The organism is Amycolatopsis jejuensis, from assembly GCF_000717335.1.
Lineage (GTDB): Bacteria > Actinomycetota > Actinomycetes > Mycobacteriales > Pseudonocardiaceae > Amycolatopsis > Amycolatopsis jejuensis.
Window position 1 is genome coordinate 114382 of the sequence record NZ_JNYZ01000014.1, and the last position, 85001, is coordinate 199382.

General features: G+C 70.6%; 84 protein-coding genes (1 of these 84 running past the window's edge). 59 read left to right on the forward strand and 25 right to left on the reverse strand.

Going from position 1 to position 85001, the window contains the following annotated elements:
* Nucleotides 1-130, reverse strand: the start of a protein-coding gene (trxA, locus tag OO71_RS21435) for a thioredoxin (protein ID WP_033291622.1). The gene continues 239 nt to the left of window position 1, outside the view; the window shows 130 of its 369 coding nt (coding positions 1-130); it begins with the start codon at nucleotides 128-130; its stop codon lies off the left edge, out of view.
* An 83-nt stretch (nucleotides 131-213) separates the two neighbouring features.
* Between trxA and OO71_RS21440 the strand changes: the two genes are divergently transcribed.
* A complete protein-coding gene (locus OO71_RS21440) occupies nucleotides 214-456 on the forward strand; it encodes a DUF2630 family protein (RefSeq protein ID WP_033291623.1) in 243 nt (80 codons plus the stop codon).
* Between the two features lie 17 nt (nucleotides 457-473).
* Here OO71_RS21440 and OO71_RS21445 read toward each other — a convergent pair whose 3' ends face one another.
* The 9 genes from OO71_RS21445 to OO71_RS21485 all read right to left on the reverse strand — a co-directional run bounded on the left by OO71_RS21445 (nucleotide 474) and on the right by OO71_RS21485 (nucleotide 6376).
* Entirely contained in the window at nucleotides 474-2036 is a 1563-nt protein-coding gene (locus OO71_RS21445; protein ID WP_051791799.1) for an alpha/beta hydrolase, read from the reverse strand.
* Between the two features lie 64 nt (nucleotides 2037-2100).
* Nucleotides 2101-3174 (reverse strand): ATP-dependent DNA ligase, encoded by a 1074-nt coding sequence (locus tag OO71_RS21450; protein ID WP_033291624.1) that lies wholly within the window; start codon nucleotides 3172-3174, stop codon nucleotides 2101-2103.
* A 27-nt stretch (nucleotides 3175-3201) separates the two neighbouring features.
* On the reverse strand, nucleotides 3202-3789 hold the full coding sequence (locus tag OO71_RS21455) for a hypothetical protein (RefSeq protein ID WP_033291625.1): 588 nt from the start codon (nucleotides 3787-3789) through the stop codon (nucleotides 3202-3204).
* Entirely contained in the window at nucleotides 3786-4322 is a 537-nt protein-coding gene (locus OO71_RS21460) for a DUF6286 domain-containing protein (RefSeq protein ID WP_033291705.1), read from the reverse strand. The genes OO71_RS21455 and OO71_RS21460 overlap by 4 nt, the downstream gene beginning before the upstream one ends.
* Nucleotides 4322-4693 (reverse strand): Asp23/Gls24 family envelope stress response protein, encoded by a 372-nt coding sequence (locus OO71_RS21465; RefSeq protein WP_033291626.1) that lies wholly within the window; start codon nucleotides 4691-4693, stop codon nucleotides 4322-4324. The genes OO71_RS21460 and OO71_RS21465 overlap by 1 nt, the downstream gene beginning before the upstream one ends.
* Nucleotides 4690-4866 carry a hypothetical protein gene (locus OO71_RS51305; RefSeq protein ID WP_033291627.1) on the reverse strand — a complete coding sequence of 59 codons (177 nt, stop codon included), beginning with the start codon at nucleotides 4864-4866 and terminating at the stop codon, nucleotides 4690-4692. The genes OO71_RS21465 and OO71_RS51305 overlap by 4 nt, the downstream gene beginning before the upstream one ends.
* A gap of 28 nt (nucleotides 4867-4894) precedes the next feature.
* On the reverse strand, nucleotides 4895-5329 hold the full coding sequence (locus OO71_RS21475) for an Asp23/Gls24 family envelope stress response protein (RefSeq protein WP_033291628.1): 435 nt from the start codon (nucleotides 5327-5329) through the stop codon (nucleotides 4895-4897).
* A 115-nt stretch (nucleotides 5330-5444) separates the two neighbouring features.
* On the reverse strand, nucleotides 5445-5849 hold the full coding sequence (locus OO71_RS21480) for a hypothetical protein (protein WP_033291629.1): 405 nt from the start codon (nucleotides 5847-5849) through the stop codon (nucleotides 5445-5447).
* Complete coding sequence (locus tag OO71_RS21485) at nucleotides 5846-6376, reverse strand: RNA polymerase sigma factor (RefSeq protein ID WP_033291706.1); 531 nt, start codon at nucleotides 6374-6376, stop codon at nucleotides 5846-5848. The genes OO71_RS21480 and OO71_RS21485 overlap by 4 nt, the downstream gene beginning before the upstream one ends.
* Nucleotides 6377-6534: 158 nt before the next feature.
* Between OO71_RS21485 and zapE the strand changes: the two genes are divergently transcribed.
* The gene (gene zapE / locus OO71_RS21490) at nucleotides 6535-7578 is read left to right on the forward strand and encodes a cell division protein ZapE (protein WP_033291630.1); all 1044 of its coding nucleotides are present in this window, start codon (nucleotides 6535-6537) and stop codon (nucleotides 7576-7578) included.
* Here the strand turns inward: zapE and OO71_RS21495 are convergent.
* The gene (locus OO71_RS21495) at nucleotides 7520-8101 is read right to left on the reverse strand and encodes a phosphatase PAP2 family protein (protein ID WP_033291631.1); all 582 of its coding nucleotides are present in this window, start codon (nucleotides 8099-8101) and stop codon (nucleotides 7520-7522) included. The two genes, zapE and OO71_RS21495, sit on opposite strands and share 59 nt — an antisense overlap.
* 42 nt (nucleotides 8102-8143) lie before the next feature.
* On the reverse strand, nucleotides 8144-9364 hold the full coding sequence (gene rocD / locus OO71_RS21500) for an ornithine--oxo-acid transaminase (RefSeq protein ID WP_033291632.1): 1221 nt from the start codon (nucleotides 9362-9364) through the stop codon (nucleotides 8144-8146).
* Nucleotides 9365-9533: 169 nt separating this feature from the next.
* Here rocD and OO71_RS21505 point away from each other — a divergent pair, with 169 nt between their 5' ends.
* The 13 genes from OO71_RS21505 to OO71_RS21570 all read left to right on the forward strand — a co-directional run bounded on the left by OO71_RS21505 (nucleotide 9534) and on the right by OO71_RS21570 (nucleotide 29792).
* Entirely contained in the window at nucleotides 9534-10385 is an 852-nt protein-coding gene (locus tag OO71_RS21505; RefSeq protein ID WP_033291633.1) for a PPK2 family polyphosphate kinase, read from the forward strand.
* A 21-nt stretch (nucleotides 10386-10406) separates the two neighbouring features.
* Nucleotides 10407-12524, forward strand: coding sequence for a S9 family peptidase (locus OO71_RS21510; protein ID WP_033291707.1), 2118 nt, complete (start codon nucleotides 10407-10409; stop codon nucleotides 12522-12524).
* Complete coding sequence (locus OO71_RS21515) at nucleotides 12521-13477, forward strand: LLM class F420-dependent oxidoreductase (protein WP_033291634.1); 957 nt, start codon at nucleotides 12521-12523, stop codon at nucleotides 13475-13477. Before OO71_RS21510 ends, OO71_RS21515 begins: the two co-directional genes overlap by 4 nt.
* Before the next feature lie 719 nt (nucleotides 13478-14196).
* Nucleotides 14197-15921: a pyridoxal phosphate-dependent decarboxylase family protein gene (locus OO71_RS21525; RefSeq protein WP_084145125.1), complete on the forward strand. Its 1725-nt coding sequence runs from the start codon at nucleotides 14197-14199 to the stop codon at nucleotides 15919-15921.
* On the forward strand, nucleotides 15918-17201 hold the full coding sequence (locus tag OO71_RS21530) for a lysine N(6)-hydroxylase/L-ornithine N(5)-oxygenase family protein (RefSeq protein WP_033291637.1): 1284 nt from the start codon (nucleotides 15918-15920) through the stop codon (nucleotides 17199-17201). The genes OO71_RS21525 and OO71_RS21530 overlap by 4 nt, the downstream gene beginning before the upstream one ends.
* Complete coding sequence (locus OO71_RS21535; RefSeq protein ID WP_033291638.1) at nucleotides 17198-18988, forward strand: IucA/IucC family protein; 1791 nt, start codon at nucleotides 17198-17200, stop codon at nucleotides 18986-18988. The genes OO71_RS21530 and OO71_RS21535 overlap by 4 nt, the downstream gene beginning before the upstream one ends.
* Nucleotides 18985-20298, forward strand: coding sequence for a type I glutamate--ammonia ligase (locus OO71_RS21540; RefSeq protein ID WP_033291708.1), 1314 nt, complete (start codon nucleotides 18985-18987; stop codon nucleotides 20296-20298). Before OO71_RS21535 ends, OO71_RS21540 begins: the two co-directional genes overlap by 4 nt.
* Nucleotides 20299-20557: 259 nt before the next feature.
* A complete protein-coding gene (sthA, locus tag OO71_RS21545; RefSeq protein ID WP_051791821.1) occupies nucleotides 20558-21970 on the forward strand; it encodes a Si-specific NAD(P)(+) transhydrogenase in 1413 nt (470 codons plus the stop codon).
* Nucleotides 21971-22004: 34 nt separating this feature from the next.
* Nucleotides 22005-24194, forward strand: coding sequence for an intein-containing Rv2578c family radical SAM protein (locus OO71_RS21550; protein ID WP_211260572.1), 2190 nt, complete (start codon nucleotides 22005-22007; stop codon nucleotides 24192-24194).
* A gap of 560 nt (nucleotides 24195-24754) precedes the next feature.
* Nucleotides 24755-26527, forward strand: coding sequence for an aspartate--tRNA ligase (gene aspS / locus OO71_RS21555; protein WP_033291640.1), 1773 nt, complete (start codon nucleotides 24755-24757; stop codon nucleotides 26525-26527).
* The gene (locus OO71_RS21560) at nucleotides 26528-27469 is read left to right on the forward strand and encodes a DUF389 domain-containing protein (protein ID WP_033291641.1); all 942 of its coding nucleotides are present in this window, start codon (nucleotides 26528-26530) and stop codon (nucleotides 27467-27469) included.
* Nucleotides 27470-27536: 67 nt separating this feature from the next.
* Nucleotides 27537-28724 carry a hypothetical protein gene (locus tag OO71_RS21565; protein ID WP_033291642.1) on the forward strand — a complete coding sequence of 396 codons (1188 nt, stop codon included), beginning with the start codon at nucleotides 27537-27539 and terminating at the stop codon, nucleotides 28722-28724.
* A gap of 225 nt (nucleotides 28725-28949) precedes the next feature.
* Nucleotides 28950-29792, forward strand: coding sequence for an SGNH/GDSL hydrolase family protein (locus OO71_RS21570; protein ID WP_033291710.1), 843 nt, complete (start codon nucleotides 28950-28952; stop codon nucleotides 29790-29792).
* Here the strand turns inward: OO71_RS21570 and OO71_RS21575 are convergent.
* Nucleotides 29758-30513, reverse strand: coding sequence for a metallophosphoesterase family protein (locus OO71_RS21575; RefSeq protein WP_033291643.1), 756 nt, complete (start codon nucleotides 30511-30513; stop codon nucleotides 29758-29760). The genes OO71_RS21570 and OO71_RS21575 overlap by 35 nt on opposite strands.
* A gap of 71 nt (nucleotides 30514-30584) precedes the next feature.
* On the opposite strand from OO71_RS21575, the gene OO71_RS21580 reads away from it, so the two are divergent.
* Nucleotides 30585-31961: a replication-associated recombination protein A gene (locus OO71_RS21580; protein ID WP_033291644.1), complete on the forward strand. Its 1377-nt coding sequence runs from the start codon at nucleotides 30585-30587 to the stop codon at nucleotides 31959-31961.
* Nucleotides 31962-32071: 110 nt separating this feature from the next.
* Nucleotides 32072-32620 carry a cupin domain-containing protein gene (locus OO71_RS21585; RefSeq protein ID WP_084145127.1) on the forward strand — a complete coding sequence of 183 codons (549 nt, stop codon included), beginning with the start codon at nucleotides 32072-32074 and terminating at the stop codon, nucleotides 32618-32620.
* 281 nt (nucleotides 32621-32901) lie between these two features.
* Here OO71_RS21585 and OO71_RS21590 read toward each other — a convergent pair whose 3' ends face one another.
* The gene (locus tag OO71_RS21590; protein WP_033291645.1) at nucleotides 32902-33807 is read right to left on the reverse strand and encodes a hypothetical protein; all 906 of its coding nucleotides are present in this window, start codon (nucleotides 33805-33807) and stop codon (nucleotides 32902-32904) included.
* A gap of 154 nt (nucleotides 33808-33961) precedes the next feature.
* Here OO71_RS21590 and OO71_RS21595 point away from each other — a divergent pair, with 154 nt between their 5' ends.
* The 7 genes from OO71_RS21595 to OO71_RS21620 all read left to right on the forward strand — a co-directional run bounded on the left by OO71_RS21595 (nucleotide 33962) and on the right by OO71_RS21620 (nucleotide 40801).
* Nucleotides 33962-34345, forward strand: coding sequence for a DUF948 domain-containing protein (locus OO71_RS21595; protein ID WP_033291646.1), 384 nt, complete (start codon nucleotides 33962-33964; stop codon nucleotides 34343-34345).
* Nucleotides 34342-34644 carry a hypothetical protein gene (locus OO71_RS21600; protein ID WP_033291647.1) on the forward strand — a complete coding sequence of 101 codons (303 nt, stop codon included), beginning with the start codon at nucleotides 34342-34344 and terminating at the stop codon, nucleotides 34642-34644. Before OO71_RS21595 ends, OO71_RS21600 begins: the two co-directional genes overlap by 4 nt.
* An 81-nt stretch (nucleotides 34645-34725) precedes the next feature.
* Nucleotides 34726-37389, forward strand: coding sequence for an alanine--tRNA ligase (gene alaS, locus OO71_RS21605; protein WP_033291648.1), 2664 nt, complete (start codon nucleotides 34726-34728; stop codon nucleotides 37387-37389).
* A complete protein-coding gene (gene ruvX / locus OO71_RS21610) occupies nucleotides 37379-37879 on the forward strand; it encodes a Holliday junction resolvase RuvX (protein ID WP_033291649.1) in 501 nt (166 codons plus the stop codon). The genes alaS and ruvX overlap by 11 nt, the downstream gene beginning before the upstream one ends.
* Nucleotides 37880-37990: 111 nt before the next feature.
* The gene (locus tag OO71_RS51665; protein WP_156096456.1) at nucleotides 37991-38143 is read left to right on the forward strand and encodes a hypothetical protein; all 153 of its coding nucleotides are present in this window, start codon (nucleotides 37991-37993) and stop codon (nucleotides 38141-38143) included.
* A gap of 389 nt (nucleotides 38144-38532) precedes the next feature.
* The gene (gene mltG / locus OO71_RS50945; protein ID WP_211260573.1) at nucleotides 38533-39960 is read left to right on the forward strand and encodes an endolytic transglycosylase MltG; all 1428 of its coding nucleotides are present in this window, start codon (nucleotides 38533-38535) and stop codon (nucleotides 39958-39960) included.
* Complete coding sequence (locus OO71_RS21620; RefSeq protein ID WP_084145117.1) at nucleotides 39908-40801, forward strand: shikimate dehydrogenase; 894 nt, start codon at nucleotides 39908-39910, stop codon at nucleotides 40799-40801. Before mltG ends, OO71_RS21620 begins: the two co-directional genes overlap by 53 nt.
* Nucleotides 40802-40804: 3 nt before the next feature.
* Here OO71_RS21620 and OO71_RS21625 read toward each other — a convergent pair whose 3' ends face one another.
* The 4 genes from OO71_RS21625 to OO71_RS21640 form a co-directional block, all read right to left on the reverse strand.
* Nucleotides 40805-41620: a serine hydrolase domain-containing protein gene (locus OO71_RS21625; protein ID WP_033291652.1), complete on the reverse strand. Its 816-nt coding sequence runs from the start codon at nucleotides 41618-41620 to the stop codon at nucleotides 40805-40807.
* A 79-nt stretch (nucleotides 41621-41699) separates the two neighbouring features.
* Nucleotides 41700-41969, reverse strand: a complete 270-nt coding sequence (locus tag OO71_RS21630) for an HPr family phosphocarrier protein (RefSeq protein WP_033291653.1) — start codon at nucleotides 41967-41969, stop codon at nucleotides 41700-41702.
* A gap of 25 nt (nucleotides 41970-41994) precedes the next feature.
* Nucleotides 41995-43233: a PTS transporter subunit EIIC gene (locus OO71_RS21635; protein WP_033291654.1), complete on the reverse strand. Its 1239-nt coding sequence runs from the start codon at nucleotides 43231-43233 to the stop codon at nucleotides 41995-41997.
* On the reverse strand, nucleotides 43230-44027 hold the full coding sequence (locus tag OO71_RS21640; RefSeq protein WP_033291712.1) for a GntR family transcriptional regulator: 798 nt from the start codon (nucleotides 44025-44027) through the stop codon (nucleotides 43230-43232). The genes OO71_RS21635 and OO71_RS21640 overlap by 4 nt, the downstream gene beginning before the upstream one ends.
* A 243-nt stretch (nucleotides 44028-44270) precedes the next feature.
* Between OO71_RS21640 and OO71_RS21645 the strand changes: the two genes are divergently transcribed.
* On the forward strand, nucleotides 44271-44507 hold the full coding sequence (locus tag OO71_RS21645) for a PTS sugar transporter subunit IIB (RefSeq protein WP_033291655.1): 237 nt from the start codon (nucleotides 44271-44273) through the stop codon (nucleotides 44505-44507).
* Complete coding sequence (locus tag OO71_RS21650; RefSeq protein WP_033291656.1) at nucleotides 44504-44959, forward strand: PTS sugar transporter subunit IIA; 456 nt, start codon at nucleotides 44504-44506, stop codon at nucleotides 44957-44959. Before OO71_RS21645 ends, OO71_RS21650 begins: the two co-directional genes overlap by 4 nt.
* Before the next feature lie 49 nt (nucleotides 44960-45008).
* On the opposite strand, the gene OO71_RS21655 is transcribed toward OO71_RS21650, so the two are convergent.
* Nucleotides 45009-45422, reverse strand: a complete 414-nt coding sequence (locus OO71_RS21655) for a QcrA and Rieske domain-containing protein (protein WP_033291657.1) — start codon at nucleotides 45420-45422, stop codon at nucleotides 45009-45011.
* A gap of 110 nt (nucleotides 45423-45532) precedes the next feature.
* Here OO71_RS21655 and OO71_RS21660 point away from each other — a divergent pair, with 110 nt between their 5' ends.
* Nucleotides 45533-45922, forward strand: coding sequence for a hypothetical protein (locus OO71_RS21660; RefSeq protein ID WP_033291658.1), 390 nt, complete (start codon nucleotides 45533-45535; stop codon nucleotides 45920-45922).
* Here the strand turns inward: OO71_RS21660 and OO71_RS21665 are convergent.
* Nucleotides 45919-46314: a pyridoxamine 5'-phosphate oxidase family protein gene (locus OO71_RS21665; protein ID WP_033291659.1), complete on the reverse strand. Its 396-nt coding sequence runs from the start codon at nucleotides 46312-46314 to the stop codon at nucleotides 45919-45921. The two genes, OO71_RS21660 and OO71_RS21665, sit on opposite strands and share 4 nt — an antisense overlap.
* An 81-nt stretch (nucleotides 46315-46395) precedes the next feature.
* On the opposite strand from OO71_RS21665, the gene OO71_RS21670 reads away from it, so the two are divergent.
* From OO71_RS21670 to OO71_RS21700, 7 genes are all read left to right on the forward strand, one after another.
* The gene (locus tag OO71_RS21670; protein WP_033291660.1) at nucleotides 46396-47340 is read left to right on the forward strand and encodes an AraC family transcriptional regulator; all 945 of its coding nucleotides are present in this window, start codon (nucleotides 46396-46398) and stop codon (nucleotides 47338-47340) included.
* Nucleotides 47341-48264: 924 nt separating this feature from the next.
* Nucleotides 48265-49152 carry a prepilin peptidase gene (locus OO71_RS21675; protein WP_033291661.1) on the forward strand — a complete coding sequence of 296 codons (888 nt, stop codon included), beginning with the start codon at nucleotides 48265-48267 and terminating at the stop codon, nucleotides 49150-49152.
* Nucleotides 49153-49201: 49 nt separating this feature from the next.
* Nucleotides 49202-50389 carry a chorismate synthase gene (gene aroC, locus OO71_RS21680; RefSeq protein WP_033291662.1) on the forward strand — a complete coding sequence of 396 codons (1188 nt, stop codon included), beginning with the start codon at nucleotides 49202-49204 and terminating at the stop codon, nucleotides 50387-50389.
* Entirely contained in the window at nucleotides 50386-50907 is a 522-nt protein-coding gene (locus tag OO71_RS21685) for a shikimate kinase (RefSeq protein ID WP_211260574.1), read from the forward strand. The genes aroC and OO71_RS21685 overlap by 4 nt, the downstream gene beginning before the upstream one ends.
* Before the next feature lie 445 nt (nucleotides 50908-51352).
* On the forward strand, nucleotides 51353-52468 hold the full coding sequence (aroB, locus tag OO71_RS21690; protein ID WP_033291663.1) for a 3-dehydroquinate synthase: 1116 nt from the start codon (nucleotides 51353-51355) through the stop codon (nucleotides 52466-52468).
* Nucleotides 52465-52899 (forward strand): type II 3-dehydroquinate dehydratase, encoded by a 435-nt coding sequence (gene aroQ / locus OO71_RS21695; RefSeq protein ID WP_033291664.1) that lies wholly within the window; start codon nucleotides 52465-52467, stop codon nucleotides 52897-52899. The genes aroB and aroQ overlap by 4 nt, the downstream gene beginning before the upstream one ends.
* Nucleotides 52900-53067: 168 nt before the next feature.
* The gene (locus OO71_RS21700; RefSeq protein ID WP_033291714.1) at nucleotides 53068-54561 is read left to right on the forward strand and encodes a glycoside hydrolase family protein; all 1494 of its coding nucleotides are present in this window, start codon (nucleotides 53068-53070) and stop codon (nucleotides 54559-54561) included.
* Here OO71_RS21700 and OO71_RS47585 read toward each other — a convergent pair.
* A complete protein-coding gene (locus OO71_RS47585) occupies nucleotides 54485-55063 on the reverse strand; it encodes a B-4DMT family transporter (RefSeq protein WP_051791803.1) in 579 nt (192 codons plus the stop codon). The two genes, OO71_RS21700 and OO71_RS47585, sit on opposite strands and share 77 nt — an antisense overlap.
* A 93-nt stretch (nucleotides 55064-55156) precedes the next feature.
* Between OO71_RS47585 and OO71_RS21710 the strand changes: the two genes are divergently transcribed.
* From OO71_RS21710 to nusB, 3 genes are read left to right on the forward strand one after another with little or no spacing between them, the layout of a single operon-like run.
* On the forward strand, nucleotides 55157-56254 hold the full coding sequence (locus OO71_RS21710; protein WP_033291665.1) for an aminopeptidase P family protein: 1098 nt from the start codon (nucleotides 55157-55159) through the stop codon (nucleotides 56252-56254).
* 44 nt (nucleotides 56255-56298) lie between these two features.
* On the forward strand, nucleotides 56299-56862 hold the full coding sequence (efp, locus tag OO71_RS21715) for an elongation factor P (protein ID WP_033291666.1): 564 nt from the start codon (nucleotides 56299-56301) through the stop codon (nucleotides 56860-56862).
* Complete coding sequence (gene nusB, locus OO71_RS21720; RefSeq protein WP_033291667.1) at nucleotides 56862-57320, forward strand: transcription antitermination factor NusB; 459 nt, start codon at nucleotides 56862-56864, stop codon at nucleotides 57318-57320. Before efp ends, nusB begins: the two co-directional genes overlap by 1 nt.
* A gap of 836 nt (nucleotides 57321-58156) precedes the next feature.
* Here nusB and bldD read toward each other — a convergent pair.
* Nucleotides 58157-58645 carry a transcriptional regulator BldD gene (gene bldD / locus OO71_RS21725; protein WP_003096372.1) on the reverse strand — a complete coding sequence of 163 codons (489 nt, stop codon included), beginning with the start codon at nucleotides 58643-58645 and terminating at the stop codon, nucleotides 58157-58159.
* 261 nt (nucleotides 58646-58906) lie between these two features.
* Here bldD and pyrR point away from each other — a divergent pair, with 261 nt between their 5' ends.
* From pyrR to OO71_RS21800, 15 genes are all read left to right on the forward strand, one after another.
* Complete coding sequence (gene pyrR / locus OO71_RS21730; protein ID WP_033291668.1) at nucleotides 58907-59503, forward strand: bifunctional pyr operon transcriptional regulator/uracil phosphoribosyltransferase PyrR; 597 nt, start codon at nucleotides 58907-58909, stop codon at nucleotides 59501-59503.
* A complete protein-coding gene (locus tag OO71_RS21735) occupies nucleotides 59500-60432 on the forward strand; it encodes an aspartate carbamoyltransferase catalytic subunit (protein ID WP_033291669.1) in 933 nt (310 codons plus the stop codon). The genes pyrR and OO71_RS21735 overlap by 4 nt, the downstream gene beginning before the upstream one ends.
* Nucleotides 60429-61715, forward strand: a complete 1287-nt coding sequence (locus OO71_RS21740; protein ID WP_033291670.1) for a dihydroorotase — start codon at nucleotides 60429-60431, stop codon at nucleotides 61713-61715. The genes OO71_RS21735 and OO71_RS21740 overlap by 4 nt, the downstream gene beginning before the upstream one ends.
* A complete protein-coding gene (locus tag OO71_RS21745; RefSeq protein ID WP_033291671.1) occupies nucleotides 61715-62218 on the forward strand; it encodes a PH-like domain-containing protein in 504 nt (167 codons plus the stop codon). Before OO71_RS21740 ends, OO71_RS21745 begins: the two co-directional genes overlap by 1 nt.
* Complete coding sequence (gene carA / locus OO71_RS21750; protein WP_033291672.1) at nucleotides 62215-63342, forward strand: glutamine-hydrolyzing carbamoyl-phosphate synthase small subunit; 1128 nt, start codon at nucleotides 62215-62217, stop codon at nucleotides 63340-63342. The genes OO71_RS21745 and carA overlap by 4 nt, the downstream gene beginning before the upstream one ends.
* Nucleotides 63339-64538, forward strand: coding sequence for an AAA family ATPase (locus tag OO71_RS21755; protein ID WP_051791804.1), 1200 nt, complete (start codon nucleotides 63339-63341; stop codon nucleotides 64536-64538). Before carA ends, OO71_RS21755 begins: the two co-directional genes overlap by 4 nt.
* A complete protein-coding gene (locus OO71_RS21760) occupies nucleotides 64535-65164 on the forward strand; it encodes a DUF4276 family protein (protein WP_245633743.1) in 630 nt (209 codons plus the stop codon). Before OO71_RS21755 ends, OO71_RS21760 begins: the two co-directional genes overlap by 4 nt.
* A complete protein-coding gene (gene carB, locus OO71_RS21765; RefSeq protein ID WP_033291673.1) occupies nucleotides 65164-68481 on the forward strand; it encodes a carbamoyl-phosphate synthase large subunit in 3318 nt (1105 codons plus the stop codon). The genes OO71_RS21760 and carB overlap by 1 nt, the downstream gene beginning before the upstream one ends.
* Nucleotides 68478-69320 carry an orotidine-5'-phosphate decarboxylase gene (pyrF, locus tag OO71_RS21770; RefSeq protein ID WP_033291674.1) on the forward strand — a complete coding sequence of 281 codons (843 nt, stop codon included), beginning with the start codon at nucleotides 68478-68480 and terminating at the stop codon, nucleotides 69318-69320. Before carB ends, pyrF begins: the two co-directional genes overlap by 4 nt.
* Nucleotides 69321-69427: 107 nt before the next feature.
* The gene (gene mihF / locus OO71_RS21775) at nucleotides 69428-69745 is read left to right on the forward strand and encodes an integration host factor, actinobacterial type (RefSeq protein ID WP_003096398.1); all 318 of its coding nucleotides are present in this window, start codon (nucleotides 69428-69430) and stop codon (nucleotides 69743-69745) included.
* Nucleotides 69742-70410 carry a guanylate kinase gene (gene gmk, locus OO71_RS21780; RefSeq protein ID WP_033291675.1) on the forward strand — a complete coding sequence of 223 codons (669 nt, stop codon included), beginning with the start codon at nucleotides 69742-69744 and terminating at the stop codon, nucleotides 70408-70410. Before mihF ends, gmk begins: the two co-directional genes overlap by 4 nt.
* On the forward strand, nucleotides 70407-70676 hold the full coding sequence (rpoZ, locus tag OO71_RS21785) for a DNA-directed RNA polymerase subunit omega (RefSeq protein WP_020658117.1): 270 nt from the start codon (nucleotides 70407-70409) through the stop codon (nucleotides 70674-70676). The genes gmk and rpoZ overlap by 4 nt, the downstream gene beginning before the upstream one ends.
* Nucleotides 70669-71901, forward strand: a complete 1233-nt coding sequence (gene coaBC, locus OO71_RS21790) for a bifunctional phosphopantothenoylcysteine decarboxylase/phosphopantothenate--cysteine ligase CoaBC (protein ID WP_033291676.1) — start codon at nucleotides 70669-70671, stop codon at nucleotides 71899-71901. Before rpoZ ends, coaBC begins: the two co-directional genes overlap by 8 nt.
* An 83-nt stretch (nucleotides 71902-71984) precedes the next feature.
* A complete protein-coding gene (gene metK / locus OO71_RS21795) occupies nucleotides 71985-73187 on the forward strand; it encodes a methionine adenosyltransferase (protein WP_033291677.1) in 1203 nt (400 codons plus the stop codon).
* Nucleotides 73188-73535: 348 nt separating this feature from the next.
* The gene (locus tag OO71_RS21800; protein WP_033291678.1) at nucleotides 73536-75623 is read left to right on the forward strand and encodes a primosomal protein N'; all 2088 of its coding nucleotides are present in this window, start codon (nucleotides 73536-73538) and stop codon (nucleotides 75621-75623) included.
* Here OO71_RS21800 and OO71_RS21805 read toward each other — a convergent pair.
* Entirely contained in the window at nucleotides 75620-76990 is a 1371-nt protein-coding gene (locus OO71_RS21805) for an amidohydrolase family protein (RefSeq protein ID WP_033291679.1), read from the reverse strand. The genes OO71_RS21800 and OO71_RS21805 overlap by 4 nt on opposite strands.
* A 106-nt stretch (nucleotides 76991-77096) precedes the next feature.
* On the opposite strand from OO71_RS21805, the gene OO71_RS50950 reads away from it, so the two are divergent.
* Entirely contained in the window at nucleotides 77097-77687 is a 591-nt protein-coding gene (locus OO71_RS50950) for a TetR/AcrR family transcriptional regulator (RefSeq protein WP_162186088.1), read from the forward strand.
* Nucleotides 77688-77888: 201 nt separating this feature from the next.
* On the forward strand, nucleotides 77889-78437 hold the full coding sequence (locus OO71_RS21815; RefSeq protein WP_033291681.1) for a GNAT family N-acetyltransferase: 549 nt from the start codon (nucleotides 77889-77891) through the stop codon (nucleotides 78435-78437).
* 238 nt (nucleotides 78438-78675) lie between these two features.
* On the opposite strand, the gene OO71_RS21820 is transcribed toward OO71_RS21815, so the two are convergent.
* A complete protein-coding gene (locus tag OO71_RS21820; RefSeq protein WP_051791806.1) occupies nucleotides 78676-79803 on the reverse strand; it encodes a hypothetical protein in 1128 nt (375 codons plus the stop codon).
* A complete protein-coding gene (locus OO71_RS21825) occupies nucleotides 79800-80867 on the reverse strand; it encodes a helix-turn-helix domain-containing protein (RefSeq protein ID WP_033291682.1) in 1068 nt (355 codons plus the stop codon). Before OO71_RS21825 ends, OO71_RS21820 begins: the two co-directional genes overlap by 4 nt.
* 253 nt (nucleotides 80868-81120) lie before the next feature.
* On the opposite strand from OO71_RS21825, the gene OO71_RS21830 reads away from it, so the two are divergent.
* The 5 genes from OO71_RS21830 (at nucleotide 81121) to ggt (ending at nucleotide 84886) form a co-directional block, all read left to right on the forward strand.
* Entirely contained in the window at nucleotides 81121-81741 is a 621-nt protein-coding gene (locus tag OO71_RS21830; protein ID WP_033291683.1) for a nucleotidyl cyclase domain-containing protein, read from the forward strand.
* Nucleotides 81742-81775: 34 nt separating this feature from the next.
* Nucleotides 81776-82438, forward strand: coding sequence for a Crp/Fnr family transcriptional regulator (locus OO71_RS21835; RefSeq protein ID WP_033291684.1), 663 nt, complete (start codon nucleotides 81776-81778; stop codon nucleotides 82436-82438).
* Between the two features lie 71 nt (nucleotides 82439-82509).
* Entirely contained in the window at nucleotides 82510-82830 is a 321-nt protein-coding gene (locus tag OO71_RS21840; RefSeq protein ID WP_051791809.1) for a hypothetical protein, read from the forward strand.
* On the forward strand, nucleotides 82827-83057 hold the full coding sequence (locus OO71_RS21845) for a hypothetical protein (protein WP_033291685.1): 231 nt from the start codon (nucleotides 82827-82829) through the stop codon (nucleotides 83055-83057). The genes OO71_RS21840 and OO71_RS21845 overlap by 4 nt, the downstream gene beginning before the upstream one ends.
* A 38-nt stretch (nucleotides 83058-83095) precedes the next feature.
* Nucleotides 83096-84886, forward strand: coding sequence for a gamma-glutamyltransferase (gene ggt, locus OO71_RS21850; RefSeq protein ID WP_156096458.1), 1791 nt, complete (start codon nucleotides 83096-83098; stop codon nucleotides 84884-84886).
* Nucleotides 84887-85001: the final 115 nt, after the last annotated feature.

Below are 85001 nucleotides of genomic sequence, written 5' to 3' on the forward strand. Positions count from 1 at the left end.
AAGCCTTTTCGAACACCGGCGCGAACTGGCGGCACGGGCCGCACCAGCTCGCCCAGAAATCGATCAGCACGAAGTCGTTGTCGGTGACAGTCTGGTCGAAGTTGGCCGCGGTCAGCTCCACTGTGCTCATGGTGTGGTCAACGAAGCAGGGCGGCGGGGAATTCCCGGGGGAGGCGTAGCGTCGCTGCTTCCTGGACAGCTTTGGAGGAGAGCATGGCAGACGACGGGATCCTCGGCCGGATCGACGAACTGATCGCGGAAGAGAAGGAGCTGCGCGCCCGCGCAGTGGGAGTCGGGTTGTCGGGGGACGACTCCGCCCGCCTCCGCCGGGCCGAGGAGGAACTCGACCAGTGCTGGGACCTGCTCCGGCAGCGGCGCGCGCGGGCGGAGTTCGACGAGGACCCGGAGGGGGCCGAGGTCCGGCCGGTCCAGGAGGTGGAGGGGTATCGGCAGTGAGCTCGCCCCGGCGCCGGTCAAGCGGGGCAGAGGGTGCCGTTGTCCGGGATCTTCCCGTCGGCAAGGAACGCCTGCACGGCGGTCGTGATGCACGGGTTCTGGCCGACCGCGCCGTGAGCGGCGCCTTGCCAGGTGATCGTGACGGCGCTGGGCATCTGGTCGGCGGCTCGCGTCGTGCCGATTTCCGGGGTGACCGGGTCGGTGGCGGTGGCGGCGACCAGGATCGGCGGGGCACCCGGGGCACCGGCGGGCGGTAGCGCTTCGCGGCGGACCGGCCAGGCGCTGCACCACGCCAGCTCCTGTGCGATGGCCGCGCCGAACTGCGGGTATTTCGCGCGCATCCCGGCTTCCGTGCGGTCCAGCTGGTCGGCCGGGAGGCGGGTCGTCGAGTCGTTGCAGCGGGTGGCGATGGTGCCGCCGATCCTGGACGTTTTGCCCCGGACATCCGCCAGGATCGGGGTGGCGAAGGAAGCCAGCGCGGTGAGGTCACCGTTGCGTGCCGAGGTGAGGGCGTCGGCGAGGGACGGCCAGCGGGTGCGGTCGGTGAGGGCCAGGTAGACCGCGTAGGTGGCGACCCCGGGGCTCATGGTGACGCCGTCGGCGGTGTCCACGGGGGTGGTGCGCAGGCGGTCGGTCACTGCCTTCAGCGCCGCCTTCGCGTCGCCCATGGGGCAGTTGCGGGCGGCGCAATCCTGGGCGAAGGCGTCGAACGTCGACTGCGCGCCTGCGGCCACGGCGTCCAGGACGGCGGCTCGGTCGGCGCCCGGGTCCGGAATGCCGTCCAGGACCATGCGGCCGACCTGCGCCGGGTACCTAACGGCGTATTCCGACAGGACCTTGGAGCCGTCGCCGCGACCCAGTGCGTTGAGGCGGTCCAGGCCCAGTTGCTTGCGGAGCTGGTCGAGGTCGCCTGCGGTGCGCCAGCTGTCGAGCGCGGTCTGTGCGGTGTCGAGGTCGATGGCGCATTGCTGACCGGCTCGGCGGGCGGCGTCGAGGACCTCGCCCAAGCCGCCCTGTGCGGGATCTGCGCCCAGCAGGTCCGAGCGCACCTCGAGCGGCACGCACTGCACGCCGCCGGACAGGCCGGTGCCGCGGCGGTCCATGCCGATCAGCGAGAACTTCTTCAGGAACTCCGGCGGCAGCTGCGTGGCCAGCCGCGCGGCGAGGAGCGAACCCGGCTCGCCGCCGACGTCGTTCACCACCACCAGCGGAATCGGGCCCTCGCCTGCCTTCAGGACCAGGATGCGCGCGAGCAGGCGTTGCGTGTCGTCGGGCGCGTCGAGCGGCGCGGTCATCCGCGCGCAGCTGACGTGCAGGGAATCGGGCAGGGTGGCGGGTGCCATGCGTTGCCGGGTGTCGCCGTCGCAGTTGGCCCAGCGCAACGTGGCCGGCCGCGGTTCCGCCAGCGGCGGCAGGGGGACCGGCGCCGCACTCGGCGGCCGGGCAGCCGTGGTACGGCCGTCGTTGTCGACCACTGCGGGCCGCACTGACGGGCCGGTGGTGCATCCGGCCAGCGCCAGCGTCAAAACCCCCAGCGCCAGGGCACGCAGGCGGAAGCGGCTGGCGGATCGGCAGTGCACGGGCAGGTCCTCACGTCATACTGAGCTCTCGCACGAGCTTGACACGCGCGATGTGGGAAGGCAGTTAGCGGGTCCGTACGACCTCGCCCCGGAAGACCGCCGCCAAGTCGTACCGGGCGGGCTCGTCGAGCTGGTCGTACCCGCACGACGAAGGTTCGCGGTCCGGGCGCCAGCGGGCGAACTGCGCGGTGTGCCGGAAGCGCGACGGGTACCCGCCCTCGGTGTGCTCGTACGAGACCTCCACCACGCGCTCCACGCGAAGCGGGACCCACGGCTGCTCCTTCGACCGCCAGCGCGTGATGCCACCCGGGATGCGCTGACCCTCGCGGACGGCGTCGCCCAGCCAGGGATGTCCGGCGCCGTCGCTGATGAGCGGGGCGAGCTCCGCCGCCAGTTCCCGGCGGCGGGCGACGGGAAACGAGCCGACCACGCCGACGTGGTGCAGCAGCCCGGATTCGTCGTACAGGCCCAGCAGGAACGAGCCGACCGCCTCGCCCGGTTCGCCGTCGACGTGCCAGCGCAGGCCCGCCAGCACGCAGTCCGCAGTGCGGGAATGCTTGTACTTGAACAAAACCCGCTTACCCGGCGAATACGGTTCGTCGAGCGGTTTGCCGATCACGCCGTCCAGACCGGCGCCCTCGAACAGCTCGAACCAGTGCCGCGCGGTCTCCGGATCGGTGGTGGCGGGCGTCAGCGCGAGGCCCGGCAGCGCTTCGAGCCGCGCGCGACGGGACGACGTCGGTTCGTCCACAAAAGACTCGTCACCCAGGGCGAGCACGTCGAAAGCCACGAACTGCGCAGGGCTCTGCTCGGCGAGCAGCTGTACGCGGCTGTCGGCGGGGTGGATTCGTTCGGTCAGCGCGTCGAAATCGAGTTTTCCACCCCGCGCGACCACGAGTTCCCCGTCGAGCACCACCCGGTCCGGCAGCGTTTCCCGCAGTGCGGCGAGTACTTCCGGGAAGTACCGGTTGAGCGGCTTCTCCGCGCGCGACTGCAGCGTGATCTCGTCCCCGTCGCGGAAAACCAGGCAGCGGAAGCCGTCCCACTTCGGCTCGAACAGCAGGCCGCCGGAGTCGGGGATGGCTTTCGCGGGCTTCGCGAGCATGGGCTTGATCGGTGCCTGCACTGGGAGGGCCATACCAGGCATTCTGGGTGAAACGCGCGGTCAGCGCACGCGTGCCGGGCCGGTAGTGTCGAGTTCGAGCCGCACCGCGGCCGGCAGCGTGCCGACCCCGAGCGACTCCCTTGCCCGGGTGAGGACGTACCCGTCGAGGTCCTCCCACACGCGCCGGACGTCCGTGCCCTCGGCCAGCCACACGGTGATCCGCAGCGCTGGCTCAGCCGCTGTTCCCACCGCTCGGGCCCTGGCACGCGTAACGCCGTCGACGCTCTCCGCATCCGTTTGCACGGCCCCGGCCAGCGCCCCGGAGGTGACCGTGAGCGTGTCGTCGAGCTGCAGGTCCGGCCGTCGTTCCGGGCGCAGCGAACGGAAAAACCACCACCACCCGAGGACCAGCAGGACGACCCCGAGCACGACCGCCCCGATCCGGGCATACAGCGCATGGTCCCCGACCCAGCCGACGACCAGCGGGTCCAGCACCGGACGATGGCTGCGGAACCGGCCGAGCCAGCCCGTCCCGACCACCAGCGCCCCGGCCCCGCCGAGCACGGCCGCGATGCCGGCCAGCGAGGTCAGCGTGCGTTCGGCGCCGTGTGAACGACCTTGCGCGCGGCGGGCTGGGGTAGCGCTCATCGGTGGTCCTTGGGGGAGTCGACGACGACGGAGACCTTGGGCTGGCGTTGCAGCGGCAGTTCGTCGAGCACCCCGGCAACCGTTTCCAGCAGCCGTGGCCGCAGCTGCGCCTCGTCGGCCAATCGGCTCGTAGCGCGGACCCGTACCCGGCGCGCGCTGGCCGTGACTGACGCACCGCGCACGTTGTCCTGTGCCCGCACTGCCATCCCGACCATCCGGGCGAGCGCCCGCGGCGACGTGCTGACGCTGATGCCGTCGGCCGGATCGGTCATCCGCACTGCGCGATCGCCCGCGCCGAGCGCCAGCAGCAGGAGCAGGATTCCCGCGGCCACCGCGATTCCGGCGGCGATCCGTACCGGCGTGCTGGTCCAGTCCAGTGCGGCCAGCTCGGTTTTCCACTCCGGCCACGGCACGAGCAGCGGCGCCTTGCCCGGCTGCCACCAGGCCCATCCGGCTTCCAGCGCCAGCAACGCCCCACCCGCCGCGACGGCCAGACCGAGCAGCGTGGACAGCAAACGGACGAGAAGGCGCATCATCGCACCCTCGGCGGCACATCCGGCAGCAGCGCGCTCACCCGCACGGCAACGGACCGCACGTGGTACGCCGTGATCCGCTCGACCTCTTCGACGACCTTCGCGCGCACCCGCCCGGTCACCTCGCGCACCGGTGCCGGATAGCGCAGCGCGAGGTCGAGGACCAGGTCGACGTCGTTGTCCTCGCCGCCGACTTTCGCGCTCGCGCCCGACGTTCCGGTGCTGACCCCGGCGACGCGGCGTTCGGTCGCCATGGTGCCGGGCACCAGGTCCGCGGCATGTTGCGCGACCTTCCGGACGACGGCGGGCGCGATGGTGAGCGACCCGCGCTCGGCGGCTTCCGGGAGACTGCGCTCGGCCGCCCGCGTCACTTGTCCCGGCCTTTTCCGAACATGTCGCCGAGGTCGAGTTCGCCGTCGAGGACCCGGCCGACGACCAGCCCGATGATGCCGACCGCGAAGGTCACCAGGAAAGCGGTGAAACCCTGCGTGGCGGCGAGGCCGAGGATCAGCCCGGCGAGGATCCCGGTCTGCGTGGCGTTCAACGTTTCTCCTCCTGGATGTCGGGATTGGTCACTCGACCCGCGTGGACTCGGGTTCGTCTTCCTCGCCGGGCAGGTGGATGTCGTTCACCGCGATGTTGACCTCGGTCACCTCGAGGGCGGTGATCTGCTCGACGGCGGTGATCACGTTGCGGCGCACGGCGCGCGCGACGTCCGCGATCCGGGCGCCGTACTCGACGACGACGTCGAGGTCGATCGCGGCCTGCTTCTCGCCGACCTCCACCGAAACGCCCGCGGTGGAGGTGCTGCCCGACCCGGGGATCCGGTCCCGCAGCGCGCCGATCGCCCGCGACACCCCGCCGCCCAGCGCGTGCACCCCGGGTACCTCACGCGTGGCGAGGGCGGCGATTTTCTGTACCACCAGCGGGGAAATCGTGGTGCGCCCGGCCGACGCGTCCTCGTTCAGCGGGGCGGCGGGCAGGTCGGGCCGGTTCGGGGTCGGCATCGGTTCTCGCTCCCTGTAGCGGTCATGACACGTCCAGTGTCGCCGCGACGGGCTCGCAGTGCCGGAGACGTGCCTGCCGGAACGACCTCCCGACCGGGCGAAAACTCACGCGGGGTCACTCGGATGGGGGAGCTTCGACGTCGATGACGTGCACGTCGACCGCGGGCGGCCGTACGCCGAGCTGACCGGCCAGCGCCGCGGCGAGCCGTTCCCGCAGCAGGTCCGCCGCCTCGTCCGCGAGCACGCCGAACTGCACGGTCGCCAGTAGCTGCAGCCGCCCGCCGACCAGCGCGACCGTCGACACGTGCAGCCCGGGTACCCGCGCCGTCTCCGCCGCCTCGCGCGCGATCCGCAGGAACTCCGGCTCGGTCATCGTGACGCCGCCGAACCGCACCGAGCGCCCGCGGACCCCGTCGAGCGAGCGCAGGACCCGGTCCACCAGCCCGGGTGGCGTCGGTACCGGATGCCGCCCCGCCGCGCGCACGGCGGCCCAGCGCGGGTCCTGCTCGGGGTCCGTCATGGCCGCTCCCTCAACTGCCTGAGCAGCGCCACCCTGGCCCGGTGCAGCCGGGAACGCAAGGCCGGGACGCCGACCTCGAGGATTTCGGCGACCTCCTCGTAGCTCAGCCCCTCCAGTTCGCGCAGCACGAGCGGCACCCGCTGCGCGACGTCGAGCCGGGCGATCGCGCGCAGCACCGCGTCGATCCGCTCGGCGTCCACCACCTGTCGTTCCGGGGTGCTTCGCGTCACCGGGCCGGTCGCCTCGTCCAGGGGCACGGTCGGCCGTTGCCGCCGCACCACCCGGAGCGCGCCGTTCGTGACCACGCGGTACAGCCAGGTGGACACGGCGGACTCCTGCCGGAACGACGGCAGCGCCCGCCATGCGCACAGCCAGGCGTCCTGTACGACGTCCTCGGCCTCGGCGGAAGTGCCGGTGATCCGCAGTGCGACGCGGAACATCATCGGGGTGTGCCGTCGGACGAGCGCGTCGAAGGCAGCGTGGTCGCCGAGAGCGGCCGCCGCGACTAGCTCGCGGTCGCAGTCCATCAGCCGCACCGCGGACGCGGACGCCCGCCCGGTGATGGTGCCCACATACTCCGCACGCCGACCATCCTCCCGCGGCGCCGTAACCGCCCTCGACCGGGGGATCTGCGGTACGCGGGCGTGCTCGGCAGGCCACCCCGGCCCGGTTAGGCTCTCCGACCATGCCCGCAGCTGCCCTGACGGACCGGTTTCCCGAGCTCGGGGCCGACGAGCTGATCGCGTCCCTCGTGCCGCCGCCGCGGTTCGGCGAGGCGCGGTTCTCGACGTACCTGCCCAATCCCGACGAGCCGAGCCAGGCCGCCGCGGTCGAGGGATGTTCCGCGTTCGCCGCGCGGATCAGCGCGGTCCCGGCGAAGAAGTCGCGGCTGCGTTCGCTGTTCGGCGGCGGGTCCGCGGCCCCGGACGGCCCGATGGGGCTCTACCTCGACGGCGGGTTCGGGGTCGGCAAGACCCACCTGCTCGCGTCGGCCTGGCACGCGACCCCGGGCCCCAAGGCGTACGGCACCTTCGTGGAGCTGACCCACCTCGTCGGCGCGCTCGGTTTCCGGAATGCGGTGCAGCGGCTGTCGGAGCACCGGCTGCTCGCGATCGACGAGTTCGAGCTCGACGATCCCGGCGACACCACGCTGGTCAGCAGGCTGCTGCAGGAGCTGACCGACGCGGGCGTCCGCGTGGCCGCGACGTCCAACACCCTGCCGGACAAACTGGGGGAAGGCCGGTTCGCCGCCGAGGACTTCCTGCGCGAGATCCAGGCGCTGTCCCGGCGTTTCGGCGTGGTCCGCGTCGACGGCCCCGACTACCGCCACCGCGGCCTGCCCGACGCGCCGCCGCCGGTCACGGACGAGGAGCTGGCAGCGTCCGCGGCAACGCACGAAGGGTCCACTGTGGACGAATTCGGCGCACTGGTGGCCCATCTGGAGCGGCTGCACCCGTCGCGGTACGGCAAGCTCCTCGACGGCGTGCAGCGGGTGCACCTGAAGCACGTGACCACAGCGCCCGACCAGAACGTCGGCCTGCGCCTGGTCGCGTTCGCCGACCGGCTGTACGACCGGGCGATCCCGGTGGTCGTGTCCGGTGTGCCGCTGCCCGAACTGTTCGGCGAGGAGATGCTGAACGGCGGCTACCGCAAGAAGTACCTGCGTGCGATCAGCCGGTTGACAGCTCTGGCCCGGGACGCGGTGACAGCGCCGCCTGCAACCCGGTGACCACGGCGGCGGCGAAGCACGCGCCGCCCACGATGTCGGTGAGGTAGTGGTAGCCGAGGCCGATCATGCCGACGGTCGCGCACGCGAGCAGCACCGCGCCGATCACGAACGCGAGCACCTTCGGGCGCACCACCAGCACGACCACGACGAGCACGGTCACCAGCGTCACGGTGTGGCCGCTCGGATACGCGAGCGAGCCACCTTTCCATCGGCCGAACGCAGGCTTCAGCACCCAGGTGTTGAGCACGGCCGCGACCAGCGGCGCCGCCACCGCGAGCAGCGCGTCCCGGCGGCGGCGCAGGTACCAGAGCACCCCGGCGATCAGCGCGATCGCGGGCACGAGCACGTACGGCTCGGTGGGCAGGACCAGTGCGTCGAGCAAACGGGTGCTGAGATCGGTGGTGGCGTGGGTGGCGCGCAGGTCCAGCGAGCCGGGCGCGCGGGCGGACACGAGCAGCCCCAGCACGAGCGCAGCCAGCGCGCAGAGCGCGGCGAAAAGGGCAAGCGCCCGCCTGGCGGTCACGGAATCGAGCCTACGCGAAAGTGACCGCCAGCCTGGGCCTGCTCAGCCGCGGACGACCTGGGCGATCGCGTCGATCCCGCGGTCCAGCTCGGCTTCGGTGATCACCAGCGGCGGCGCCACCCGCAGTGTGTGGTCGTGCGTTTCCTTGCACAGCACGCCCAATCCGGCCAGCGCCTCGGACGCCTCGCGCCCGGACGGCCCGCCCGGCGCGATGTCGACCCCGGCCCACAGACCGCGGCCGCGGACCTCCGACACACCGTCGCCGACCAGCTTGGCGAGCCGTTCGTGCAGGTGCGCGCCGAGTTCGGTGGACCGCTTCTGGAACTCGCCGGTGTTCAGCAGCCGCACCACCGCGCGGCCCACGGCGCAGGCCAGCGGGTTGCCGCCGAAGGTCGAACCGTGCTCGCCCGGCTTGAGCATGCCGAGCACGTCCCGCCGCCCGACCACCGCCGACACCGGGAGAATCCCGCCGCCGAGCGCCTTGCCGAGGGTGGACAGGTCGGCCCGGACACCTTCGTGTTCGAGCGCCAGCGTGGTGCCGGTGCGGGCGAGACCGGACTGGATCTCGTCGGCGATCATCAGCACGTCGTTCTCGTCGCAGAGCCGCCGGACCTCGGCGAAGAAGCCCGCCGGAGGCACGATCACCCCCGCTTCGCCCTGGATCGGCTCCATCAGCACGGCTGCGGTGCTCGGCGTGATGGCGGCCTTCAGCGCTGCCGCGTCGCCGTAGGGCACGCGCACGAAGCCCGGGGTGAACGGGCCGTAGTCGGCGCGGGCGGTCTCGTCGTCGGAGAACGACACGATGGTGGTGGTACGGCCGTGGAAGTTCGACCCGGCGACCACGATCTCCGCGGTCCCTTCCGGCACGCCCTTGACCTGGTACGCCCACTTGCGCGCGACCTTCACCGCGGACTCCACGGCCTCGGCGCCGGAGTTCATCGGCAGCACCATCTCGGTGCCGGTGAGCTCGGCCAGTTCCTGGCAGAACAGGCCCATCTGGTCGTGGTGGAAGGCACGCGAGGTGAGCGTGACCCGGCCGAGCTGCGCGGTCGCGGCGGCGATCAGCTCGGGGTTGCGGTGGCCGAAGTTGAGCGCGGAGTAGCCGGCCAGGAAGTCGAGGTAGGACTTCCCGTCGACGTCGGTCACCGAGGCGCCTTCGGCTTCGGCGATGACGACCGGGAGCGGATGGTAGTTGTGCGTGCTCCAGTGCTCGTCGAGCGCGATGAAGCCGGAGGTGGCGGCGGGCCGGGCAGACGCAGTCATGCGTTCAGGCTAGAGGCCGCCCGCGGGGAGTTCAGCCGGGAATCGTTGCTTTTTCCCGTCGTTCATTGCGCAGTTACGGGGTTTGACCGGCGAAATGCTGCGTCGCCCGACCGGATGACACCCGGCCCGGGTCCGCGGCATCGGCGGCCCCCGCGGTTATCGTCGCCGGATGGCGAAGAAAGCGAACGGGAACCGGGTCCGCGACGCGTTCCGGGCGAACGGCGAGCTGCCGCACCCGGCTTCGTCGCCGGTGGGTCCGGAGAAGAAGGACAAGGGCGGCAAGAAACTCGTGTCGGCGGGGGAGCGGCTCGCCGGGCTGCAGGAAGCGCTGTACGCCGAGGGGATCGGCGGCGGCGAGCGCAGCGTCCTGCTGGTGCTGCAGGGCATGGACACCTCCGGCAAGGGCGGCACCGTCGGGCACGTGCTCGGCCTGGTGAACCCGATGGGCGTGCAGTACGCCGGGTTCAAGAAGCCCACGGCCGCCGAGCGACGGCACGATTTCCTGTGGCGCATCCGCCGCCGTCTTCCGGCGCCGGGCCACCTCGGGGTGTTCGACCGTTCGCATTATGAGGACATCCTCGTGCCGCGGGTCCTCGGCGAGCTCGACGCGGCCGAGCGGCGGCAGAGGTACACGCAGATCAACGCCTTCGAGAAAGAGCTTGCCGAAAGCGGGACCACGGTGGTGAAGGTGTTCCTGCACATCTCGCCCGAGGAACAGCTGCGGCGGCTCACCGCGCGGCTGGACCGGCCGGAGAAGCGGTGGAAGTTCGACCCGTCGGACATCGAAGCGCGCCGGGCTTGGCCGTCCTACCAAGCCGCGTACGCCGACGTGTTCAAGCGGACCTCGACCACGCACGCGCCCTGGTACGTCGTGCCTGCCGACCGCAAGTGGTACCGCAACTGGGCGGTCGCCGAGTTGCTCGTGGAGACCTTGACCGAGCTCGGCCCGCAGTTCCCGGAACCCACCTACGACGTGGCCGAGCAGCGCGTCGCGCTGAAGGGTGTTGGCGCCGGCGGCTGATCGTCTGAAAGAGTGCCGGACGTGACCGACTCCGCACTCGACGACCTCCCGTTCCTCCGCCGGCAGGCCCGCACCCAGCGGTTCACGCTCGGCGCGCCCAAGCAGTTCCGGGTCGCGCCGGACGGTTCACGGGTGTTGTTCCTGCGCAGCGCCACCGGCACCGACCCGCGGCACAGCCTGTGGTCGTTCGATCTCGCCACCGGCGAGGAGACGAAGCTCGTGGACGCGGCGGAGCTGCTTGGCGACTTTGGTGACGAGGACCTGCCGCCGGAGGAACGAGCCCGGCGTGAGCGGGCCCGGGAGACCGGCGGCGGTGTGGTGGCGTTCGGCGTGGATGACGCGTTCACGGTGGTCACCTTCACGTTGTCGGGCAAGCTGTACACGCTCGACCTCGCTTCCGGCGAGACGCGGATCTTGGTCGACGGTTCGGTGGTCGATCCGCGGCCGAACCCGACCGGTACGCATGTCGCGTACGTGCGGGATCGGCGGTTGCGCGTGATCGAGCTGGCCACCGGGGAGGATCGCGCGCTCGTCGAGGAGGACGGCGACGACATCTCGTGGGGGCTTGCGGAGTTCATCGCGGCGGAGGAGATGGACCGGACGCGCGGGTACTGGTGGGCGCCGGACGGGCACAGTCTCATCGTGGAGCGGTCGGACCGCGGGCCGGTGCCGCGCTGGACGATCGGCGACCCGGCGAACCCGCAGCAGGCGGCGAATGTCGTCGCGTATCCGTCGGCGGGGTCGGCCAATGCCGAGGTTTCGCTCGCGGTGCTGGGGCTGGACGGCAGCCGGGTCGACGTGGCTCGCGGGGAGTGGGAGTACCTGGTCACCGTGCATTGGTCGGCGGGCGGGGCGCCGTTGCTGGCGGTGCAGCCGCGGGACCAGCGGCGGCTCACCGTGCTGGCGCTGGATCCGGCTGACGGGTCCGTCACCGGACTGCACACCGAGACCGACGAGCATTGGGTGGAGATCGTCCAGGGGGTGCCCGCGTGGACGTCGGACGGGAAGCTGGTGGTGGAGAGCGCCACCGACGGCGACCACCGGCTCGTGGTGGACGGTCAGGCGGTCACCCCGGCCGGAATGCAGCTGCGTTCGGTGTTGCACGTCGGGGCGGAGGTGCTGTTCACCGCATCGGAGGACGACCCGACGCAGGTGCATCTGTACCGGACTTCGCGCGACGGGGTACGTCGTCTGTCTACTGTGGACGGCGTACACGGTGGCTCGGGCAATGCTGCGCTGACGGTGCTCACGTCGTGGAGTTTGGACCACAGTGGACCTACGGTGACCGTGCTCCGGGACGGGGTCCCGGCGGGGTCGATCGGTTCGTCCACTGTGGACCCGGAGATCGTGCCGAACCTGACCTGGCTCACGCTTGGCGACCGCGCGCTGCGGGCGGCTTTGGTGCTGCCACGGGGATACGAGCCGAGCGAGGGCAAGCTGCCGGTGCTGCTCGACCCGTACGGCGGCCCGCATGCGCAGCGGGTTTTGCAGAGCCGCAACGCTTTCCTGACTCCGCAGTGGCTGGCCGACCAGGGCTTCGCCGTGCTGGTGGTGGACGGCCGCGGGTCACCCGGTCGCGGTCCGGCTTGGGAGAAGGAGATCGCCGGTAAGCTGGCTGATGTCACGTTGGCCGACCAGGTCGACGCGCTGCAGGCGGCCGCGGCTTTGCGGCCGGAGCTGGATCTGGAGCGGGTTGCGATCCGGGGTTGGTCGTATGGCGGGTACCTGTCCGCGCTGGCGGTGCTGCGCCGTCCGGACGTGTTCCACGCTGCCGTCGCGGGCGCGCCGGTCACGGACTGGTCGTCGTACGATACCCATTACACTGAAAGGTATCTGGGCACGCCGCAGGACGAACCCGAGAGCTACGAACACAATTCGCTGATCGCGGACGCAGGATCCCTTGCGCGGGCGCTGCTGATCGTGCACGGATTGGCCGACGACAACGTATTCCCGGCCCACTCGCTGCGGCTGTCGTCGGCGTTGCTGGCGAAGGGCCGTCCGCATGTGTTCCTGCCGCTCGCGGGCGCGACGCACATGACGCCGCAGGCCGAAGAGGTCGCGGAAAACCTGATGCGCACACAGGTCGATTGGCTTCATCGGGAACTGGCCGCGGTCGCGGGCGGGAAGGAAGACGGATGAGCCGCTGGGGCTTGACGATCCCGTTCACCGGCGTGCCGCTCGCCGAGCACCGGGCGCTGGTCGAGGAGCTGCCGGATCTCGGGTACACCGATGTGTGGACCGCCGAAACCGCAGGTACGGACGCCTTCGCGCCGCTGGTGCTGGCTTCCCAATGGGCACCGCAACTCCGCTTGGGCACCGCGATCGTGCCGGTGTACACGCGTGGTCCGGGCTTGCTGGCGATGAGCGCGTCAACGCTCGCGGAACTCGCGCCGGGCCGCTTCGTGCTGGGCATCGGAACCTCGTCACCGGTCATCGTGCGCGACTGGAATGCGGGCGCCTTTACCGAGCCGTTTCAGCGATCGCGCGACACGCTGCGGTTCCTCCGCTCGGCGCTGGCGGGGGAGAAGGTGACCGAGGAATACCCGACGTTCGCGGTCTCGCGGTTCCGCCTGGAGCGCGCCCCGGACCCGGCGCCGTCGATCATGCTGGCCGCACTACGCCCCGGCATGCTGCGCCTGGCGGCGGCGGAAGCGGACGGCGCGATCACGAACTGGCTCGCCGCTTCCGACGTACCCCGGGTGCGCGCGGTGGTCGGCCCCGACGTCGAGCTGGTCGCGCGGATTTTCGTGTGCCCCACGGAGGATGCTTCGGTCGCGCGAGGCCTCGGCCGGATGTTGATCTCTTCGTACCTCACAGTACCCGCCTACGCAGCCTTCCACGACTGGCTCGGCCGCGGTGACGCGCTCCGCCCCATGCACGAGGCGTGGGCAGCGGGAGAGCGAAAGCGAGCGAACGAGGTCATCCCGGACGAAGTCGTGGACGCCCTGGTGATCCACGGCAACGCCGACGCGTGCCGCGAGCAGGTGCAGTCCTATGTGGACAACGGGCTGACCACGCCGGTGATCCAGGTACTACCCACGGGAGGCGACGTATTCGCCGAGGTAAGGGGGTTGGCTCCGGCGAGGGGGTGACTTCGGGCTTTTTCTCGCCCTGAGCCGGGTCCTTCGGATCGGCTTTGTCCTGCCTGGCTTGGGTCCCCGGGGCTGGCGGCTCGCCCTTTGTCCTGCCCGGCTTGGGTCTCGCGACCCCCTTGTCCTGCCCGGCGGTGTCCCGGGCCTGGGCCTCCCGGGCCGTCTCGTCTTGCCTTGCCCGGTTGCGGTGCCGGGTCTGGTCTCTCGGATGTCCTCTTCCCGCCTGGCTGGGTGTCGGGCGTGGGTTTCGCGAGGCCGTCTTGTCCGGCCCGGCTTCGTGCCAGGTCTGGTCTCCCGCCCCGCCCCGCCCCGCCCGGCTGCCTGCCGGACCTGGTTTCGCGGACCGCATTGTCCCGCCCAGTTGCGTGCCGGTCAGGTGTCCCGGGCCGCTCCGTCCCGCCCACCTGCGTACCGGGCCGGGGATTCGCAGATCGCCCAGTCCTGCCCCGGTTCGGGCACCGGCCGTTCCCGGTGCGTGGCGTTCGGGTGAAGCGTGGTCTCCCGAATGGCGGACGCGTCGACCGGCGTCCGCACTCCATGCTGGGCACGGGTGCCCACCCGGTCGCAGGCTGTCGGTGGGTGTCCGTATTGTTGCGTAGGGTAGGCAAGGTTACCCTAAGAAAGGCGGTTCGATGGAGGATGCGCCCTCAGCCTGGCTGGCCGGCGGCCCCGGTGGCGCGGAACGGCTGGCCCGCCTGATCCCGGTCGCACTCCGCGGAATGGCGGCAGGCACAGCGGAGCGAGGCGGCCCGGTTCCGTCCGGCGGCCCGGCAGCGGTCGCGGCAACCCTGGCCGCAGGCTCGCCCCGGACGACGGACACCACAAGCGGCGGGACATTGCCGGAACCTGCGTCGCCCGGGGACGCCCACGGCGATGCACCTACGCGGAGTGGCAGTCTTCCCGGCTCGGCCATTCCCGCGGACATCCTCGCCGATGCACCCACGCCGACGGGGGCTCTTTCCGGCCCAGCTCTTCCCGTCGATGTCCTCGGTGAGGCACCCGCGCCGAGTGGCGGTCTTCTCAGCCCAGCCCTTCCCTCCGACGTCCTCGGTCAGCCACCCGCGCCGGCACGTGGTCTTCCCCACCAAGCCCTCCTCACCGATGCACCCGCACCGACCGGCCCTCTTCCCACCCCGGCTTGCCCCACCGACCACCCAAGTCACGCCCACGACTTCCTCCCCCGGGCAGGTGTCGGGGCCGAGCAAGCCCTCGAAGAGCTCACCACCCTCCTCGCCGCCGGATCTGCCGACCCTGCCGACCCGGCCTGTGCCGCGCACCTCCACTGCCCCCCGCTGGCCGTCTCCGTGGCGGCCGACGTCGTTGCCTCCGCGCTCAACCCCTCCATGGATTCCTGGGACCAAGCACCCGTCGCGAGTGAGATCGAGCGCCAGTTCACCACCGGCATCGCACGCCTCTGCTACCCGCAAGCCGCGCGGCCGGATGCCCTCATCACCACCGGCGGGACCGAATCCAACCTCCTCGGCCTCCTGCTCGCCCGCGAGACCTCGGCGACCCGGCCGGTCTGCGGCGCCAACTCGCACCACAGCGTCGCGCGCGCGGCCTGGTTGCTCGGGCTGCCTGCGCCCGTCGTCGTGCCCTGTCTCGACGATCGCTTGGTTCCCTCCGCGCTGGCCGCCGCGCTCGCGCCGCTCGGTGCGCAGGCGGTGGTCGTCGCGACGGCCGGGACCACCAACACCGGCCGGATCGACCCGTTGCCCGAGATCGCCGAGATCTGCCGTCGCACTGGCGCGCGGCTGCACGTCGACGCGGCGTACGGCGGGCTCGCGCTCTGCAGTGAAACCCTCCGTGACCGCGTCGCCGGGCTTGAGTTGGCCGACTCCGTCGCGCTCGACCTGCACAAATTCGGCTGGCAGCCGGTCGCCGCGGGGGTGTTCGCCGCGCGCGAGGAGTCGGCTCTGCAGTCGCTCACCGTCCGCGCCGAGTACCTCAACGCCGACGACGACACCGAAGCCGGTCTTCCCGATCTGCTCGGCCGTTCGCTGCGCACGTCTCGCCGTCCGGACGCGTTCCGCATGGCCGTCACCCTTCGCGCGCTCGGTACCGCGGGCGTCGGCGAGCTCGTGGAACGCTGCTGTGCCACGGCTTCCGGCGTGCACGCGCTCATCGACGGCCATCCGGCGCTGCGCTCGTGGGGTGCGCCCGAACTGTCCACAGTGGTCTTCCGCCCGAATCGGGCCGACGAGCTGTCCGGCCCGGCCGGTGACGAGCTCGTCGCGCAGGTCCGCCGTACCCTCCTCGAAGACGGCGCCGCGGTGATCGGCCGCGCTGCGTTGCCGACCGGTCCGGACGGAACCACCCAGCTGTGGCTCAAGCTCACCCTTCTGCACCCGCACACCACGCCTGCCGACTACCGCGCGTTGCTGGACACGGTGGCGGCCGCGGCGCAAGCCGTCGAAAAGCAGGAAAGCCCGGTCGCGTCGTGAGGCGCTTCGACCTCGCGGGCGTCGGGATCGGGCCGTTCAACCTTTCCCTTGCCGCGCTGGCCGATCCGCTGGACCTGGACGTCGTGCTCTTCGACGCGCGCCCGGAGTTCCGCTGGCACCCCGGCCTGCTCGTGGACGGCGCAACACTGCAGGTGCCGTTCCTCGCCGACCTGGTATCGCTCGTCGACCCCACCAGCCGCCACTCGTTCCTCAACTACCTGCGCGAACGCGGCCGCCTGCTGCCGTTCTACTTCGCCGAACGGTTCCACCTGCCGCGCGCGGAGTACGACGACTACGGCCGCTGGGCTGCCGCGCGGCTGCCGTCGTGCCGGTTCGGGCACGAGGTCACCGGGCTGCGCTGGGTACCCGAGGAGGACGCGTTCGAGCTCGGCGGCACCGATCCGGTGCTCGCGGAGGCCGTGGTGCTCGGCGTCGGCACGCAGCCGAGCGTGCCGGAACCGTTGCAGCCCTTGGTGTCCGCGCCCGACGTGCTCGCCCTGCACTCCGCCGACTACCTCACGCATCGCGCGGACCTGCTCGCCGCGGAGCGCGTGACGGTGGTCGGCTCGGGACAGTCGGGCGCGGAGGTGTTCCTCGACCTGCTGCGCGCACGGTCCACTGTGGACGGTCTGCGCTGGCTGGCGAGGACGCCGGCGTTCGCCCCGATGGAATACTCTAAACTGGGGCTGGAGCAGTTCACCCCAGACTACACGAAATTCTTCCACGGCCTCCCCGAACCGGTCCGCGACGAGTTGCTGCCTTCGCAATGGCAGCTGTACCAAGGGATCGACGCCGAAACGATGGCCGCGATCCACGACGAGCTGTACCGGCGCAGCATCGGCGGCGGCTGGCCCGAAGCGGTGCTCACGCCGGGGGTCGAGGTGGTGTCGGCAAAAGTCGGTGACGACATCGAGCTGTCCCTGCAGCAGGTGCAGCAAGGAATAATGGGCACACATCGGACGTCCGCGGTCGTCGCGGCCACCGGATATGCCGAAACGCCCACCGGGCCGCTGCTGCAGGGCCTCGGCGACGCGGTGCGCCGGGATGCCAAGGGGCGCCTCGTGATCGGGGCGGACTACCGCGTGCAGCTCGACGTGCCCGGATCCCTTTTCGTCCAGAACGCCGAGCGGCACACGCACGGCCCGGGCGCGCCGGATCTCGGCCTCGGCGCCTGGCGCGCGGCGGCGATTCTCAATGCTGTGTGCGGAAAAACGGTGTACGACCTGCCTGAGCGCACCGCCTTCACCACGTTCGGCCTCGACCAGACGGAGGACCTGTGACCCTCACCGACGACGCCGCCTGGCGGGCCGCGGGCTCGCTCGTCACGCACAAGATGCTCGGCGAGCTGTCCTACGAAGCGTTGCTGGAGCCCAAACCCGGCGAACCGGCGCGCGCCGGGCACCGCAGCTGGCTGCTGGACCTGCCGAGCGTCCAGTACCGTTTCGAGGCGCGTCGCGGTGCCTTCGAATCGTGGACTGTCTTGCCTGGCAGTGCTTTTCGCCGCGCTGACGATACGGATACCCCCGCGGACGACCCACGCGCGCTGATCGTCGATGCGCGCGAACAGCTCGGTCTCACTGGTCTCCGGCTAGCTGACGTCCTTGCCGAGTTGACCGCAACTGTGGCCAATGAAGCAACCCGATTGCGGCGCGCTCCGAGTGCCGCCACGCTGTCCACAATGGACTACAACCTGGCCGACGGGCACCTCACCGGGCATCCGCGGCTGGTGCTGAACAAGGGCCGCGTCGGGTTTTCCGCCCGCGATCGGGCTCGCTATGCGCCGGAATCCGGTGCGGACATCCGGTTGCGCTGGTACGCTGTACACCGAGATCTCGCGCAGTTCCGCAGTGTTGCCGGTTTGAGTGTCGATGCTTTGCTGCGCGAGGAATTGGACGACGAAACCCGTGCGGAGTTCACCGCGCGCGTGGCGCGGCTGGGTGATCCTGCGGACTACGTCTGGGTGCCGGTCCATCCGTGGCAGGCCGACGAAATCGTGGGCACGCTCTATGCGGCCGAGCTGGCCACCGGCCGGATGGCCGAGCTGGGCGAGAGCCGTGACGTCTACCGTCCACATCAGACAGTCCGGACGCTGGCCAACCGCTCGCGCCCGCGTCGGCGTGACGTGAAAACCGCGGTTTCGGTACGGAATACGCTGGTCTACCGCGGGCTGAACTCGGCGGCGACGCTCGCCGGTCCGTCGGTCACCGAATGGCTGCGCCGGATCGACGCGGCCGACCCGCTGCTGTCCGGGAAGTACCGCTTCGAGCTGCTCGGCGAGGTGGCGAGCGTGTCCGTGCGGCATCCGCTGTTCGGCGCGCTGGAGGAGCTGCCGTACCGATTCCATGAGACACTCGGCGCATTGTGGCGGGAGCCGCTCGTCGCGCGGCTCGGCGATGGTGAGCAGGCGATTTCCTTTGCCGCACTGCCTTATCGGGACGCGGCAGGCGAATCCGTGCTGACCCAGTTGATCACCCGATCCGGCGACGGCGCGGAAAACTGGCTTTCTCGGCTGCTAGACTTGGTGCTCACGCCCCTCCTGCATTGGCTTCTTCGTTATGGTGTCGGATTCTGCCCCCATGGTCAAAACCTTGTCCTGATCGTCGATGCCGAAGGCCGTCCCCTGCGTGTTGCGATCAAGGATTTCGCCCAAGGTGTCGACCTGCTCGACGAGGAATTGCCGTGCTACGCCGAACTTCCGGCCGACGCCGCGGCCGACATGCTGCGCTGGCCCGCGCATCTGCTCGCGCAGTCGCTGTTCAGCTCGGTGTTCTCCGGACAGCTGCGGTTCTGGGCCGAGATCCTGCTGGACGACCTCGGCCTGGCGCGCGGTGATTTCTGGGCGCTGGTCCGGGCGGTCGTCGGCCGCTACCGCGACGAAAACCCGGACGTCGCCGAGCGGTTCGACGCCTGCCGGTTGTTCGCGCCGGACGTCGAACGCGTCACGCTGAACCGCGAACACCTAGCCGGACAAGGCTTCGACAAAGTCGAACGCGACGACGAGTTCGACGTCCGCTGGGGGCGCGTCCCGAATCCCTTGCCCGCGCCCGATCCGGACGGCGCGTGGTGAGCCCGTTCGAGCGTCCCGTCGGGCCGCGGTCGCTGGCCGTCCGCGCGGAAGCGGGCGCGGCGGCCGCGGGAGTGCTGCGGCGCGTGCTCGCCGAGGACGGTGCGCGGCTTCTCCTGCTGGTACCCGATCCGCACGCGCGATTCGCCGCCGTGGAGCTGGCCGCGCCGTTCGCCGCCGAGGTCTTGACCAGCGGGTACGGCGTGTGCAGCTACGTTTTCGCCTGGACCCCCGAGCGCGAACCACTGCCGGAAACCGGGCCGCTGAAGCCGTATCTCGGCGGTTTCGGTGACCTGCCGGTCCGGCTCGACGCGGCGACCGCGTTCCCGCTGGGGGACCGGACGTGGGCGGTGGTCGGGGATGCGGAGTTCCCGTCGGGGACACCGGCCGGGCTGGCGCCGCGCACGGTGCTGCGGGACCAGCTGGCCCGCTTGGAGGAGCACGGGCTGGTCCCGTCGATCGGGATCGAGCACGAGGTCGTTTTCCGAACTGCGGAAGGGGTTCCGCTCACCGGGCACGGTGTTGACTATGCCCTCGGCGGCACGGAAAGCCTGACGCCGCTGCTCGCCGATCTGCGTTCCGCGGCGGCCGGGCTGGGCGTCGAATCGGCGCGGGCGGAGTGCCATCCGGGGCAGTACGAGGTCGTGCTGCGGCACCGGGATGCGCTCGCCGCGTGCGATGACGCGCTGCTGTTGCAGCTGGTCACCCGTCGCGTCGCCGCTCGGCATGACCTGCGCGCCGACTACCTGGCCGCGCCGGAACCGGGGCAGGGCAATTCGTGTCACGTCCACCTTTCACTGTCCACTTCGGACGGTCCGGCCGGGTTCCCTTTTGTGCTAGGCTCGTTTCTGGCTGGGGTGTTGAGGGATGCACGAGCATTGTCTGCGATCTTGGCGCCGACGTGGAACAGCTATGTCCGGCTGCGCACCGCGCCGTTCTCGCCGCGGGACCTGCGATGGGGCCCGGACGACCGGACGGCTGCGGTACGGCTCTGCGGCCCGTCGTCCGCACCACGGCTGGAATTCCGCTTCGCGGGCGCCGACGCCCAGCCGCACCTCGTGGTCGCCGCCCTGCTCGCCGCAGGTACGGCGGGCCTGGCGGAACGGCTGACCCCGCCTGACGCGGGCACGCCGTGCGGGCAGCTGGCCGGGTCGCCCTGGGAGGCCCTGGAGCTGCTGGAGGAGGGTCGCGTCGCGGATCTGCTGGGCGAGGACGTCGCCGCACAGCAGGCTGCGCTGCTGCGGGAGGAACTCGACGCGGGCCTGGCCGCGGTCACCGACCTGCAACGCCGCCGGGGTGCGCTGCGGTCCTGAGCGGCTCGGCGCAGGGCGCCTCGGCGCAGGACACCTCGGTGCCGGACTCAGGCGAGGTGGATGCGTACCGCCGCCCCTAAAAGGTGGAAGGGTACTTCCCGAATACTTTGGTCTTCTCGCTGGCCGTTGTCCCGGGGGGCGATCGGCCTCGCTGCTCACCGCTGAGGTGCCCGGCGGTCCTGAACGACCGCTGTCCGGCGGGTGACGACCTGGTCCGCGGGACTTGCGCCGCCCCGCGTGAGTGCGCAGGCTCGGTGCCGTGAGCGAACACGAGTACGACCTCATCGTCATCGGCTCCGGTCCGGGTGGGCAGAAGGCCGCCATCGCGGCGGCGAAACTGGGGAAGAAGGTCGCGGTCGTCGACCGGCACGACATGGTCGGCGGCGTCTGCGTCAACACGGGCACCATCCCGTCGAAGACGCTGCGCGAAGCCGTGCTGTACCTGACCGGCATGAACCAGCGCGAGCTGTACGGCGCGAGCTACCGGGTGAAACAGGACATCACGATCGCGGACCTGATGGCGCGCACGCAGCACGTCGTCGGCCGCGAGGTGCAGGTGGTGCGCGCGCAGCTGCTGCGCAACCACGTGGACCTGGTGGTCGGCACGGGCTCGTTCGCGGATCCGCACACCGTCCTCGTCGACGGCAAGCACCGCGGCGACCGGCGCACGATCACCGGCGACTACGTCGTGATCGCCACCGGCACCCGCCCGGCGCGCCCGGGGAATGTCGACTTCGACGCCGTGCGCGTCCTCGATTCCGACGAGATCCTGCGGATGGAGGAGATCCCGTCGTCGCTGGTCGTCGTGGGTGCGGGGGTGATCGGGATCGAGTACGCGTCGATGTTCGCCGCGCTCGGCTCGCGCGTGACCGTCGTCGAGCAGCGGGACCAGATGCTCGATTTCTGCGACCCGGAAATCGTCGAATCGCTCAAGTTCCAGCTGCGCGACCTGGGTGTCACGTTCCGGTTCGGCGAGAAGGTGGCGAACGTGGCGGTGTCCGACGATTCGACCGTCACCACGCTGGTCAGCGGCAAGCGGATCCCGGCCGACGCGGTGATGTACTCGGCCGGCCGGCAGGGGATGACCGGGGCGCTGGCACTGGAGGCGGCCGGACTCACCGCGGACGCGCGCGGTCGGCTGGTGGTCGACGAGCACTACCGGACCGGGGTCGAGCACGTCTATGCGGTCGGCGACGTGATCGGGTTCCCGGCGCTCGCGGCGACGTCGATGGACCAGGGCAGGCTCGCGGCGTACCACGCGTTCGGCGAACCGGCGAACGACATCGGTGCGCTGCAGCCGATCGGGATCTACACGATCCCGGAGATCTCGTACGTGGGCGCGACGGAGGCGCAGCTGACGTCGTCTTCGGTGCCGTACGAGGTCGGCATCGCGCGGTATCGCGAGCTGGCGCGCGGGCAGATTTCCGGGGACAGCTATGGGATGTTGAAGCTTCTCGTATCGACAGCCGACAAGAAACTGTTGGGAGTACACGTTTTCGGCACCGGAGCGACCGACCTCGTGCACATCGGGCAAGCCGTGATGGGCTGCGGCGGCACGGTGGATTACCTGGTGGACGCGGTGTTCAACTACCCGACGCTGTCCGAGGCGTACAAGGTCGCCGCCCTCGACGCGACCAACAAGATCCGCGCGCTGGAGCGCTTCTCGGGGTAATCCGTTCGAACATATGTTTGACAGCGCTTAGAACATGTGTTCGAATAGATGGGTGCGTTGGGAACAGCTGCGAGCAGGGAGGGAGGAGCCGGTACTGCCGGGCCTCGGGGCTTTCGGAGAAGTGGTGCGCTCCGTGCGGGTCCCGGAGTTCGACGGGGTCACCTTCCACGAGGTGCGTGCCCGGTCGGTGCTGAACCGGGTACCCGAGGCGTCGCAGGTGCCGTTCCGGTGGTCGGTCAATCCGTACCGGGGATGCTCGCACGCGTGCACGTACTGCCTCGAAGGCGATACGCCGGTGCTGATGGCCGACGGGCGGGCGAAACCGATTGCCGAACTGCGCGCGGGTGACCGGATCATGGGCACGCGCGGCCACGGCGTCGCGCGGCGGCTGGTGCCCACGGAGGTGCTGGCGCACTGGACCACCGTGCGGGAGGCGTACCGGATTTCGCTCGACGACGGCACCCGCATCGTCGCTGGTCCGGACCACCGGTTCCTCAGCTCGCGCGGCTGGAAGTACGTCACCGGCAGCAGGCTGGGCAGGGCGCAGCGTCCGCATCTGGAGGCAGGCGCGGAACTGGTCGGCGGTGGCCGGTTCATGCGCACACCGGACGACACGCTCGGCTATCGCGCGGGGTACCTGTGCGGGATGCTGCGCTCCGGCGGGTTCGCCGCGGAGGCCGACGCGGCCGCGCGGGCGCTGGCCTACTTGCCGGACTTCGGGTCGTCGGTGGGCTTCATGCGGATCCCGAAGGAGCCCGACGCGCACTGGTCGCGCGGGTTCCTGGCCGGGCTGTTCGACCTCGCGGGCGGCTACCGGCGCGGGATCCTGTCGATCGCGCACGACGAGACCGAGGTCGTGGACACGCTGTTCGTCGCGCTGGACCGGTTCTCGTTCGGATACGAGACGGTCGGCCACCGGCAGCATCCGGGCCGCCGCCAGGCACGGCTCACCGGCGGAACCGGCGAAGTCCTGCGGTTCCTGCATCTGGTCGACCCGGCAGTCGAGTGGAAACGCTCGCTCGACGGAACGGTGATCGGCGGGGTCCGGCGCACAGTCACGTCGGTCGCGTCGCTGGGGATGGAGCTGCCGCTGTTCGACATCACGACGGGCACTGGCGATTTCGTGGCCGACGGGATGGTGTCGCACAACTGTTTCGCGCGGAACACGCACAAGTACCTGGATTTCGACGCCGGGCGGGATTTCGACACCCAGGTCGTGGTGAAGGTCAACGCACCGGAAGTGCTTGCCGCGCAACTGAAACGCCCGAGCTGGCAACGGGAGCCGGTGGCGATGGGCACGAACACCGACCCGTACCAGCGGGTCGAAGGCCGCTACCGGCTGATGCCGGGCATCATCCGCGCGCTCGCGGATTCCGGCACGCCACTGTCGATCCTCACGAAGGGCACAATGCTGAGCCGCGACCTGCCACTGCTGGAGTCGGCAGGCAAGGACGTGCCGGTGCACCTGGCGGTCTCACTGGCCCTGCTGGACCGCGACCTGCAGCGGCGCCTGGAACCGGGCACGCCGAGCCCCCGGGCGAGACTGGACCTGATCCGCAAGGCCGCCGCGTCGGGGCTGCCTTGCTCGGTGATGGTCGCGCCGGTGCTGCCGTACCTGACAGATTCGGTGGAGGCGCTGGACCCGCTGCTCGCCGCATTGGTCGAAGCCGGGGCGACCAGCGTGACGGTCCTGCCGCTGCACCTCCGTCCGGGCGCGCGGGAGTGGTTTGCGGAGTGGCTGAAGCGGACGTACCCGGAGCTGGTGCCGAGGTACCGCCGGTTGTACGCACGGGGGAGTTACGTGGACCGCGGGTATCGGGAACGGCTGGCGGCGCGGGTGGGTCCATTGCTGCGACGGCACGGTCTGGACCCACGCAGGCGCAACGAACACCGCACGGGAGTGGCTGATCCCCCGGGGACGGGTACGCCCGGGGTACCGGTGCAGCGGATGGGGGAGCGGGCGGCTGAGTCGCCAGGTCTCTCGCCCGGGGTGGCCGAGCCGCTAGGTCGCTCGCCCGGCGTGGGTGAGTCGCCTGGTCTCTCGCCCAGGGCGGCCGAGCCGCCTGATCCGAAGCGGAAGGCAGGGTCCGGGCAGCTCTCGCTCCGGACGGGCAGGACGGCGTCCGGGCAGGCAGCCCCATCGCCCGGCGCAGGTAATACGGCGGCCGAGCCGCCGGACGCGGAGCAGAAGACGGGGGAGGCGGAACAGTTGCGACTGCTGTGAACATCGGCCGCAGGTGCTCACCGCTACCCGCCCCGGCCCGCAGCCTCGCTGGCGCCACTCAGCCGGTCGAGCCGAGCCGGTCCGTGCCCGGTTCGCAGCCTCGGCGGCGCCGCCCAGCAGGTGGGGTCGAGTCCGTTCGTGCCCGACTTGCCGCGTTGGTGACGCCGCCCAACCGGTGGGGTCGAGCCTGCTCGTGCCCGGCCCGCCACCGCGGCGTACTGCCCAAGCGCCGGGATCAAGCCTGGGTCGCACCGGCCCCGCCGCCCCGGCGACCCAGTGACCCGGCGGCGCCGCCCAGCCCGTGGAGTCGCGCCTGCTCGTGCCCGGCTCGCCGCCTCGGTGGCACCGTCCGGGCACCGGGGTCAAGCCTGTTCGCACCCGGCCCGCCACCTGACCGGCTCCACCGGCTCCACCGGTCCACCGGCACCACTGCCGCCACCGGTCCAATGGAGTCAAACCTGGTCGCGCCCTCCTCAGCCGGGTTCGTTAGCCTCTGTGTTCGGCGAAAAGGCGTATGCCCGCCGCACCCGGACTCCGTGGACCTAGGGAGAGCAGTCGCAGTGCTCCGCACTCATCAAGCCGGTACTTTGCGTGCCGGGCAGGCCGGTCGGACCGTCACCCTCACCGGATGGGTGGCTCGGCGGCGCGATCACGGCGGAGTGATCTTCATCGATCTCCGGGATGCCAGCGGGGTTGCGCAGGTCGTCTTCCGTGAGGGCGAGATGGCCGAGCGTGCGCATGCGCTGCGGTCGGAGTTCTGCGTGCAGGTCACCGGCGAGGTGGCGCAGCGGCCCGAGGGCAACGCGAACCCCGACATCCCCACCGGCGACATCGAGGTGCTCGCGACCGAACTGGTCGTCCTGTCCGAGGCCGCGCCGCTGCCCTTCCCCATCGACGACCGCGTCGACGTCGGCGAAGAGGTCCGCCTCAAGTACCGCTACCTCGACCTGCGCCGTAGCGGTCCGGCGGCTGCCATCCGGCTGCGCAGCGAGGTCAGCCGGGTCGCGCGGGAGGTGCTGCACGCGCAGGAGTTCGTCGAGGTCGAGACCCCGACGATGACCCGCTCCACCCCCGAAGGCGCGCGTGACTTCCTCGTGCCCGCGCGGCTCAAGCCCGGCTCCTGGTACGCGCTCCCGCAGTCGCCGCAGCTGTTCAAGCAGCTGCTGATGGTCGGCGGTCTCGAACGGTACTTCCAGATCGCCCGCTGCTACCGCGACGAGGACTTCCGCGCCGACCGCCAGCCCGAGTTCACCCAGCTCGACATCGAGATGAGCTTCGTCGAGCAGGACGACGTGATCAAGGTCGGCGAGGACGTCGTCACCGCGTTGTGGAAGCTGATCGGCCACGACATCACCACGCCGATCCCGCGGATCACCTACCGCGAGTCCATGGCGAAATACGGCTCGGACAAGCCCGACCTGCGCTTCGACCTCGAGATCACCGAGCTCACCGAGTTCTTCTCGGACACGCCGTTCCGTGTGTTCCAGGCCCCGTACGTCGGCGCGGTCGTCATGGCCGGCGGCGCCTCCCAGCCGCGCCGTCAGCTCGACGCCTGGCAGGAGTGGGCGAAGCAGCGCGGCGCGAAGGGCCTCGCGTACGTCCTGGTCAACGAGGACGGGACGCTCGGCGGCCCGGTCGCGAAGAACCTGTCCGACACCGAGCGGGAGAACGTCGCGGCCGCTGCCGGGGCGAAGCCGGGCGACTGCATCTTCTTCGGTGCCGGCAAGGTTTCCACCGCGCAGCCGCTGCTCGGCGCCGCGCGCGACGAGATCGGCCGCCGGCTCGGGCTGATCGACGAGAACGCCTGGTCGTTCGTCTGGGTCGTCGATGCGCCGCTGTTCGCGCCGGTCGAGGACATCGGCGACGACGTCGCGGTCGGTTCCGGCAAGTGGACCGCCGTGCACCACGCGTTCACCTCGCCGACGCCGGAGTGGATCGACAAGTTCGAGCAGGACCCGGGCAACGCGCTCGCCTACGCATACGACCTCGTGTGCAACGGCAACGAGATCGGCGGCGGGTCGATCCGTATCCACCGCGAGGACGTCCAGAAGCGCGTGTTCGCGCTGATGGGCCTCGGCGAGGCGGAGGCGCAGGAGAAGTTCGGCTTCCTGCTCGAGGCGTTCCAGTTCGGCGCGCCCCCGCACGGCGGTATCGCGTTCGGCTGGGACCGCATCGTGATGCTCCTGGCGCACGCCGACTCGCTGCGCGACGTCATCGCGTTCCCCAAGACCGGCGGCGGGTACGACCCGCTCACCGCCGCGCCTGCGCCCATCACCGCGCAGCAGCGCAAGGAGGCCGGGATCGACGCGAAACCGGCCGCGCCGGCCAAGTAGGTGCTGCACCTCAGGGCGGTGTGCCCGCCCGAGCAGACCGACGAAACGCTCGCGGCGCTGCAGGCCCACCCGGGCACCGCGCACCTGATCGTGCATCGCGGGGTCGCCGTGGCGCCCGCGGGTGATCTCGTCGAGGCGGACGTCGCGCGCGAGGCCGCGGACGAGATCGTCGACGCGCTCTGCATGCTCGGCCTCGACCGCACCGGCGGCATCACGATGGAAGCGCTGGACACGGCGTTGTCCGACGCTGCCGATGCGGCCGAGGAAGCCGCGCCCGGCGAAGGTGCGGACGCCGTCGTCTGGCAGGAGCTGCTCGGCCGCACCGGCGAGGAGTCGCGCTGGAACGCCACTTTCCAGGCGTTCCTGGCCATCGCGTGCCTGCTCGCCGCGGTCGGCGTGCTCACCGACTCACCGGTCACCGTGGTCGGCGCGATGGTGGTCGGGCCCGAGTTCGGCCCGCTCGCGGCGCTCGCCGTCGGCGCAGTGCTGCGCCGTGGTGACCTGATGCGCCGCGCGGGGCTTGCGCTGGTGGCCGGCTTCCCGGTCGCGATGGTGATCACGCTGGCAGGCGTGCTGCTCGGCAGTGCCGCCGGGATCTTCGACCCGAAGACGATCGTCGACAATCATGAAGTCGACTTCGTCTACCAGGTCGGTCCCGCGTCGTTCGTAGTCGCGTTGCTCGCCGGGGCCGCCGGAATGCTCGCGATGACGTCGGCGAAATCGGCCGCGCTGGTCGGTGTGTTCATTTCGGTGACCACGGTGCCCGCCGCCGGGTACGCGATGGTCGCGGCCGTCGCCGGACGCTGGGACCGGTCCGGGTTTTCGCTTCTGCAGCTGCTGGTGAACCTCTTCGGAATCGTTCTTGCTGCCGCCATTGTGCTGATCCTTCGCCGTCGCAAGCAACGTTCTGCCGCCTTGTTACGTCCGCTTTCCCGTGGATGACAACGTGCGTCTCGTCGCCTCGAACGTGGTGGTCATGGTTGCTGAGTCACGAGTAGGGTCGGAGACAATGACAGTCGACACCTCCTCCGCCGGGGACGCGGGAGTCCGGGCGGAAGCCGGGGAGCTCGCCGTCGCCGCAGCCGTCGCGGCGGGGGAGGCGGTGCTCTCCCGCCGCTTCGGGAGTGCGATCACGCTGGTTTCGCCCGAGCACCTCGCCGGGAGCGGGCCGGCCACGGTCGTACGGGCCAGAGTGGTGTCGTCGTCCTTCGCCCTGCCGCGCACCCTGGTGGTCAAGCACTATCCGGACCCGCCCGACCCCGGTGCGGCCGACCCGTTCGCCCAGGAAGCGGTCAGCTACCAGCTCTTCACGGCGCTGGCTCCGGACGAGCGGATGTGCCCGGAACTGCTCGCCCACGACGGCGGGCACCGCGTGCTGGTGATCGAGGACCTCGGCCGCGCACCCACCCTGCAGGACAAGCTGATGGCCCGCGATTCCCGTGCGGCCGAGCGAGCCCTGCTGTCCTGGGCGCGTTCGCTCGGCAGGCTGCACGCGAGCACCGCCAGCCGGGAGGCCGATTTCAACGCCCTGCTGCGCCGGCTGGGCGGCCCGGTCCGCAACGACGACGGCGGCTTGACGCGCCTTGCCGGTGAGGTCGAAGGACTGCTGGCGGAGTTCTTGGACGTGCCTGTCCCCGAGGCGGTCCACGGGCGCGTGGCGGAAGCTGTGGCGCAGGCGCGGTCGGCGGCGTTCCGTGCGTTCAGCCCGGTGGAGCTGGCATCGGAGAACAACCTGGTCACGGGGTCAGGGGTACGGTTTCTGGACTTCGAGCGCGGGCGGGTCCGCACTGCGTTGGTGGATGCGGCGTGTTTGCGCCTGCCGTTCGCGAGCGGTCCGGGTGCGCTGGCGTTACCGGCCGGGATGAGCGAGGCGATGATTGCCGCCTGGCGGGCTGAGGTGGTGGAGGTGTGGCCGTCGTTCGCGGATGACGCGGTGCTGGCCGAGCAGCTGACGCTCAGTGAGCTGCTGCACGTCTGGTGTATGACGCGGGATCTGTTGCCGACGTTGGATCTGCGTCGTCATGCGGCGCCGGTCAGCCGGGAAGCTGCGTTGGTGACTTGGTGGCGTGAATTGGCTCGGCATGCTGGGTACGTTCGAATGACCGAAATCGCCGAGCACTCCACCCGCGTAGCCGCCGCACTGGCCGCCCGCCTGGGCCCGCACGCAGACCTGGCCTACTACCCGGCCTTCCGCTGACGCACTCACCCACCCCACCGCCCGCAGGTCCGTGAAGGGAACCATCAGGCCAGCTGATCCCTCATGGTTCCCTTCACGGACCTGCATTCCGTGAAGGTTCCCTTCACGGAACACCCCGGGACGAATTGCCGCATATCCGGCACGCGGCTGCGCTAATACCGGAAGTTCCCGGCCCTGTCCATGGCGCGTTACCTCATCATCACCGGGGGTGAGCTTCGATGCCCGATGGTCATGGGCGTGACCGTGATCAGCGTCGGAGTCACCCCCGCCCAGCCCGTTCCCGAACGCCCGCCTGGGCTCCGCCTGGCCGAACGGCTGGCGGTGCTGGGCGATTCGACTGCCGTGGGGCTGGGTGACCCCTTGCCCCGGCGTGGTGGGTGGCGTGGAGTGGGGCCGCTGGTCGCCGAAGCGCTGGGGATCAGGCCGGACGGGTACCTCAACTCGTCCTTCACCGGCGCTCGGATGGCCTGTGTTCGCACCGAGCAGCTGCCCCTTGCTCTCGCTCATCGTCCGGACGTTGCGCTCGTCGTCGTCGGCATGAACGACACCCTTCGTCCCGACTTCGATCCCGAGCGAATTGCCGCTGACCTCACTGAGGTCGTCCGCGCCTTTGCCGCCGCCGGGACCACCGTGCTTCCGGTCCGGTTTCACGACCACAGCAAGGTTTTCCGCCTTCCGCCATCGCTCAAGCGGGCGTTGAGCGCGCGCGTCGCCGAGCTCAATGCGGCCATTGACCTCGTCGTCGAGGCCGAGGGGATTGCCTGTCTCGACCTCGATGCTCTTCCCGGCGCCTACGACCTCACCGCGTGGAGCGTCGACCGGCTGCATCCTTCCGAGCTGGGACACCGGATGCTGGCGCGCGGGTTCACGGATCTGCTGTCCCAGGCCGGTTTCGCGGTGCCGGAGCCGGTGCCGCTCACGTGTTCCGGGGGCGTCGAGCCGAGTACGGCCGGGCATCTCGGCTGGCTGGTCGCGAAAGGCGTGCCGTGGCTGTGGCGCCGCGGGCGGGAGTTCCTGCCTTACGCCGCGGTGATCATGTGGCGTTCGTTCCGCGAGCGCGTGGGCTGAATACGCGCAGCGCCTCCGCATCGGACGCCGGATTTCGTACGAAATAGTCGGCCCAGTCCCGAATTCCGGGGTACTCCGAGGTTTCGATGAGCCGTCGGCAGGCGGTCTCCACGTCGTATGCCGTACTCCGCAGCTCGACTCCTGGCCCGAGCCGTGCCCAGTGCGCACCTGTTGTGCCGTAAGGCATTCCGACGCTACCCGGGTTGACGATCCGGCGCCGGTCGGCCAAGCGGAGGAACGGCATGTGCGTGTGGCCGCAGGTCACGGTTTCCGCGGTGACCCCGTCCAGGACCTCGGCCCAGCGCGTGAGCGGGCTGTCGACGAGCACGACCTCCTCGTCGTCGCGCGGAGTGGCGTGGCAGAACAGGACTTCACCGAGGCCGTCGATCTCCAGCGTCGCCGACAGCGGAAGACCGGACAGCAGCTCGACCTGGTCCGGGCGCAGCTGATCCGCCGCCCACGGGGCGATCGGGTCCGGGATCTTCGTGTCACCGCCGCCGGCGAGCGTGACGAGCTCCCGGTCGGCGTTGCCGCGGATCCAGACTGCGCGGTCGCCGAGGGAGACGAGCCGGTCGAGGGTCTGCCGCGGCAGTGGCCCGGCGGCCAGATCGCCGCACAGCACGACCGCGTCGGCGGCGAGCACGTCGGGTTCGGCGAGTACCGCGTCGAGGGCGGGAAGCACACCGTGGATGTCGGAGAGGACCGCGACCGAGGACGCCATCGGCCCAGTCTGCCCTCGTCCGCGGGGCCGGGCGAGCGGGATTGTCGGGGTGGTCGGTTACGGTCGTCGATGTGGCACAGGACGAACTCTTCACGGTGAACCCCGACCTGGGGCCGCCGCCGGAACCCACCGGGGCGAACACCGCCGAACCGCAGGCCGACCCAGCGAGCTCGCCGCTCGCGGTGCGGATGCGGCCGCGCACGCTCGACGAGGTGGTCGGGCAGCAGCACCTGCTGCGGGAAGGGGCCCCGCTGCGCCGTCTGGTCGAGGGGGCCGCGCCGGCATCCGTGCTGCTCTACGGCCCGCCGGGCACCGGGAAGACGACGCTGGCCAACCTGGTGTCCGTCGCCACCGGGCGCCGGTTCGTTGCGATGTCCGCGCTGTCGGCCGGGGTCAAGGAGGTACGCGGCGTCATCGAGGAGGCACGCCGCCGCAGGCAGTACAACGCCGAGAACACGGTCCTGTTCATCGACGAGGTGCACCGGTTCTCCAAGACGCAGCAGGACGCGCTGCTGGGCGCGGTGGAAGACCGCACGGTGCTGCTGGTGGCCGCGACCACGGAAAACCCGTCGTTCTCGGTGGTGTCGCCGCTGCTGTCGCGGTCGCTGGTGCTGCAGCTGCGCTCGCTCACCGACGACGACATCGTGGCCGTCCTGGAGCGGGCGCTCGCCGATGAACGCGGTCTCGCGGGCGAGCTCAAGCTCACCGAGGACGCGCAGGCCCACCTCGTCCGGCTGGCCGGCGGCGACGCGCGGCGGGCGCTCACCGCGCTGGAAGCGGCGGCCGACGCGGCCTCGGCCACCGAGCACAAGACGATCGGTCTCGCGATCGTCGAGTCCACAGTGGACAAGGCGGCGGTCCGCTACGACCGCGACGGCGACCAGCACTACGACGTGATCAGCGCGTTCATCAAGTCGATCCGCGGCTCGGACGTCGACGCGGCCCTGCACTACCTCGCGCGGATGATCGAGGCAGGGGAGGACCCGCGGTTCCTCGCACGGCGGCTGGTGGTGCACGCGAGCGAGGACGTCGGCCTTGCCGATCCCACGGCGCTGCAGGCGGCGGTGGCGGCGGCGCACGCGGTGCAGTTCATCGGCATGCCCGAAGGGCGGCTGGCGCTCGCGCAGGCGACCATCCACCTGGCCACCGCGCCGAAGTCGAACGCCGTGGTCACGGCCATCGACGCGGCCCTTGCGGACGTCCGCGCGGGCAAAGCGGGCACAGTTCCGGCGCACCTGCGCGACGGCCATTACGCGGGGGCGAAGCAGCTCGGCAACGCCCAGGGATACCGGTACCCGCACAACGTCCCGGAGGGCGTGCTGGCGCAGCAGTACCCGCCGGACGAGCTGGTCGGCCGCGACTACTACGAGCCCACCCAGCGCGGCGGCGAACGTCCGCTGGCCGAGCGGGTGCCGCGGCTGCGCCGCACCATCCGGGGAGGAGGTTGATCCCGGTCACCGGAACCGGCGTGAACGTCGCCACTTTCTTCCGTATAACGGCTTGTGGGGGAACAACCGGGAGGCGGGCCGGTTGATCCCCTCGAGGAGAGGGGGTGGCGATGACGCTGCTGACCGTGTGGCCCGACGACCGGCCCGGCCACGTCCTGCTGCGCACCGAGGACACGGCCGCGATCACGGCCGAGCTCGCCCGCATTGGCGCGGGTTTCGCGCGCTGGCCGCTGTCCGGCGCGGGGGAGACGAGCGAGCCCGGCGTGCTCGCGAGCTACCAGGACCGCATCGACGCCCGCATCACCGGCCCGGGCTACCACGCCGTCGACGTGCTCACCGGCGAACCCGGACTGGCCGAACGCAGCGCGAACGGCGCCGAGGACCGGTTCTTCGTGCAGGGGTCGGCAGTCTGGTACCTGCACACCGGCCGGGAGGTCCACGCAGTCCTGTGCGAACCCGGCGACCTCCTCACCATCCCGGCCCACACCCGCCACTGGCACGACGGCGGCCTCCGCCCGGACCACGTGACGATCCGGGTCCGCCATCCCGCCGCGGCCGCCGGGGCTGTTCCACCGGCTCCCGTGGTGACGACGGATTTCCCGGACTTCGAGACGCTGGTCGCCGGGCGTAGTGGTACTTGGCCGGTCCTGAGCCGCTGAGGCCCGAACCCCGAGCGGTCGCCGGGGCCCCGGAAAGAACCCCAATGTGGCATTGGGTGCATGTGACGCACCCAATGTGGCATTGGTTGCGTGGGATGCACCCAATGCCACATTGGGGTGTGTGGCCGGGGGCTGGACACCAAGATGCTTCAAGGAACGGGGGGCGCTGGGCCTGGCCGGTCCGTGATCAGCTGCCTTGGCCTGGTGCAGTGGCCGCGCGCGGGCTGCCGTCGAAGCGGGCTCCGGTGAGGGTGGAATGGCCGCGCGGTGCCACGGAGCAGTCAAGCCCGGAGCGTAGCCAGCCGGTCCACCCCGATGCCGGAAATCAGCAGCCGTTCCTTCGCATTGCCCAGCAGCCGCGCGGTCCAGGGCGTGAAACCGCCGTCGCCCACGGCGGCCGGGCCGGAGCCGAAGTCGGCCGTGATCGTGAAGCACAGGCCGGTGTAGTAGTCGCGGCCACCGGGCCGGTCCGGGTCCGGAGAAACGGGCACGTCCGGCAGCGCTTCCTGCAAGTCCGCGGCAAAACCGGCGAACTGACTGTCCAAAGTGGTCAGTTCGACCCCGCTCGAGCGGGCACCGGCGGCCCGCACCGCGGCAGTCAAGAACCGCACGTGCTCCACCAGATGAGCCCGCTCGAATGCCAGCCCGCCGCGGTCGCGTCCCGCGGACACCGCCGCGAAGAGCGAGAAGTGCGCGTAAAAACCCGGCCCCGGCGGACGTTGCGCCCGCACCACCCGTTGCACCGTCGCGAGCCGCACCGGGTCCGGGCCGTCGCGGCGGATCGCGGCTTCGAGGGCGAGCCCGTTCGTCGGGTCGGCTGCGACCTCGGTGCCGCGTCCGGTCGGTACCACGCGGTGCTGCGCCAGCCCGGCCACAGCGGAATGCGTACCGAGCGGTGTCACCGGCGAGAGCTGGACGCGGTCGAACTCCGGTGGCGTTGCGGAAAGCAGAGTGTCCTCGATCTGCCTGAGCGTTTCGAACGCCAGCGGCGCGGGCGAGGTGAACCGGTCGGCTCGATAGCGGCGCAGGACGTCCGGCGCGCGCAGTTTCTCCGCCCGCCGCCGGGCGACTTCGAGTTGCAGCGTGGTGAGGTCGGCGCCGGGCAGTTCGGCGAGCACGTCGGCCGCGGCGCCGCCCGGCCCGGCGAGCACGCGCGGCAACGGTCCGTGGCCGTTCGAGGACTCCATCCTCCGGTGATAGCAGCGCCGCGCCGGGCCCGCGAACGGTTTTCCGCAAGGGCGGCTGCGCTGGGTGACGATCGACAGCGGGGGGTCCCCGCCGAAGCGCAGGCCAGGCGGTAACCTCACACCCACCGAAAAACCGCACCCCCGAGGAGGGCCCGTGTCGGCAGGGCAGATCGCCGCGCTGATCGCCGCAGGAGCATTCGTACTGCTGGTCTTGCTGCTGGCGATCCCGCTGCTCAAGCTCGGCCGGACGCTGGACGAGGCGACGATCGCGATCCGCAAGGCGCACGAGAACAGCGACCCGATCCTGATCGGCGCCAACGAGACGATCACGCACGTCAACACCCAGCTCGAGCGGGTCGACGGGATCACCGCGAACGCGCAGGCCGTCACCGGCAACGTCTCCGCGCTGTCGTCGGTGTTCACCGCGACGCTCGGCGGGCCGCTGGTGAAGACCGCCGCGCTGTCGTACGGCATCAGCAAGGCCATCCGCGCCCGCCGCAAGAAGCAGGACGAGAAGGCCCGCCGGAGGAAGAAGTGAAGCGCCTGTTCTGGCTCGGGGTCGGCGTCGTCGCCGGGGTCGCGCTCAGCCGCAAGGCGAGCGAAACCGCTCGTCAGGCCACTCCGGCCGGGTTAGCATCGAATCTGGGCGACGCCGTGCGGGAACTCGCGGGCGCCGTCGGTTCGTTCGGCGCCGAGGTGCGCGCCGGGATGAGCGAACGGGAACAGGAGCTGCACGACATGGTCGAGGAACGGACCGGGTTCACCGCGCCGCCTTCGGGCGCGGGCCGGCACGCCGCGCGTCGCCCCGTCCGGCGAGCACGCCGGGCGGAGGGCTGAACCCGCGCGCGCCTTCCGCCGCCTCCGTCCGTTCCCTTTCCCACCCGGCCGTGCGCCGGACCCAGCACAAGGACGACACCCGTGGACACACACGAGATCACCGACCGTTTCCTGCGCCACTTCGAAAGCCGCGGCCACACGCGCGTGCCGAGTGCGCCGCTGATCCTCGACGACCCGAACCTGCTCTTCGTCAACGCCGGCATGGTGCAGTTCAAGCCGTACTTCCTCGGCGAGGCGCCGCCGCCGTACCCGCGCGCGACCAGCGTGCAGAAGTGCGTGCGCACGCCGGACATCGACGAGGTCGGCAAGACCACCCGGCACAACACGTTCTTCCAGATGGCGGGCAACTTCTCGTTCGGCGACTACTTCAAGGAAGGCGCGATCGAGAACGCCTGGGAGCTGGTCACGAAGTCCCAGGACGAGGGCGGCTACGGCCTCGACCCGGACCGCATCTGGGCCACCGTCTACGAGCAGGACAGCGAAGCGGCGGGCCTGTGGCGCAAGATCACCGGCCTCCCGTCGGAGCGGATCCAGGCGCGCGACGGCAAGGACAACTACTGGGACATGGGCGTGCCCGGTCCCGGCGGCCCGTGCTCGGAGATCTACTACGACCGCGGCCCGGCGTACGGCCGCGAGGGTGGCCCGGTCGCGGACGAGGACCGGTACATCGAGATCTGGAACCTCGTCTTCATGCAGGACGTCCGCGGTGAGAAGAGCCCGAAGCAGGGCCACCCGCCGATCGGCGAGCTGCCGAAGAAGAACATCGACACCGGCATGGGCGTCGAGCGCGTGGCGACGATCCTGCAGGGCGTCGAGAACGTGTACGAGACCGACCTGGTGCGCCCGGTCATCGGCCGCGCCGAGGAGTTCTCCGGCCGCCACTACGGCGCCAACCACGCCGACGACGTGCGCTTCCGCGTCATCGCCGACCACGCGCGCACCGGCGTGCTGCTGATCGGCGACGGCGTCACCCCGGGCAACGACGGCCGCGGGTACGTGCTGCGCCGCCTGCTTCGCCGCATCGTGCGGTCCACGCGGCTGCTCGGCGTGCAGGAGCCGGTGCTGCAGGAGTTCGCGAAGGTCGTGCGCGACACGATGGGCCCGACGTACCCCGAGCTGGTCAGCGGGTTCGAGCGGATCTCCGAGGTCGTGCGCGTCGAGGAGGAAGCCTTCCTGGCCACTCTCACCAGCGGTTCGCGCATCTTCGACCTGGCCGCGGCCGAGACCAAGCAGGGCGGTGGCGACGTGCTGGCCGGGGACAAGGCGTTCCAGCTGCACGACACGTACGGCTTCCCGATCGACCTCACCCTCGAAATGGCGGCCGAGCAGGGCCTGTCCGTCGACGAGGACGGCTTCCGCACCCTCATGGAGGAGCAGCGCAAGCGCGCGAAGGCGGACGCGGCGGCCCGCAAGAGCGGCCACGGCGACCTGTCGGAGTACCGCAAGCTGCTGGAACAGCACGGCGAAACCGAGTTCCTCGGCTACACCGAGCTGCAGGCGAACGCGAAGGTCGTCGGCCTGCTCGAAGACGGCCTGCCGGTGCGCAGCGTCGCCGCGGGCCACAAGGCGGAGCTGGTCCTCGACCGCACGCCGTTCTACGCCGAAAGCGGTGGCCAGATCGCCGACACCGGCGTGCTGGTCGGCGACGGCGTCGAGCTGAAGGTGCTCGACGTGCAGAAGATCGTGCCGGGGCTGTTCGTCCACCGCGTCGAGGTCACGGCGGGCGAGGTCGGGCTGGACACGCAGCTCACCGGGTCGGTGGACGCGATCCGGCGGCTCTCGATCGAGCGTTCGCACTCGGCCACGCACCTCGTGCACGCGGCGGTGCGCGGCGCGTACGGCAAGCGCGCGGCGCAGGCCGGTTCGCTCAACGCGCCGGGCCGCATGCGGTTCGACTTCACCACGCCGGGTGCGGTGTCCGCGGACATCCTCACCGAGGTCGAGCAGGAAGTGAACGACTACCTGCAGACCGACGTCGAGGTGCAGAGCTACACCACCACCAAGGACAAGGCGCTGGAGCTGGGCGCGGTCGCGCTGTTCGGCGAGAAGTACGGCAACGACGTGCGCGTCGTCGACATGGGCGAGTACTCGCGCGAGCTGTGCGGTGGTACCCACGTCGACCGGATCGGCCAGCTCGGGCTCGTGAAGCTGGTGTCGGACGCGTCCGTGGGGTCCGGTGTGCACCGCGTCGAGGCGCTGGTCGGGCCGGACGCGCTGAAGCACGTGCGCAAGGAACAGCTGCTCGTGTCGCAGCTGGCGACCACGTTCAAGGTGCCGTCCGAGGAGCTGCCGTCGCGGATCGAGGACGTCCTCACGCGGCTGAAGAACGCGGAGAAGGAGATCGAGCAGCTGCGCACGCAGCAGGTGCTCGGCTCGGCCGGTGCGCTGGCGGACAAGGCGCAGGACGTCGCCGGGGTGTCGGTGGTGGCCGAGGTCGTGCCGGACGTCGACGGCAACGGCCTGCGCGCGCTCGCGTCGGACATCCGCGGCCGTCTCGGCGACCGGGCCGGGGTGGTGGCGTTGTTCGCGCCGGCGGGCGAGAAGGTCGCCTTCGTGGTCGCGACCACCGCGGCGGCGCGGGACAAGGGACTGGCCGCGGGCAAGCTCGTGCCGTCGTTCGCCGGGGCGATCGGCGGACGCGGCGGCGGCAAGCCGGACATGGCCCAGGGCGGCGGTACCGACCCGGCCGGCGCGGAGCAGGCCGTCACGGCGCTGCGCGCGGCGGTCGCGAACGTTGGCCGCTAGACCCGGGAGGGGCCCGGATCGGCCCGGGGAGTCCGATCCGGGGCGCGGCAGGCGGCTCGCGGTCGACGTCGGATCTGTCCGGGTCGGGGTCGCACTGAGCGATCCCGCCCCGGTCCTCGCGAGCCCGCTCGTTACCCTCTCCCGTGATGCGAAGGACGACAGCGATCTCGACCGGCTTGCCGATCTCGTCACCGAACACGAGGTGGTCGAGGTGATCGTGGGCTTGCCGAGGACGCTGGCGAACCGGCAGGGCGCGGCCGCGGAACTGGCTGTCGCGTATGCGGAAAAGCTTGCCGGGCGCGTGGGGGACGTGCCGGTCCGGCTGGCCGACGAAAGGTTGACGACGGTCACCGCGTCGCGAATGCTGTCCCAGCGGGGGGTCAAGGGACGCAAGCAGCGCGCCGTGGTGGACCAGGCCGCGGCGGTCGAGATCCTGCAAGCCTGGCTCGACGCCGCCGCCGCGCACCGCGCCCGGAAAGGCGATTCATGACCGACGGCCCCGAAATCCCGGGCGGCCGCCGCCGGCTGCGCGACCCGGACGCCCCTCGCGGGCGCCGCCGGGCCCGCGAGCCCGGCACCGAACCTCCCGCAGCGCCCGGCCGTGGTCTGCCGCCCCCGGGCGACGAAGGACCCCGATCCGGCGAAGGCGCGCCTCGCCGTGCCCGCGGTGACGGACCGGCTCGCGCAGCTCGACGGCCTGACGAAGGGGCCGCCGCACGCCGAGCAGCCGGGGAAGCACCGCGTGGACCCGTAACCGGTGGTCGCCGTTCGGCAGACGGCGCACCCCGGCCCGCCGCTCGCCGCGCTCCGGCCGGTGAAGACGCGCCGGAAAGTGCACGGCAGGCGGCTGAGGGAGCACCCGGCCGCCGTCGCCGCCGTGAGACGCCGCCCGAACGTCCGCAGCGTTCGCGGATTTCGGAGTCGGGGTGGGACCTCCCGCCCCATGCTGCCGACGACCTCCCGCGAGCCCGTCCGCGCCGGATTGCGCCGGAGGACGAGCCGGGTGGCCGCCGTCGCCGTCCCGAACCGGCCGAACCCCCGCCCTCGGGCCGCCGTCGCCGTCGCGAGGACGCCGAGGAGCCGGGTGGCCGCCGGGCACCCGAGGTACCGCCGCGCGCGCCCGTCCCGCCGCCGGACGGTTCGATGCCGCCGGATCCCCGCTTCGCCGACGGTTCGATGCCCCGGGACCCGCGGTTCGCCGGGGCCTCCATGCCGCGTGACCCCCGTGACCCCCGTGATCCCCGGGGCCTGCCGCAGCCGAGGCGGCGCCGTCCGGTCGAGCAGCCCACCGACGTGATCCCCGCCGTGCCCGCCGAGGAGCCGATCGACGACCTCTTCGACGAGCACGATCCCGAGTACGACCCCGAGTACGAATACGACGACTACGAGGACGACGACTACGCCGAACCGGAGGAAGAACCGGTCGACGAGCCACCCGCGAAGCGGCCCCGCAAGAAGCGCAAACGGGCATTCGGCTGGATCGCGGCGGTGGTGGTACTGGCGCTGCTTGCCGGTGGCGCGTGGTTCGGGTACCAGAAGATCTTCGGGTACGCGGATTTCGACGGCTCCGGCCAGGGTGACGCGCTCGTGCAGGTCGAGGACGGCGACACGACGTCCGCGATCGGCGCGAAGCTCACCGACGCCGGGGTCGTCGCGAGTTCTCGGGCGTTCGTCAAGGCAGGCGCCGAAAACATCGCGCTCAGCCGCATCCAGCAGGGGTATTACCTGATGCGGCAGCACATGTCGGGGGAGAGCGCGGTCGAGCTGATCACGTCGGCGCCGGCCCGCGTCGGGCGGCTGGAGATCCGTCCGTACACGCAGTTCGACGACATCACGCAACCCGGCGGCAAGGTGACGCCGGGGGTGTTCAGCCTGATGTCGAAGGCGTCCTGCGCGACGGTGAACGGGAAGAGCACGTGCCTGCCGGTGGAGGAGCTGCGCAAGACAGTCGCCGACGCCGACCTCAAGGCGCTCGGCGCCCCCGAATGGGCGCTCGGCGACGCGGGCAAGGCGCTCAGCAAGGACAAACGGCTCGAAGGCCTGATCGCGCCGGGCGTGTACGACGTGAAACCCGGCTGGTCCGCGACGGAGCTGATCACCTACCTGGTGAAACAGTCCGCCGATGCGATGCAGGCGGCCGGGCTCGGCGCGCAGAACACCGGGCCGGGGATGACGCCGTACCAGACGCTGATCATCGCGTCGCTGATCGAGCGCGAGGCGATCAAACCGGACTTCGGCAAGATCTCGCGGGTCATCTACAACCGGCTCGCGCAGCACACCAAGCTGCAGCTGGACTCGACGGTGAACTACGTGCTCGACCGTCCGACGCTGCTCACCAAGCCCGAAGACCGCGAGAAAGCCGGGCCCTACAACACGTACTCCATCCCGGCCCTGCCGCCGACCCCGATCGCGGTCCCCAGCTCGGAGGCGATCAAGGCGGCGCTCGACCCGGCCGCGGGTGCTTGGATCTTCTTCGTGAAGTGCGAGAAGGACGGTCATTCGTGCTTCGCGGTCACGAATGACGAGCACAACGACAACAAGCGCCTGGCGCAGTCCCGTGGCGTCTACTGACGGCCCGCGCCGCGCCGCAGTGCTGGGCAAGCCGGTGGCGCATTCGCTGTCACCGGTGCTGCACCGTGCGGCGTTCGCGGCACTGGGCCTGGACGGCTGGACGTACGACCGCTTCGAGACAGACGCGGACGAGCTGCCGGGTTTCGTGGACGGTCTCGGCCCGGAATGGGTCGGCCTGTCGGTCACCATGCCCGGCAAGCGGCGCGCGCTCGAGCACGCCAGCGAGGTCACGCCGAGGGCAGCGGCGGTCGGCGCGGCGAACACCTTGGTACGCCAGGGTGGTGGCTGGCTCGCCGACTGCACGGACGTCGACGGCGTGACCGGTGCTTTGCAGGCAGCTGGCGGTTACACCGCGGGGGACCAGGCGGTGGTCCTGGGCGCCGGTGGGACGGCTGCTGCCGCGGTGGTCGGCTTGGCTGCCCTGGGCGTCACGACGGTGTCTTTGGTGGTGCGAGAACCGGCGCGGGCAACGGAAACTGTGGACGCGGCCAAGCGGGCGGGGCTGGCCGTGGAGGTGCTGCGATGGTCCGAAGTGGGCTTCGCGGACCTGGCCGGCCGCGCGGCGGTGCTGGTGAACACGGTGCCGCCGGACGCGGTCGTGCCGCACGTCGCGGAGCTTTCCCGGATCGGCAGCGTGCTCGACGTGATCTACCACCCCTGGCCGACGCCCCTCGCCGAGGCAGTGGACCGGCGCGGCGGCGGGCTTGCGACGGGGCTGGACATGTTGCTGCACCAGGCTTTCGGCCAGGCAGAGCAGTTCACCGGACAGCCTGCGCCGCGCGCAGCAATGCGGGACGCTCTGCGCGCGGCAACGGGGAATATCCTTCCACTGCCGATCTGACTGTTACCCGGCGAGCTCGCCCAGCACGGCGTCCGTGAACGGCGGCCACACTTCTGCGGCCCACGGCCCGAACGAGCGGTCCGCGAGCGCGACACAAGCGAAGCCGACATCCGGGTCGACCCACAGGAAGGTGCCGGACTGCCCGAAGTGGCCGAACGTCCGCGGCGAGCTCTTCGCACCCGTCCAATGTGGACTCTTGTGGTCCCGCAGCTCGAACCCGAGCCCCCAGTCATTGGGCTTCTGGTGGCCGAATCCGGGTAACACGCCGTTCAAGCCGGGGAAAGCGACCTCGGTGGCGGCGTTGACGGTTTCCGGCGCGAGCAGCTTGGGAGACTGCAGTTCGGCGGCAAACCGCAGCAGATCGTCCAATGTGGACACGGCGCCGGAGGCGGGGGACCCGTCGAGCCGCGTGGCCGTCATCCCGAGCGGCGCCAGCAGCGCTTCCCGCTGGTACGTGGCGAAATCGATGTCGGAGTGTTCGGCCAGCGTGTCCGCCAGCTCCTCGAACCCGGCGTTGGAGTACAGCCGCCGGGTGCCGGGCCGGGCCATCGCCTTGTGGGCGTCGAAGGCGAGCCCGGACGTGTGCGCGAGCAGATGCGCGACGGTGGACCCTTCGGGACCGGCGGGCGTGTCCAGCTCGACGACGCCTTCCTCCACCGCGACGTGCGCCGTGTACGCCGTGAGCAGCTTGGTGACCGACGCCAGCCGGAACGGCCGGTCAGCGTCCCCGTGCCGTCCGCGGACCTCGCCGGAGGCGGACACCACCCCGGCGGCAGCGTTGTCCACCGGCCATTCGTCGATCAGGCGCAGGCTCTCCATGCCGTCAGCCTAATGGGCGCACGCGGGGGCCATCCGGGCCGGTTTCCCGGCGCCGGATGACCCCCGTGCGGAACGGTATCTACTGAGCGTCGAGGTCGGTCGCGACCAGCTCGGCGACGGCTTCCACCGCCGCCTCGGCCCCGTCTCCCTCGGCGCTGATGACCACCTCGTCGCCGTACGCGGCGGCCAGGGTCATCAGGTTGAGCACGCTGCCGGCGGCCACCGGTTCGCCGCCGTCCTTGGCGATCTGCACCGCCACGGGCTGGGCCGCAGCCGCCTTGGCGACGAGTGCGGCCGGACGGGCGTGCAGCCCCACCTTGCTGGCCACGGTGACGCGTTTCTCCGGCATGGTGTTCCTCTCGGTTTCTGTCGGGTTACTTCGCGGACGTGCGCTCGAGGTCGGCCTCGACCGAATCGTCCTCCCGGCCCGGGGTGCGCAGGTTCCACTTGGTGATCACGAACCGGAACACCGCGTAGTAGATCACGGCCAGCACGAGCCCGATCGGGATGATCAGCCAGGCCTTGTGCGCGGTGTCCAGCGACGAGTTCAGCGCGAAGTCGATCGCCCCGCCGGAGAACGAGAACCCGAGGTGGATGCCGAGTGCGTTGCAGACCGCGAGGGAGACGCCGGTCATCACCGCGTGGAAGATGTAGAGCGGCCACGCGACGAACATGAACGCGAACTCGATCGGCTCGGTCACGCCGGTGACGAACGCGGTGAGCGCGGCCGAGATCATGATGCTGCCGACGACCTTCTTCTGCCCCGGCCGGGCGGTGTGCATGATCGCCAGCGCCGCGGCGGGCAGCGCGAACATCATGATCGGGAAGAACCCGGTCATGAACGTGCCGGAACCCTGCACGTGGTTGAAGAAGTTGGTGAGGTCGCCGCCGCCGAAGATGAACCACACCGGCACGTTCAGCAGCTGGTGCAGGCCGACCGGGATCAGCAGGCGGTTGAGCAGGCCGTAGACGCCGCCACCGACGACCGGCGACCCGACGACCGCCTCGCCCGCCGAGGTGATGGCCTGGTCGACGTACTTGAACACCAGGCCGAAGATCACGCCGAGCACGATCATCACGAGCGCGGTGATGATCGGCACGAACCGGCGGCCGCCGAAGAAGGCCAGCCAGGACGGCAGCTTGATCCGGTGGTAGCGCTGCCACAGCAGGGCCGCCACGATGCCGGACACGATGCCGGTCAGCACGCTGTAGGGCCAGTGGATCGGCGCGAGGTCCCAGCCCGGCTTGTAGCCCTGCTGGCTCTTGATCGGGGCGATCGCCTGGATCACCTTGTTGAACACGACCCAGCCGATGACGGCGGCGACGGCCGTCGAGCCGTCGCCCTTGCGGGCGAACCCGACCGCGATGCCGATCGCGAAGATCAGCGGCAGCCAGTCGAAGATGCCGCCGCCCGCCGCGCCGATCACGTCGGCGGCTTTGCCCCAGTTCAGGCCGTCCTTGCCGAGGACGTCGTCCTGGCCGAGCCGGTTGAGCAACCCTGCGGCGGGCAGGGTCGCGATGGGCAGCATGAGGCTGCGGCCGAAGCGCTGCAGTCCCGCGATACCGCTGCCGCCCTTCTTCCCGCCGGCCCCAGCCGCGGTGGTGGCGCTCATCGGATACCTCCATTGTGGGGTTGGTCGCCGGAGCCCGGGGTGCTCCGGTCCAGCTGCATGGTCACCTGGTAGTGATCCCCCCGGTACCAGGACGTCATGTCCTCCACCGGCTCCCCGTTCGCACTGGAGACCCGGCGGAAGACGAGTAGCGGACTGCCGGTGCGCATGCCGAGCAGGCGCGCCGTCTCGCGGTCCGCGGATTCGGCCCACACCGTCTGGTACGCGTGGTCCGGCCGGAGCCCGAACTGCTCGGCCAGCTGCGCGTACAGCGAACGGGTGAGGTCGAGGCCGAGCAGGCCCGGCGTCCGGCCCGCGTGGTACCAGCCGCGTTCCACGGCCAGCGGCACGCCGTCCGCCCGCCGCAGCCGCACCAGCCGGTGCGCGGGTACGCCGTCGGCGAGGCCGAGTGCGTGCGCCGAGGTCACCGGCGGGATTTCGGTCGAGGTCGAGATGACCTCGGTGGCCGGGGTGAGCCCGCGCCGGCGCATGTCGTCGGTGAACGACATCAGGTACACCTGCAGTTCCATCCGCCGCGCGGCGGTGAAGGTGCCCTTGCCCCTGACCCTGGCCAGCAGACCTTCCTCGACCAGCTTCCCGATCGCCGAGCGCACGGTCAGCCGGGACACGCCGTAGTGCTGCGCGAGCTCCCGTTCGGACGGGATCGGCGAACCCGGCGGGAGCTCGCGCTCCACCAGGCGGCGCAGGATCTCCCGCAGCTGGGCGTGCTTCGGCGTCGGCCCGTTGACCACGCGGTCGGCCGGGTCGGGCGGCGGGACGTGCGCGGCTGCGCTCATCGCGGTCACCCCTCCCCTCGTCACCGGTGCACCGGGCCGGTGCTCGCGTCCGGGCCGGAAGATTGGTACGTTCCGGTCTAGACCAATCATCTGATGGGGCAGGATGCTCCGCAGTGCGAGCAGGTGTCAACCACCGTTACGCGTTCGTGCCCGGCTGCGCCGGGCAAGGCGGCAAACGGCGTAGTACTGGTGGTACAGACCCCGGCTCCAGGTGGGAAACCAACGGGATATGAGGAGGCCGCGATGGCGGATGACAGGCCGGAGAAAATTCTCGCGGCGCTCGGCGGCGCGGACAACGTCGTGGAGATCGAGGGCTGCATCACGCGGCTGCGGTGCGAGCTCGAGGACGTGTCGCTCGTCGACGAGCCGGCGCTGAAGGCGGCCGGGGCGATGGGGGTGGTGAGGATGGGCGCCGCGGTCCAGGTGATCGTCGGGCCCGAGGCGGACACCATCGCGAGCGACATCGAGGACTTGATGTGAGCCTGCGGATCCTGAGCCCGGTCGCGGGCGAGGTCGTCGCGATCACCGAGGTACCCGACCCGGTGTTCGCCGAGGCGATGGTGGGTCCCGGGATCGCCGTGCGGCCGTCCGGCGGGCGGTCGGACGCGGTCGCACCGGTCGACGGCACCGTGGTCACGCTGCATCCGCACGCGTACGTGGTGGCCACCGAGGACGGCCGTGGCGTGCTGGTCCACCTCGGCATCGACACGGTCAAGGAGAAGGGCGACGGGTTCACCCTGCACGTCGTCAAGGGCGAGGCGGTGCGCGCGGGCCAGCCGGTGGTGAGCTGGGACCCGGAGGCGGTCGCGGAGAAGGGCTACTCGCCGATCGTGCCGGTGGTCGGGCTCGACGCGTCCGCGGACGTGCTGGCCGGGCTCGAAACCGGGCGCACCGTCGCGGCGGGCGACGAGCTGTTCACCTGGAACGGCTGACCGGAACCGCCCTTTGTGGACGGTCACCGTCCACAAAGGGCGGTTCCGGTCAGCCGGTGACGACCTCCCCGTTCTCCACCTTCACGGTCACCTTCGCGAGTGGTTCGCTCGCCGGGCCGTTGACCACGGCGCCGGTGAGCGCGTCGAAGATCGAACCGTGGCACGCGCAGTGCACCTGGCCGTTCGCCGGCGGGTTGACCGTGCAGCCCTGATGCGTGCAGACGGCGCTGAAACACGAGACCGACCCGGCTGCCGGCTGCGCGACGATCACGTTCTGCCCGTCCGGGGTTTTCGCGGATTTCGCTTGTCCCACCGGCACTTCCGCCAGCGCGATCACCTTGCCGCCGGGTTTCGGGGCGGCCTGCCCGCTGTCGTCGCTTCCACAGGCGGCGAGCGTGACGGTGGCGGCGGTGGCTCCGGTGGCAGCGAGGACGGCACGGCGGGAGTGCAGTTCGGCAGTCATGCCCTGAGCAACGAATCCGGTTGCCGTCCGGTTCAGGTGAACCGGCGCGGGACCGGGCGCGTGTAGTCCGTATCCGGCATCATCCGGCATCCGGACGGAAGGAGACGGGCATGCTGGCGACGTGGATGCGCGTGCTGGGCGCGCTGGGTCTCGCAGGCTCGGCGGCGATCCATTTCTACCTGTACTGGGGCAGCGGTTACGCCGACATTCCCGTGGTCGGGCCGTTGTTCCTGGTGAACGGCATCGCGGGCGTGGTGATCGCGGTCGCGCTGCTCACCTGGCGGCACTGGCTGCCGGCGTTCTTCACCCTCGGCTTCGGCGCGGTGACGCTGGTGGCGTACCTGCTGTCGGTCACGGTCGGGTTCTACGGGGTGCACGACCAGTTCAACAGCCAGTACGAGTACTGGGGCGTGGTCACCGAGGCGGTGTGCGTGATCTGCGGCCTGGTGCTGCTGGTACAGGCGGTGCGGGCCCGGCAGCCCGCGGTTTCGGCAGGCTAGTACCGGTAGCGGTGGACGGTTTCCGGCCGGAGCACGATCCGGACCTGCTCGGTCCCGAGGATCCCGGCGAGGTCGGCGGCGCGGGCCGGGTCGGCGAGGTCCCAGTACCGCGCGGCCAGCCGGCGAGCCAGGTCGTGCCCGCCCGCAGGTTCGATCGTGACCCGGCCGGCCACCGCCACCCACCGCTCGCGCTCCCCGACCGGCGCGGCGACGACGATCGACGCGCTGGGGTCGCTGCGCAACCGGCGGATCTTGGCCGAGTCCGGCGGCGTGAACAGCTGGATCGTGCCGTCGGCGGCCTCGTACCAGACCGGCCGCGGCTGGGCGCCGGTGGCGGCGAAGAAGCCGTGCAGGGGGCGGCGGAGGAACTCGAGGTCTTCGTCGGTCAGCATGGGTCCAGTAAACCCGGCTCGCTTCGGACGATCCCATCGGCAGGACGCCGGTTCGCCTGTCCGTTCGTCTAGGTTGGGGGAGTGGATGCGTTCAGCGACCTGATCCGCGGGGTCCGCGCGCACGGCTCGCTGTTCGGCAGCTCGACGCTGTCGCCGCCGTGGTCGCTGCACTTCGTCGACGGTGCGCCGCTGACCTTGTGCACGGTGCTCACCGGGTCAGGCTGGATCGTGGTCCCGGGCAGCCCGCCGGAGCGGTTGACCGCCCGCGAGACGATCATCGTCCGCGGCCCGTCGACGTTTGCCTTCCTCGACTCCCCGGACACCCCCGCCGCCCCCCTCGCCTGCGGCGAACACTGCGCCACCCCGGACCAGGGCGGCACCCGCCACCGCCTGGGCTGGGCCGACGAGGGCCACGGCGACACGACCCTGATCGTCGGCGCGTACCCGGTGCAGGGTGCCAGCCGGGTGACCACCCTGCTGGACGCGCTGCCAGTCGTGCTGCGCGTACCGTCCGGCGGCGCCGCGGACGCCGTCCTGGACCACCTGGCCGCGGAACTCGCGATGGATACGCCAGGCCAGCAGGTCGTCCTGGACCGCCTTCTGGACTGGATGCTGGTCTGCACCCTGCGCGATTGGTTCGACCTCCCGGGCACTTCGCCACCTTGGTGGGCGGCCCAGCGAGACCCGGTGGTCGGCGCCGCATTACGCCTGCTGCACACCGACCCGGCCGCCCCATGGACGGTCACCACGCTGGCCGCACGCACGGGCGTCGCGAGGTCCACGCTGGCCAAACGCTTCGCGGACCTGGTAGGCGAACCCCCGATGACATACCTGACCCGCTGGCGCATGACCCTGGCGGCCGACCTCCTGACCGACCGAGACCCGGCCACGATCGCGGCGGTCGCGAGGCAGGTGGGGTACTCGGATCCGTTCGGCTTCAGCGCGGCTTTCAAGCGGGTCAGGGGAGTGAATCCGAGCGAATACCGGCGGTGCGGTGGTTTGCCGGTTGCTTCGGCGCCGGGTTGAGGTCGGAGGTTCTGGGGGTCTTGCACTGCAGCATCGAGTGACCGTTCGCAGCGAGCCGGGCGGGGTTTCCTTGTGCCGCTGGGCGGACTGTTTGCGTTGGCCTTCTCTCGATGGATTGGTGATGTGTGCGGGTGCGTCCGTTTTGGCTCTGCTGCACGGCTTTCTACCCGGGATGTCTGCCGTTGGCGGATCGATCGTCTTTGCTGGGCGGGTCCTTGTTTCATTTATGCTGTTTGGCTGCTGCACCCGGGTCGCTGGTCCGGCTCGCCACCGCCAGCCTGCTCGGCCGCCGGGGTTCGGGTCGCTCGTCGAGCTCGCCTGCGCCGCCCGGCCGCCGCTCCCGGGTCGTTCGTCGGGCCCGCCCGTGCCGGTTGGACACCGCGGCCACGCCCTGGGTGGACTGGCCCGCCCCGCTTGGCTGCCGTGTCCGCGTCGTGTCGTTCGAACCGTTCGACTCCTGCGTGCGCTCCGCGTGGCTGCTGTGTCCGCGTCGTGTCGTTCGAGCTGTTCGAGTCCTGTATGCGCTCCGCTCGGCTGTCTCGCCCACACCACTCGGCCGCTGCGTTCGCTCGACCGGCCCGTCCAAGCCGACCGGCTGCGCCGGATCCCTTCTACCCCAACGAACTCAGTCCGTTTCGACTGGCCCCACCCCGACCGTTCGGTTGCACGGCCTATGCCCGTCCACTGGTCTGCGCTTTCCGATAACCCTCCACCTGTGCCTGTCTGCGCTGGACAGCCTGGTCTACCCCGCCCGCTACCTCCCGCCGAGGCATTCCCACACAGGCGCCGTCCCGCCTTTTGACGGTGCCGAAACCCGGAGATTCCGCCACCGCCGAGTGAACCTCCCGGCGTGTCGCGCACGAGGGGGACTTTCGCACCCCGATCTGTTTGCCCTGCCCCGGGAATCGCCGCCAGGCTGGTCCCATGGTTCTGACAGCAGTGATCGCAGCCGGGGCGGTGGTGCCCGTGCTGCTGGCGATGATGAAGAAATCGGGCGCACCAGTCCCGGCGGCGATGGGTGTCACGGGCGCCGCAGTGGCTGTCGCCTTGGCTGCGGCGCGCGGTGACGCCGGAGCGTGGCCATGGTGGTGGCTACCGGTCCCGTGGCTGGTCTCGGTGGTCGGCATCCCGCTGGCACTGGCCGACATCCGGCACCGCCGTCTCCCGGACATCCTCACCCTGCCCGCCTACCCAGCCGTCGCCGTGGTGGTCACCCTCGCCGCATTCGGCGGCGGCGGATGGCGAATGGCCGCCGGAGCCGCCCTGGGCTGCCTCCTCTTCGGCGGTACGCACCTGATCGTCCACCACCTGACCGCCGGTGGTCTCGGCGCAGGAGACGTCAAACTGGCCGGTTCGTTCGGCGCGGTACTGGGCGCAGTCGGCGGAATGGCCCCAGCGGTCGCGGCGGTCCTGGCGGCGGTGGTGAGCCTGGTGACCATGGTGACGATGTGGCTGACCACCCGCATCCGCCTCCTCCGCAGGCCTCCACCCGAGGAGCCCTCATCAGCCGAGGCCCGACCCGCCGAGCCGTCGGCAGACCTCCCACGTGCCAATCCCTCACCCGTTGAACCCCCAGCCGACCTCCCCACGGCCGACCCCCAGCCCGCCGCGCCTCGACCCGGCATCCGATCCGCCACCCCCGAACCCCCAGCCCAGCCGTCACCCACCGAGCTCCCACCCGCCGACCCCACCCCAACCCCGAAACAGAGCCGCGCCGGTCCGCCCCGCATCCGTATCCCGTACGGTCCGGGTCTCGTTCTCGCCACCTGGGCGTGTGCGGTCTTCCCCGGCGTCGGGAGCGGCATCACATGAGGCCAGGGGCTCTGCCGCGCTGCCGGACGGGCCGTGACAGGATTGTCCGGTGCTGCGCTGGATCACCGCTGGAGAATCGCACGGACCTGCCCTCGCCGCTGTGCTCGAGGGCCTGCCTGCCGGGGTGGAGGTGACCACCTCGGACCTCACCGCGCAGCTCGCGCGGCGGCGGCTCGGGTTCGGCCGCAGCCCGCGGATGGGCTTCGAGACCGACCACGTGCAGTTCCTCGGCGGGGTCCGGCACGGGGTCAGCCAGGGTGGCCCGATCGCCGTCCAGATCGAGAACGCCGAGTGGCCCAAGTGGGAGAAGGTCATGGCGGCCGACCCGGTCGACGAGGCCGAGCTCGCCGGGCTCGCCCGCAACGAGCCGCTCACCCGGCCGCGGCCGGGGCACGCCGACCTGCCCGGCATGCAGAAGTACGGCTTCGACGAGGCCCGTCCCGTTCTCGAGCGCGCCAGCGCCAGGGAGACGGCGTCGCGGACCGCGCTCGGTACCGTCGCGCGGAACTTCCTGCGGCAGCTGCTCGACGTCGAGGTGCTGAGCCACGTCGTCTCGATCGGCGGCGCCGACGCGCCCGACGGTCCGCTGCCGCAGCCGGGTGACCTCGCGGCGATCGACGAGAGTCCCGTCCGGGCGTTCTCGGCCGAGGGCACCGACGCGATGGTCGCCGAGGTCGACGCGGTCCGGAAGGCGGGCGACACCGTCGGCGGCGTGATCGAGGTCATCGCTTACGGGCTGCCGCCGGGTCTCGGGTCGCACGTGCACTGGGACCGGCGCCTCGACGCGCGGCTCGCGGGTGCGCTCATGGGCGTGCAGGCGATGAAGGGCGTCGAGGTCGGGGACGGCTTCACCACCGCTCGCCGCTGGGGCAGCCGGGCCCACGACGAGATCGACCGCGGCACCGGGCCGGTCGGCGTCACGCGCCGGTCGAACCGGGCAGGCGGGCTCGAAGGGGGTATCACCAACGGTGAGCCACTGCGGGTGCGCGTCGCGATGAAGCCGATCTCCACCGTGCCCAAGGCACTGTCCACTGTGGACGTCCGGACCGGCGAGGCCGCGGTGGCGATCCACCAGCGCTCCGACGTGTGCGCGGTGCCGCGCGCGGGCGTGGTGCTGGAGTCGGTGGTCGCGCTGGTGCTCGCGGACGCGGCGCTGGAGAAGTTCGGCGGCGACTCGCTCGCCGAATCCCGGCGCAACGCCCAGGCGTACCTGAAGGCTCTCGAGGAGCGCTGGTGACCCCGCGCGCGATCGTCATCGGCCCGCCGGGCTCGGGCAAGAGCACGGTCGGCCCGCTGCTGGCCGCGGCGCTGGGCGTCGAGTTCCGCGACACCGACGCCGACATCGTCGCCCGCACCGGACGCAGCATCTCCGACATCTTCGCCGACGACGGAGAACCAGCTTTCCGCGCGCTGGAAGAGGAAGCGGTCACCACGGCGCTCGCCGAGCACGACGGCGTCCTCTCCCTCGGCGGCGGCGCCCCGCTCACCCCCGGCACCCGGGCGCGCCTGAAGGAGCACACGGTGGTGTTCCTGAACGTCGGGCTCGCCGCCGGAGTCCAGCGCACCGGGATCTCGAGCGCACGTCCGCTGCTGGCCGGGGTCAACCCGCGCGCCACGTTCAAAGCCCTTCTCGACCAGCGCCTCCCGGTGTACCGCGAGGTGGCGACCGTCGAGATCGAAACCGACCGCCGGACCCCGGAGGAGGTGGTCGCGGCCGCGGTCGCCGCCCTTCAGCCGGGCGGAGTGCCGGAATAGGGGCCTCGCCAGGCGAGATCAGCCGGGGCCGGGTCGATCCGACACTCGAAGCAGCGACAGACCAAGCGGCGCAGAGCCACATCAGCGAGGATCGGTCAGGCGAGACCGGGCCGAGTACCGGAGCAGCCCGGCCGGAGCCGGCCAGCCGAGGTCAGGGCCCTCCCGCCGGAACCGTCGATAGCCGATCGCGACCCGACAAGCCGGAACCGGCTGATCGAGACCCTGATCGGCCGACCGGATCGCCGCCCGCCCACCATCGGCCAACCGGAACCACCACCCAGTACGCAACGATCACCGAAGCATCACCCAGCCAACACCCGCAGCATCACCCAGCCACGACCACCGAGCCAACATCGCGCGGCACCACCCGGCTCAGCACCACCGACGTCCACCACCACCCGCAGCACAAGCCCAGGGCCCCGGTCCGGGAGCAGTGAGGAGAACCGTGCCCGACAGCCGTCCCGTTCGGATCCGGGTTGCCACCTCTCAGCCGTACGACGTGTTCGTCGGGCGGGGGTTGCTCGGTGAGCTCACCGAGCAGCTTGCCGGCGCGTCGAAGGTCGCGCTAATCCATCCGCCCACGCTTGCCGCCACTGCGGAGGCCGTGCGTGACGAGCTTGCCTCGGCCGGGCTCGATGCGCATCGTGTCGAGATTCCCGATGCCGAGGATGGCAAAGCGTTCTCCGTGGCCGGTTTCTGCTGGGAGGTGCTCGGCCGGATCGGGCTGGACCGGCGCGGCGTGGTCGTCGCGCTCGGGGGTGGGGCCGTCACCGATCTCGGCGGGTTCGTCGCCGGGACCTGGATGCGCGGGGTCCGGCTGGTGAACGTGCCGACCACGTTGCTCGGCATGGTCGACGCCGCGGTCGGCGGGAAGACCGGGATCAACACCGAAGCGGGCAAGAACCTCGTCGGCGTCTTCCACGAGCCGTCTGCCGTGCTGGTCGACCTCGCGACGCTGGAAACGTTGCCCCGCAACGAGCTCGTCGCCGGGATGGCCGAGATCGTCAAGGCCGGGTTCATCGCCGACCCGCGCATCCTCGAGCTGATCGAGGCCGACCCGCAGCAAGCCGTGGACCCCACTGGCGACGTGCTCGCCGAGCTGGTCCGCCGCTCGATCCAGGTGAAGGCCGACGTCGTCGCCGCTGACCTGCGTGAATCCGACCTGCGCGAGATCCTCAACTACGGCCACACCCTCGGCCACGCCATCGAACGCCGCGAGCGGTACCGGTGGCGGCACGGCGCGGCGGTCAGCGTCGGGCTCGTGTTCGCGGCCGAGCTGGCCCGCCTGGCCGGCCGCCTCGACGACGCCACCGCGGCCCGCCACGCGGCCGTCCTCGAATCGATCGGCCTGCCCACCACTTACGCGCCCGACGCGCTGCCCCAGCTGCTGGAAACCATGAAGAGCGACAAGAAAACCCGGTCCGGCGTGCTGCGGTTCGTCGTCCTCGACGGGCTCGGCAAACCCGGCCGCCTCGAAGGTCCGGACCCGGCCCTGCTCGCCGCGGCCTACTCCGCGATCGCTGCCGAGGCCACTGACAACGGCGGGAGTGTGCTGCTGTGAAGGCGTTCGTGTTCAACGGCCCCAACCTCGGCCGTCTTGGCAAGCGGGAGCCGGACGTCTACGGCTCCACCACGCACGACGATCTCGTCCAGCTGTGCCTCGACACCGGCAAGGAGCTGGGTCTCGACGTCGAGGTCCGGCAGACCGACCAGGAGAGCGAGCTCGTCGGCTGGCTGCACGAGGCGGCCGACGCGGGCGCGCCCGTGGTGCTCAACGCCGCCGCATGGACGCATTACTCCATCGCCGTCCGCGATGCTGCCGCGCAGCTCACCGCGCCGCTGATCGAGCTGCACATCAGCAACGTCCACCAGCGCGAGGAGTTCCGCCACCACAGCGTCCTCTCCGACCTCGCCACCGGCGTCATCGTCGGTCTCGGCGTCGACGGGTACGCCCTCGCGCTCCGCTGGGTCGCCGCGCACCCGTCGGCGTAGGCAAACAGTCGGTACACCCGCCGGCGTAGGCAAGCGGTCGGTACACCCGCCGGCGTAGGCAAGCGGTCGGTAAATCACGGGCAGGGGTCACTCGACTGGTGGACGGGGTCGCTACACTCGGCGATCGTGCACCCGTTTCGTCGAGGGGGTCGGCGACCCGTGCGTCAGCTGCTCATCTTGCTGATCGCCGGGTCCGTGGCAGCGGGGGCTGCCGGGTGCAGCCAGACGCTGCCGCAGGCGGAGGGTGCCGGGCACGGCGGAATCGCCGGCGGTGCACAACCAGCCCCGCAGCAACCGCCGCGGGCCAAGGACGTCCGGCTCGGGACCGGGCCTGCCCGGCAGAGCCGCGGAGTGGTCGCCGGAGGTGCCGCGGACGCCGTCTACAACTACGGCCCCACCGTGATGGTCGAGGGCGGCCGCACCCGCATGTGGTGGTGCAGCCAGTACGGCAGTGCACCCCCGCCGGGCGACGACATCCTCTACGCCGAGGGTCCCTCGTCCGACGGACCGTTCACCAGTCCGGGTGGCGGCGCGCCGATTGCGGTCCTGTCCGGCGCCCCCGGCGGGTTCGACGGCATGCACACGTGCGACCCGTCGGTGCTGCGCGTCGGCGGCACGTACTTCCTGTACTACACCGGCGCCGCGGGTGACCACGCGCTCGGCAACGCGATCGGCATGGCCACCAGCCCCGACGGCATCCGCTGGACCCGCGCGAACGGCGGACAACCCATCCTCGGCCCGTCGCACGACGTCCACCGCGCCAACGTCTACGGCGCAGGCCAGCCCTCGGTCGTCTTCCTCGACGGCTGGTACTACCTCATGTTCACCGACACCACCGGCCGCGCGGCAGGCTGGAACGGCGCCGGGCAGTTCGTGATCCGGGCGCACGACCCGGCGTTCCGCGACGGCGTGGAAGCGTTGGGGGACAAGGGATTCACCCCGGAATCCGGCACGAATGCGCCGCGCACGAGGTCCGTCGTCGACGGGTTCAGCGCGGACCTGGCGTGGGTCGGCGCGCTCGACGCCTTCGCCATCGCCCACGAAACCGCCGAAGGCACCACGATCACCTTCTGGGACCGTAATTTCACGATGCAGCCGTACCTGCCGGTGGTGATTCCCGGGCCGTGGCAGGAAGGTCCGGGTCTCGCCCGCCGCCCCGACGGGCACACGCCGACGTCGGTCGCCGATCCGTGCGGCGCAGTTCCGCTGGATGTCGTGCGCGCCACGGAAATCGGCAGCGCCAGCGCGCCCACCGGTCTGACGCACTTCGGCCTCGACCTGCACGGCGCCGACGGCTGTTCGACGCCGTCCCGCAGCACCGCGACCTTCGACGGCGTCGCAATGCCGTCGCCGGACCGCATGATCGACCTCTACCGCCGCGGCGAGCGCATTCGGATCGACCGCCGTTCGGTCGCCACGGTGCTCGCTGCCGAACTCGTCGACCGGCCGCTGCCGCACGTGCCCGACCTGCCGGTGGTGACGCGGCTGCGGTCCGGCGCCACCGTGGTGCACGCGTACGGCCGCGGTTACGGCATGGTGCTGGACGGGAAGCTCTACGGCCTGCCGGACCCGTCGATCGTGTCCCTCAACGGTTCCGGGGTGCAGGAGATCGGCCCGCAACAGTGGGACGCCGCCGTGCGCGGGCTGCCGCTGGGCGGCTGACCGGCGACGGCTTCCGCGGGGCGGGGCTCGGCGGCAGCTCCAGCTCACCGGACCGGCTGCCTTCGTCGTCTTCGTCCGCCACATCAGGGTCTTCGGGTTCTTCCGGCGCCGGACGGCGGATCCGGCCGCCGACGAACAGCCCCAGCCCGGCAGGTACGAGCACGAGCAGCGCCGTGAACGCCGCCCCGCCGGTGAGCGCCGCGCGCAGCTCCGAAACCCCGGTCTGGTCCACGAAAATCGCCCGGCCGATCACGTACAGGATGCCCGACCCGATCCCCGCGACCAGCGCCGCGATGAACCACGCGCGGCCGCGGTCGGGGGTACCGCGCCAGCCGTCGATCGCGCTCCAGAGCGCCGCCACGCCGACGAGCGCGGCAATGGTGAGCGAGGTGAGCAGCGTCTGGCCGGTCGGGTGGAACACGGACCACTTGGCGAGCAGCGTCATCGCGGCGGCGTGCACGACCGCCATGACCAGCCCGCGCGTCAACCAGGCACCCAGCATGGACGGAGTGTAGGCGCGGACAAGTTAACCGTCAGTAGGCTGGTTGCCTCCCGGGTGCATCGACAGCCGAAACCCGCTGGTTAAGCTGGCAGAGTGCCGGAAATCCACGCTCACCGCCGCGGCGCCCTCGCCACCCTGCTCCACGAGAACGGGGTCGACGCGCTGCTGGTCACCGACCTGCTCAACATCCGCTACCTCACCGGGTTCACCGGGTCGAACGCCGCGCTGCTGCTGCACTCCGGCGGCGACGCGAAGACCGTCTTCTGCACCGACGGGCGCTATACGACGCAGTCGGAGTCCGAAGTGCCCGATCTGGAACGCGTGCTCGACCGCGCCAGCGCCCGCGCGCTCGCGTCGCGTGCGGCGGGCGAGCCTGCGACGTACGGCCGCACTGGCTTCGAGAGCCAGCACGTGAGCGTCGAGGACCACGAGACGCTCAAGGTGCGCTTCGACAAGGTGCACCTGATCCGCACGCCCGGGCTGGTCGAGCAGCTGCGGCTGGTCAAGGACGACGTCGAGGTGGCGGCTTTGCGGGCGGCGTGCGCGGCGGCCGACCGGGCGCTCGCGGACCTCCTCGAAGCCGGGGGAGTGCGGCCCGGGCGGGCCGAGCTGGAAGTGGCCCGCGACCTGGAAAACCGGATGCTGGAGCACGGATCGGGCGGTCCCGCGTTCGCGACGATCGTCGCCGCCGGGCCGAATTCCGCGATCCCGCACCACCAGCCGACCGGGGCAGAACTGCGGACCGGCGATTTCGTGAAGTTCGATTTCGGCGCGACCGTCGACGGGTACCACTCGGACATGACCCGCACGTTCGTGCTCGGCGCGCCTGCCGACTGGCAGTGGGAGATCTACGACGTCGTGTACCGCGCGCAGGAGGCCGGGATCGAGGCCGTCCTGCCCGGCGCCGAGGTGTCCGAAGTGGACGCCGAAGCCCGTTCGGTGATCGACGATGCGGGGTACGCCGAGCAGTTCACGCACGGTCTGGGGCACGGCGTCGGGCTCGAAGTGCACGAGGCGCCCAGCCTGGCCGCAACCGGCGTCGGTACACTGTCCGCCGGTATGGCGGTCACCGTCGAGCCCGGCGTTTACCTCGCGGGGCGCGGTGGCGTGCGCATCGAGGACACGCTCGTCGTGCGGGACTCCGGACCCGAACTCCTCACCCTGAGCACCAAGGACCTCGTGGCCGTCTGACGCGGCCGCAGACGAAGAGATCGACACAGGAGACCTGAAGACTCGTGGCCACCACCAACGACCTGAAGAACGGGCTCGTCCTCAACCTGGACGGGCAGCTGTGGACTGTCACCGCGTTCCAGCACGTCAAGCCGGGTAAGGGCGGTGCGTTCGTGCGCACCACGCTCAAGCACGTGCTCACCGGGAAGGTCGTCGACAAGACCTTCAACGCGGGCACCAAGGTCGACACGGCCACCGTGGACCGCCGGAACATGACCTACCTGTACAAGGACGGGCAGGACTTCGTGTTCATGGACGGGGACACCTACGACCAGATCACCGTGCCGTCCGAGACCGTGGGCGACAACGCGAACTACCTGCTCGAGAACACCGCGGTCCAGGTCGCGGTGCACGAGAACGAGCCGCTGTACATCGAGCTGCCGACGTCGGTCGAGATCATCGTCCAGCACACCGACCCCGGCCTGCAGGGCGACCGCTCCACCGGTGGCACGAAGCCCGCGACGCTGGAGACCGGCGCGGAGATCCAGGTGCCGCTCTTCCTGTCCACCGGCGAGAAGATCAAGGTCGACACCCGCGACGGCCGGTATCTCGGCCGCGTCTCCAGCTGATGGCGGACAAGCTCCCCCCGCACCCGAACCGCGGCGGCGCGATCAGCAGGCGGCAGGCCCGGCGCCGCGCCGTCGAGATGCTGTACGAGGCGGCCCAGCGGTCGGCCGACCCGGTCACGCTCCTGGCCGACCGGGTCGGGGCGACCGAGGTCGACCCGGTCGCGGACTACACGATCGCGGTCGTGGAGGGCGTGTCGGCCCACCGCGAGCGGATCGACGAGCTCCTCGCCGAACACTCGCAGGGCTGGACGCTGGAGCGGATGCCCCCGGTCGACCTCGCGGTCCTGCGGGTGGGCGTGTACGAAATGCTGTGGTCGGGCGACGTCCCGGACCCGGTGGCGATCGACGAAGCCGTCGGCCTCGCGAAGGAACTCTCGACGGACGATTCCCCCCGCTTCGTGAACGGGGTCCTCGGCCGCATCGGCACGATCGCCGACCGCCTGCGCGCAGTCCTGTAACCCGGCCGGGGTCGCGCCGCCACCTGAATGGCCGCACCCGATCGGGTCATCGATCCCTTCGCGGCTTCCGGAGCGAGGGGGACCGCCGCGCCGAGTTGATCACCGAGCGGAATCGAAATCGGGCAAAAGGCGCGGTTTGTCGCCGGGAGTGGCCACTGGGGTGGCGGGGCCGGGCGAGCTCATCCGGGTTGGGTACCGGGTGGGTGAGGGTCCGGCCCTGGCGCGGTGAACGTGCTGTTGATGTGCTGCGGGGCAATGGTTTCCGGGTGACGGCGGGACTGCGTCGCCGACGTGACTGCTGGCCACGGCCGATGGGCGTGGCGCGTCTACGGCGGTCATGCAATGGACGACGGCGGTTCGTTCCGGGCAGTGGATTCCGGGAGTTCGCTTCGGGTGCCGTCGCGATACGGGGGATCGGGCGGGCTCCGGGTCTGCGCAGGTCAGTTGATCGCCGGTCGGGCCGCGGTCCGAGGGGCTCGCCCGCTTTCACCTCGAGCGGCGGATTCGCTCGTTCCGGCCGTTCAACCCCGTCCCCACGGGTTGGCCCGGTTCGCCGGTGGCGGCTTCGTCCCCATGCCAGCCGCTCGACCCGAACCCGTCCCCACGGGCAGGCCCAGTCCGCCGGTAGCGGCATCGCCCCCAGGTCAGCCGCTCAGCCCCAGCTCATCCGGCCGAACCGGACCCGTCAAACCGCGCCGGACCCCGGCGCCAACTCGGGCGCCGACTCGGATGTCAGCAGTGCCGACCCCACGCACCCCCGAGGCGTGGCGGGCGTTCCGGTGTCCCTGGACCCGGCACCGGGGAACGCCCACCACGTCGCGCGTGGCCGTGCGGCATCAGTCTTCTTTGGACGGCCGGGCTTCCGGCGGGAGGACGCCCCAGTCGATGAGCTGCTCGGTGAGCTCGCCGGGCGTCATGTCGTAGATGATGGCCAGCGAGCGCAGGTCCTCGGTGCGGATGGAGAGCACCTTGCCGTTGTAGTCGCCGCGCTGGCTCTGGATCGTGGCTGCGTACCGCGCCAGCGGGCCGACCTTTTCCGCCGGTAGCTGCTGGAGCCGCTCCAGGTTGATCACGATCTTCGTGGCCGGCTCGGCACCCGACGGTACCCTGCCCTCCGGCAGCAGTTCGACCACCGGCACCCCGTAGAAGTCCGCCAGCTCGGCCAGCTTCTGCACGGTGACGGCCCGGTCGCCACGCTCGTACGAGCCGACCACGACAGCCTTCCACCGCCCGCCGGACTTCTGCTCGACCCCGTGCAGGGACAGGCCTTGCTGCTGGCGGATCCCGCGGAGCTTGGCCCCGAGCGCCTTGGCGTAATCGCCCATCTGGTGGTTCTCCGTTTCCTCACCCCGCGCCGGCCGGGAGGACCGGGCCGGGGACTCCTCGAGTCGAATACTCAGAGTAATGGTTACGCATAGTTGTCACCAGGTCAAGCAGAAGGTCCGTCCACGCAGGTGGCGGCGGGGTGCGGACCACCCGGAAGACTGATTGACGGGTCCTGCTACTGTCGGTGCGGTTTCCGGCAGCAGCCGGGCAACCGACGTCCTTTAAGGACCCGTCCAGAGAGGCGGGGAAGGAGGTCCGCCTTGTCGTCACGTCCGCGTGGCGCGGCGGGACCGGCGGGAGAGCGCGAGCTGCTTTCCGCCGGCGATGTCGCGCGCACGATCGCCCGGATGGCCCACCAGGTCATCGAAAAGACCGCGCTGGGCGCCGGTCCGCCGGAGCAGTACCCGGTGCTGCTCGGCATTCCCACCCGCGGCACTCCGCTGGCCGCGCGCCTGGCCGCCAAGATCGGCGAGTTCGCCGGAGTCACGCCGCCGCACGGCGCCCTCGACGTCACCCTCTACCGCGACGATCTCCGCCGCCGTCCGCCGCGCGCGCTTGAGCAGACGCAGCTGCCGCCGGACGGGATCGACGAGCGGGTGGTCATCCTCGTCGACGACGTCCTGTTCTCCGGCCGCACCATCCGAGCCGCCCTCGACGCCCTGCGCGACCACGGCCGTCCACGTGCCGTGCAGCTCGCCGTGCTCGTCGACCGCGGGCATCGCGAGCTGCCGATCAGGGCCGACTATGTCGGGAAGAACGTGCCCACTGCGCGGGCGGAAGGCGTCTCCGTGCTGCTGTCCGAAACGGACGGCCGGGACGCGGTGCTGCTGCGCGCGCCGGAAGGAGAGACCCGGTGAAGCACCTGCTCGCCACCGACGGCCTCGACGCGGCCACCGCCACGGCCGTCCTCGACACTGCCGACGAGCTGAAGCACACGCTGCTCGGCCGCGAGGTCCGCAAGCTGCCGACATTGCGCGGCCGCACGGTGATCACGCTGTTCTACGAGAACTCCACGCGCACCCGGGTGTCGTTCGAGATCGCCGGGAAGTGGATGAGCGCGGATGTGATCAACGTCTCGGCGTCCAGCTCGTCGGTGAACAAGGGCGAGTCGCTGCGGGACACCGCGCTCACGCTGGCCGCCGCGGGAGCCGATTGCGTGATCATCCGGCATCCGGCATCGGGCGCCGCGCACCGGCTGTCCGGCTGGCTCGCCGAAGCGGGCACCGCGGTGGTCAATGCGGGCGACGGCACGCACGAGCACCCCACCCAGGCGCTCCTCGACGCCGCCACCTTGCGCGAACGCCTCGGGTCGCTGAAGGACCGCCGGATCGCGATCGTCGGCGACGTCGTGCACAGTCGCGTCGCGCGGTCGAACATCCACCTGCTCAGCACCCTCGGCGCGGAAGTGGTGCTCGTCGCGCCGCCGACGCTGCTGCCGGTCGGCGTGGAAAGGCTCCCGGTCACCGTGTCGCACGACCTCGACGCCGAACTGCCCGCAGTCGACGCGGTGATGATGCTGCGTGTTCAGGCGGAGCGAATGCACGGGGGCTTTTTCCCTTCGTCACGCGAGTATTCGATCGCCTACGGCCTGTCCGAGCGCCGCCAAACGCTGCTGCCGGAGCACGCCGTGGTGCTGCACCCCGGTCCGATGCTGCGCGGGATGGAGATCGCTTCGGCGGTCGCGGATTCCCCGGCGTCGGCCGTCACCGAACAGGTCCGCAACGGCGTGCACGTACGCATGGCGGTCCTGTACCACCTGCTGGCCAGCGAAGGAGTTGCCGCGTGAGCCTCGTGATCAAGGGCGCCCGCCCGTACGGCGAAGGTGAGCCGGTCGACATCCTGGTCGAGGACGGTGTCATCGCAGCGATCGGCGCAGTGCGCGTGCCCGAGGACGCCGACGTGCTCGACGCCGCCGGTCAGGTCCTGCTGCCCGGGTTCGTCGACCTGCACACGCACCTGCGCGAGCCGGGCCGCGAGGACACCGAGACCATCGACACCGGATCCGCCGCAGCCGCGCTCGGCGGGTACACCGCGGTGTTCGCCATGGCCAACACCGATCCGGTGGCCGACAACGCGCTCGTCACCGACCACGTGTGGCGGCGCGGACAGGAGGTCGGGCTGGTCGACGTGCATCCGGTCGGCGCGGTCACGGTCGGGCTCAAGGGCGAGAAGCTCGCCGAACTCGGCACGATGGCCAAGGGCACCGCGGGGGTACGGGTGTTCTCCGACGACGGCGTGTGCGTCGCCGACCCGCTGCTGATGCGCCGTGCGCTGGAGTACTCCACGGCGCTCGACGCGGTGATCGCCCAGCATGCCGAGGAACCGCGGCTTACCGTCGGCGCGCAGGCGCACGAGGGGGAGCAGGCCACGCGGCTCGGGTACCCGGGCTGGCCGGCGTCGGCGGAGGAGTCGATCGTCGCGCGGGACTGCCTGCTGGCGCTGCACGCGAACGCGCGGCTGCACGTGTGTCACGTGTCCACCGCGGGCACGGTCGACGTGTTGCGCTGGGCGAAGGAGCGTGGCACGAAGGTGTCCGCCGAGGTCACGCCGCACCACCTGCTGCTCACCGACGATCGGCTCGAGACCTACGACCCGGTCAACAAGGTCAACCCGCCGCTGCGCACCGGCGGCGACGCGGAGAAGCTGCGGGCCGCGCTGGCCGAGGGCGTCGTGGACTGCGTCGCCACCGACCACGCGCCGCACGCTCCGCAGGACAAGGACACCGAGTGGAGCGCGGCCCGGCCCGGCATGCTCGGGCTGCAGACGGCGCTGTCGGTGGTCGTTGAGACGATGGTCAAGCCCGGCCTGCTCGACTGGCGCGGCGTGGCCCGGGTGCTGAGCGAGCGGCCCGCCGAGATCGGGAACCTGGCTGAGCACGGCCGTCCGATCGAGGTCGGCGAGGCGGCGAACCTCGCGCTGGTCGACCCGGATGCCGAGTGGACCGTGCACGGCGCCGAGCTCGCGAGCATCGCGGCCAACACCCCGTACGAGGGAATGCGGCTGCCCGGCGTGGTGACGGCCACCGTGCTGCGCGGGCGGATCACCGCGCGCGAAGGGAAGATCTGCTGATGGACCGGCTCCTTCTCGTCCTCGGAATCGTCGTCTTCTTCCTGCTGTGCCTCTGGGGCATGTGGGTGGGCTGGCGGCGCAAGTCGCGGTCGCAGAGTGCCGTCGTGCCGCCGTTCCCGGAAATCCCGGCCGACCCCGGCGAGGTCCGGCTGGAGTCCACCGGCCTGTACCTGAGCACGACCTTCGCGGGCAACTGGCAGGACCGGATCGTCACGCGCGGCGCGGGTTTGCGTACCGGCGCGGTCTGGCGGCTGCACTCCGGCGGCATCGCGGTGGAACGCGGTGGCGCGCCGGACTTCTGGATCCCGCGCGCGTCCGTCACCGGCGTCCGCCGGGATTCGCGGATCGCCGGGAAGGTGATGGGCACCGACGCGCTGCTCGTGGTCACCTGGCGGCTCGGTGACCTCGAACTGGACACCGGGTTCCGCGGCGACGACCTGGACGACTATCCACAGTGGATAGACAAGCTTACCGATCACGACATCAAGGGAGGTGCCCAGTGAGCACCGGCACGCGCGGCCCCGCCGCCCTGGTTCTCGAAGACGGCCGGGTGTTCCGCGGCGCGGCGTACGGCGCGCGCGGGCGCACGCTCGGCGAGGCGGTGTTCTGCACCGGCATGACCGGGTACCAGGAGACGCTCACCGATCCGTCCTACCACCGGCAGATCGTGGTGCAGACCGCGCCGCAGATCGGCAACACCGGCTGGAACGACGAGGACGACGAATCGGCCCGGATCTGGGTTTCCGGTTACGTGGTCCGCGATCCCGCGCGCACGCCGTCGAACTGGCGGGCCACGCGGACGCTCGACGAGGAGCTGGTACGCCAGGGCGTCGTCGGGATTTCCGAGGTGGACACCCGCACCCTCACCCGGCACCTGCGCGAACAGGGCGCGATGCGAGCGGGCGTGTTCTCCGGCGACGCGCTGGGCAGTGACGAGCAGATGGTCGCCGAGGTGCTGGCCAGCCCGCCGATGAAGGGCGCGGACCTGGCGGGCGAGGTCTCCACGGACCAGCCGTACGTGGTTTCCGCGCAGGGCGAACGCCGGTTCCGCGTGGCCGCACTGGACCTTGGCATCAAGTCGAACACCCCGAGGCTCATGACCCAGCGCGGGATCGAGGTGCACGTCCTGCCGAGCAGCACGAGCGCCGAAGACCTCCTGGCCCTGTCCCCGGACGGCGTGTTCCTGTCGAACGGCCCCGGCGACCCGGCGACCACCGCACACGCGACCGCGCTCACGAAAACGGTGCTGGAGCAACGGATCCCACTGTTCGGCATCTGCTTCGGCAACCAGATCCTGGGCCGCGCACTGGGCCTGGGCACGTACAAGATGCGCTACGGCCACCGGGGCATCAACATCCCGGTGATCGACGTGGCCACCGGTCGCGTCGCGATCACGGCGCAGAACCACGGTTTCGCGCTGGAGGGTGAGCCGGGTCAGCGCTTCGATTCCCCTTACGGAGCCGCGCAAATCAGCCATTACTGCCCGAATGACGACACCGTGGAAGGTGTCCGCGCATTCGATGTACCGGCGTTTTCGGTGCAGTACCACCCTGAAGCGGCAGCCGGTCCCCACGACGCGGCACCGCTGTTCGATGAATTCGTTGAGTTGATGGAGAAAACCCGGTGACGGCGATACTCGGCCGCGCGGGAATGCTGGTGCCGGCTCCTCGGATCACCCGGGTGCGCCTGGAGAACTATCAGGCGTTCCAGAGTGTCGAGTTCGACCCCGTCACTCCGCTCTGTGTTTTGCTGGGCCCGAACGGAAGCGGCAAGTCGACGGTCCTCGATGCCCTGCGTTTCCTGAGTCAGGTCGTCACCGAGGGTCTGCCGGTGGCTGTCGATGCCAGGGGTGGCTTGAGTGAGATCCGCAGTCGCGACTCGTCCGGGCCTGTTCTGGTGGCTGTCGCCGCGGAGTTCGAAGGGGTCAGGTTCGATTACCGCGTGGCAGTCGACGAGCGGGACGACGGCTTGGTCTTCGCGGAGGAAACCCTGGCTGCAGGGCCGGTCGGCGGCTCCATCCGGCCGGTCCTGGAATTCCATGGCGGCAGTGGTGCCGTGCACGGTGCCGCTGCCGAGCCGGAACAGGTTTCGCTGACGAGCCCGGACGTGTCCGCGGTCGCCGTGCTCGGTCAGCTGAGCGAGCACGAGGAGATCGCCGGCTTCCGCGAGTTCGTCAGCCGGTGGCACCTGCTCAACCCCGATGCGGAGCGGATGCGGACCGGGTCCCGCGGAAAGGCCACCCGGCGGCTCTCGCGGGCAGGGGACAATCTGGGGCAGGTCGTCCAGTATCTGCAGGACGAGCAGCCGGAGACGATGGCGAAGATCATCGAGTCGCTTCGCCGCTACGTTCCCGGCCTCGAAACCGTTCAGCCGCAACGGTTGCCGGACGGTCGCTACATCGTGCGGCTCAAGGACGTCAATTTCGCCGATCCGATCTACCCGGAAAACATCTCCGACGGCACCTTGAAGCTCCTGGCCCAGCTGGTTGCGCTCCGCGATGCCTTTCCGGTGCTTCTTCTGGAAGAGCCGGAAAATCAGGTGCACCCGAGGCTGCCGTACCTGCTGGCCGAAGACATCCGGTCGGCGACAGAGCACGCACAGGTCGTGGTCGCGACGCATTCGCCCTACTTCGTCGACGCGCTGCGGCCCGACGAGGTGTGGATGCTGTTCCGCAACGACAACGGGCGGGCCGAAGCCAAGCGTGCAGCGGACTTGCCTCGCCTGATGGCGATGGTCGAAGCAGGTGGTGCGCTCGGTGACCTGTGGACCGAAGGCTACTTCGGGCTCGGCGACCCGCTCACGAGATCAGGGCGTCCGACGTGATCGAGCAGCCGATCACCCTGGAGATTCTGGTCGAGGAGCAGTCGGCCAAGACCGCGCTGGAGATCCTGGTGCCGAAGATCGTGCCGGGACTGCGGCCCGACATCTTCGAGTTCCGGGGCAAGGACACCTTGCTCAGGCAGCTGCCGCGTCGGCTGGCCGGGTACGCGGCGCGGGCGAGATGGGAATCGGTAAAGGTCGTCGTGCTCGTCGACCGGGACAACCAGGATTGTGCTGCCCTCAAGGAGGAGCTCGAGGGCATGGCCAAGGCCGCCGGAGTGCCGACCCGGGCAAGCGCGCCGACCGGTTTCACCCTGCTGAACCGGATCGTCGTGGAGGAGCTGGAGGCCTGGTTTCTCGGTGATGTACCTGCTTTGCGGGCGGCCTACCCCCGTGTCCCGCCGGGCCTCGCCCGGCAGGAGGCATTTCGTGATCCCGACGATGTTTCCGGTGGTACCTGGCAGGCGTTGGAGCGGGTGCTCATCAAGCACGGCTACCACCGGCCCCGGCTGCAGAAGGTGCTGGCCGCCACCGACATCGCACCGCACATGGATGTCGAGAACAATCGCTCCCCGAGTTTCCGGGCTTTCCGTGATGGAATCCGGCGCCTGGTGAAAGAAGGAAACTGATGCCGAAGAGGACGGACATCCAGCACGTGCTGGTGATCGGCTCCGGGCCGATCGTGATCGGGCAGGCGGCCGAGTTCGATTACTCCGGGACCCAGGCCTGCCGGGTCCTGCGGAGTGAAGGGCTGCGGGTCAGCCTGGTCAACTCGAATCCCGCGACCATCATGACCGACCCCGAGTTCGCGGACGCCACCTACATCGAGCCGGTCACCCCCGACTTCGTCGAGAAGGTCATCGCGGCCGAACGGCCGGACGCGCTGCTCGCCACGCTCGGCGGGCAGACTGCGCTCAACTGTGCGGTCGCGCTGCACGAGCGCGGGGTGCTGGAGAAGTACGGTGTCGAGCTGATCGGGGCGGACATCGACGCCATCCAGCGGGGGGAGGACCGGCAGAAGTTCAAGGACATCGTGCGCACCATCGGGGCCGAGGTGCCGCGCAGCCGCGTCTGTCACGACATGGCCGAGGTCCGTGCGACCGTCGCCGACCTGGGGCTGCCGGTGGTCATCCGGCCGTCGTTCACCATGGGCGGGCTCGGGTCCGGCTTGGCGTACACCGGCGAGGACCTGGAGCGGCTCGCGTCCACCGGGCTTGCCGAGTCGCCGGTCACCGAGGTGCTCATCGAGGAGAGCGTGCTCGGCTGGAAGGAGTACGAGCTCGAGCTGATGCGCGACAAGCACGACAACGTGGTGGTCGTGTGCTCGATCGAGAATGTCGACGCGATGGGCGTGCACACCGGCGATTCCGTCACCGTCGCGCCCACGATGACCCTCACCGACCGCGAGTACCAGGTGATGCGCGACGTCGGCATCGCCGTGCTGCGCGAGGTCGGCGTGGACACCGGCGGCTGCAACATCCAGTTCGCGATCAACCCGCGCGACGGCCGGATGGTCGTCATCGAGATGAACCCGCGCGTGTCGCGCAGCAGTGCGCTCGCGTCGAAGGCCACCGGGTTCCCGATCGCCAAGATCGCCGCGAAGCTCGCCATCGGGTACACGCTCGACGAGATCCGCAACGACATCACCGGCGAGACCCCCGCGGCCTTCGAACCGACACTCGACTACGTCGTGGTCAAGGTGCCGCGGTTCGCCTTCGAGAAGTTCCCCGGTGCGGACCCGACGCTCACCACCACGATGAAATCCGTCGGCGAGGCGATGTCGTTCGGCCGCAGTTTCCCGGAAGCGCTCGGCAAAGCGATGCGCTCGATCGAGACGAAGGCCACCGGGTTCTGGACGCTGCCGGACCCCGAGGGCGTCACGCTGGAGTCCACTTTGGACGCTCTGCGCGTGCCACACGAGGGTCGGCTGTACGAGGTCGAACGGGCGCTGCGGCTCGGCGCGAGTGTCGAGCAGGTGCACGAGGCGTCCGGGATCGACCCGTGGTTCATCGACCAGATTGCGCTGATCGGGGAGGTCGGCGCGGAGGTGCGCGACGCCCCGGTGCTCGACGGCGACCTGCTTCGCCGCGCCAAGCGCACGGGCCTGTCCGACCGGCAGGTCGCCGCCCTGCGTCCGGAATTGGCCGGGGAGGACGGCGTCCGCGCGCTACGGCACCGGCTCGGCGTGCGGCCGGTGTTCAAGACCGTCGACACCTGCGCCGCGGAATTCGCCGCGAAGACGCCGTACCACTACTCGGCTTACGAGACCGATCCTGCGGCCACGTCGGAGGTCGCCGTGCAGGGCGACAAGCCGAAGGTGCTCATCCTCGGCTCCGGGCCGAACCGGATCGGGCAGGGCATCGAGTTCGACTACTCCTGTGTGCACGCGGCGATCGCGTTGCGGGAGGCCGGGTTCGAGGCCGTGATGGTCAACTGCAACCCGGAAACCGTGTCCACCGACTACGACACCTCCGACCGGCTGTACTTCGAGCCGCTGTCCTTCGAGGACGTGCTGGAGGTAGTACACGCGGAACAGCAGTCGGGCACCGTCGCGGGAGTCATCGTGCAGCTGGGCGGCCAGACACCGCTCGGCCTCGCACAGCGGCTGGCCGACGCCGGGGTCCCGGTGGTCGGGACACCGCCGGAGGCAATCCACCTGGCCGAGGACCGCGGCGCGTTCGGCGAGGTGCTCACCGGCGCCGGGCTGCCCGCGCCCCGCTACGGCACCGCGACGTCCTTCGCGGGCGCCAAGCGGATCGCCGACGAGATCGGGTACCCGGTGCTGGTGCGGCCGTCGTACGTGCTCGGCGGGCGCGGGATGGAGATCGTCTACGACGAGGAGACGCTGGCCGGGTACATCCGCCGCGCCACCGAGGTCACGCCGGAGCATCCGGTGCTGGTCGACCGTTTCCTCGACGACGCAATCGAAATCGACGTCGACGCGCTCTTCGACGGCGAAGACCTGTACCTCGGCGGCGTGATGGAGCACATCGAGGAAGCCGGGATCCACTCCGGTGACTCGTCGTGCGCACTGCCGCCGATCACCCTCGGTGCACAGGATCTCGAAGCGGTTCGCCGGTCCACCGAAGCGATTGCGCGCGGCGTCGGTGTGCGCGGGCTGTTGAACGTGCAGTACGCGCTCAAGGACGACGTGCTGTACGTGCTGGAGGCGAACCCGCGGGCCTCGCGCACCGTGCCGTTCGTTTCGAAGGCCACCGCGGTACCGCTGGCGAAGGCGGCGGCGCTGATCATGACGGGCTCGTCGATCAAGGACCTGCGTGCGTCCGGCGTACTGCCCGCGGAGGGCGACGGCGGCCGGATGCCGTCCGATTCGCCGGTTGCGGTGAAGGAAGCCGTGCTGCCGTTCCACCGCTTCCGCACTCCGGAAGGCCACGGCGTCGACTCGCTGCTCGGGCCGGAGATGAAGTCCACCGGCGAGGTGATGGGCGTCGACGTGTCCTTCGGGAAGGCGTTCGCGAAGTCGCAAAGCGGTGCGTACGGTTCGCTGCCGACCTCGGGCCGCGTGTTCGTCTCGGTGGCCAACCGCGACAAGCGGTCGATGGTGTTCCCGGTGAAGCGGCTGGCGGACCTCGGGTTCGACATCCTCGCCACCGCGGGCACCGCGGAAGTGCTGCGGCGCAACGGGGTCGCCTGTTCGGTGGTGCGCAAGCACTCCGAGCCGGACCCGGGTACCGGCGAGCGGAACATCGTGGACGTCATCCTCGACGGTGACGTGAACATGGTCATCAACACGCCGTACGGCAACAGCGGTCCGCGCGTGGACGGCTACGAGATCCGTACCGCGGCGGTGTCGCGGGACATCCCGTGCGTCACCACAGTGCAGGGCGCTGCGGCGGCCGTACACGGCATCGAAGCGCTCATACGCGGAGACATCGGCGTACGCAGCCTTCAGGACCTTCAGGCCGCGCTTAAGGCGACGTCGTGACCGCGCGGTTCGGAGCCCGGCTGGCCGAGGCAGTGGCCGCTCGGGGACCGCTGTGCGCCGGGATCGACCCGCATCCGGGTCTGATCGAGGCGTGGGGCCTGCCGGTGGATGCGAGCGGTCTCGAACGCTTCGCGCTCAGCGCCGCGGAGACGCTGGGCGCGGTGGCGTCGATCGTGAAGCCGCAGTCGGCGTTCTTCGAGGCCTTCGGGTCGGCCGGGGTCGCGGTGCTCGAACGCGTCGTCGACGTCGCGCACGACGCCGGCGCGCTCGTCCTGCTGGACGTGAAGCGTGGCGACATCGGCTCCACCATGGCGGCGTACACGGCGGCGTACGTGGCTGAGAAGGCCGCCATCACCGCCGACGCGGCCACAGTGTCGCCGTACCTCGGCTTCGGCGCTCTCGACGAAGCAGTGGCGGCGGCGCGCGAAGCAGGTAACGGGCTCTTCGTCCTCGCGCGCACGTCCAACCCGGAGGCGCACGCGTTGCAGAGCGCGCGCCTCGAAGACGGCCGTACGGTCGCTCAGGGCGTCGTGGACGCCGCTGCGGCGCACAACGCAGGGGCTGAGCCGTACGGCGACGTAGGTGTGGTCGTAGGGGCAACTGTGGCTCCTGGGGAACTGGACCTGTCCCAGCTCAACGGACCGGTCCTCGCGCCCGGTTTCGGGGCACAGGGGGCAACCGCGGCGGACTTGCGGGCACTGTTCGGGACCGGCCTTCCCGGGCTGCTTCCGGCGTCTTCGCGCGACCTGCTGCGCCATGGCCCGGACGCCGCCGCACTGCGCCGGGCGGCCGAAGAGGTGAGCGCCCGGTTGGCGGGATCGGCCGGATCCGGCCAATAGCAGGCCCCGGAATCGCGCTCCACCAGCCACCCCCGCATTGTGGCCCCTGCTCAGGGGTGGGTACCGTCGCGTCACCCACCCAGATGTGAGAACTACCGGAGGAAAACGTGGCACTTCCCCAGCTGACAGAGGAACAGCGCGCTGCGGCGCTGGAGAAGGCCGCCGCCGCCCGCCGCATCCGTGCTGAGCTGAAGGAGCGGCTGAAGCGGGGCGGTACCACTCTGGTCGACGTGCTGAAGCAGGCCGAGGAGAACGAGGTCCTCGGCAAGATGAAGGTCTCGGCCCTGCTCGAGGCGCTCCCCGGCGTCGGCAAGGTGCGTGCCCAGCAGACGATGGAACGACTGGAGATCGCCCCCAGCCGCAGGCTCCGCGGACTCGGTGACCGGCAGCGCAAGGCGCTGCTCGCCGAGTTCAGCGGCGAGTGAGCGGCGTCGGTCAGGACTACCCGGTGACCCGGGGCACCGACCGCGACGGTGAGCCGGCGGCGGGAGAACTCTCCCGCCCCCGGCTCACCGTCGTCTCGGGCCCGTCCGGAGTCGGGAAGTCGAGTGTGGTGGGACAGCTGCGCCGGCTCGAGCCGAACGTGTACTTCAGCGTTTCGGTGACGACCCGGGCGCCGCGGCCGGGCGAGGTCGACGGGAGCCACTACCACTTCGTGGACCCCGCCGAGTTCGACCGGATGGTGGCCGAGAACCGGCTGCTGGAATGGGCCGAGTTCGCCGGGAACCGCTACGGGACGCCCCGCGAGCCGGTGGAACGGGCGCTGGCGGACGGCCGCCCGGCGGTGCTGGAGATCGAACTGCAGGGCGCCCGGCAGGTCCGGGCCGCGATGCCGGACGCCCGGCTCGTGATGCTGATGCCGCCGTCGTGGGACGAGCTGGTCGGCAGGCTCACCGGGCGCGGCACCGAAAGCGAGACCGCGGTGGCGGCCCGGCTGGCGCAGGCCGAACAGGAGCTGGCCGCGGCCGGGGAGTTCGACGTGCGGCTCGTGAACGCCGACGTCGAGGTCGCCGCGCGGCGGTTGCTAGACTTGGTGACCGGCGGTGGCATCTCCGCCGATCGATGTGACGATACGGAGCAGCACGAGTGACTGTGCAACAGGCGACGCTGGAAGAGCTCGAAGGCATCACCAACCCGCCGATCGACGACCTGCTCGAAAAGGTCTCCTCGAAGTATGCGCTGGTGATCTACTCGGCCAAGCGGGCCCGGCAGATCAACGACTACTACGCGCAGCTCGGCGAGGGCCTGCTGGAGTACGTCGGACCGCTGGTGGAGCCCGGCCCCCGCGAGAAGCCGCTGTCGATCGCGCTGCGCGAGATCCACGGCGGGCTGCTCGAGCACACCGAGGGTGAGTGACGCCAAGCCCAGGGTTGTCCTGGGCGTAGGCGGCGGCATCGCCGCCTACAAGGCGTGCGAGGTCCTGCGGGGCCTCACCGAAACCGGGCACGACGTGCGCGTCGTACCCACCGAGGCCGCGCTGAACTTCGTCGGTGCGGCCACCTTCGAGGCGCTGTCCGGGAACCCGGTGCACACCGGCGTGTTCACCGAGGTGCCCGAGGTGCAGCACGTGCGCGTCGGCAAGGAAGCCGACCTCGTGCTGGTCGTCCCGGCCACGGCGAACCTGCTGGCCAGGGCCGCGCACGGGCTGGCCGACGACCTCCTCACGAACACCTTGCTCACCGCCCGGTGCCCGATCGCCTTCTTCCCGGCGATGCACACCGAGATGTGGGAGCACCCGGCCACCCGCGACAACGTGGCGCTGCTGCGCTCACGCGGGATGGTCGTCACCGAACCCGCCGCCGGCCGCCTGACCGGGGTGGACACCGGCAAGGGGCGGCTCGCCGACCCGGCTGAGATCGTCGACCTGGCCCGGCTGCTGCTCGAGGTACCCCGTGCGTTGCCGCGTGACCTCGAGGGCCTGCGGGTGGTCGTGTCCGCCGGTGGCACGCGGGAACCGCTCGACCCGGTCCGCTACCTGGGCAATCGCTCGTCCGGCAAGCAGGGTTTCGCGCTCGCCCGGGTTGCCGCGCAGCGCGGGGCCGAGGTCACGCTGGTCGCCGGGCACACCGCCGAACTGCCGTCCCCGGCGGGCGCCACGCTGCAGCGGGTGTCCACCGCGGAGGAGATGCGCAAGGCCGTGCATGTCGCGGCCGCGGACGCCGACGTGGTGGTGATGGCCGCCGCCGTCGCGGACTTCCGCCCGGCCACGCGCGCCGACCACAAGATCAAGAAGTCCGACGACAGCCCGGATCCGGTCATCACGCTCGACCGCAACGCCGACATCCTCGCCGAGGTGGTGCAGCAGCGGCGTCCCGGCCAGATCGTGGTGGGCTTCGCCGCGGAAACCGGCGACGAGCACGGCAGCGTGCTCGACCACGCCCGCGCCAAGCTCCGCCGCAAGGGCGCCGACCTGCTGGTGGTCAACGCGGTCGGCGACGGCAAGGCGTTCGGCACCGAGGACAATTCGGGCTGGCTGCTCGCCGCGGACGGCACCGAGGAGCCGATCCCGCTCGGTGCCAAGGCGCGGCTGGCGGCCACATTGTGGGACGCTGTAACAGGCTTGCGCGCGCGTCGACTCTAGCTCTGTGCCCGCTCGGTAGGGTGGGCCGTGTAAGGGGTGCCTAACTCCGGTGCCGAAGCTTGACCGAGGGAAGTGACGAGGTCGTGACTGCGTCCACGAAAAGGCTGTTCACGTCGGAATCGGTGACCGAGGGCCATCCCGACAAGATCTGTGACGCCATCAGCGACTCGATCCTCGACGGCCTGCTCACCAAGGACCCGCGGAGCCGGGTCGCGGTGGAGACGCTCATCACCACGGGCCAGGTGCACGTGGCGGGCGAGGTGACCACCGAGGCGTACGCGGACATCCCCACCATCGTCCGCGACGTCATCCTGCGGATCGGGTACGACTCGTCGGCCAAGGGCTTCGACGGCAACTCCTGTGGCGTCAACGTCGCGATCGGGGCGCAGTCGCCGGACATTGCGCAGGGCGTCGACACGGCGTACGAGTCGCGGGTCGAGAGTGACGAGGACGAGATCAACCGCCAGGGCGCGGGTGACCAGGGCCTGATGTTCGGGTACGCGTGCTCGGACACGCCGGAGCTGATGCCGCTGCCGATCGCGCTCGCGCACCGGCTGGCGCGGCGGTTGACGGGGGTCCGCAAGGACGGCGTGCTGCCGTACCTGCGCCCGGACGGCAAGACCCAGGTCACCATCGAGTACGCGGGCGAGCAGCCGGTCCGGCTCGACACGGTCGTGGTGTCCACCCAGCACGCCGACGGGATCGACCTGGAGCAGATGCTCGGGGTCGACGTGAAGAAGCACGTGGTGGAGCCGGAGCTGGCCGAGCTGGGCCTCGACACGTCCGGCACGCGCCTGCTGGTCAACCCCACCGGCCGGTTCGTGATCGGCGGCCCGATGGGCGACGCGGGCCTCACCGGACGCAAGATCATCGTCGACACGTACGGCGGAATGGCCCGCCACGGCGGCGGCGCGTTCTCCGGCAAGGATCCGTCCAAGGTGGACCGGTCGGCCGCGTACGCGATGCGCTGGGTGGCCAAGAACGTGGTCGCCGCAGGCTTGGCCGGACGCGTCGAGGTGCAGGTGGCGTACGCCATCGGCAAGGCCGCCCCGGTGGGCCTCTTCGTGGAGACGTTCGGCACCGAAACGGTCGACCCTTCGAAGATCCAGTCAGCGATCAGCGAGGTCTTCGACCTCCGCCCGGCCGCCATCATCCGCGACCTGGACCTGCTCCGCCCGATCTACGCCCCCACGGCGGCGTACGGCCACTTCGGCCGCCCGGACCTGAACCTGCCGTGGGAAAACACCTCCCGCGCAGACGCCCTGCGCTCCCTGACCGGCTCCTGACCGCTCCTTCACGCCCCCGGGTTCCGTGAAGGGAACCATCACGGAATCAGATTCCCTCATGGTTCCCTTCACAGCCCTTTCCAGTCCGTGAAGGTTCCCTTCACGGCTTTCACCCACCACCCCACCGCACCGAGGCACCCACCCCGGCCACGGCACCCAGTCCCGGCCCTGCACCCCGATCCGAAGCCCCCACACGGTCTGAACGGCTTGTCAAGGCATCTTTCCCGCCTTGACAAGCCGTTCAGACCGTCGTCACAATCCAGCTTCGGGGTGCCCCACCGCAACATCAAGGTCCCTTCCCGGACTTCCCCCACAGGCTTGTCAGGGTGGTCTGGTAAAGATCTCCGAGTGACCAGCTCCGAATCCACCCCCCTGTGGGACCTGCCGGAGCCTCCGCGCTCCGCACCGGAGCCGAAGGCTGGCAAGAAGAAACCCCCACGCTCCCGCAAAGGCCAGCAACAACCCGCCCCCGAACGACCAGTAGCGAAGGTCGTAGTGGACATCCCCCTGGCCCACCTCGACCGCACCTTCGACTACCAAGTCCCCGACAAACTCCACGAAACCGCAGTACCCGGCTGCCGAGTCCGCGTCCGATTCGCCGGGCAGCTCGTCGACGGCTACCTCGTCGAACGCACCGACACCACCGAATACGAACGCAAACTGGCGTACCTGGAACGGGTAACGTCCAGCGAACCCGTCCTGCCACCCTCCTTGCACGCCGTATGCCGAGCGGTAGCCGACCGCTACGCCGGAACCCTCTCGGACGTCCTGCGACTGGCCTTGCCCCCCCGACATGCAAAGGTCGAGGGCGAACCCCCAGCAAAACCCGCCCCGCCACCGTCCGCGCCCGACATATCCGCGTGGTCCCGCTATCAACGTGGCGAAGCGTTCCTGGAGGCCGTAGCGGAGGGCCGCCCGGCAAACGCAGTCTGGCAGGCACTACCCGGAGAAGACTGGCCACAACGGCTAGCCGAAGCAGCGGCCACCGCAGCCGCAAACGGCCGGGGCGCGGTACTCGTGGTGCCGGACCACCGAGACCTCACGCGCGTGCACAACGCATGCATCGACCTGGTCGGAGAACAGGGCGTCGCAGCGCTGATCGCCGGGCTCGGCCCGGCCGAGCGGTACCGGCGGTGGCTCGCCGTGCTGCGCGGGACGGTACGCGTGGTGGTCGGCACCCGGGCAGCGATGTTCGCGCCGGTCGCGGACCCGGGATTGTTCGTGGTCTGGGACGACGGCGACGACCTGCATCTCGATCCCCATGCGCCGTACCCGCACGTCCGCGACGTCCTGATGGACCGGGCGCACGCCACGAAATCGTCGCTGCTGGTCGGCGGTTTCGCGCGGACGGCCGAGGCGCAGCTGCTCGTGGAATCCGGGTGGGCGCAACAGGTTCAGGCCGGGCGCGCCGAGCTTCGGGCGGCGGCACCGCGGGTCACGCCGGTGGGGGAGGACTTCGACGTCGCCCGCGACGAGGCCGCCCGTGTCGCCCGCTTGCCCGCGGTGGCTTTCGAAGCGGCGCGGCAGGCCTTCGCAGCCGGATTGCCCGCGCTGGTACAGGTTCCGCGGCGCGGGTATGTGCCCGGGTTGGCGTGCGGCCAGTGCCGGACGCCCGCGCATTGCCGCCGATGCGCGGGTCCGCTGGCGTTGCCGGGAGGGTCGGTGGACGGCGCGCCGAAGCCGCCCGCGTGCCGGTGGTGCGGGGTTCCGGAGACGGCTTTCCGTTGTCCTGCTTGCGGTTCGGTGCGGTTGCGGGCAGTGGTGGTCGGGGCGAAGCGGACCGCGGAGGAGCTGGGTCGCGCGTTCCCGGGAGTGCCGGTGCGCACGTCGGGGGCGGCCGAGGTGCTGGCCGAGGTACCGGGCCGCCCGGCGCTGGTGGTCTGCACGCCGGGCGCGGAACCGGTGGCCGAGGGCGGGTACGGCGCCGCGCTCCTGCTCGACGGCTGGGCCCTGCTGGGCAGGCAGGACCTCCGCGCGGCCGAGGAGACGTTACGCCGCTGGATGGCCGCGGCGGCGCTGGTCCGGCCGTCGTCGGCGGGTGGCCGGGTGGTCGTCGGCGCGGAGGCGGGCTTGGCGGTGGTACAGGCCTTGGTGCGCTGGGATCCGGGGTGGCACGCGAGCCAGGAACTGGAGCAGCGCCGCGAGCTGGGCTTCCCACCCGCCATGCGGATGGCGAGCGTGGAAGGCAGCCCGTCCGCGGTGGCGACCGTCCTGGACGACCTCCCGTTGCCGGACACCGGCGAGATCCTCGGCCCGGTCCCGCTGGGCGATTTCGACGACGAGGGCAACGCGGAGCGGGAACGTGCGCTGGTCCGGGTGTCTCGTCCGGAGGGTCGTGCTTTGGCGACGGTGATCCGGGATGCGGTGGCCCGGCGGGATGCGCGCAAGGCCACCGAGCCGGTGCGGGTGCAGCTCGACCCGCTGGACCTGATCTAGGCGTTGGCCGGGATCGCTGCCGTCACCAGGGGCTCCAGTGGCAGCCGGTCCCGGTCCACCCGCGTGCCGTCCTGGTATACGTCCGTCACCGCGCCCCAGGCGGTCACGTTCACCAGTGGGTCTTCCCGCAGCACCACCAGGTCCGCGCGACGGCCCGGGGTGATGCTGCCCAGGTCCGCGTCCTTGCCGTAGGCCCGCGCAACCGCGCTCGTGGCCGCCACGAGCGCCTGCATCGGGGTCATGCCCTTCTCGACGATGCCGCGGCCCCAGGCCAGGTGGTCGGTGCCCAGGGTCCACGGCCGTTCCGGGTCGCCGACCTCGCCGTTGTCGGCCAGGACGTCGTGGGACGTGCAGCCTGCGTCCGTACCCAGGATCACCGGGACGCCCGCGGCCAGGATCAGTTTCTCGTTCGTCGTGTGTACGCCGCCGCCGTACCCGGCCCAGATCGTGCCCGCCGATTCGAGCCGGTGCTGGTACGCCGACGTCACCGTCTGCAGCCCGGCCGCGGACCCGGACTGCGCCATCGCGTCGACCAGCTCGTGCGGGATCGGCCGCTGGCTGGTGATCGAGGCGTGGATCAGCACGTCCGTCTTGAGGTCGATGGCCGATTCCAAGCCCTCGACCGACATCGTGTGCGACAGCAGCGGCAGCCCGGCCTCGTGCGCTTCCTCAGCGATGACCCGCAGCACCCGCTCGGAGAACATCAGGTAGCTCCGCTCGAACCCCCAGATCCCGGTGAGGTGGTCGGTGATCCCGACCTTCACCAGGTCGACGCCCCTGGCCAGGTAGTCGCGGACGATCGGCCGCACCTCGCGGGCGGGCAGCAGGCTCAGGTGCGGGCCGACGCCCGCCTCGAACAGTGCGCTGATCCGGGCGGCGAACGTCGGGCTGATGACCTGGCTCGCGGCCAGGTTGAAATCGGCGCCGAACGGGCCGCCGAACCCGAGGATGTTGCCTGCGGCGAAGATCCGCGCGCCCGGCACCGTCCCGGCGGCGATCCGGTCGCGCGCCGCCAGCACCGGCGCGGTGGCGTTCCAGGTGTCGAACACCGTGGTGACGCCCGACCGCAGCGCGACCTGCGCCGACTCCTCGATCACCTCGGCGAGGCGCCCCTCGTGGCGGGCCAGGTACTCGATGCCGCCGATGCCCATCATCATGATGCCGTCGAGCAGGTGGACGTTGCCGTTCACGAACCCCGGCACAACCCACCGGCCGCGCAGGTCCACGACCTCGGCCCCGGGCGGCACCGGAACGTCGCCGACGGCCGTGAACCGGCCGTCCTCGACCAGGATGGTGCCGTCGCGCAGTGGCGTGCCGCCGAGTCCGTCGATCACCGTGGCGTGCACGAAAGCAGTGGTGGCAGGCATGGATTCTCCTCATCGAGCGTCCGGTGGAGCACTTCAAATTAGCCGAACCACATGGTTACTGCAACCAGTTGGTACGGCTAGTTTCGGCGTGGCTAGGATGAGCCGCGTGCCTCCGACCCGTGTGGACGGCCGTTCGCTGCGGTACCGGCAACGGCGGACCGAGCTCCTCGGCGAGCTCACCGACTACCTCGTCGAGGAGGGCCTGCGCGACTTCTCGCTGCGCCGGGCGGCGGGCGCGCTCGGGGTCACGCACGCGAGCCTGCTGCGGCATTTCGGGTCGAAGGACGAGCTCGTCGCCGAGGTGATCGGCACGCTGCGGGCGAACCTGGTCGCCCGGCTCGAGGCGGACGACGAGTTCCAGGCCGCACAGTCCACGCGGCAGCTGCTGCTCAGCGCCTGGCGGCTGCTCGACAATCCCCGTGGCCGCAAGGAGTTCCTGCTGCTTTTCGCGGCGATCGGGGAGGTGTCGCCGGTCGTGCCGGACGGGTTTGCCAAGGCGGTGGTCCAGGACTGGCTGGCGACGATCGAACAGAGTCTCGTGCGCGACGGCGTGCCCTCCGGCGAGGTGCCGCTGCTGGCCACGGCGGCGTTGAGCCTGATCCGCGGTCTGCAGCTGGACGCGGTGGCGGGCAACGACCGAGAACGGTCATACCGGGCGTACGTGCTCGCGGTCGACCGGCTCTTCCCCGGCGCCTAGCCGACGCAGCGTCACCACGCAGGCCGGTTCCGTTACTCCATTCGCGGGGCCGGACTGGTGCGTCTGCGGGCTTCGCGCCTACACCGGACCCCCATACCCTTGAGCACGGGGGGCCATGATCAGGACCGGGGTCCGGACGCGGCCCGGACCGGCCCCCGCTGTGGTGCTCCTCGTGCCCGGTCCTGCGGACAGGAGTCGGCGTTGACAGGCGAGGTCTCGATCCGGCAGGCCGGGCAGGCGGACCTCGCGGTGCTGGCGGCCGTGCTGGGGAACCAGGGCTTCTTCGAGGACCGGCTCACCCGGCAGGCGAAGGGTTTGGGTGTCCTGTTCACGGCGTGGTGCGACGCTCGTCCGGTTGGCGATGTCTATCTCTGGCTCGAAGACGCTGAGGAGCCGCCGATCCGGGGGCATCTGCCGGGGGTGCCGTTGTTGACGCATTTGGAGGTGGCTCCGGAGGCGCGGAACCGTGGGATTGGTGCGGCGCTGGTGCGTGCGGCGGAGGATTATCTTGCCGGGCAAGGGCATGCGCTGGGGGCGTTGGCGGTGCGTACGGACAATACCCGGGCTGCGCGGTTGTATCGGCGTCTTGGGTATGAGGATTGGGGGCATGGCACGGTGGTGTGCTATTCGGAGCACACGTTGCCGGATGGGCGGACGGTTTCCGAGCCTGAGCATTGTCATGTGCTGGTTAAGGGGTTTCCGGATGATCGGCCGGTTCCGTTGGTGTCGCGTACTTGTGGCGGTTCTTGAGGTTTGCTCTGGGAAGTGTTGCGGTGAGTTCTGTGTCGGCTGGGACTGTTGCGTGGGGGCACCCCGAAGTTTGAGTGTCACGACGGTCTGAGGTGCTTGTCAAGGCGGGAAAGATGCCTTGACAAGCACCTCAGACCGTGTGCGGGCTTCGGATGGGAACCTTCACGGAATGGAGAGGGCTGTGAAGGGAACCATGAGGGAATCTGATTCCGTGAAGGTGGCCTTCACGGACGGCGGGTCAGGAGCCGTGGACCAGTTCGGCGATGCCCAGGGTTCGGAAGGCGTCGTCTGTGCCACCGGTTGCGTGGTTGCGTAGGGCGGTCAGGTGCGTTTCCCACGTTTCGCGATCGCGTTGCCATGCGCGGAGGTACCGGACGCACAGGTCTGGCGTGATCAGGTGGTTGCGGCCCAGGGCTGCTTTGAGTGCGGCGATCATCCGGGACTCGTGTGCGCCGGTCAGGTGCGGCGCAGACTGCACTTGCCGGACCGCGGTGCGGATGAATTCCCGGCGGCTCTCCAGGAATTCCGCCCAGTATCCGGCGGTTGCGTCGGCGATGGCCAGGCTGTTGTCCAGCAGGCCGTAGATTCCCTCGGCCAGGGTGTCGCCCAGTTCTTCCGACCTCGCGCGTACGGTGTCGCGGTACGGGTCGTAGTCGCTCTGGTATGCCGTGCCGGTGATTGCCGTCGCGCGCAGTTTTCGGTCTCCCAGAAGGAAAAACCAGTCCTCATTGTAGATGTCCGGGAAGAATGACCGGAACGTTCCGCGGCCGACGGCCAGTGCGCCGCCGCCGACGAAGGTGTCTTGGCGGCCGCCGGAATCGCGGTAGGCGTGGCATACCACGGAGTTGTCCGGCATGCCGGTGTTCGACAGGCCCACCGCGGCGTACTCGTCGAGCAGGCCCGCGGCGGCGCGCAGATCGGCGGGGCGGGACAGGTGGATGTCGTCGTCGAGGAACAGGACTCGCTGCCAGCCTGCGAGTTCGGCGACGAGCACGCCCAGGTTGCGCTTGAAGCTCGTGTCGGCGCGGCGCAGCAGCCGTTTCACCGCCAGCAGCCTGCTGGTTGCGAAGCGGGGTACGACATCGAGGTGGGCCACTTCGTCGGTGTCGATCGCGCGTACTCGTACGCCTTCGCGTTTTGCGGCGAGGACCGCGTCCGACGCGCGCGCGTTTTTGCTGCACAGCAAGAGAAGCGTGGCGTCGACCTCGCGGGCGGCTCGGAAGGCGTCTTTGAGATAAGGGGCGGGACGGCCGTTGGGCACGACGATCGCGTCCAGTTCGGCCTGCGGCGCGTCTTGCGCGGCGACGCGGTGCAGCAACCGCTGGTGGGTCGTGTGCTGCGCCGGCGCGGCGACGGTCGCGGTCATGGAGTGCTCGCTTCTGGCCACTCGTGTAGCCGGTTTTCCGGCAGGGTCCAGTCGGGGGTGAGCCCCTGGTTGTCGAAGACCGGGACCCGGCTGATGATGCTGAAGGAGTCCGCCCCCGCGAACCGCTGGTCGAGGTAACTCTGGTTGCGGTCGCGGAAACGATAGTCGGTCAGCGCGCGGACGGCCCCGAGGGTGCCCCTGCCGTACATCCCGTTGCACACGGTCACGGTGCGCTTCCGGTTGAGCGGGCTGACGCCGTGGTAGAAGTGCGCGACGTCCTCGACGAGGGTGCCGTGCGACAGCTTCGCGGTGAACAGCTCGGTGGTCCCGTCCGGGCGGGTCACCTCGAAACCGCTGTCCAGCTGGCTTTCGTCGCCCTTGCGGCCGACCTGGCGGACCGGGGCGTCCACCCGGTCGAGGAGTGCGCGCGTCTGCGGGTTCCAGTCCACGCCGCCGAGTAGCACCAGATGTGCGGTGTACTCGTCCGGCGTCAGCGGGGTGTGCTGGTCGGTGGTCCGGAAGGTGACGCTGTTGGCCGGATTGCACGCGCGGATGTGACCGTACAGCTCGATCAGCGCGTCCGGGTCGGCGTAGGTGTAGAGGTCCACGTAATCCGGGCTGGCCGGATCGGTGTAGGCGATGCGGTACTTCTCGGGCAGCTGCGCGCAGACGATCACCACGTCCTGCCGCGGCGGGAAGTGCCACAGGCTGCCCGGCGCGAAGGCAGGCCGGGCCGGGGTCTCGTCGGGGTCGTCGCGCAGCCCGGTGAGCTCGGCGAGGAGTTCCTTGCGGCGCGTGAGCTCCTCGTCGGTGAGCTGTCCGGGGTCGAGCAGGCGGAGCTCGCGGCCCTGCACCGAACGGCGGGTCGCGAAGAACGTGGCGTACGCGTCGAGCCGCGAGGGCGGCGGCGTGACCGGCTTCGCGACGTTCTCCCACGACGACAGCAGCCCGGTGCTGAGCCCGAACGCCTGTGCGAGCTGCTTCTGGGTGATTTCCACGCCCGGCCAGCTCTCCTTGCGCAGGGCACGGAGGCGGCCGGCAAGCGCGGGACGGGGCTGGGACACGACTTCAGACCCTTCAGTGAAGTTCAGTCAGGCGTGAATGGCGGGGATTCTACACCCGGGGTGCCGGGATTGCCCGACAGGCCGAGGGTTGTGTGTCGGATGCTGGTCAGTGTGGGTGGCGGTCGGCAGAACCGGGGCTGTTCCAGGGACATCGTGTGCGCGACGCCATTGTTCAGTCTCGGATCAGCCTCTATAGTGGCTTCTGTGAAAGTCTACTAGATTTCAGTAGCTTCCTGAAACAAGGGGGCCGGACATGGACACTTCCGTAGTGGCCGCGCCAGTGCACCGAGCCATTCTGGTGGTCGACATCGAAGGGTCGACCACCCGCACGAACCCGGCCCGCGCCGGGCTTCGCTCGGTCCTGTTCGACCTGCTCGACGAGGCGTTCCGGGCCGGCGGCATCACCGAGGAGTTCCGCGACGCCTTCGTCGACCGGGGGGACGGCGCCCTGTGCCTCGTCCGCCCGGTCGACGAAGCGCCGAAGACGGTTCTGCTCGCCCGCGTGGTGCCCGCGCTTGCCGAGCTGCTCGGGCGGCACAGCGACGAGAGACCCGAGCTCGCCTTCCGCCTTCGCGTGTCGATGCACGCCGGCGAAGTGCACTACGACGCACACGGCCCGTACGGCGAGGACATCGACATCGCCTGCCGCCTCCTCGACGCGACCGAGCTCAGACGCCGGCTGCGCAACTCGTCCGGCCCGCTCGCGCTGGTGGTGTCCAACGCGATCCATCGCTCGGTCGTCCGGCACGGGTACGCCGGGATCGACCGCAGCGCGTTCACCCACGCCTTCCACGTGCGCGTCGGCGGGCAGCGGACCCGGGGCTGGATCCGCACCACCGACGCCATCCGGCCAGGGGCGGGACTCATCGCCTGAAGCGACCGGCCGACGACGAGGAAGGCGGGCCGCCGTGGAGACGATCGGCTTCTGGCCGGCACTGGGTGCCGGGGATCGCGCGAAGCTGGAGGAGCTGTCCGTGCGGCAGACCTACCGGCGCGGCGACGTGCTGTGCCGCGAAGGCGACCGCGCCGCGGTGGTACTCCTCCTGCTGACCGGCCACGTGCGGATCACCAACGTGACGTCCGACGGGCGCGAGGTCGTGATCGGCGTCCGCGGCGAGGGCGACGTGATCGGCGAGCTGGCCGTGATCGACGGCGGACGGCGGTCGGCGACCGTGGAAGCGTTGGACGACTTGGAAGTCCTTGCCGTTCCGGCCGCGCGGTTCGTTGCGCTGTGCCGCCGGGAAGCGGCGATTTCCTGGGCACTGCTGCAGGTTCTCGCCGACCGCCTGCGCGACGTCGGGAGGCAGTGGCTAGACCTCGGCGGCGGCACGATCACCCGCCGGGTCGCCGCGCAGCTCATGCAGCTGGCCGTGCAGCACGGGGTACGCCGGGGCAGCGACATCGAGATCACCGTGCCGGGGACACAGGCCGAACTTGCGATGACCGCAGCGATTTCGCGCGAATCGTGGGCGCGGGTGACCCGGGAGCTGCGCCGCCGCGGCGTGATCAGCACCGCGCGCGGGCAGGTGACCATCCACCGGCTCGCGGACCTGCGCCACCTGGCCCGCTGAACGTGTCAGCTGACACAGATTTCCCGGCCCCGCCGAGGTTTCCTGGAAGCACACCACCGAGGGAGGCAGTCATGGAACCGTTTCTTCCCGCTCCGCAGCCGGTTCGCTGGCGTCGGGGGGTGTACGCCGCGGCTCTGGTCGTGCCGTTCACCGTGGCCCAGCTGTGGGCCCTGCTGGTGCTGCTGCGGCTCGCGCCGCTCGACGGCCTGGTGGGACAGGCGTTCCTGGTGACCCTTGCCGGTTCCGTGGTCGCGATGTGGGCTGGCTGGCGCTGGGCGTGGCAGCTCGGTTCGGAGCGCCGCCGCGAACGGGCCCGCGAGGCCTTGCGGCAGCGGGCGTACGAGAACATCCGCGAGTTCGGCCCCGGACCCCGGGTGCGGGTGCGGTCATGACCACCGTGCTGGCCGCCGCGCAGGACAGCGGCTCCGGCGTACCGGCCGGGGTGCTCGTGGTCGCGCTGATCGTGCTGGTCGCGGTGATCCGGATCCTGCGCCGGATCGCCGGGCTGATGGTCCGGCTCGCCGCGGCGGCCGCGGCGGCGGCCGGGATCGTGGTGGCGGTGTTCGGGATCGGCGGGCTGGCGACGCTGACCTTGGTGGCGATGTCGTCCGTGAGATGAGTGGACACCGGTCGCGGCCGCGCGGCAGACTCGCCCGCATGCCCAAGATCGGAAAGAGAATTCTCGCGGTGCTGTCGGCGGCCGCACTGGTGTCCGTCACCGGGGCGGCCGCTGCCTCGGCCGACACCCCGAAATCCCCGGTGGCAATCGGCTATCTGGGTGCAGTGTCGAGCATCGACGCCGATGCCACCGCGATCGGTACCCAGGTATTGCGCGGGGGAGGCAACGCTGTCGACGCGGCGGTTGCCGTCGCTGCAGCTCTCGGCGTTACGGACCCGTTCTCGGCCGGGATCGGCGGGGGCGGGTTCTTCGTGTACTACGACGCCAAGACGCACCGGGTACACACTCTCGACGGCCGCGAGACCGCGCCGCAGACGGCGGATCAGAACCTGTTCGTGGAGAACGGGAAGCCGGTGCCGTTCGCCGATGCGGTCACCAGCGGGTTGAGCGTCGGTGTTCCGGGGACTCCGGCGACCTGGCGTGATGTGCTGCGCAAATGGGGTACGCGGTCGCTGGCGCAGTCCATTGCCCCGGCGGAGGCGCTGGCGCGCAAGGGGTTCGTGGTGGATCAGACCTTCCATGACCAGGTGGCGCGTAACGCCGGTCGGTTCGGGGCGTTCCCGGCCACCCGGTCGTTGTATCTGCCGGGTGGGCAGCCGCCGGTGCCGGGGACGGTGTTCCGGAATCCCGATCTGGCCGATACGTATGGGCAGCTGGCCGATCGTGGTACGGATGTGGTGTATCGGGGGGAAATTGGGGCAGACCTCGTCAAGACTGTGCAGCGGCCGCCGGTTGATCCGGCGGCTTCGCTGAACGTCCGGCCGGGGAAGCTGACCAGCGGGGATCTTGCCGGGTACCAGACTGTCGAACGCGCGCCTACGCATACGAAGTATCGCGGGCTCGATGTGTATGGGATGCCTGCGCCGTCGTCCGGTGGGCTGACGGTGGGTGAGGCGTTGAACATTCTGGAGAATTTCGATCTTGCGCGGGCCGGTGAGGCTGATTATCTGCAGTATTTTCTGGAGGCTTCGCGGTATGCGTTTGCCGATCGGAACCGGTGGATCGGTGATCCGGCGGTGGTCGACGTGCCTGCCCGGGAGCTGTTGAGCCAGAGGTTTGCGGATAGCCGGGCGTGTCTGATCTCGAAGGACCATGCGGCGACCAGCCCGGTTGCGCCTGCGGATCCGAAGCATCCGAAACCGTGTGCGGCGGGGGACGTCGGCGCACCTACGCCGTATGAGGGGGAGAACACGACGCACCTCACGGTGGCCGACAAGTGGGGGAACATCGTGACGTACACGCTGACCATCGAGCAGGAGGGTGGTAGCGGGATTGTCGTTCCTGGGCGTGGGTTCTTGCTCAACAATGAGCTGACGGACTTTTCGTTCGTACCGGTTACCCCTGGGGTGCCGGATCCCAATCTGCCCGGTCCTGGTAAGCGGCCGCGTTCGTCGATGGCGCCCACTGTGGTGTTGCAGCATGGGAAACCGTTCTTCGCGACGGGGTCGCCGGGGGGTGCGTCGATCATCACTACGGTGCTGCAGGTGTTGCTGGGGCGGATTGATCGGGGGCTGTCGTTGGAGGACGCCATTGCGGCGCCTCGGGCTTCGCAGCGGAACGGGGCCAAGGCTGATGTGGAGCCGGCGTTCCTGACCCAGCCCTCTGCTGCCGACCTTCAGGGGCGGGGGCAGGTGTTTTCGGCTACCCCGGCGGAGATCGGGGCGGCGACCGGGGTGGAGCGGTTGCGGGATGGGCGGTGGCTGGCCGCGGCAGAGCCGGTCCGGCGGGGGCAGGGGGCTGCGGAGGTCGTGTTGCCGTATCCCCGGTGACGTTGGGGGCACCCTAAGAGTTCCTAACAAGTTGATCACTTGTGGTGCGTGAAGGTTCATGATCGTTGATCATGAACGGGTGAGGAAAGGTGAACAGCCACCGTGGATCGTCTCC

Bases quoted from the DNA above. Each gene is read 5' to 3' on its own strand.
- OO71_RS21440 (WP_033291623.1), top strand. From the start codon at position 214: ATGGCAGACGACGGGATCCTCGGCCGGATCGACGAACTGATCGCGGAA.
- OO71_RS21450 (WP_033291624.1), bottom strand. From the start codon at position 3,174: ATGGCCCTCCCAGTGCAGGCACCGATCAAGCCCATGCTCGCGAAGCCC.
- OO71_RS21455 (WP_033291625.1), bottom strand. From the start codon at position 3,789: ATGAGCGCTACCCCAGCCCGCCGCGCGCAAGGTCGTTCACACGGCGCC.
- OO71_RS21460 (WP_033291705.1), bottom strand. From the start codon at position 4,322: ATGCGCCTTCTCGTCCGTTTGCTGTCCACGCTGCTCGGTCTGGCCGTC.
- OO71_RS21475 (WP_033291628.1), bottom strand. From the start codon at position 5,329: ATGCCGACCCCGAACCGGCCCGACCTGCCCGCCGCCCCGCTGAACGAG.
- OO71_RS21480 (WP_033291629.1), bottom strand. From the start codon at position 5,849: ATGACGGACCCCGAGCAGGACCCGCGCTGGGCCGCCGTGCGCGCGGCG.
- OO71_RS21485 (WP_033291706.1), bottom strand. From the start codon at position 6,376: ATGGACTGCGACCGCGAGCTAGTCGCGGCGGCCGCTCTCGGCGACCAC.
- zapE (WP_033291630.1), top strand. From the start codon at position 6,535: ATGCCCGCAGCTGCCCTGACGGACCGGTTTCCCGAGCTCGGGGCCGAC.
- rocD (WP_033291632.1), bottom strand. From the start codon at position 9,364: ATGACTGCGTCTGCCCGGCCCGCCGCCACCTCCGGCTTCATCGCGCTC.
- OO71_RS21505 (WP_033291633.1), top strand. From the start codon at position 9,534: ATGGCGAAGAAAGCGAACGGGAACCGGGTCCGCGACGCGTTCCGGGCG.
- OO71_RS21515 (WP_033291634.1), top strand. From the start codon at position 12,521: ATGAGCCGCTGGGGCTTGACGATCCCGTTCACCGGCGTGCCGCTCGCC.
- OO71_RS21525 (WP_084145125.1), top strand. From the start codon at position 14,197: ATGGCGGCAGGCACAGCGGAGCGAGGCGGCCCGGTTCCGTCCGGCGGC.
- OO71_RS21550 (WP_211260572.1), top strand. From the start codon at position 22,005: ATGTGTTCGAATAGATGGGTGCGTTGGGAACAGCTGCGAGCAGGGAGG.
- OO71_RS21565 (WP_033291642.1), top strand. From the start codon at position 27,537: ATGACAGTCGACACCTCCTCCGCCGGGGACGCGGGAGTCCGGGCGGAA.
- OO71_RS21570 (WP_033291710.1), top strand. From the start codon at position 28,950: ATGGTCATGGGCGTGACCGTGATCAGCGTCGGAGTCACCCCCGCCCAG.
- OO71_RS21575 (WP_033291643.1), bottom strand. From the start codon at position 30,513: ATGGCGTCCTCGGTCGCGGTCCTCTCCGACATCCACGGTGTGCTTCCC.
- OO71_RS21585 (WP_084145127.1), top strand. From the start codon at position 32,072: ATGACGCTGCTGACCGTGTGGCCCGACGACCGGCCCGGCCACGTCCTG.
- OO71_RS21590 (WP_033291645.1), bottom strand. From the start codon at position 33,807: ATGGAGTCCTCGAACGGCCACGGACCGTTGCCGCGCGTGCTCGCCGGG.
- mltG (WP_211260573.1), top strand. From the start codon at position 38,533: ATGCCGCCGGATCCCCGCTTCGCCGACGGTTCGATGCCCCGGGACCCG.
- OO71_RS21620 (WP_084145117.1), top strand. From the start codon at position 39,908: ATGACGAGCACAACGACAACAAGCGCCTGGCGCAGTCCCGTGGCGTCT.
- OO71_RS21625 (WP_033291652.1), bottom strand. From the start codon at position 41,620: ATGGAGAGCCTGCGCCTGATCGACGAATGGCCGGTGGACAACGCTGCC.
- OO71_RS21630 (WP_033291653.1), bottom strand. From the start codon at position 41,969: ATGCCGGAGAAACGCGTCACCGTGGCCAGCAAGGTGGGGCTGCACGCC.
- OO71_RS21635 (WP_033291654.1), bottom strand. From the start codon at position 43,233: ATGAGCGCCACCACCGCGGCTGGGGCCGGCGGGAAGAAGGGCGGCAGC.
- OO71_RS21640 (WP_033291712.1), bottom strand. From the start codon at position 44,027: ATGAGCGCAGCCGCGCACGTCCCGCCGCCCGACCCGGCCGACCGCGTG.
- OO71_RS21645 (WP_033291655.1), top strand. From the start codon at position 44,271: ATGGCGGATGACAGGCCGGAGAAAATTCTCGCGGCGCTCGGCGGCGCG.
- OO71_RS21655 (WP_033291657.1), bottom strand. From the start codon at position 45,422: ATGACTGCCGAACTGCACTCCCGCCGTGCCGTCCTCGCTGCCACCGGA.
- OO71_RS21660 (WP_033291658.1), top strand. From the start codon at position 45,533: ATGCTGGCGACGTGGATGCGCGTGCTGGGCGCGCTGGGTCTCGCAGGC.
- OO71_RS21665 (WP_033291659.1), bottom strand. From the start codon at position 46,314: ATGCTGACCGACGAAGACCTCGAGTTCCTCCGCCGCCCCCTGCACGGC.
- OO71_RS21675 (WP_033291661.1), top strand. From the start codon at position 48,265: ATGGTTCTGACAGCAGTGATCGCAGCCGGGGCGGTGGTGCCCGTGCTG.
- OO71_RS47585 (WP_051791803.1), bottom strand. From the start codon at position 55,063: ATGCTGGGTGCCTGGTTGACGCGCGGGCTGGTCATGGCGGTCGTGCAC.
- nusB (WP_033291667.1), top strand. From the start codon at position 56,862: ATGGCGGACAAGCTCCCCCCGCACCCGAACCGCGGCGGCGCGATCAGC.
- bldD (WP_003096372.1), bottom strand. From the start codon at position 58,645: ATGGGCGATTACGCCAAGGCGCTCGGGGCCAAGCTCCGCGGGATCCGC.
- OO71_RS21745 (WP_033291671.1), top strand. From the start codon at position 61,715: ATGGACCGGCTCCTTCTCGTCCTCGGAATCGTCGTCTTCTTCCTGCTG.
- carB (WP_033291673.1), top strand. From the start codon at position 65,164: ATGCCGAAGAGGACGGACATCCAGCACGTGCTGGTGATCGGCTCCGGG.
- OO71_RS21805 (WP_033291679.1), bottom strand. From the start codon at position 76,990: ATGCCTGCCACCACTGCTTTCGTGCACGCCACGGTGATCGACGGACTC.
- OO71_RS21820 (WP_051791806.1), bottom strand. From the start codon at position 79,803: ATGACCGCGACCGTCGCCGCGCCGGCGCAGCACACGACCCACCAGCGG.
- OO71_RS21830 (WP_033291683.1), top strand. From the start codon at position 81,121: ATGGACACTTCCGTAGTGGCCGCGCCAGTGCACCGAGCCATTCTGGTG.
- OO71_RS21840 (WP_051791809.1), top strand. From the start codon at position 82,510: ATGGAACCGTTTCTTCCCGCTCCGCAGCCGGTTCGCTGGCGTCGGGGG.
- OO71_RS21845 (WP_033291685.1), top strand. From the start codon at position 82,827: ATGACCACCGTGCTGGCCGCCGCGCAGGACAGCGGCTCCGGCGTACCG.
- ggt (WP_156096458.1), top strand. From the start codon at position 83,096: ATGCCCAAGATCGGAAAGAGAATTCTCGCGGTGCTGTCGGCGGCCGCA.